A 108,722-nucleotide genomic window follows, 5' to 3' on the forward strand; every position below is an offset into this window, starting at 1 on the left:
ATACCTACCCCCTTGAGTGGGTCGGCCTCGTGATTTTTGTATAAGAGCCAGGTCACCTGGGGTATGGTTCTGTGTTTTGCGGCTTCTACTCCGTTTGTTTTCGCTGCTCCCGGTCTGGGCGCGCCGGCGCCGGCGCGCTTCTCAATCAGCTCGGCAACCGCATCAGGATTGTCGGCCAGCACATAGTGGCTCGCATCGGGGATCTCGGCGCGCTCGACATGGCTCATGCCCTTGGCGCGGTAGCCGGCGAGGAAGGTCGGCAGCAGCGCAACAAAGGGGGACTTCTGGCCGAAGGCGATGACGAGCGGAACGGTGCTCGGCGCCGTCTGGGCGGCGTTCCATTCGGCATCGCTGGGGAAGGCGCGGTAGATCTCGAACGCGGCATGCAGTTGAGGCGCTCGATAGATGCGAAAATAGTATTTGCGTTCCTGCCTGGTGAACTTGCCGAAGTCGAGGAACCAGCCAAGCACGGCGGCCTGCCGACCGGGAACCACCTTTTCGGCGAGGCCGCCGGGCGCCTGGATGAAACCGATATGCCACGTGCCCGACATCGCCTTGTCCCAGCCGTCGATGCCGGGCATCGGAACATCGAGGATCATCGCACCGCGCAGCGTGTCGGGAAAGCGCCTGACATAGGCATAGGTGACGATGCCGCCGAGGTCGTGACCCACCACATAGGGTTTTTCCAGATGCAGAGCGTCGGCAAGCCCATGGATCTGCGCCGCAAGATTGGCGGCTTCATAGCCGCCCCTGGCAGGCTCCGAGCGGCCTATGCCCGGCAGGTCGACGGCAACGACGGTGAAGCGTTGCGCCAGTCTCGGCATGACGGCCTGGTATTCGTTCCAATCTTCCGGAAATCCATGCACCAGGATAAGGGCTGGTCCGTGCCCGCCACGCAGGTAGTGCATGCTGCTGCCGTTCACCGCGGCTTTGGCCGAGGTGAACCCGGGCGGCACCTGACCTGCCCGTCCAGCAGGCGCCGCATGAGCCGCCGCTACAACGAGCACCGCGCAGACAGCCACAGCCATGAGCGCCGCGCGATGAAGTATCCGGTTCAACATGTTGCTCTCCTCTCGTCTTCGATCCAGGCCCCGCGTTTGTTGCTTCTGACGTAAACTAGGGCGGGAGTTCGAATGGTCAGAGTTACAAAATGCGGCGCGAATGCCTCGAGGCGGACTGCGCGATTACCGGAGTTGCGTTGTTGCCCTCATTCCTATTTTTTTTCAATGAAGCCATTAAAACCGGTCAACCGGTCTGTTTAAGTCGCGCAAAGAGAAGAAGGCTCCCGAAGAACCAGTGTGACGGGCATTTCGTTGGCCGGATCTGTCTCCACAGCCCGTCCTTGGTCAGGGCGATGCGGCCGTCATGGCTCATATCTGTGCTCCGTCTTCAGCAACGCCGGACGTGACGTTTCTGAGCGCCGCCGGCTTGGCTACTTTCGTGACGAAGACGATGAGCGCCAGCGTCAGGAAAATCGCGCCGAGCAGGTAGGGTGCGCCGCCGAAGGTCACGGGCGCGTTCGGCCCCGTGAACCAGGAAAAGATCGCCGTATAAAGCAGCGGCGTGATGATCGAGGTGATCGAGAAGATCGACGTCATCGCGCCCTGGAGTTCGCCTTGTGCCGAAGGCGGCACCTTGGCGGCGGCAAGGCTCCTGAGCGGCGGATCGGCCAACGCCTCGAGGCAGCCGACGACGATCACTGCATAGATCATCCAGCCTTGCGACGCGAATGCGTAGCCGAAGGCGCTGAGTGCCGTAAATGCCAGACCGATTACCGCCGTCTTCCACTCACCGAGCTTGGGGATCACGCGCGGCAGGACCGTCGCCATGACGATAGCCCCGCACAGGCCGAAGGCACCGAGCGAGAAGCCGATCTGTTGTTCGCTCCAGCCATAGCGATAACTGGAGACGAACGACCAGACCGCAGGATACATCATGTGCCCCAGCGTCATCAGAAAGAAGACAAGCCCGATCCAGCCGATGCCTTCGTAGTTGCGCATCTGGACGAGCGTGCCGACCGGGTTCGCGCGTTTCCACTCGAAGCGGCGACGATGCTTGCTATCAAGCGTTTCCGGCAACAGAAACAGCGCGATCAAAAAGTTTACGAAGGCAAGCCCGGCAGCGAAATAGAATGGCACGCGCGGCCCGAACGTGCCGAGCAACCCGCCCAGAACCGGCCCGATGACGAAGCCGACGCCGAAAGCGATGCCAAGCAGGCCGAAATTCTTCGCACGGTTCTCGTCGGTCGAGATATCGGCGATGAATGCCGATGTCGTGGAATAGCTGGCGCCGGAAATGCCGGCCAGCACACGCCCGATGAACAGCATCGGATAGGACCAGGCGATGGCACAGATCAGATTGTCGATGGAAAACGTCAGCACGGAGGCGAGCAGAATCGGCCGTCGTCCGAACCGGTCGCTCAACCCGCCCATCACTGGTGCGAAAATGAACTGCATCGCCGCATAGGCGAAGAACAGCCAGCCGCCCTCGATAGCCGCCTCACTGATGCCGACGCCGGTCAATTCTCTGAGATAGGCCGGCAGCACCGGCATGATGATGCCGAAGCCGATGATGTCGAGCAGCAGGGTGGTGAAAACAAGCGCAAGGCCCCGCCTGGCGGTTTTGGGGTCTATCATGATGGTATCTCCTCGGGCCGCCCGGGGCGAAGGCGAACGCACCTTATAGGCGAACACATCGCTGGGAACAATGAGGGAACGGGCAGGGTGTTTTCATCCTGACATCCCCTGACTGCTATCCAGTCTCTCGGATTCGCGAGAAAACCGTCGGCTCAGATCGGATTGTTGAACGTGTCGCAGTCCGAAAGCTTGCCGTTCTGGAAGCCTCGCGCCAGCCAGGCCTGCCGCTGCTGCGACGTGCCGTGGTTGAAGCTTTCCGGCACGACGTAGCCCTGCATCTTCTTCTGCAGCGTGTCGTCGCCGATCTGCTTTGCGGCGTTCAATGCCTCCGCCATGTCGCCCTGTTCCAAAATGCCCTTCTGGCCGGTGAAATGTGCCCAGATGCCGGCAAAGCAGTCGGCCTGCAGCTCGACCTGCACCGACATGTGGTTGGCGTCGGCCTCGCTCATATTCTGCCGCATCTGGTTGAATTTGGGCAGGATGCCGACGAGGTTCTGCACGTGATGGCCGACCTCATGCGCAATAACATAGGCCTGTGCGAAATCGCCCGAGGCACCGAACTGCTGATCGAGTTGCTGGAAGAAGGTGGTATCGAGATAGACCTTGCGATCGTTGGGACAGTAGAATGGTCCGGCCGCTGACGAGGCCGAACCGCAGGCGGAGCGAATCTGGCCGCTGAACAGGACCAGTTTTGGATCTTGATAGGTCAGGCCCTCGGACTGGAAAATACCAGTCCAGGTATCCTCGGTCTCGGCCAGCACGGTCGACACGAACTGCTTCATCTCGTCGGAGGCCGGCGCACCGGTACCGCCGCCTTGCTCGCCGCTATTGTCGGTGATCTGGCCGCCGCCGCCGGGCTGCAAGCCGCTGTTATCGAGGATCTGACTCGGGTCGAAGCCGAAATACCACCCTGCCAGGAAAATCAATCCTACGATGATGATGCCCGACATGCCGCCGCCGCCGGCGCGACCTCCGATCGGGATGCGAAACTGCCCCGGCCCGCCGCCAAGCCCGCCGCTCTGGCCGCGCTCGTCCTCGACATTGTCACTCTGACGACGGCCCTTCCAGAGCATGGCAACCCCCGTGATGCATGTTTGCAATCAACCCGCCGATGTCCTGGCCGGTTCCAACCCAGCAAACAATTATCCCAATGGTTACGCCAAGTCACAGTATTTTTCGCGCTAATAAGCAATGCCGGCTGACGCGGGTCTGCTCTGGCTTAGACGTCGCAAGGTCTGTAGCATCCACCGTGGCTGTGGAAGCGAGGGGGCGCTTGCGGATGATCGGGCGGGTTCTGTTGCTGTTTGCGGCATTGTCTTGCCTAGGCCCCGTGCCGGCCAGCGCCGTCACTCTCGATTCCAGTGTCGCAATCACCGATCCCGAGACCTTGCAGGCGCTCGAGCGCGGCGGGCTATCGATCAGCCGTCTGCTTGGGCCAGCGCTCGGACTGACACGCGACGTCGACAATCGCGGGCTGTTTTCGGTGCGCGCGCTGAGCCCGGTCCGCAACGCCGTCAAACAGCAGATCGTAGACGAACCAAGGAACAGCCCCGACTCCTATGTAACCGCTCTGGCAAACTCGAAAGACATCACCCAGAAGTTCAATCCGAAATACATCGACGACGACGGTTCGACGCTGGACCTGACCGGCATCGTCAATCGCATGGATCGCGGCTATCTCGGCCACACCGAATGCGGCGAGATCAGGCTGATCTACCGCTTCCACTATTCGGTCGAGGAGAAGCCTGGGCAACGCATCTCGTCGCGCCTGCCGCTGACCCTGAGCCTGGTCTTCAACGCCATACCGGCTTCGGCACAGATTCGCGCCTCGAAGGACCGTCCGCGCTCGGCTAACGGTTCCTGCGCGGACGTGGCGAAGCGCTGGCTTGTCGCCGGGCAGAAGAATCTGGAGCCGGATCAACTGGCGGCCTGGCTGCGCTCGGAAGAAGGCCCGCTTTCCAGCGCGATGTTGAATTCTTCGCAGATCATGCGGCTCGAGCTCAACATGCAGGTCGTGCGCCTATCGGCTTCGAGCCGGCGCGATTTCGGCGGCCACGCTGAGTATCTGTTGAAGATATTCAAGTGGGACCCGGCCAAAGCCATTTTCCAGGAAGCGAAAATGGAGAACCAGATCGACCGCAAGCTGGTGCTGGCCGACAGGCAAACCTTCGAAAGATGGCTGCTCACCGATCGCAACATCTATGATCTCGACCGTGGCCGCCTGGTGATCGACGAAAAATTCCTCGCGACCACCGCGGTTTCGGTGGCACCCGGCGGTATGAGCCGGTCGCAAAACAATTTGGCTTTTGGGCTGCTCGACGACGATGCTATCGACAAAGCGCTCAAGGACTATGTCGCAAAGGGCAATACGCTTCGCACCGTCAAATCGGTGGCCGGCTTCAATCTGCGCCTCAACGAGATGACCTGCACCGGCTGTCACCAGACGCACGGCATCGCCGGGTTCCATTACACCGGCGCCGACCCGGCCAGCGAACCGCGCCGCAACGCGGTGTTCGTGCCGGGCTCGGCTGTGTTTTTTGCCGACCTGCCGCGCCGCCGCGCCATTGTCGAGTCGTTCGCCGCTGGCAGACACCCGGATTTCAGCCGCGGCTTTGCCGGCCGTCCGGAGGCAAAATACGCCGAAGCGCTGAAAGGCACCGATCTCTACAATGGATGGGGCTCGATCTGCTATCGCGGCGCCGACCCAAGTTTCGTGGACTGGACCTGCGACGAAGGCCTGCGTTGCGCCGGGGTCCACGAGAGCGCCATCCATCCGGGCTTTGGTACCTGCGTCAGCGAGGCCGGCACCGCAGTCGGCGATCCGGTGGAGTTCGGCGAGATCAGGATGTCGAAATGGGGCAACGACCAATATTGCCGTCTGTCACCGGCAACCGCGAAGGCCTGCGCCATCGACCCGGCCAGGGACAGAAAACCGCCGATAAAGCTCGCCGGCTATGGCGCGGCGCGCCAGCGTTACGATAATCCCGAGCAGAAGACTGGCGGCTTTCCCGGCGGCATGCTGCGCAAGGCGACCTGCGAAAAGCTGCCCGACGAGGCAAGCTGCGGCCGCCTCGCCAAGACCGGCTTCAACGACTGCATAGGCTCCGGCAAGGACCACGAATTCTGCACCAGGGAATTCACCAAGACCGCTGGCCTGCGTGCTTGCGACAAGGCCCATCCCTGCCGCGAGGACTATATCTGCACCGCCGGTTTTGACGATCTGCCGGAAGCAAAGCCCGGCAAGGGCACTTGCATCCCACCCTATTTCATCTTCCAGTTTCGCGTCGATGGTCACCCGCGCAACTGGGTGCAGGATACGAACGAGTGAGCAGGTCAGTCGCACTGCATATCGCTTCGATCAATCAGCGGGCGGCGATTATTGCCTTGCGAAAGGCTTCGAGCGTCTCGGCGCTGACATGGTGCTCGATGCCTTCGGCGTCGATGCGCGCCGTCTCGGCGCTGACGCCGAGCGAGCGCAGGAAAGCCTCGACCGTCTGGTGGCGAATGCGGCTCTCTTCCGCAACCTTCCGCCCGGCATCGGTCAGGAACACGCCGCGATAGGGTTTCCGGGAGACCAGCCCGTCTGCGCACAGCCGCGTCAGCATTTTCGCCACCGTCGGCTGGGCGACGCCGAGCCGTGCCGCGATGTCGACCTGGCGCGCCTCGTTGCCGTCCTCGATCAGGTCGGCGATGAGCTCGACATAATCCTCGACCAGCGCGCTGCGGCGCGCTTCACGCGTCTGCCGGAACCCTTCCGAGTGGATTTCTGCGTCAGGCAGCGGCTTTTCGCGAGGAACCGGTCTTTTCTTCAGCGCCAATACGCGCTCCTCCCGGCAGTTTGAATCGGCATTGCAGTCATAACACGGAACCCTATTGGTTCTGGCCGTTTATTTCCATTCGGTGGCCGGCGCAACCGGCGTTCACTGCCGTTCCGGTCGCACCGTCAAGTGGGCACACGAAAAAGCATGAACAATGAAATATAGCATATTGCATAATGTTCAGCCGTGGCATAGATAAGGAGACAACATCGATCGTTCCAGTGGAAAGCCATTTCATGTCGGAAGCCGAAGCCACCTCAGCCCCCCGATCCATGTGGCGATTTGCCCGCCCGGAAGACGACGAGCAGCCCAGCCTTCGCGAAGTCAACGCAACGATCGCGGTGCCGCACTCGGGGATCTGGCTTCGCCGGCTGTTCGCCTTCGTGGGGCCGGGCTACATGGTTTCGGTCGGCTACATGGATCCGGGCAATTGGGCGACCGACCTCGCCGGCGGTGCCCAGTTCGGTTACACGCTGCTATTCATTATCATGTTGTCGAACCTGATGGCGATCCTGCTGCAGGCGCTCGCCGCCCGGCTCGGCATCGCCACCGGCCGTGACCTTGCGCAGGCGTGCCGCGCCTATTACCCGCGGCCGGTCAATTTCATGCTGTGGGTCGCTTGCGAACTGGCCATCATAGCGTGCGACCTGGCCGAGGTCATTGGCACGGCGATCGCCTTGCAACTGCTGTTCGGGATTCCGCTGATCGGCGGCGCCATCATCACCGCGCTCGATGCCTTCCTGCTGTTGTTGCTGATGAACAAGGGCTTCCGTTTCCTCGAGGCCTTCATCATAGCGCTTTTGATTATCATCTTCGGCTGCTTCGCCATTCAGATCTTTGCCGCCGCGCCGCCGGTCGGCTCCATCCTGCACGCCATGTTCGTGCCGTCGTCCGAGATCGTCACCAATCCGGCGATGCTTTACATTGCCATCGGCATCATCGGCGCCACAGTGATGCCGCACAATCTCTATTTGCACTCCTCGATCGTGCAGACCCGCGCCTACGAGCGCACCGATCGCGGCAAGCGCGACGCCATCAAATGGGCGACGACCGACTCGACCATCGCGCTGATACTGGCGCTGTTCGTCAATGCTTCCATCCTGATCGTGTCGGCGGTGGCGTTCCACGGCACTGGTCATCATGACGTCGCCGAGATCGGCCAGGCCTTCGAGCTGCTGTCGCCGCTACTCGGCCTCGGCATTGCTTCCATTCTGTTTGCCGTGGCGCTGCTTGCCTCCGGCCTGAACTCGACGGTGACGGCGACGCTGGCCGGCCAGATCGTGATGGAAGGCTTCTTGCGGCTGCGCATCCCGCAATGGGCGCGCCGCCTGCTGACGCGCGGCATCGCCATCATCCCGGTGGTGGTCGTCACCGCCCTCTATGGCGAGAAGGGCACCGGCCAGTTGCTGGTCTTCAGCCAGGTGATCCTGTCGATGCAGCTTCCCTTCGCGGTCGTCCCGCTGGTGCAGTTCGTCTCGGACAAGCGCAAAATGGGCAATTTCGCCATTTCCCGCGCCGTCGCCGTGCTGGCCTGGGTGGTTGCCGCCCTCATCCTGGTGCTCAACTTCAAGCTGCTCTACGATACGGTCGTCGGTCTGGGCTGAGCGTCTGCTCCAAACTGACGCAACTAAGGTCGGCAGTCATCCGCCCTTCCAGCCCTGGAAATTTGCCGGCCGCTGTCGGACAAATGTCCGTTCGCCCGTCCTTGGCTCGAAGTCCGGCCATGACGGCACGGATCAGGGAAAGGGAGCTCCAATGAGGAAGATCATCGCCGCAACATTCGTCAGCCTCGACGGCGTCATGCAAGCGCCCGGCGGCCCGCACGAGGACCCGGTCGGCGGCTTCAAGTTCGGCGGCTGGACGTTCCACTACTGGGACGATGTGATGGGCGCCGCCATGGGCGAGACGTTTTCAAAACCGTTCGCGCTGCTTCTCGGCCGCAAAACCTACGACATCTTCGCCGCCCACTGGCCTTATCAGAAGAATGACCCGATCGCCGACAGCTTCAACGCCGTCACCAAATATGTGGCGACGCACAGGCCAGATACGCTGTCCTGGCAAAACAGCCAGCCGCTCGGCAGCGACGTCGTGGCGACATTGCGCCGGATGAAGCAGGAGGACGGCCCGGACCTGCTCATTCAGGGATCGAGCGAGCTGATCCAGACCTTGCTCGCCAATGACCTGATCGACGAGATCAGCCTGCTGATTTTCCCGCTGGTGCTGGGCAAGGGCAAAAAACTGTTCGGCAGCGGCACAATACCTGCCGCCTTCAAGCTGACCCGCTCGCAGGCATCGACCACCGGTGTCATCATCGCGAGCTATGAACGCTCCGGCGAGATCAAGACCGGGTCCTTTGCCACGGAGCAGCCGTCCGAAGCCGAGATCGAGCGGCGCAAGAACTGGAAATAGAGGCTGCCGAGGCGATCAAGGACGGCTGAACACTGGCCGTCCTTTTTGCTGTTTTCTAAGCCGCCTCCCGTCGCCGTGCCAACCCATCGCGGAGGTGGCCCGCGAACGCCAGTGCAGCCGGCGCAAGGCCGTGCTTCGGCAAATGCAGATTGATCGAAAAATTCGGCAGCGACGGCAGTTCCGGATCGTTGGCCAAAATATCGAGGTCGGCAGGCACGGTCGACGCCAACCAGGTGGTGACGGCCAAGTCCGAACGCACCGTCGCCGTCGTCGCGTCGATGCTGCCGTTTTCGAATACGGTGCGCCATTCCAGGCCGTGCTCGTTAAGCGCCTCCAGCACCACCGGGCGGAACGCGCAGGTCTCGGCCACCATCGAAACCGGCAGGGGGCGCTTGCTGCGAGCCCCGCCGCCTTTGGCGCCGACCCAAACTAGCCGGTCGACAACAAGGCATTCGCCGGCCGACCGACCGATCGGCTCCTCGATCACCGCGAGCTCTATCGTGCCGGCCGCCAAGGCCGCAGCCAACTCCGGCGACGAAGCACAGATCAGCGAAATCTCGACCTGCGGATACGCCTCGGCATAGGCCTTGAGCACCGGCGCAAGCAAGGTGCCGACAAGGTCATACGGCACGCCAAGCCGCACCTGACCGGCAACCGCATCGCCCGCCATCTCCGCCAGGATCTCGTCATTGAGGGAAAGCAGGCGCTTGCCCTTGCCGAGCAATCGCTCGCCGGAGCGGGTCAACCGCAATGCACGCCGGTCGCGCTCGAACAGGCTGCAGCCAAGAACCTCTTCCAAGCGCTTGATATGTTGGCTGACGGCGCCTTGGGTCAAATGCAGCGCGTTGGCCGCTGCCGTCATGCTTGCCTTATCCGCAACGGTGACGAAGGTTCGGATCAAGGCGGTATCGAGATTGCGAGCCATCTGACTATTATGCTTCTTAATAGCAACCATTGCAAACATTGCATTTACTGATGAGCCAAAAGACCTACCGTGCAGGCTTCAAAGGAAGCAGCATGCTTGAAACCGTCCTTCCCCTCGTCCTGTTCGCGCTGGTCTCAACCTCAACGCCCGGCATGGCCACGACCTTGTCGACGGCGTCCGGCGCGCAGTTCGGCTTTCGCCGCTCTATCCCGCTGATGGCCGGAAGTGCGGCCGGCCTGGCCACGGTGGCTGCGGCAGGTGCTGCCGGGCTCGCCGGTCTGCTGGCCGCCGCCCCTTCTTTGCAACTGGCAATGAAAATAGCCGGCACCCTCTATCTGGTATGGCTTGCCCTCAAGATCGGCCGCAGCGGCCCGCCCAATCTGAACGTGACCATGGCAAAGCCGAACAGCTTTTTGGGCGGCGCCGGCCTGCAATGGATGAACCCAAAGGGCTGGGCCATGGGGCTGGGAGCGGCGGCATCTTTTGCCGCGCTCGCCAGCGGGCCACTGCAGCTCGCCTTGCTGCTCGGCACGGTCTTCGGCCTTGCCGCGGCGCTATCGCTGGCGGCGTGGTGCGTGGCGGGCACGCTGCTCGCCCGGTTGCTGCGAACCGAGCGGCAGTGGCGCATCCTCAACGCCGTGCTTGGCTTGCTGCTGGCCGCCTCGATCATTCCGATGTGGCGGACAGCGTAAGACCAGTTATTTCAGGCAGCGTAGCGTGCCGCCGGCTTGCCGGCCAGCAGGCTACCGAAGAAGCCTTGTCGGACGCCAAGAAAGGCATCCACCCCGGCAACGTCGGCAAGACCCGGTGCCGTGAACGCTTCACCCTTGGCCAGGCCGGCAAGCGCGGCATCGACCAGATCGTCCGCAGTCATGACAATCTCTTGGGGCACATTGGCAATATCGCTTCCGGCGACTTCCCAGAACTCGGTCCGCGTGGCCCCCGGCAGCACGACCTGTACGGCTACACTGCTGTCGGCGACTTCCCGCTGCAGGGCCTCGGTGAAGTTGACGACATAGGCCTTGGTGCCGCTATAGATGCCGCCGAACGAGGTGTCGAAGGCCAGCACCGAGGCGATGTTGACGATGGCGCCGCGGTTGCGCGCCAATAGTCCCTGCAGCACCGCGCGCGTCAGCCGGGTCAGCGCCACCACATTGACCTTGATCATGCGCTCGGCGACATCGGCGTCGGCCGTTGCCACCACCTGCGCGCCGCCAAGGCCGGCATTGTTGACCAGCAGCGTCACGCTGTCGTCGGTTGATATCGCCTGTTCGACCCGTCGCAGATCGGCGTCGTCGGCCAGGTCGGCGCTGATGACGCTGACCTTGATGCCATACGCGTAGCGGAGCCTCTCCGCCAATTCCTCCAGCCGGTCGGCGCGCCGCGCCACCAGCACCAGATCATACCCTTGGCCGGCGAGCCGGTCGGCATAGACCGCCCCGATGCCGGAAGAGGCGCCGGTGACGACCGCCGTGCCTTTGTCCTGATTGCTCATTGTCTTGTTCCTTCTGGTTCGATCCCAAATGCCGGTGCCGCAGCGCAACACCCTTGCTTCGACTGGCAGATCGATTAATGGCATATGCCACTATCGATACGTAGGCATATGCCACCATCTTGTCAATCCGCGGAGCAAGGACTATTTCTGGTTTGCATCGAGGGTCCCTTCCGGTCCCCTCATCGGAAATCCGCCAATGTCCCAAACCACCCTGCCCGGCCTGGTGTTTTGCAACAACGCCATGCTACGCCGCGCAACGCGGAAACTCGGCCAGTTCTATGACGATGTGCTCGCGCCCTCCGGCATTAAGGCCACGCAGCAGGGCCTGCTCTATCAAATCCACGTCGGCAATGAACCGACCATGGGTGCCATTGCCGCAGCCCTCGTCATGGACCTGTCGGCCCTCGGTCATACGCTGAAGCCGCTGATCCGGGACGGTTATGTCGAGGCCTTCGCCGACCCTGCCGACCGCCGCATCAGGCGCGTCAGGCTGACACCGCAGGGCCGGACCAAGCTCGAAGAAGCTCTGAAGCTGTGGCAAGTCGCACAGCAGCGCTTCGAGGAGATGTTTGGAAAAGAGCAGGCGGCAAGCCTGCGAGCGGCGCTGGACGAAATCGCCGCGCTGGATTTTGACGCAGCGCCGGCCGCGAGTTGAATTATCGGCGGCCGGCAGCCAAGCTTTGCTAACAAGCCTTATTCGGCCGGCATCGCCACCGGACGTGCGGCCAGGTGTCCCGCCAGCATCACGCCCAAACCAATGATCGGGAATGCCGCCGCGACCACGCCGAGGTCGGCCGGTGCGCCATAGCGCAGCACCGCGGCGCCGACCACGGCCCCCAGTGCGACGCCGAGATAGAGCGCCGAAGCGTTCAGCGACAGCACGATGGGCGCGGCATCGGGCGCCAGCTTGATGATGCGGCTGGCCTGCGCCGGTGGGAACGCCCAGCCGACGATACCCCACGGCACCATCATGGCCATCAGTGCCGGCCCGGCGATCTCGCGCGGCAGGAATGTCGGGATCAGCGAAAACGTGACCAGCATGGCGGCACTCAGCGCCAGCGACCAGCAGACGGTGCGCGTCGCGCCGAAACGGTCGGCGGCCTGCCCACCGCCGATATTGCCGATGACCGCGCCGACGCCGAAGGCGAGCAGCATTCCGGGTAGCGCGATCGGGCTCAGGCCGCCGCCTTCGATGGCGAGCGGCGCGACAAAGGCAAAGACAGTGAAGGCGCCGATCAGTGCCAGGATCGTCGTCACCAGGATGGGCATGACGCCGGGGCGGAGTGCCGCTGCCAGCCGCATCCGGAGCGGTAGCCTGGTGCCGACGATGCCGCGCGGCAGCCGGTACCACAGGATCGCGCCGGCGAGCGCGCCAAGGCCGGCAATGGCAAAGAATGTGCCGCGCCAGCCGGCGACCGTCGCAACAAGCGCGCCAAGCGGCGCGCCGACCGCGACCGCAACCGTGGTGCCGCCGACGACCACGGCAATGGCGCGGGCGCGATGATGGTCGTCGACAAGCGCAACGGCCGTTCCCTGCGCGGTCGCCGCGAACAGGCCTGACGACAGCGCCATGACGATGCGCGCGATCAACAGCAATTCGAAGGAGGAACTCAGCGCCGCGGCGACGTTGCCCAACACGAAGAACACCAGCGTCCACAGGATGACGCGGCGCCGGTCCCATTCGCCAGTCAGCGTTGCCAGGATCGGCGTGCCGATCGCATAGGCGAGCGCAAACGCCGTGATCAGCGTGCCGGCGAGCGGAACGGAGATGGCGGCATCCTTTGCAATGTCGGGCAAAAGGCTGGAGATGACGAAACCTTCGGTCGAAATCGTGAATGATCCGAGCGCAAGCCAGATGAGGCGCTTATCCATGGCAATTTCCTTAGTTCAAAGGTTATTGAACAATTGGACATAACAGGGCATGATGTCAATGAGCTTGTGCAGACTAATCGAACCCTACTGACAGCCCTGTGTCAGGACAGGCCCGAATACCACCAGAACCGCGAAGGATCAGATGCGTTGAAATCGGCCCCGAATGTGCTTAATTCCTGGTCATGACCTTGCCCCATCCCACCGCCGACCAGATCAGCCTGCCGAACGTGCTTGCCGTGCTCGGCGACCCGACGCGACTGGCCATCGTGCGCTATCTCGCGAGCAAGGAGGGCGTGCCGCTGAATTGCAGCCGGTTCCTCGACCTCTGCTCGAAGACCAATCTGAGCTACCATTTGGCCAAGCTGCGTGAGGTCGGCGTCACGCGCACCGAGGCGGTTGGCACCAGCCGGCTGATCACGCTGCGCCGTGACGATCTCGACCGCCGCTTCCCGGGCCTGCTCGACAGCGTGATTGCCGCGGCCGGCGACGATGCATCGTTGCCGGCGGTCGGCGACCATGAGATCGAAGTCCGCGCCTAGAGCGACCCCGAAGCTGCATTCCGCTCTCGCCCGCTTCGCGAGGTGAGGAAGATAATTGTCCTCCAGCCATTCCAACAAACGGAGCCTGCCATGCGCATTGCCGTCCTCGCCGACATCCACGGCAATGTCCTGGCGCTCGACGCCGTGCTCGATGATCTGCGGCGACGCGGCGGCGCCGACCTCATCGTCAATCTCGGCGATTGCGTTTCCGGCCCTCTCTGGCCGCGCGAGACTATGGAGCGGCTCGAAGCGCTCGAGCTGCCGACGGTGCGCGGCAACCACGACCGCCGCGTTGCCTACGACACCGCCGACGAGACCATGTGGCCTTCCGACCGCTACGCGCATGAACGGCTGGCGGCAGCCCAGCGCGAGGCGCTGTTCGCGCTGCCCGTCACGCTGGAGGTGGCGCCTGGCGTGCTCGCCTTCCATGCCCGGCCCGACCACGATGAAAAATACCTGGCTGACGCGATAGTCGACGGCCGGCTGGTGCGCGCCCCACTGGCCGCCATCGAACGGCGACTCGGCGCGATCGATCCCGCCTGCCGCATCATGCTTTGCGGTCACAGCCACCGCAGCGAGCTGGTCCGCATTCCCGGCGGTCCGGTCATTTTCAATCCAGGCAGCATCGGCTGCCCGGCCTATCACGACGACACGCCGCCGGCGCATGTCTCCCAACAAGGCTCGCCGCACGCCCGCTATGGCATCGTCGACCTGCATCCCGATCGCTTCGAGGCCATCGCCGTCGATTACGACCATGAGGCGGCAGCGCGTCAGGCCGATCAGGCGGGACGGCCGGAATGGGCTCACGCGCTACGCACCGGCTTCATGCCGGGTTGACCGCGTTCATACCGGGCCGAACGAGGAACAGGCTGAGCTTGCCCATGCCAGGCTGAACGGATGACCGCCTTCGAGCGGCAGGCAAGCAGCCTAAATGGCCGCGACCGGTCCAATCTTCACTTGTCGGACGCGGATGGCTTCGATCGCCTGGCAGGACGTCGGGTTCTGGCCGCCGAAGTCTTGGCCGCCGAAGTCTTGGGCGATGAAGCCTTTGGCCGTGACGTACTGGGCGTTAGATGCCTTGGGTTGAAAGTCTGTGCGGGAGCCGATTCGGATCCGGCCCGAATGTCGGCGTCGCGCACCTGCTGGCCAAAGTTCAGGCCAGTCAGTTCTTCAATCTCGGCCACCGTCGAAAGGAACTCCGATACCCTGGCAATTTCAAGCGGGTCATCGAACGCCTCGGCACGCTCGCCGAACGCTTCGGGCATCACTTTCAAAACCGGCTTCTGGTCGGCCAGCAGCGCGATGGCGCGCAGGCCAGTTTGATCGGACCACAGCGCGATCTTCCAGAACTTGAGCGGAATATGGCTGTCGAAGCGGTAAGGAGGATCGTCCTCGCGGAACAGTGGGCCTGCAAACACCGTGACACGGCCTCGCGTCGTATAGGCGTTGCGCAGCACATAGGTTTCCACCGCGCGCCATCTCAGTTTCCCCTTGGAGCCGGGATGGTCAAGCGAGCTTCCCTGATTGAAAAAGCCGACTTGCGGCGCAGCATTGGGATAGAAGAACGTGTCCCGTTCTGCCGCGACCGCCTCCTGATCCACTCCCCATGCAGGGTCGCCGCGAAGCGTAATATGGCCCTTCTGGAACATTCGAGCTATTCGTTCCTTGGATTTTGGGACGGGAAATCCAGGCACATTCTGGCTCGAATAGAATTCCTGGGTCATCTGCTCGCCAGGGTCGATGCGACGGTCGGGCCGGAAAGCGTCGCTGGCTTCCGAACCGGAAATCGACTCTACCCCCAATTGGACAAGCGACGGGTTGTCGATGACGGTCTTGTCCTCACGATTGACCGCCTTGGTGCGGGATCCATCGATATTGCAGGCGGTGACGAAGGCAAGCCTGCGATCGGCGTTCATCAAGATCGAAAAATGATGATAACGCAATTCGTGTGGGTCCTCGCCCGGTTTGGCAAGGAGGTTTCTGGCCAACCGGTAGGGTGAATTGGCAACCGTCGGCATTGGCAGGACAAAGCCCGGTATGAAGCCGGGTTCATACCCTCCGCGATCGTCGAAATCCTCCGTTTTCCAACCCGCGGCCTCGGCGATGGCCACCTTCGCGGGTTCGCTTGCCGGGCCTTTGCCGTCGTTTCGTCTTGCATCGCCTCCGTCGCGGTCGATCAAGGGCGCCCGGACATTTATCTCGACGGGAAAAGTCCAGGTGACCGAGCCATCGGCGTTGTGTCTCGTCGCCGGTGGATTGTCATCCGGTTCCGGCCGCTGCACCGACTTGTCCAGCACATCTTCGCGAATGTCGGCGTTCAGCCGAACTGTCTCGTCCATCATGCGCGGCGTGCCGGCCCAAATCGCCAGAGCTTGCGAAACCGCCGATGCCGAGGAGCCCGGCAGCCTGGACTTTCTAGCGCCCAGATCGTCAACGATGGCGCTGATCCTTATGCCTTCGTTGATCTCGCGCGTCAGCGCATAGCCACCTATGCCCGTCACCTCGTGGAATGGCCCTGCCCAATGGTGCAGGGCAATTGGCTCCCATTCATTGTTGAAAACCGGTGAACCGGACGAACCCTGTTCGGTATCGGCAACATAGTGCAGCACTTGAACCGTTTCGTCGCGGGCCACCAGCCGGTTTTCACGCAGCACCAGTTCCTTGAAGCGGCCATCGGGGTGCTGAACGATGTTGGCGATTTCGCCAAGCATATGCTTGTCGCGCGCATCCGACAGCGAGATAAAACCGAACTCCCCCAGTTCCTTTGGGCCGGAACGCCGCTCGCCGACCCCGATCAGCGTATAGTCCAGACCCTCTATGCTATCGGTCACGAAACAGAATTCAGGATCGAGCAGGAACGTCGTCGGCGTGCGCACGGCATTCGCACCGTCCTGCTCATAATCGAACTGGACCTGGAAGCGCCGGGAATCTGCCGGCGACGAAATCACATGGTTGTTTGTGAGGAACAGCCTTGGCCCGACCAGAAAACCCGATCCTTGTGGATTGCCGTTGAGAAAGGCAACGCGGCCGACCGCATCGGCCACACGGCGCCCACGCTCCAGAAATGCGACACCGATGAAATCGAGCGTTGGGCCGAGAATTGCCTCCGGTCCTGGCTGTTTGGCGGCGGCCTTTCTCTCCCCGGCAGACCTCATGTCGATTGCTGCCGATATCATCTCCGCTTCGGTGCGGCTGAGCGACGCTTTTACCTGCAACCTGTCGAGTCGCCTGGAGAGGGTCTGTTCGGCGGCCAGCGGATTGCCGTTGGCGATGTGACCAAGTGAAGCCTCAATTTCCGCGCGCGTTTTCTTGATACGCTGGCGAACTATGTTTTCCACTTGCGCGAATATTTCAAGGTCGACCATCTTTCCCTCCCAAACCTTACTTGAGAGAGTGCATATTTACATGAAATGTGCAATATTTTGCCGGCTTTCAGCTCACGGAAGTGGCCTGCTCCGCGATTCAACACGCGGCACCTTACTCATTTTCGGGGCTTACACAGCGCCGCCTCGTCGCCTATAAAAACCGGCTGGCGTGCGATGGCGTTTCCGTGCCTGGCCGCGCCTTCGGCAATGCAACCTACCGCCCATGGCAGATGATTAGGCGCACAGTAACACTCCCGACGACGCTGCTTGCGGTGATTGCCGCTCCGCTGATGCTGGCGGGCCCGCCGGCCAGTGCCCAGGAGCCGGAGCCCATCATCTCGATTGTGACTGGTCTCGCTCCGGGTGATCTCCTGAACGTGCGCGCCACGGCATCGGCGATGGGCAAGATCGAGGCGCGGCTGCCGATTGGTTCGAGCTTGAAAAATCTCGGCTGCGGCGACGTCAGCGGCCATCGGTGGTGCAAGGTTGAAGACATTGACGACCCCAAGCTGAGCGGATGGGCGCCCGCGCGCTACCTCGACCCTATCAATCCCCAGCAAGTGACACCCCAGGCGGCGGCCAATACGGAGAGCCCTGCCTCTCAACCGCTGCCCGATCTGACAACGCGCCTCGGCGCGACCGCTCCCGAAACGGAGCTGAACTCCGCTGACGCAATCGGCAGGGTGGCGATCGAGGATGCTTACCGCCTGGCCCTGGCCGCTGGAAACCCCTCGACCGGACAGGTTGATGGATCGGCGCCCGCGGCAATGGGTCCCGTCCAAAATTTCGGCGCGGCCAACGCGGCGCCTCCGCCCGACGCACAGACCGTTGCGCGGCTTCAGCCGCCGGGGACACCGGTCCCTGGTGCTGGCAACGCCATCCCTTGCGCGCGCTATCTCGGCCAGCCGATGACCAACTGCAAGGCGGCGGTCGTGCGCACCGGCGACAAGACCGACGTGACCGTGACATGGCCCGATGGCGGCACGCGCATCATCAGCTTCAAGGCCGGCAAGCCGGCCGGCTCAAACGGGCCCGGCGAATTCCGCTTCACGCGCGAAGGCAGCCTGAACATGATCCGCATCGGTGCTTCCGAGCGGTTCGAGATCACGGATCAGTTGGCTGGGTTAGGGAATAAGGCAGTAGGGCAGTAGGGCAGTATGTTTAAAAGGGCCTACTCCCCTACTCCCCTACTCCCCTACTCCCCTACTCCCCTACTCCCCTACTGCCCTACTGCCCTACTCCCCTACTCGCATTTTAGGGGGTTACATCCGGCAAAACTCTTCCCTATAAGGCCCTCCTAGCCTGATACCAGAATCGCGAGCACAACCGGCCGGGTCATCCCGTCCGGCTTTTTGTGCAAGCCGCCCGCCGAACGGACCCTCGACATGCCAAGACGCACCGACATCAAGTCGATCCTGATCATCGGGGCCGGCCCCATCGTCATCGGCCAGGCCTGCGAGTTCGACTATTCCGGCACCCAGGCCTGCAAGGCGCTGAAGGAAGAGGGCTTTCGCGTCATCCTGGTCAATTCCAACCCGGCCACCATCATGACCGACCCGGAACTGGCCGATGCCACCTATATCGAGCCGATCACGCCCGAAGTGGTGGCCAAGATCATCGCCAAGGAGCGGCCCGACGCGCTGCTGCCGACCATGGGCGGCCAGACCGCGCTCAACACCGCTTTGTCGCTGCGCCGCATGGGCGTGCTCGACCGCTATCAGGTCGAGATGATCGGCGCCGACGCCACGGCCATCGACAAGGCCGAGGATCGCGCGCTGTTTCGCGAGGCGATGAACAAGATCGGCCTGGAAACGCCGAAGTCGATGTTGGCCAACGCCACCGACGTCAAGAATGCCGACCGCAAGACACACGAGGCCGAGCGCGCCGCGCTGAAGGCGGAAAAGCCCGAAAATCTCGACGCCGCGCTCGACGCGCTGGAGACGCGCTGGAACCTCGGCGAGGGCGACCGCAAGCAGCGCTACATCAGCCACGGCATGGCGATCGCAGCACAAGCGCTCGACCATGTCGGCCTGCCCGCCATCATTCGCCCGTCCTTCACCATGGGCGGCACCGGCGGCGGCATCGCCTACAACCGCGCCGAATTCTTCGAGATCGTCCAGTCCGGCCTCGACGCCTCGCCGACCACCGAAGTGCTGATCGAGGAGAGCGTGCTCGGCTGGAAGGAGTATGAGATGGAGGTTGTCCGCGACAAGGCCGACAACTGCATCATCATCTGCTCGATCGAGAACATCGACCCGATGGGCGTGCATACGGGAGACTCGATCACCGTCGCCCCTGCCCTGACGCTGACCGACAAAGAATACCAGATGATGCGCAACGCCTCGATCGCGGTGCTGCGCGAGATCGGCGTCGAGACCGGCGGCTCCAACGTGCAGTTCGCCGTGAATCCTGCCGATGGAAGACTCGTGGTGATCGAAATGAACCCGCGCGTCTCGCGCTCCTCGGCGCTCGCCTCCAAGGCGACCGGTTTTCCGATCGCCAAGATCGCCGCCAAGCTCGCCGTCGGCTACACGCTGGACGAGCTGGAGAACGACATCACCGGCGGCGCGACGCCGGCCTCGTTCGAGCCGAGTATCGACTATGTCGTGACCAAGATCCCGCGCTTTGCCTTCGAGAAATTCCCCGGCGCCGAGCCGGTGCTGACCACCTCGATGAAATCGGTCGGCGAGGTCATGGCCATCGGCCGCACCTTCCAGGAATCGCTGCAGAAGGCGCTACGCGGGCTGGAGACCGGCCTGACCGGCCTCGACGAGATCGAGATCCCCGGCATCGGCCACGGGAACGCGCCCGCCAGCCATGTCGACGACCGCAACGCTATCCGCGCCGCGCTCGGCACGCCGACGCCGGACCGGCTGCGCATGGTGGCGCAGGCGATCCGCATGGGCACCTCGCTGGAAGACGTGCATGCAATGTGCAAGATCGACCCGTGGTTCCTCGAGCAGATCGCCGGCATCCTCGACATGGAAGCCCGCATCCGCGAGCACGGCATTCCCGAGGATGCCACCAATCTGCGCATGCTGAAGGCGATGGGTTTCTCGGACGCCCGCCTCGCGTCGCTGGTCAGGAAAGACGTCGAAGAGATCCAGAAGATACGCGACAAGCTCGACGTTCATCCCGTCTACAAGCGCATCGACACTTGCGCCGCCGAGTTTGCCTCGCCCACCGCCTACATGTACTCGACCTACGAAGTGCCCTTTGCCGGCGCGCTCGCCAACGAGGCGCAGGTCTCGTCGCGCAAAAAGGTCGTCATTCTCGGCGGCGGCCCCAACCGCATCGGCCAGGGCATCGAGTTCGACTATTGCTGCTGCCATGCCGCCTTTGCGCTGCGCGACGCCGGCTTCGAGGCGATCATGGTCAACTGCAATCCCGAGACCGTGTCGACCGACTACGACACTTCCGACCGGCTCTATTTCGAGCCGCTGACGCCGGAGGACGTCTTGGAGATCCTGCGCGCCGAACAGGCCTCGGGCGAACTCGTCGGCGTCATCGTCCAGTTCGGCGGCCAGACGCCGCTCAAGCTCGCCGATGCGCTGGAGAAGGCTGGCATCCCGATCCTCGGCACCTCGCCCGACATGATCGATCTGGCCGAGGACCGCGACCGCTTCCAGAAGCTCTTGCACAAGCTCGGCCTCAGCCAGCCGAAGAATGGCATCGCCTATTCGGTCGAGCAGGCCCGCCTCGTCGCTGGCGAGCTTGGCTTCCCGCTGGTGGTGCGCCCGTCCTATGTGCTCGGCGGCCGCGCCATGCAGATCATCCACGACGAGAGCATGCTGCAATCCTATCTGCTCGACACCGTGCCCGGCCTGGTTCCGGAGGACATCAAGCAGAAATACCCCAACGACAAGACCGGCCAGATCAACACGCTGCTCGGCAAGAACCCGCTGCTGTTCGACACCTATCTGTCGGGCGCCATCGAGGTCGATGTCGATTGCCTCTGCGACGGCAGGTCGACCTACGTCTCCGGCATATTGGAGCACATCGAGGAGGCCGGCATCCATTCGGGCGACTCGGCCTGCTCGCTGCCGGTGCACTCGCTGCCTTCGGAGCTCGTCGACGAACTCGAGCGCCAGACGGCGGCCCTTGCCCGCGCGCTCAATGTCGGCGGGCTGATGAACGTGCAGTACGCGATCAAGGACGGCACGGTCTATGTGCTGGAGGTCAATCCGCGTGCGTCGCGCACCGTGCCCTTCGTCGCCAAGACCATCGGCCGGCCGATCGCAAAGATCGCCGCCCGCATCATGGCCGGCGAGAGCCTGGAAGACGCCTTCGCCCATTACGGCGCCATGCCCGACCCACGCAATCCCGGCCACATCGCGGTCAAGGAAGCGGTGTTCCCCTTCGCCCGTTTTCCGGGCGTCGACATCTTGCTTGGCCCGGAAATGCGCTCGACCGGCGAGGTCATGGGCCTCGACCGCGACTTCGCGCTGGCCTTCGCCAAGAGCCAGCTAGGCGCCGGCGTCGACCTGCCGCGCTCCGGCACGCTGTTCGTCTCGGTGCGCGACGAGGACAAGAAAGGCATCCTGCCGGCGGTCAAGCGGCTCGCCGGCCAGGGCTTCAAGGTGCTCGCCACCTCTGGCACCGCCCGCTTCCTCGCCGAAAACGGCGTCGCCGCCGAGAAAATCAACAAGGTACTGGAAGGCCGCCCGCACATCGAGGACGCCATCCGCAACCGCCAGGTGCAGATCGTCTTCAACACCACGGACGGCCAGAAGGCGGTATCGGATTCGAAATCGCTGCGCCGCGCAACGCTGATGCAGAAAGTGCCGTACTACACGACGCTGTCGGGTGCAGCTGCGGTGGCGGAGGCGATTGCGGCGCTGCGGGCGGGGAGTTTGGAAGTGCGGCCGCTGCAGGAGTATTTTGCGTAAGCTATGGGGATTGGAAATCCATCATGAGTGTGCCGTCTCCCCGCCTTTTCCAGACGTACATTGTTACGTCACGCTGATTTCGATCTCCCTTCGCGTCGAAGGTCAGGTTCCCCAACACGGTCGGAATTGGCTGGCCGGATTTTATAGAAGCCGCAACAGCCCTTGGCGCCTGACCACCTGCCATTTCGATACCCTTGGCCGCCACTTGGACTGCCGCATAGGACTTCAGCGTGTAGTCTGCCGGCTCGAATCCTTGAGAACGAAAGCGCGCGACAACGTCGGCTGCGGCAGGATTGCTCCGGTCCTCGAGCGAAAATGCTATTAGCACGCCTTCCAATGCGGGCCCCGCTTTCCCGGGCAGATCGTGAACTAGAGCTCCATCTCCGGAGATGAACTGAACCTTCAGCCCAGCTTCCTTGGTTTGGCGAACGAGCGGACCAAAATCGTCGGCAAGCCCCGCGAAGAAGAGAACTTCGATCTTCATCGATTTAAGTTTGCTGATGAGGTCTGCAAAATCGCCTTGGCCGGGTTTGATCTTTTTGGCCAGCTTTTCAGGATGCCCCTTTGCTCGCAGCGCTTTTCTTGCCTTGTTCGCTAAGCCATCACCATAGGGCGTACCATCGCTAACGATGGCAAGATTTTGTGCTGAGAAATGATCGGCCATATACTCGCCGGCAAACATCCCCTGAACATCGTCACGACCGACCGTGCGAATGACATTCCAAAGTTTGAATTCGGTAAGAGCGGGATTTGTCGACGCGGGGCTGACCATCAAAGTGTTGTTCTTGGCATAGATCATCGCGGCAGGGACAGAACTGCCTGAGTTGAAATGGCCGATAACAAAGCGAACCCCCTCTTTTGCCAATCTCTTGGCGAGGGCTATCGCGGTGGCTGGTGTATACTGATCATCGAGCACGGTGAGTACTATCTTGCATCCTCGTACCCCGCCCTTGGCATTAATGTCGTCTACTGCAAGTTGAGCGCCCCGCCGCATCTCCTCACCGTCGTACGCCCAATCGCCGGTCATAGGACCGACCACTGCCATGGGAATATCGGCGCATTTTGCAGTGGCGGGTTGAGGCAAAGCCATAAAAGCGACGAACATCGCCAGCGGCAGCCTGATCCATAAAAATGTCTGGTACTTTAGTAGGCTAATCCACAACATCGACGACGGCTTCCTTCACGATTTTGTTCTTTGTTCTCTCCAACTTGCTTGCAGCCTTGCGCATCCTAGTTACAGCTTCCTTCGCCTTGTCGCCGTCAATTGTGTCGCGTTTGATCACTTCATTTTCGACAAGCTGAAGCGACGAATTTTTTCGGCAGCTTGTTCATGACTCGCCCTCCCTATCCCCAGATGGATTTGGGGACGACTTTACTTTAAAGACAAGCGGAAATTATCCTGGAAGGGCAGAAGTTGACGCTTCACGCCACCGCCACGCACTCGATCTGGATATCAAACTCCATCGGCCACGAGGCCACCGGCACAAAACTCCGCGCCGGCGAGTTCGTCGAAAAATACTTCGCATAGACGCGGTTGATGGTTTGTAGAAGCCGGAATTGACGGCGTAGATGCGCACCATGACTATGTTTTCCAACGAGGTGCCGGCCGCTTCGAGGCAATGTTTCAGCGCCTTTCAGCCACGCCTCGGTCTGCGTTTCGAGCCACGAACCATCTCGCACGTTGCGAACGCCAGCGCCTCGCTCGCCTCAGCCGAGAAACCCAATAAACCGCCCGGCGAAAAGCACAGACGTCCACAGCATCAGCGAAAGCACAGCCAGCACGGCCGTGCCCCCACCAGCCGGCTCGTCACCGCCTTTTGCGCGGCGCATGAAGACGAGGAAATTGGCGCCGGCGAGGAGGATGAGTGTCATCTTGGTGAGGAAAATCGGCATCGCCGCATACTCGCTCGCCCTGACCGAAAACAGCAGCGAGCCCGTGACAAGCGCACCGCCGAACGCGCCCAATGCGGTGCGGCGCAGCAGCGCCACGAACGCCGCCTGCGGCAGCGACCGGAAGGCGCCCAGAATCCTGAGGTCGATCAGCCAGACGCTGGTCAGCAACGCGCCGATCGACATGATGTGCAGCGCATTGATTATGGGGTAGGCGACGAAGGAGGCCTTCAGCCCCCGCACCAAAGCGAGTTGCTCGATGCCGGCGAAAAACCCGTCCATTCAGGCCGGCGGCACGCGGTCGGGATAGACATCATAGGTCTTGCCGCCGACGATGATGCGGACTGCCTTCATGCGCTTTTCGCTCTCGTCGCGCGAGCGATGGCCGATCGCCGTCACCTCGTCGCTGACCTTGGCAACACCTTCCGTGAAGCCGGCAGCGATCGTGCGGGAGGGCGGAGCCATCTCCACCCGCCAGACCGCGCCCTCGGCGTCGACATCCAGCGTGGCGTGCGGGTTGCCGATATAGATGGCCGTGATCCGGCCCTTGAGTTCGAAAAACCCGTCCTGCGTCCACGACCAGCCATGATGGGCATAGGCTGCGGTGGCGGCGACAAGGATCACCGCCGCGGCCAGCGCGACGCTCCGGTTGAAAGGTGACTGCATCGCTCGTCTCCTCGGTTCCGGCATTAGAGGGTAGGTCAGCGCGCCGCAGCGTCAAATCACATGAGGGCCTTTTGGGCGCTGCGCTCCACAGCCATGGTAACGGCATGGATCCTAGGGTCTGCGCTCCGCGTTCGCTCCGCCCTAGGATGACGAAGCGAGGGGAGGTTTCCAGCCAATCTCCAACGTCCGCGATTGGCCTTATGCACTGTACCTTCGTCATCCTAGGGCGGAGCAGGAGCGAAGCGACGTCGCGGAGACCCTAGGATCCATGCCGTTACCTTCGAGCGTCGGAGCCTCTGCTGAACATCGCCGCACTTACCAAGGCGCTTGCCCCGACCTCTCACCCGCCCAGTCCACCTCGACCATCCCCAGCCGCTCATAAAGCCGCACCGCAGCCGCGTTCTCCACCGTGTTGGTCTTGAGGTCGACATGCGTCGCGCCCCTTGCCTGAAACACCGCGAAGGCGTGCCGCATTAGCGCCTCGGCAATGCCCTTGCCGCGCGCCTCGGGATGGACGGCAAGATCCTTGACGAAAGCCCGCGTCCAGCAGAGCGCGGCACCCGCCAGCCGGCCCTTGCGATCGATGACCAGGAAACACAAAGCCGGGTCGAATTCCGCGTCGCCCGAAATGCGCGGCCACCATTCGTCGAACGGCCCGTCGGCGCCGTCGTCGAACACCGCGGTCAACAGCGTATGCAAAGCGAGTGCATCGGCGGCTTCGAAGGCGCGCATGAAGAAACCTTCCGGCCAGCGCGGCGCCAGAAGCGTGTCGTCGAGGATCTTGCGCAGTCTTATTTCGTTTGGCGCCGGCGGACGCGGCTCAGGCATCGGGCTGCATGCGGCGGCGCAGGCGGTCGCTGCCGAGTCCGGTTTCGCCCAGCATCCCCTTGCGCTTGGCGTCGTAGTAATAGCCGCTCTGGTAGAGCCGGTCGGCGCGCTTGGGGTTGCCGCCTGAGACTAGCCAGGCGCCACGCAGATATTTCACCGCATATTTCAAATTGGTCTCGGCGTCGAACAGGCCGCTTGCCGGTCCATCATAACCCATGCCGCGCGCCGTCGCGTGCTTGATCTGCATCAGCCCCCAATGGCCGCGATTGTAGGCTTTCGGGTTGAAGGTGCTCTCGCGGTTGACGACGCTGCGCACCAGATCGACCGGTACCTGGTAAAGCGCGGAATATTTCTCGATCAGCCGCTCGATCTCGCTGCGGCCGCCGGCGTTCGACTGGCCCTCTGCCAGGTCGGTCGCGGCCAGAGCGGCCGGGTTCTGCGGCACGGTGTAGGAAACCGGCTGAACGCCGGGCATGGCGGCGGTCTGTTCGGTGACCGGCATGGCGACAGCGGCCGTTGCGATGGCTGGCTGGGCATTGGCCGTCATGACGGCGGGCGCAGAAGCCGCCAGCGGCGTCGCCCCGGCAAAGGCGGCGGCCGGCTCGACCGGCAGCGCTGCCGTCTGGGCGAGGCCGGACGGTTCCGGCAGGACCGAAACCGTGTCGGGCAGCGCCAGCGTGAAGCCGGCATCGGTGTTGGCAGAGTTTTCCGTGAAGGCGGGCGCCGAGGTCACCGGCGAAGTCGAGGTGCAACCGCTGAGAGCGGCCACGGCCAACACCGCCGCAAGGACGGGAAAGAGGAATTTTGCTGGCAAGCGGCGCTCGGGTCCGGTTCGTCGGGTGTTAAGAAGTCCTTACACCAGCATCTTTCCCCCGGCAATCCGCGGTAGACGGTGGTTTTCGGGTGGCGAGCCGGGCCGGGAAATGCGATATTGTTCTGGATTTGTACTTCGAAGGATTCCGGAAAGGAGCACGCCATGGACGCCTCTCATGCCACCGCCGGCCACGCGGTCTTCGAAACCGTGCTCGGCTTCATGGGCATCGCCTGGAGCGAGGCCGGGCTGACCCGGCTCTGCCTGCCGCAGCGCAATCGCGACGCGGTCGAGCGCCGGTTGCTGCGCCATGCCGCCGCCGACCAGGCAGCGAAGCCCGAGCCGCAATGGGTTGCCGAACTGATCGCGTCGATCAAGGCCTATGCCGCCGGCGAGGACGTCGATTTCTCCGGTGTGCCGGTCGATCTCAGCGGCGTCGACGAGTTCCGCCTGGCGATTTATGACGCGGCGCGAAAGCTCGCCTTCGGCGAAACCACCACCTATGGCGAACTGGCCAAACGCGCTGGCCATGCCGGGCTCGCGCGTGAGACGGGCGCGGCGCTCGGCGCCAACCCAGTGCCGCTGGTCATCCCTTGCCATCGCATCCTTGCCGCCGGTGGCAAGATCGGCGGATTTTCCGCGCCCGGCGGCTCGGCCACCAAGGAAAAGATGTTGGCCATGGAAGGCGTGCGGGTTGGCCCGCCGCCGCCCGCGCAGGTGTCGTTCGGGTTTTAGGTATGTCGATATTCAGGTGATGCCGGCACCCTGGGACGTCAACCGCCCCTAATCCGGAAGCAGGCGCCGGCGGAAACGCCGGTCGATCTCCACCCGCTTGCACTTGTAGACGGTGCAGGAATTCGTATCGGCGCTCGGCACCGAGGCCCGCGCCCTGACCTCGCCGATGTCGCAGAATTGCTGGCTCCGCACATAGCGGTCGTAGAGCGCCAGCCCCGGCACGCGCGCCGATCTGTAGCGCAGGATGACCGCACCCTCGCGCGCGATCGTCGCCTGCACCTTGCCGCAGCTCATGCGCGTCGGGTCGTAGCGCGAGACCGCCTGCGCCTCGGCGGCCACCAGCGTCAGGCAAGCGGCAAGTAGAACGATTTTCATGGCCCTCTCCCCAAACCCGGTCGCGCCTGAAGCCGGCGCGATCCTCTCGCGTCAGGCGCGCAACGACGACGCTCTCACGCGATTGGGGCGGCCGTTGGGCAGCGTTGCCGCGGCGCCATTTTCCGCCCCGTCTTGTTTTTTGTGCGGAAGCATATTATATGCGGTCCATTGATATTTCGGCCGATCGATCCGGGCCTCGCGATATTCGCGTTTGCTGACGTTCTATCTCCAAAATCTCGATACAAACCGGCTGGGTTTCGGTCCAGTCAAACTAAAGCAAACGTAAAGGACTATCGAAATGGCAACAGGTACGGTCAAGTGGTTTAATTCCACCAAGGGTTTTGGCTTCATCCAGCCTGACAGCGGCGGCGCGGACGTTTTCGTTCACATCTCCGCAGTCGAGCGCGCTGGACTGTCGACCCTGGTCGAAGGCCAGAAGATCAACTTCGAGATCGAGCAGGACCGCCGCACTGGCAAGTCGTCCGCTGGATCTCTGAGCAAGGCAGCCTGATTTTGCGAATGGTGCGCGCCGGGCGATAGCCCGGGGCGCGCGGCAAGTCACGGATGTACTGGCGGTCGCGCGAGAAGCGCGCCGGAGCGAAAGACCCCGACAAGTCGACGCAGCAGATTGCTGCCGGCCCGGCCAAAACGCTCCCGATCAGGCTACCAAGCATGGGAAGGCGGGATTTTGTCCCGCCTTTTTGCTGTCTGGATTCCGATGAACCACCGCCTTGGTCCTATGGGACCACTTTGTGGTGTTTTTACCCCGGTCATGGTATCATCAACCCATGAGCAAGCTTGAACAGATTGAGAAATCCGTCGCCGAACTAAACCCCGAAGAGCTCAAGGCGTTTGCCGCATGGTTCGAGGCGCTGCAGGCCGACATGTGGGACCGTCAGTTCGAAGCCGACGCCAAGGCCGGCAGGCTGGACAGGCTTGCCGAGCAGGCCTTGGCTGATCATCGGGCCGGCCGGACTCGGCCGCTGTGAAGCATTTTGCCACTCCCTCGTTTTGGGAGGCTTACGCAAAACTGCCCTCGTTGATCAAAGCAAAGGCGAACAGACGTTTCGCCAAACTGAATTCTGGGCCGTTCCACCCGTCGTTGCTTTTCAAACAGGTCGGGCGCTGTTGGTCGGCGCGGGTTGATGTCAATTACCGCGCCGTAGCTGTTCGCGACCACGATGACGTGGTCTGGTTCTGGATAGGCACCCATTCCGAATATGATCGCCTGCTGAAATAGCCGCGCGACCATTCACGCCACGGGCCGAAGCCACAAGCGCGACGTCCGGAGCGAGCCGCGAAGCGGCGACAAGCGTGAGCACAGAACTAAGGCAACCACTCCAGCGGCACATGCCCCGGGTCGGCCTCGACCCGTTGCAGCCAGGCGGCGACCGCCGGATAGGCGTCGAGCTGAAAGCCGCCCGTCTCGGTCGTATGCGTATAGGCATAGAGCGCAATGTCGGCGACGCTGAGCGCACTGCCGGCGAAGAAGCTGCTCCCGGCTAGGTGCTTATCCATGACGCCGAGCGCCTTGTTGCCGCGCTCCAGCGTCAGCGCCAGCCGCTCGGGCGTCGCGTCCTTGGCTCTTTCAGGGAAGGTCAGCAGCGCTCTGCGCACGGCGATATAGGGCTCGTGGCTGTATTGCTCGAAGAACAGCCACTGATAGGCCAGCGCGCGTTCGTATCTGTCCGCCGGCAGGAACCGCGTGCCTTCGGCGAGGTAGAGCAGGATGGCATTGGATTCGGCCAGCCGGCGGCCGTCGTCGAGTTCGAGCAGCGGCACCATGGCGTTCGGGTTTTTCGCGACATAGTCGGGTTTGCGCGTGTCGCCGGTGTGCGAGCTGACCTCGACATTGGTGAAAGCGATGCCGAGCTTGGCCATCAACAGGCGCGGCTTGTAGCAATTGCCGCTGTCGATCATTCCATAGAGTATCATCGGTGCTCCCCCTTGCTCGCAACCACCCGTCTCCGGGCTTGATCCAGCCTCTATCGCGGCAGCGGCGGCTTCATCCAGTGATTTGTTTTGGCGTAACCATCAGCGCCGCTGATGCATTTCAGGATATATCGAGATTCAAGTCAGGCCGAGCCGGAGTCGAAGACGGGCGCGAAGCGACCAGACTGGTGGGTTCCGAGAACCGGAGCGGAGCGTACTTTGGGTACGTGAGCACCGGAAGCGCAGGAAACCGCCGTTCGCAGGCCGGCATCACTTGAATCTCGACATATCCTAGCCGAACAAGGGAATGACGTTGCTATCCCTGCCAAGCAGCCCGTCGATCGACAGCGGCTCCTCGTCGAACAGCGTGCCGGCCAGCGCCGGTCGGGCGAGGTAAAAACCCTGCAGCAGGTCGACGCCGCCATCCAGCGCGACGCGCAGATGCGTGGCGTTCTCGATGCCTTCGACCAGCACCTTGGCGCCACGGTCGTGCAGCGTCGAAACCAACGGCCGGAAAAACCGCTCGGCGGCGGCATGGCGGCAGAATTCGGCGAACCAGGTGCCGTCGATCTTGACGATGTCGGGCTGCACCAGCGCGACCCTTTCTTCCGTCGAATGCCCGGTGCCGAAATCGTCGATGGCGATACGGACGCCGTCGCGCCGCATCTCGCGCGCCAGGCTGACAAGCACCTTGTCGCCGGCAGCCTGCTCGGTGATCTCGCAGACCAGCATGCCGGGATGCAGGCCGAAATCCGCCAGATGCCTGGTCATCAGCCTGATTTCGGCCAGCGCCCGTGCGGGGTCATCGTTGATCAGCGGATTGTAGTTGAAGAACAGGTCGAGCCCGTCGACGCCGATGTTGCGGAAGTTGCGCAAATGCAGCACCCGACATATGGTTTCGACAAATAGCCGATCCGCTGCCGGCACGCCTTCGAAGAACATTTGCGGCGCCACCGGCCTGCCGGCACGATGCGGCTCGATCAGTCCCTCGACCGCGAGGGCGGCGAGAAATCTGCCGCGCGACGCGAAGACCGGCTGGTAGGCGCTCCTCAGCCGGAATGCGCCGTAGACGCCATATTCGATGCCGACCTCGTCGGCAAAGATCGCCTCTCCGACCTTGCGCCGCATGTCGGCTTGCCCGGTCACGATGCCACCCTGCGGCCAAAGGGCCGCATCGGCCGTCGCGATGGCGGAACCGCCGCAGGCACCTTCTCCGCATCGGCCGACACCGCGGCCGCCTGCCCGCTCGTGTCGAAGACGCGGAAGCTGGTCGGCGCGAGCTCAGGGCGCGCCAGCACGTAGCCCTGCACCATCGAGGCGCCCGACTTTTCGGCAAGCTCGAGCTGCCAGCCCGTCTCGATGCCCTCGAATACCGTACGGATGCCTTGCTCTTCGAAGCTGGTCACCATGGCGGTCAGCAAGGCGAAGCCGGCACCGGATTCCATCAGCGTCATGATCCAGTCGGCATCGAACTTGACGATGTCGGGTCTGAGTTCCTTGATACGATTGATGTCGGATTCGTCGGCGCCGTAATCGTCGACTGCAATGCGCAAACCGTTGCCCCTGAGCGCCTCGACGAAATTGTAGAGCGTTTCCTGCGACGCCGATTTCTGCTCGGTGACCTCGCAGACGACGCGGCGCGGATCGATGTCGGCCTCGTGCAGCACCAGCCGCATGTCGCGCAGCGCCTTGTCGGCGATGCCGCGGTCGGTGAACACCGACGGATCGAAATTGATGAAGATCGAGGCGTCTCGCGGCAGGCAGGCGCCGGCGTTCAGAAGGTGCAGCGTCCGTGTCAGCGCCTCGATATGCAGGCGGTCGACCGCCGGACAGCTGTTGAAGAAACTCATCGGCTGCTGCGGCTCGCCGTCGCGGAACGGCCGGATCAGCCCTTCGAAGGCGACGACGGAAAGCTTGCCCTTGTTGAAGGCGAAGATCGGCTGGAAAGCGCTTTGCAGCGTATAGAGCCCCCAGACACCGCTGGCGGTGCCGTCATCATGGCGGATGATATGGGCAAGCTCGATGCTGCGCGTCACGGTTCCTCGCTGTACGAGACTGGCAGACCGGCCACGGTCCTGCCGTTCAAGCTTTTACCGATCGTTGATGAATTTATTGTTGCCAGCATTGCGCGTTGGCTCATTCGACAATGCCTGCGCTGGGCTTGCGCCGGGGCTTGCGCTTGACCAGATGATGCGACATGAGAGGCGCCGCGGCGCCTTCGCCGCGCCGGTGCTTTCTGGAGATATCTCTCATGGCCTTTCTTGCCGACGCCCTTTCCCGCGTAAAGCCTTCCGCGACCATCGCGGTGACGCAGAAAGCGCGCGAGCTGAAAAACGCCGGCCGGGACGTGATCGGGCTGGGCGCCGGCGAACCGGACTTCGACACCCCCGACAACATCAAGAACGCCGCAATCGAGGCGATCCGCCGCGGCGAGACGAAGTACCCGCCGGTCTCCGGCATCGTGCCGCTGCGCGAAGCAATCGCGAAAAAGTTCAAGCGTGAGAACAATCTCGACTACCGGACGGAGCAGACCATCGTCGGCACCGGCGGCAAGCAGATCCTGTTCAACGCCTTCATGGCGACACTGAACCCCGGCGACGAGGTGATCATCCCGCGGCCCTATTGGGTGAGCTATCCCGAAATGGTAGCGATCTGCGGCGGCACCTCGGCCTTTGTCGAGACCTCGATCGACAACGGCTTCAAGCTGACGGCGGCCGTGCTGGAGAAGGCGATCACGCCGCGCACCAAATGGCTGTTGATGAACTCGCCGTCCAACCCCTCGGGCGCCGCCTATACCGAAGCGGAGCTCAAGAGCCTGGCCGACGTGCTGTTGAAGCACCCGCATGTCTGGGTGCTGACCGACGACATGTACGAGCATCTGACCTATGGCGACTTCGTCTTCAAGACGATCGCCGAGGTCGAGCCTAAGCTTTATGAGCGCACGCTGACCATGAACGGCGTGTCGAAGGCCTATGCCATGACCGGCTGGCGCATCGGCTATGCGGCAGGCCCGGTGCCGCTGATCAAGGCGATGGACATGATCCAGGGCCAGCAGACCTCCGGCGCCTGCACCATCGCCCAATGGGCGGCGGTCGAAGCGCTGAACGGCCCGCAGGATTTCATCCCGAAGAACAAGGCGATCTTCCAGGGCCGGCGCGATCTCGTCGTCTCGATGCTCAACCAGGCGCGCGGCATCACCTGCCCGTCGCCGGAGGGTGCTTTCTACGTCTATCCCTCCTGTGCCCAGCTGATCGGCAAGAAGACCAAGAGCGGCAAGGTGATCGACAGCGACGAAACCTTCTGCTCGGAACTGCTCGAGGCCGAGGGCGTGGCGGTTGTTTTCGGCTCGGCCTTTGGCCTCGGCCCGAACTTCCGCATCTCCTACGCCACATCGGAGACACTGCTCGAAGAGGCCTGCACGCGCATCCAGCGCTTTACTGCCTCGCTGGCCTGAGACGTTTCAGCCGCCATACTGCTCGTCGCTGACCTTCTCCAGCCAGTCGACATGCAAGCCGTCGAGCGCCTCCTGCATGGCGATGTGGGTCATCGCCGATTTGGCCGCGGCGCCGTGCCAGTGCTTTTCGCCGGCCGCAAAGGAGACGACGTCGCCGGCCCTGATCTCCTGGATCGGCCCGCCCCAGCTTTGCGCGAGGCCGGCACCGGACGTGACATAGAGCGTCTGGCCGAGCGGATGCGTGTGCCAGTGGGTGCGGGCGCCGGGCTCGAAGCTGACCAGCGTGGCCCTGAGCCGCGCCGGCGCCTCTTTCTCGATGATCGGCGTCTGCAAAACCCGGCCGGTGAAATATGTCTCCGGCGCAACGATCGTCGGCACGCTGCCGCAGGCAATGATCTTCATCGTCGCAATCCTCGATTTGATTCCTCGGTGTGCGGACTTAGACCCTACCACTTTCGTCCGATGCCGGCTGCATGTCCTGCCCGGCTACGGGCAAGGCGAGGCCAGAACAGGCCGGTGCGCGTGCGGTAGGCGTTGTAGGCATCGGCCAGCCTTGTCCGCGAAAATTTTCGCTCTTCGTCCAAGGCCGCGATCACATAGATCGTAACGATGCCGGCGACCGGCACCACCGCCCACACCGACCAGGTCGCGATGCCCCATCCGATCCAGAAGATGATGTAGGACGTGTAGAACGGATGGCGGACATGGAGATAAGGGCCTTCGGTCACCAGGCTGTCGGGATTGTCCGGATCGAACGCGAAACGCAGCCGCGCCTTGCGTGAGACCGAGATCGCCCACCAGAAAAGCGCCGAGCTTGCCAGTTCGATGGCGAGCCCGACGATCTTCGCTGCAACCGGCTGCCGCTCGATCCACAGCAGTGCAAGAAAGAACAGCGCCGTGCCGACCACGACGGCCGAAATGATCATGGCGCCTTGAGACATGCTCGATGACTGGAAATGCGCGCGCATCGACCAGGCATATTGGCCGAGCGTGGCGATGCTGCTGATCGAGAGGAGAAGGTCGAGTGTGGATTCCATCATCAGGGTCCCGGGGTTAGCTGTGGTGGATTCGCTACATCATACTCGGCAGAAACCGAGAAATCATTTCTTAACCACCGTTCTAAACAACATGGTGACCTCGGCATGCGATGTTGACCTCGAGACAATCCGAAGGTCCAACCAGCTATGGCCGTTTCCCACCGCACGATCCGCACGCCGCAAGCGGATTTGCGCCTCAGCCAGTCGTCGGGACCAGGCATCCCGCTTGTCCTGATCCACGGCTCGGGCAGTTCGCGCGCCGTATTCGCCCGCCAGTTCGACAGCCCGTTGGCCGCTGCCCATCGATTGATTGCTTTCGACCTGCCCGGCCATGGCGAATCGTCTGACGCCCGCGATCCGGCGACGGACTACACCATCGCCGGCCTTGCCCAGTCGGCGGCTCAGCTCCTCGATGCCTTGGGGATCGGCCGCGCCGTCGTCTTCGGCTGGTCGCTTGGCGGGCACGTGGCAATCGAGCTCGCGAGTTTCCACCGCGCCGTCGGCGGGCTGATGCTAACCGGCGCGCCGCCGGTATCCAAGGGCCCTTTCGGCATGCTGCGCGGCTTCCATGCGCATTGGGACATGCTGCTGGCGTCCAAAAAGACGTATTCCGAACGCGATGCCGAGCGCTTCGAGGCGCTGTGTTTCGGCGACACGGCAGATCCGTCCTTCCGCAAAACCATCCTGCGCACCGACGGCCGGCTGCGCGCCGCGGTGACGCGCGGCATGCTCACAGGCAAGGGCGCCGACCAGCGACAGGTGGTCGAGCAAGCCGCATTTCCGGTCGCCATAGTCAATGGCGAGAACGACCCCTTCGTCCGGCTCGGCTATTTTGAGACGCTGGCCTACGGCTCGCTGTGGGAGCATTGCCACATCATCCCCGGCGCCGGGCATGCGCCTTTCTGGGAGCGTGCGGACCTGTTCAATCCGTTGCTCGCGCGCTTTGCCGAGACGGCGGCAGTGCAGCGCGTGGACGCAACCCCGCTGGCGTCGCGGCGCACCGGCACCGGCTGAACGTCAACTTCCAATCCCTTCAACTTCAAATCCCTTGCCCTCCCGGCCTGCCCGTGGGACGATGCCCTTTGGGTAGGTGGCAAATTGAAAAAAGCCTCGCCCGCGACGGCCGACAGGCCGGCCGCCGCTCACAGGGAAACGCCTGAGTGGAGGTCAGCCATGGGTACTCGCGCCGGAGGACGACGCACGGGACCGAAATGCATTGCCATAGTCGGTCCCTTCGCAAGCGGTAAGACGACACTTCTCGAAGCCATACTCGCCCGTACAGGCGCCATTCCCCGCCAGAATCCCGTTTCGTCGGGAAATACCGTTTCCGATCATTCGCCCGAGGCGCGTGCCCATGCGATGAGCGTCGAGGCGACCTTCGCTACCACCGAATTCATGGGCGAGCCGTTCACCTTCGTCGATTGTCCCGGTTCCATCGAATTCTCCTTCGAAGCCGAGCCGGTGCTGGCCGCCTGCGACGTCGCCGTGGTCGTCGCCGAAGCCGACGAGAAGAAGATCCCTGCCCTGCAGCTGATCATGCGCAAGCTCGATGATCTCGGCGTGCCGCGCATCCTTTTCCTGAACAAGGTCGACAAGGCGATAGCAGGCGTGCGCGACACGCTGAAGATGCTGCAGCCTGCAAGCTCGGTGCCTCTGCTGCTGCGCCAGATCCCGCTGCGCAAGGACGGTGTCGTCATCGGCTCGATCGACCTCGCCCTGGAGCGAGCCTACATCTATCGCGAATATGCCGAGAGCGAGGTCGCGCAGATCCCGAGCGACGACAAGGCGCGCGAGCTCGAGGCGCGTTTTTCCATGCTGGAGACGCTCGCCGACCATGACGACCGGCTGATGGAGCAATTGCTGGACGAGATCGAACCGCCAAAGGATGCGATCTTCGACGATCTTGCCGCCGACCTGCGCGACGGCATAGTGACGCCGGTGCTGATCGGCACCGCCGAGAAGGGCAATGGCGTGCTGCGCCTGTTGAAGACAATCCGTCACGACGCACCCGACATCGAGGCGACGCGCCGGCGTCTCGGCGCGCCCGATGGCAATGCCACCGTGGTCCAGGTGATGAAGACCGTCCACACCCCGCATGGCGGCAAGCTGTCGGTGTCGCGCATCCTGTCCGGCCAGGTCGCCGACGCCGCCGAGCTGTTCCTTTCCAATGGCGAAACGGCAAAGGTCTCCGGCATCTACAAGATGCTCGGCAAGGACCAGTTCAAGCTGACTTCGGCCAAGGCCGGCGACACGGTCGCGCTCGGCAAGCTCGACGCCGTCAGGACGGGCCAGACGCTGAGCTCGACCAAGGGCGGCATCAAGCCGCTGGTCACGCTGGCGCCGCCCCAACCGGTCTTCGCCTTCGCTCTGCGGCCGAAAGAGCGCAAGGACGAGGTCAAGATGTCGGCGGCCATCCAGCGCCTGGCCGAGGAAGATCCCTCGCTCAACCTGCATCACAACCAGGATTCGGCCGAAACCGTGCTGTCTGGCCATGGCGAGATGCATCTGCGCGTCGTGCGCGAGCGGCTGGAAGGCAAGAACCAGATCCCGGTCGAAGGCCATGTGCCGGCCGTGCCCTACCGCGAGACGATCCGCAAAGCGACGCAGCAGCGCGGCCGCCACAAGAAGCAATCGGGTGGCCACGGCCAGTTCGGTGACGTGGTGATCGAGATCAAACCGCTGCCGCGCGGGTCAGGCTTCCAGTTCACCGATACGATCACCGGCGGCGTCGTGCCGAAGACCTACATCCAGTCGGTCGAGACCGGCGTGCGCGATTACCTGAAATCCGGGCCGCTCGGCTTCCCGGTCGTCGATGTTGCCGTCAACCTTTCCGACGGCTCCTACCATGCCGTCGATTCCTCCGATATGGCCTTCCAGATGGCGGCGAAGCTGGCGATGAAGGAAGGTATGGCCGCGTGCTCGCCGGTGCTGCTCGAACCGGTGATGAAGGTCGAGATCGTCACGCCGTCGGATGCGACGTCGAAGATCATCGCGCTGATCCCGCAGCGGCGCGGCCAGATCCTCGGCTACGACGCGCGGCCTGATTGGCCGGGATGGGACGTTGTCGAGGCGACCATGCCGCAGGCCGAGATCGGCGACCTCATCATCGAGCTGCGCTCGGCCACTGCGGGTGTCGCCAGCTACCGGGCCGTCTTCGACCACATGGCCGAACTCACCGGCCGGCTGGCCGACGAAGCGCTGAACGCCAACGGCAAGGCCGCCTGAAACGGCAGCTTGCGGCCAGAACACAAGGAAGCACACAAGGAAACGGCGCCCGGATCATCCGGGCGCCGTTTCGTTGCGGACCGTCTTCGTGGGAGGCGAAACGGCAGGTCCGCCGCATGCTTGCCGCCGATGCGTGGCGGCGGAAGAAGGTTCGGACGCGGTAGCTGCCTGAGCCCGGTCGTCCGAGTGATGCCCCCATCCCCCGGACGAGCCACACCGCGTCCTATGTTCTGCTTAATCGATTTGGCGCGCCCGCGGCATGTTACCCGAGGTTACATGTCACTGTTACGCGACCGTTCCGGCCAATTTTCTGGCGATGTGTTGGTTTCGGGCAACAAAAAAGCCGGATCAATGAAGACCCGGCTGAGTTTGATTGGAAGTGCCTGTTAAGGCTAACCTCCAGAGGGGAACACTCGAGAGCGCTAATGGGAGGAGAACGCGCTCAGGAGATGATCTATATATGTGCTCTTCATGCCCAAGAAACAAGCATCTATTTTGCAACACACACATGCAAAAAGGCGCCGGCTGTGGTCTAATCCGTCCCGAAGCGCAATAGGACCAGTTGAATCGCTGAAATGCGGCGTGCGGCAAGGCAAAAATCGATCTGCAGCCGCGAATCAGCAGCGATTCTTGCTCCGAAAGTCGAAAAACACAGGATGACGTGGAATCGTGCAGCACGCGTTTGTTTTTTCGGCAGCCAGACCTTGCTGGTGCATGTTGCCTAAAATCCCGCCTCGGACTTGACCCGAGGGTGCAGCGGTTTGTGATGCATGAATAAGGACAAGACCTGAGGAGCGTTGCAGGAAACCGTTCAAGGGCGCGCCTTAGAGCATGATCCCGGTCGAACAGGAAGATAGAGCCCATCCCGATTTCATCGGGATGGAACAGGCTCTAGGTAAGGAGACCTCCATGCGGCCCGCTTCGGCGATCGCCGGCAGCGTCATCTTCCTTGCTGTAGCGCCCGGCGTGGTCGCCGGACTGCTGCCTTGGCTGCTGACCGACCGCTATCGCCTGCCCTGGTCGAGACTGCCCGGTTTCGTTCTTGTGGGCTGGCTGCTGGTTATCGCCGGCACAGCCATACTGCTGCACGCCTTTGCCCGTTTTGCCCTGGAGGGCCTGGGTACGCCAGCCCCGGTCGCGCCGACCGAAAGGCTGGTGGTCGGCGGCATCTACCGCCATGTGCGCAACCCGATGTATGTCGCTGTGCTGTCGATCATCCTCGGCCAGGCACTGCTGTTTTCGAGCTGGGCGGTCGCCGCCTATCTAGTCATCGCCGCGGCCGCCCTGATCTCCTTCGTGAAACTATATGAGGAACCGACGCTTGCCCGCCGCTACGGCGCCGAATACGAAGCCTACCGCTGCGCCGTGCCCGGTTGGCTGCCCCGCCTGACGCCTTGGCGCGGGTAATTTCTGGACGCCGACAATTAGCGAAACCGGCGATACGGCCCCCTTCTCCCCGTCACTATACGGGGAGAATGACGCTTTCACCGAAGCTTTCGCCAATCGCCGGCGCTGCTCGGAAAAGTCGACGAGCTGCACTAGAAACTAAAACGACCAGCTGCGCGCCTTGGCGATGATGAAATCGCGGAAGACATGCAGCTTCGCCTGGTTCTTCATCGCGTCGGGATAGGCGAAATAGGTGTCGAAGGACGGCACCTCGGTCTCGGGCAGCAACTGCACCAGCCCCGAATCCTTGCTGACCACGTAATCCGGCAGCATGGCGATGCCGGCGCCGCCTTGCACCGCCCGCTTGATCGACAGGATGTCGTTGATCTGCAGCGTCGGCACCCTTTGCCCGCCTTCGAAATCGCCGACCGTTTCCAGCCAGTTCAGTTCCGACAGATGCGCCGGCACCGGCACGCCGAAGGTGACGATGCGATGGGCCTTCAGCTCGGCGATCGAATTCGGCTTGCCGTATTTGTTCACATAGGAGGGCGCCGCGTAGAGATGGAAATGCACGGTGAACAGGCGGCGCTGGATGAGGTCGGGCTGCTGCGGCTGGCGCAGCCGGATGGCGCAATCGGCCTGGCGCATTGTGAGGTCGAGCTCCTCATTGGCGAGGATAAGCTGCAGGCTGACCTCAGGATAGAGCTCGATGAATTCCTGCACGCGCTCGGTCAGCCAGCCGGCGCCGAGGCCGACCGTGGTCGTCACCCTGAGCACGCCGGAGGGCCGGTCCTTAGTCTCGGTCAGCCGCGACTTGATGGTTTCGAGCTTCATCAGCACGTCGTGCGCCGTGCGGAACAGCATCTCGCCCTGTTCGGTCAGCACCAGGCCGCGGGCGTGGCGATTGAACAGCGGCACGCCGACGTCATGCTCGAGCGCGCTGACCTGCCGCGAGATCGCCGATTGCGACAAATGCAGTGTTTCCGCGGCATGGGTGAACGACCCCGCTTCTGCTGCGGCGTGAAACACGCGTAGCTTGTCCCAATCCAACGCCATGATTTCCCCTCGTCCTGTTTTCTGGCGTCCGCCTGTTTTGGCGTCTGAATGAAAAATCAGGCTTTTGCGCGGCTTTTCTCAGCCGCTTGTTCAACAATCACTCCGCCGCTTCGCGGTGAACCTCGATCCCCGCCAAATATTTTTCCGCCTCGAGCGCGGCCATGCAGCCAAGCCCGGCCGCCGTCACCGCCTGGCGGTAGATATCGTCGGTCACGTCGCCGGCGGCGAACACGCCCGGCATGTCGGTGCGGGTCGAATCCGGTGCCGTCCACAGATAACCGTTCGGCTTCTGCTTCAGCTTGCCGGCAAACAGCTCGACCGCCGGTGCGTGGCCGATCGCCACAAACACGCCGTCGACCACGAGATGCATCTCCTGCCCGGTCACCACATTGCGCAGCTTCAGCCCTTCGACCGAAGGCGGCATCGGCGCCTTGCCGGGCCGGCCAGTGATCTCGTCGACGACCGTATCCCAGATGACGCGGACATTGTCCTTCTGCAGCAGCCGCTCGCGCAGGATGCGCTCGGCGCGGAAATCGCTGCGCCTGTGGATGACGGTGACGCTCTTGGCCAGGTTGGAGAGATAGAGCGCTTCCTCCACCGCCGAATTGCCGCCGCCGATCACCGCGACATCCTTGCCGCGATAGAAGAAGCCGTCGCAGGTGGCGCAGGCCGAGACGCCAAAGCCCATGAAGGTGTGTTCGCTCGGGATGCCCAGCCACTTCGCCTGCGCGCCGGTGGCGATGATCAGCGCGTCGGCGGTATAGGTCGTACCGGAATCGCCCTTGGCGCGGAACGGCCGCACATTGAGGTCGACCTCGGTGATGATGTCGTTGACGATGTCGGTGCCGACATGCTCGGCCTGCTTGAGCATTTCGCTCATCAGCCATGGGCCCTGGATCGGGTCGGCGAAGCCCGGATAGTTTTCGACATCGGTGGTGATCATCAGTTGCCCGCCCTGCTGCAGGCCGGCGACCAGCATTGGCTTGAGCATGGCGCGGGCGGCATAGATCGCCGCCGTATAGCCGGCAGGGCCGGAGCCGATGATGAGAACAGGCGCGTGCTTGGTGATCATGAAAAGCCTCTGCGGGGGAGCAGCCATGGATTGTGGCATGAACTCTCGTCGATTGTTGCGCGTAATGTAAGTGTTGCCTGCGACGCCAGCAAGGCAAGTTGCCGTTCGTCCCCGGAAAGCTTCCGCACCGGCGACGGCGACAAGCAACCGGTAGCAAGATGATGCGAAAATCCTCGATCCACCGGATGGAATAGACAGCAAAGTCGTTTAACTACAAAGTCGCGAAAGATTCTTTCGCGTCACCACGGAAGCCCGCACGGAAGCCGCCATGCCGATCAAGGCCGATCTCGATGCCATCGACTGGAAGATCCTGCGCGAGCTTCAGCAGGACGGGCGCATGACCAATGTCGAACTGTCGAGCCGCGTCGGCATTTCGGCGCCGCCATGCCTGCGCCGCGTCAGGCGGCTGGAAGAAGCCGGCATCATCCGCGGCTACCGCGCCTTGCTCAACGCGCCGGCGCTCGGCCTTGACGTCGTCGCCTTCTGCCTGATCGGCCTGCATCACCAGGCCGACGCCGAGCTCAAGACCTTCGCCGAGCGCACCCGCGGCTGGCCGATCGTGCGCGATGCCTGGATGGTGTCGGGCGAGTCCGACTTCCTGCTGCATTGCGTGGCGAGCGACCTCGGCACCTTCCAGACCTTTGTCATCGAGGAACTGGCCTCGGCAGCCAATGTCGATACGGTGCGAACCGCGCTGACCATCCGCCGGGTCAAGGATGAAGGGCTAGTGGCGTTTTCGGCTTGAGGAGGCCCCACAGACGGCGCCTTCGCCAAAATTCTGTCTTCGGACCATGACGATTTCTCTTGGGCTGCCAAGCGGAACGAAATGCGGCGGCAGCGGCAAGCATCACGCAGGAAACCGGCTCCTTGACAATTCGTGGGAATGATCTGCGCAACGTAGGCGATGGACGCCGAACAAAGCCGCAGTCGGTTAATGGTGGCTGGAACGTCCTCGTGAGCGCCTCGCCCGGATATCGGGTCCGACTAGGGCACGACTTTCGGTTTCTTTAGAGCGGTCAACCGCGCAACCAGGGATGTGTACTGGTAGACTGCTTTCAGCAATTCCTTGGCAAGTTCTATCGCCAATTCGGACTCTTCCTTGCCTATGGCGTCATAATCCTTAGCCTCAATATGTGCGGCATCATTACCAAGAATCCGCAACTCGTCAGCCGCGGTGAGTAGCTCGGAAGGCACTACGGCGACTGAGCTCAACGCAGCCAAGCGACCTTTGAGATCTTTTCCAGCCGCTTTTTTGTCGTCGCATAGCTCTTCCAAAGTGCGCCGGACCATCAGAGCGGCCGCTCGGTAGCAGCCCGCAGCGTGGCATTTTATTGACTCCTCCAAGGTGGAGAGGATGTCTGGCGGGAGGTTCGTCGCATCGAAGTCGATGACTTCTGGTGGGTATGAGACCACTTCGTTGTTGGACGTAGCGACAAACACAAGCGACGAACACGCTGGGTTCGGGCACCTTCGCATGCCGGCCGCTGCCGACTTGGCAACCCTACGCCCATTAGGATCCGCCCATGTTATTAGCCATGTGACATCTGGGCAGTTAGAGTATCCATGAAACGATCCGGTATGACGGCAATGAGGGCAGCGAAGAGAGACTACTTGCGGATGGTGGTGACCCAAGTTCTCCTTTGGATTTAAGTCCAAATGCGCACCTCCAGTATGAAGTTAATCCAAGGTAATCAGACGTGGGTATGGTGGCAAGCGGCGCCTGACCCGCGTCCGAGGAATATCGAAGCGAGGGGCCTACTAGCTGGCCTGAGGTTCAAACCATTTTGCCGCTTGCAGGCTGTTCATTACCCTATCAGCGATGGCCTTGTAGCGTCTGGCATCGTCGACGCTAAAATCATGTGACGTTTCATGCGCAGCTCTATTGCCTAGTACCCGGAGATCATCGAGCAAAGCAGACGTGCCAGCGTCTATGAGTTCGTTGTCGCGAAGAAGTCGGATCATGTTGCCGAACGGAAGTTTACGGGCTTGCCCCGAGCTTTCGGCCAGCCCGTAAACAGCCGACTCCAATTCGGCACGGACTTCAAGGATAGCTGCGCGTGGGGATATTTGGACGATTTTGTCAAACCGAGAAATCTCTTCCGGTGTTGGTGGAGGGATCTCGATATTCTTGTGCGGCAGGTGCTCTGCCGTTTTTTCGGCTTCGCTGAGACGAAACGATATCTCCGTATCCTTGTGTTTTAAATGAAGCCGAGGAAGCAAAGGGCGGAGCTCTCCGCGGAAGATCCAGACGGCTGCCACAATGGCGGCGGGCCATGCCAAGGAAGTCGCTGATGCGAATAGGGAAGCAAAGAAATCCAAGTAATTCATTCTACCCCTTATTTGCCAGCAGCAAACCCGATTGCAGGTAATCATACATGGCGCTCACCGGCAAGCAGCGCCGCAACGCTCCCTGCAAAATGCTCCTGAGAGCCTAGGGCCATCTGTCATCAATCACCGTCGGCGACTATGAATACTCATAACGCCCGAGATCAACGTGCTTCCCGCAGTTCATGCAGTTGTATCGTCTCCGCCCTGAGTATTTGTCGTCATACTGAAGGATGGATCGCTTCCTTTGTTGAAAACAATTCGGGCAGACGAGATGGCTCGGTTCATCGCCCGGTTTCCCCGCTATCAGTTCATAAGCGTAAGTCTGGTCGCCAAAGTCTTTCAAAAGGTAGCGATCTGCTGTTTTCTCCCATCTTTCAAACTCGGCGATCTTTTCTTGTAGCTCGCGCATGGCGTCGCGCGATGCAGAGGCAGAGTGCTGAGCATCTGCGATCTTCTGCTGGAGCTCTATGACGGCAGCATTCAGTTTTACCTGGTCGTCAACATTCTTCAGGCCCTTCGCGATTTCAAAGGCTGCTGTGAGGGCCGAATAGCCACTCGCAATCACAGACAGATCCATTCGATGTCCCTCCGTCTAAAATAGATGGAAAGTAGATCAGGTTAGATGACTGCCGGCAAGAAGACTGGCGAACGAGCAAACTGATGTTGCAGAGCGAAGGTCTGCCGGGTTTGCTATAGTCCCATGGCCTTCTTCGCGGCATCGGTTGCGATTGACACCACGATATCACGAATGCCCTTTCCAAGGATTGGTCCCGCTTTTGCGATCAGCTTGTTCACGCGAGTAGCAGCGACGGTTGTCTGAGCTGTGTCTGAAGCGAGGGCGATGAAGCTGGACTTAGCCTTCTCGCGTTCATCGGTCTCGATACCCTCTACTTCGTCGACGAGTTCTTTTGCAGCTGCGACAGCACGTTCAGTCCAGGGAAACGGCTTCCCGCATGCATGGCAGAAGGCAGGAATGTGCATCCCGGAAGAGATGTTGCCAAAATCGCTACGAATTATTCGGTTGCCGCGAATTGATGCACGACAGGAGGGGCAGGTGACGATTGTCTCTTCCCCACACCGAGGGCAAAATTTGCTGCTCGCGGCCGCCTCGACATTCCCGGTAATCGCATGGCCGTTAACGCATACTTGGCCCACCTTGTAGATTTGCAAGCGCTCCTCCAGGTGAAAAACAATCAAACTAGAAACAGAGAAATCAAATATGTCTCGCCGGGGCAATAGACCTGGTGCTGGCTGCAAGCGTGGTACACCGAATAAAGCGAGCGTAGGGCGTCAAAAAAGTCGCTGCGACCGGCGACACCTCTCTGGCGCGACAGCAAAGCGGACGCCACGAGGCGGGACGACATGGCCAAAGCGCCAGCCCCGTATCCCAAGCTCGCCTCCATGCAGCACACCGGCCGGGGTGGCGGACCGATCCAGACCGTCGAACTCACGAAGCTGAGCGGTGATGACTTCGCACGTCTCGAATCCATCTTCGGTCCGCTTGCCGGACCCGGCGACGATCATGCGCCTAATCAGGGCGGAGAAGGCGAAGCGGCAGCTGAACGGCGTCGCATTGAGCGAGACGCTGAGAAGATCAACGCCAAGCGCCGCACGCTTGCTGGCTTCGTCAGGAGGCGTTGGCGGCTCTGGACCCCGGAACGCCATACGTCGCAGCCGGCATATCCACGCTATCTACGTGCACCTTGCCAAGCGCCTGACATCAAACAACCCGCCTCAACGGCGGGTCTCGGCGCGAATCAGCACCATAGCTGAATTAGTAGCATAGCTGCCGGCACAAAGCAAGAACAAAATGTGGCGGCATCGACGAAGCTGCCGATCTCCCCCCTTGCGGGGGAGATTGCAGCTTCGCCGACGGCATCAACTCCGAATGCACAATCACCCTGCGTCGCAGAGGCGCGTTTCGACCATTTCGCACAAATGGTGATAAAGGCACAAATGCCCCTGCTGGATGATCGGCGTCGAGGTCGAGGGTACGTTGAGCAGGATGTCGGATAGCGGCTTCAGCTTGCCGCCGGTGTCGCCGGTCAGGCTGATGACCGTCATGCCCATCATGCGCGCCTGCTGGGCGGCGGCGAGAATGCTTGGCGAATTGCCGCTGGTCGAGATGGCGAGCAGCACGGCGCCCGCCGAGCCATGCGCCTCGACCTGGCGCGCAAACACCGTGTCGAAGCCGTAGTCGTTCCCCCAGGCTGTCAGCACCGCCGCATTGGCGGGCAGCGCGATGACGTTGTAGGCCTTGCGCTCCCTGAGGAAGCGGCCGACCAGCTCGCCGGCAATGTGGATGGCATCGCTGGCCGAGCCGCCATTACCGGCGATCAGCAACGCCTTGCCCTGCGAAAGCGCGGCGACGACGGCGCTGACCGCCCGCTCCATCTCGCTGGTCAGGTCGCGCTCGACCATCGCCAAAATCGCGGCCGCCGAGCGGGCCAGGTAATCGTTCAGTTCGGACATGAAATCCTCAGTTCCCGGCGCGCAATCTGCCGATGGTGCCGGTGGTGCTCTTGCCGGCAACGAGATCGACCAGCACGACGCGCCCGCCGGCCTTCTGCACGACATCGGCGCCAACCACCTGATCGACCGTATAGTCGGCGCCCTTGACCAGTATGTCGGGGCTCAGCGCCTCGATCAGCGAAAGCGGCGTATCCTCCTCGAAGATGACGACAGCGTCGACGGAGGCAAGTGCTGCCAGCACGCAGGCCCGGTCATGCTGGTCGTTGACCGGGCGCCCCGGCCCTTTCAGCCGGCGCACCGAGGCATCGCTGTTGAGGCCGAGCACCAGCCGGTCGCACAGGCTGCGCGCCGCGTGCAACAGACTGACATGGCCGGCATGCAGGATATCGAAACAGCCATTGGTGAAGCCCACGCTCAAGCCCTCGTCCTTCCAGCCCGCCACCAGCCGCGCGGCGGCGGCGGCATTGAGGATGGCATCCTTGTGGGCAACCGGACCATGCGAGCGAAACAGCGCGCCGGTGAGTTCCTCGATCGTCAGCCGCGCCGTGCCGCGCTTGCCGACGACAACGCCGCCGGCGGCGTTGGCGATCGATCCGGCCATGACGCGATCCGCCCCTGCAGCAAGCGCCAGTGCAAACGTCGCGATCACCGTGTCGCCGGCGCCTGAAACGTCGAACACTTCGCGCGCCTGCGTGGCGATATGCCGGGCGTCGTCCGCACCGATGACGCTCATGCCCTTTTCGCTGCGCGTCGCGACGACGAAATCGAAACCGTGCGCCGCAATCAGCTGGCGCGCCGCCGCCTCGATCTCGTCGTCGGCGAACACCGCGCGGCCGACCGCCTCGCCGAGCTCCTTACGGTTGGGCGTGATTGCCGTCGCGCCGGCATAACGCGCATAGTCGCTGCCCTTCGGATCGACCAGCACCGGCTTGCCCGCTTCCCGACAGATCGAGATCAGCTCGCCGGCGACGCCGTCGAGCAGCACGCCCTTGCCATAGTCGGACAGGATGACGATGTCGGCGCGCGCCAGCGCGTCGCGGAAATGCCCGACCATCATCGCCCGCTCGGCATCGCCCAGCGGCTTGATTTCCTCTTCGTCGAAACGCAGCACCTGCTGGTTGAGCGCGCTGAAGCGGCTTTTCGACGACGTCATGCGATCGGCATCCTGCGCCAGCCCGCCGGTGTCGACGCCAAACTCGTCGAGCATGCGCATGAGGTTCTTGCCGGCCTCGTCAGCACCGATCACTGAGACCGGTATGGCGGCGGCGCCGAGCGAAACGATATTGGCGACGACATTGCCGGCGCCACCCATCGCCAGCGTTTCGCCGCGCCCGTGCAGCACGGGGATCGGCGCTTCCGGCGAAATGCGCTCGATTACGCCATTGACGAAACGGTCGAGGATGAAATCGCCGACCACCAGCACGGTGGCGCTGCCGAAGCGCGAGATGGCGCGGTGAAGAGGTTCGGGTGAAGGCAGCTTGATCATGTCAACGCGCGGGAGAGCCGATTTCAGTGACAGGGAAATTCGATTGGCAGGGCCGGCCGTTCATGGCGATGCCGATATACCGCAATTCCAGCCAACGCAACGGCAGGCCTTCGACCGATCGCGGCAGCGCGACGGTGCGTCAGCTTTTCTGCAACGCGACATGCACGCCCAGCCCGACGAGCACCGCACCGCCGGCGCGCCGCATCAGTCGTTGCGCCCGGCTCGAGCGCCGCAGCCTGGCGGTCACCGCGCCGGCCAGCATCACGCAAACAATGTCGGCCGACGAGAACATCAAATTGACGATCGTTCCAAGCACGACGAACTGCAGCCAGACCGGAAACCCTGCCGAGGCATCGATGAATTGCGGCAGGAACGCCATGAAGAAAATCGCCGTCTTGGGATTGAGCACCTCGACGGCAACGCTCTCGAAAAAGGCGCGGCGGGCGGATTTCGGCTGAATTCCCGGCAAAACCGCATCGCCTTGCGCCTTGGCGCGAAACAGCGAAACACCGAGCCAGATCAGATACAGTGCACCGACCAGCTTGACCGCCATGTAAAGCACCGGCACGGCATGGAAAAGCACCGACAGGCCGACAGCGGCGGCGAAGACATGCACATAGCCGCCGAGATGGATGCCGAGCGCCGCCATCAGGCCGGACCAGCGGCCGCGCGCCATGGTTTGCGCGGCGGCATAGAGCATCGCCGGACCGGGGATATAGGCGAAGATCGCCGTGGTGGCGAAAAAGGCGACAAGCAGTTCGGTTGACGGCATTACCTTGCTCCTGTCGCCGGTCGGCCGGCAGGCCGACCGAAACGAGACCTTTGCGGCGCCACTATGACGCTCATCCTGCCGCCCCGCCACCTGCTTTGTCGACAGCCCGGCCCGCCTCCCCTATAAGGCCAGAATCCTACAAGGGCTACAACCGGCACAAGGTACCAGAGGCTTTCATGATCATCGTCACGGGCGGCGCCGGCATGATCGGTTCCAACATCGTCGCCGCGCTCAACGCCGACGGTTTCAGCGACATCCTCGTCGTCGACGACCTCACCGACGGCCACAAGATCGCCAATCTCGCCGATCTCGAGATCGCCGATTATCTCGACAAGGACGATTTCCTGGCGCGGATGGAAGCCGGGGACCTCGGCCGCATCGAGACCGTCTTCCACCAGGGTGCCTGCTCGACCACCACCGAATGGAACGGCAAGTTCATGATGGAGGTCAACTACACCTATTCGAAGCACTTGCTGCACGCCTGCCTGGCCCTGCGCGTACCCTTCCTCTATGCCTCGTCCGCTTCGGTCTATGGCGGCGGCGCCGAGTTCCGCGAGGATCCGCAATACGAACGCCCGCTCAACGTCTATGCCTATTCGAAAAAGCTGTTCGACGACTATGTCCGCCGCACCGTGTTCGATACCGACCATTCGCCGGTGGCGGGCCTGCGTTATTTCAACGTCTACGGACCGCGCGAGGCGCATAAAGGCGCCATGGCCTCGGTCGCCTTCCATTTGTTCAACCAGGTCGAACGCGGCGAAAACCCCAAGCTGTTCGGCGCCTATGACGGTTTCGGGCCCGGCGAGCAGAGCCGCGATTTCATCCATGTCGGCGATGTCGCCGACGTCAATCTGTGGCTGTGGAAACGCGGCTCGAGCGGCATCTTCAACTGCGGCACCGGCAAGGCCCAGCCGTTCCGCGCCATTGCCGAAACGGTGATCGATACGCTCGGCCAAGCCCAGATCGAATTCATCGAATTTCCCGACCACCTCAAGGGCAGCTACCAGAGCTTTACGCAAGCTGATATGTCCCGCTTGCGCGCAGCCGGTTACAATGGCCAGTTCCGCACAGTGGAAACCGGCGTCAGAGACTATGTCGAATGGCTGAAAGCCCAACGATCCTCGTGATCGGCCCACGCTGGGTGGGCGACATGGTGATGGCGCAGTGCCTGTTCCAGGCGCTGAGGGAGCTTCATCCGAACGCCGCCATCGACGTGCTGGCGCCGGCCTGGGCAGCCCCCCTGGTCAAGCGCATGCCCGAAATACGCCAGCAGATCGATCTGCCGCTGAAATCCGGCGCGTTCGAATTCCGCGTCCGCAGGCGCTTCGGCCGCCTGCTGCGCGGCCGCTACGACATGGCCTATATCCTGCCGGGCAGCTGGAAGTCGGCGCTGATCCCGTTCTTTGCCGGCATTCCGCGCCGCGTCGGCCATCTCAAGGAAATGCGCTATGGGCTGCTGACCGACATCGTGCCCTTGCCCGATCGCCTGAAACGGCGCACCGCGCAGGCCTATTTCGGCCTTGCCCAGGGCGGCGGCTTCCGGGCTCCCAAGCTTGCCGTCGATCAGGATAACCAGGCGGCACTGCTCGGCCGTTTCGGGCTGACGGCGAGGAAATTCGTGGCACTTATGCCCGGCGCCGAATTCGGCCCGGCCAAGCGCTGGCCGAGCGAACACTATGCCGGCGTCGCCCGCGAGATGATGGCGAAGGGGTTTGGCGTGGCGCTGTTCGGATCGAAGAACGACGCCGAGGTGACGGCTGAAATCGCCGCGCTTGCGCCGGGCGCCGTCGATCTCGCCGGCCAGACGCGGCTGGAGGATGCCATCGACCTGATCGCCGCGGCGAGGCTCGCCGTCTCCAACGACAGCGGGCTGATGCATGTCGCCGCCGCGGTCGGCACGCCGGTTGTCGCCGTCTACGGCTCGACCTCGCCGCAGAACACGCCGCCGCTCGCAGAGCGTCGCGAACTGGTCTGGCTCGGCCTGTCCTGTTCGCCGTGCCACAGGAAGACCTGCCCACTCGGTCATCTCAACTGCCTGAAGACGCTGGACGTCGAACGCGTCGTGGTGGCGGCGGAGCGGCTGCTGGAAATGCCGGCCGCCGCATGAAGGTGCTGATCGTCAAGACGTCGTCGATGGGCGACGTCATCCACACCTTTCCCGCGATCGAGGATGCGCGCCGCGCCCGGCCCGGCCTGTCGTTCGACTGGTGCGTGGAAGAGGCCTTTGCCGGCATCGTGGCGCTGCATCCCGCCATCCAAACCATCCACAGCGTGGCGATCCGGCGCTGGCGCAGGAAGCTGCTCGAGCCCGGCACATGGCGGGAAGTGGTCGGCTTGTGCCGCGCCTTGCGCGATTGCCGCTACGACCTCGTTCTCGATGCGCAAGGCTTGTTGAAATCGGCGCTGGTGGCGCGGCTGGCGGCAGGACCGATCGCCGGGTTCGACCGCTCGAGCGCCCGCGAGCCTTCGGCGAGCCTGTTTTATGGCCATCGCTACGCCGTGCCGCGCGACCTGCATGCCATCGAGCGCACGAGACGGCTGTTCGGGCTGGCGCTCGGCTACGAGCCGGATTTTTCCCGGCTTGACTCCGGCATCGTGCCGCCAGCCGGAAGATCGACTTTTGTCGGCGAAAAGACCGCCTTCCTGCTGCACGGCACCAGCCGCGAGGACAAGAAATGGCCGGTCGCGGACTGGATCGAAACCGCCCGCCTGCTGGTGGATAAGGGGATGACGCCGGTCACCACCTGGTCGAACGACCGGGAAAAGGCAGTTGCCGAGGCGATCGCCGGCGCCGTTTCGCAAACCGTGGTGGTTCCCAGGTCGCCGCTTGCCGAGATCGCCGCTGTCATCGGCGGCTCAGCGCTGGTGATCGGCGCCGACACCGGCCTGACCCATCTCGCCAGCGCCTTCGGCCTGCCGACGGTGGCGGTATTCCTCGCCACCGAGCCCGGCCTGACCGGCCCGCGCGGCCCGTTCTCATCGACGCTGCTTGCCAGACCCGGCCGCAGCATCACGCCGCCGGAGGTGATGGCGGAAGCCGAGAGATTGCTGGCGCTTAAATCACAAGGCGCGGCGTAGGACCTTTTCAGAATTCGCTCTGGCGAGTCGAATAGCGTGGGTTTCGAGAACCGGAGCGGAGCGTACTTAAAGTACGCGAGCACCGGAAGCGCAGAAAACCGCTCTAGTCGGCTGCCGGAGTAGAATTATCAAAAGGTCCTAGATGAACTGCACCTGGACGATCTCATAGCCCCTGGCGCCGCCGGGCGCGTTGACCTCGATGGCGTCGCCGACTTCCTTGCCGATCAGGGCGCGCGCGATCGGCGAGGAGATCGAGATGCGGCCGGACTTCACGTCAGCCTCCTGGTCGCCGACGATCTGGTAGGTCTTTTTCTCCTCGGTATCCTCGTCGACAAGCACCACGGTAGCGCCGAACTTGACCTTGTCGCCGCTGAGCTTGGTGACGTCGATCACCTCGGCCCGCGCGATCAGATCCTCAAGCTCGTTGACCCGGCCCTCATTGAGGCTCTGCGCCTCTTTTGCCGCGTGATATTCGGCATTTTCGGAGAGGTCGCCATGCGAGCGCGCTTCGGAAATCGCCTCGATGATACGCGGCCGCTCCTGTTGCTGGCGCCAGCGCAGTTCTTCCTTCAATGACGCGAACCCCTCGCCTGTCATCGGGACCTTGTTCATATGCCTGACCTTTCCTGCCGCCGCCCCCGCAATCGGGAGCGACCTTGTCGATGGTACAAAAAGAAAACGGTCCGGCAGCCTCGGGCTAACGGAACCGTCTCACCACAATTTCGCAAGATATAGCAATCTTCGCGGGTTTTTCACGTCCAAAAAGTCGGTTTTTGAAAAATCATCCACCAATTGCGCGGGTGACCCGACGTCAAGCGGGTTTCCAAGATCGCATCGTGTGTACCGTGATGCCAAATCCCGGTTGTGGCCAAACGTGCGCAGCACAGCAAAAAACCGGCTGCGATCGCTCACAGCCGGTTATGAGGAGCGTTCCGGAGGATCAGCTCCTCATGAAATGATCGATCTGCTCCGACAGCATGCCGTATTCGCGAGACCCCTTGCCCGTGCGCTTCTCGATTTCGCGGAGCTGTTCCTGGGCGCCGGCAAGATCGCCGATCTGCAGGTGCGCCTCGCCGAGATATTCGCGCACCAGCGTGTAATTCGGGTCGATGCGCAGCGCTTCCTCGTAATAGCCGAGGCCGACGGTGATGCGGCCGGAATGGCGGTGCGAATAGCCGAGATAGTTGAGGATGCGCGGGTCCTGCTTGTTGGCGGCGAGGCTGAGCACGGCGATCGCCTCGTCATAGCGTCCATCCATCGCCAGCGCGCGACCGGCATCATAGATGCTGTCGTCGTCCAGCATGCCTTGCTTCGGCGAGACACATTTCTTCTGCTTCTTGTCCCAGGCCTCCCCCTTCTTGCACTGGCTCTGGCCGCCGCCGCCATTGCCGCCGCCGCCGCCACCACCTCCCCCGCCTTCACCAGCCGAAAACGCCGGAGCCGCAATCAGCGGCAGGGCGGCCATGGCCATGGCACAAATCAGCAATCGTCTGCGCATCGAACTCTCCTTAGAACCTGACAATGCAACACTAACGCCGGGCCGAAGCCGTTTCGTCCCCGGAAAATGCCATTCTATCTCAAAACCGCGATCTCTCCCAGCAAGGCCATCTTATCCCTGGAACAGAGGGCATCGGAAATCATGGTTCACGATCAACGCCGACGCGCAAGAGAACGTGACGAGCGCTGCAAATCGGCTATCATCGGGCCGACCGAGCACGAAGCAGGGAGACGGCCGGTGCAGCAACGCGTTGAACGAGACTGGGAGCTTTCGATCGGTCCCGACACCGTGCGCCTGTTCATCCTGAAGGCGAAGGCGCTCAGCGCCGCCGTGAACGAAGACTATGCCGACGGCGCCGAGCACGAGGTAGAGCTCGACGGCAACGCGCACGACAACCACCATCACGACGGCCTTGCCGAGGAAAGCTCCGAAAATCTCACCGAGGAGGAACTGCGCGAACTGATCGACGACCTCAATGTCGACGAAGCGGCCGAACTGATTGCGTTGGCCTGGGTCGGCCGCGGCGACTATGACGCGACGGAATGGACGGACGCGCTGACCGCCGCCCGCGAGCGCGCCAACAAGCGCACGGCAAAGTACCTGCTCGGCATGCCGCTGCTGGCGGACTGGCTCGAGGAGGGCCTGGAAGCGATCGGCGCGTGACGGCGCGGTTACCGATTGTGATCGCCGGCCCGCCTCGCCCAAGGCAACTTCCCTGCATTCTGGCCGTTGCGAAGTAATGGCGGCGTTTGGCTTTTTCAGATTGGGTAGATTGCTCCTGGCCGTTACGGCTACGTCGCTGACGGGACCCGCTCTGGCCAAGGCGCCCGAACTGCCGCAAACTGCACCGGTTCCGCAGTTCAACCAGGAAGCCACTCCGCCGTCGCCAGCCGACATCCCGGTCCCCGAACCGCGCCCGGCGGATGCCCCGGAGGCTGAGCCGCCCCAAAACGAGCAGCCGCAAAACGGGCAGCCCCAAAATGGCCAGCCCAAGACCCAGCAGCCGGAGCCGCCGGCGATTGCACCACAGCCTCCTGAAAAGCCGGCGCAGGCTGAGCCGCCGGCAAGCCCACCGGCCGCGCCACCAAACCCGGCCGAGGCAGACAAAAAGGCGGAGCAAGAAATCCTTCCAGATCCTCGCTCGGCCGCCATTGCCGGGAAGGAAATGCCGGCCGAAGAATTGGCCTGCCGCAGGCGGCTGAAGTCCATGGGCGTCGATTTCGAGGAGCGCAAGCCCGAGCATGATACGGCGGTCGGTTGCTCGATCCCTTACCCGGTCGTGCTGAAAACGCTCGGCAAATCCATCGCCATCGGTCCCGAAACCGAGCTCAATTGCCAGATGGCGGAAGCGGCCGCCCGCTTTGCTGCTTCGGTCATCCAGCCTGCCGCAAAGGCCGAGTTCGGCACGGATATCAAATCGATCGGCCAGGCCTCCGCCTTCGTCTGCCGGCCGCGCCACGCCGGCGGCAAACTGTCGGAGCACGCCTTCGGCAACGCCCTCGACATCGCCAGCTTCACGCTTTCCGACGGGAAAGAGATCGATGTCGGTCCAACGCCGCCGCAGAAGGACGCGGAATTCCTGGATGCAGTGCGCAAGGCCGCCTGCGGGCCGTTCAAGACCGTGCTTGGCCCGGGCAGCGACGCCGATCATTCGCTACATCTCCACTTCGACCTCGAACCGCGCCGCAATGGCGGCACGTTTTGCCAATGACGCCGGGCGCCGACAGTGGCGCCGCAATTTGGCCGCAGGCGTGAACGGCGCCGCTGATTTTTCCTTTACTCTTCAGGTTTAGAGTCTGTGCCATCCAGGGACAGGGAACCCCTCCGATGGCCGGGCTATTTCGCGCTGCGCTTGCCGCTGCGCGGCACACAGGACGCGCGCGCATGGCCGGCAGGCTTGCCGCCGTGCTTGCCATTGCAGCGGTCTCGGCCTGCAATACCGACAGCGTGCTGTCGCTGCAGCCGGCCGTCGATGTCGGCAGCCAGACCGCTGCCGTTCCGCCCAATTCCGGCCCACAAGATTCCGGTCCCCAAGATTCCGGCCCGGAATATTCCGGCATGCAGCGCCTCGTCCCGTCCGACCCATATATGACGGCCGCCTATCCGCGCATGGACAACCCGATGTCGCCGGCCGAACAGATGCCGGCTACAGAGATCGATTGCCGCAAGGAACTGAAACGCCTCGGCGTCGTCTACACCGACGTTGCGCCGATCCATGAAGGCCAGTGCGGCATCGACTATCCGGTCAAGGTCTCGGCCATCGGCAGCGTCGAGATGAAGCCGGCCGCGACGCTGACCTGCGACATGGCCGCCACCTTTGCCGGCTGGACCAGGAACGAACTCGTCCCGTCGGCCCGCTGGCGCTATTTTTCAGGCGTCAGGACCATCCACCAGGGCTCGAGCTATTCCTGCCGCAGGATTGCCGGCGAAGGTGTTTTGTCGGAACACGGCAAGGGCAATGCGCTCGACGTGATGAGCATCGAGCTCAACAATGGCGACGACATCGACGTCCGCAAGCCCGGCCTGTTCGCCTTCCGCACACGCGGCTTCCTCAACAATGTGCGCGCCGACGGCTGCCAGTACTTCACCACCGTGCTCGGCCCCGGCTACAATTACGATCACCGCAACCATTTCCATTTCGACATCAAGAACCGCAAGAACGGCTACCGCGCCTGCCGCTGACCGTTCCGGTTTTCAGATGAAATTGGAACAAGCATTTCGCGAGAGCGTCCGGATCAGCTGCGTTGCGTGCCGCCGGTGGAAGCCTTGATGTGCTGCGCGACCAGACCCTGGACGTGCCACAAGTTTTTGTCGCCGATTCCGCTTTCCTCGAGCATGCTGACGGTGCGGAACAGATACTGGGCGGACGAACCCCAATGTCCGGCTGCGCGCGCCAATGTCTGTGCCACCTGATCGAGCGGCAGCCGCCCGGCATAAGCCTTGCCGTCGGGCGCCGCGACGAATGCCAGGGCGCGTAGCGGACCGTCGCTGGTCTCGACCCAGATCCAGCGCGGCACGTTGGTAGGCGGGTTGGCGTCGATCTCCCGTCGCATCAGCCGACCGAGTTGCCCGAAATGATCTTCTGCCGGAAGTCTGTAGACAACGCCTTTGCAGCTGCCGCCACGGTCCAAAGCCAGCATCAAGGCCGGAACATCACGGGTTCCCCGCCAGCGGGTCAGCTTCATGCAGAACGAGCGGTGCCACCCTGGCGCCGTGGCCGGGCGCTGCTCGACATAGTCGAATTCGGGATTCCAGATCAGCGAGCCGTAGGCAAAGACCCAGAGCATTTCGGGCCGGTATTTCAGCAGCAGTTGCTCGACAAGACCATCGAACTCCGCGTCGGTGTGCTCTGTCGTCCCGGGCTCGGGGCCGGGGTCGGGCTCGACACGTTCGACCAGCGCGACAAGGTCGGCGGTCAACGCCATGGCAGTGCCGCGCGCCGGTTTGCCCTTCATCACGCCCTCATTCGTGCTAGCCGGTTCTACGCCATTTCATGCTACGATAGACCGGCTGCGCGCCGCTTGCCAAGGATTTCGACGGCCTGACGGGCCTGCCAATTCGAGCGCCAATGCATGAGCCAACGAAGCCTTCGACGACGTGCAACGACCTGGCTGGTGGCATGCTGTGCCGCTTATCTTTCGCTCGCCTATTTCGCCGCGCCTGAGTTCTGGACGTTGCGGGACCGCAATTTTCGCAGCCGGCAATTCGAGATGGTGACGCACACGCCGCAAGGCATTCTGGGCGATCCGATCAATGTCGGCCTTGTCGGCACCAGGAAGGAGCTTGTCCATGCTTTTGCCGTCGCCGGCTGGGATACGGCAGACGCGATCACGCTGAAGACCGCGATCGAGATCGGCGAAAGCGTGCTGTTTAACCGCCCCTATCCCGATGCGCCGGTCAGCCGGCTGCTGTTCGAAGGCCGCGCCCAGGACCTCGCCTTCGAAAAGCCGGTCGGCGACAGCGCCGACCGGCGCCACCACGTCCGTTTCTGGCAGACCGATGCGACCGGCGACGACGGCCGGCCGCTTTGGCTTGGCTCGGCAAGCTTCGACCGCGGCGTCGGCCTCAGCCACGATACCGGCGCGATCACCCATCACATCGGCCCCGACATCGACGCCGAGCGCGACGGGTTGATGCGCGACCTCGCCGCTGCCGGCATGCTGATCTCGACCAGCCAGATACCAGGCGTCGGCGCCACAAAGGCCGGGCGCAACGGCGAAGGCGATCCCTATTTCACCGACGGCAAGGCCATTGTCGGCGTGCTGCTGCAACTGCCGTAGGCGCCATCAGCCTTCCCGTCTGACAGCCATTTTCGTGCCGACGGGGTTCAGGGCACGGCGATCACGATCTTGCCGAACGGTCCCGTCTCCAATCGCTCAAATGCCTGCGGCACCTCGTCGAAGCCAAACACCTTGTCGATCACCGGCTTGATCGCAAGCGTCTCGATCGCCTGGTTCATCCGCTCGAAAGCGCGGCGATGGCCGATCGATATGCCCTGTACGACGATCCGGTTGCGCAGGAACGGAATGATCGGGAAACTAAGCTCCATGCTGCCGAGAAGGCCGATGAGCGACAGCCTGCCGTCGGCGCCCAGCGCATTGAGCGAGCGCCGCGCATTGTCGCCGCCGACCATTTCCAGCACATGCCTGACGCCGGCGCCGTTTGTCAGCTTGCGCGCCGCCTCGTCCCATGCCGGCTGGCTGCGATAATTGATTCCCTTCCAGGCGCCGAGCGCCTTCGCCCGCTCGAGCTTCTCGTCGCAGCTCGAGGTGACGATGGCGCGCAGGCCTAAGGCGGCGGCAAATTGCAGCGCAAACAGCGACACGCCGCCAGTGCCCTGGATGAGAACGGTTTCGCCCGGGATCGGCTTGGCCGCCTCGACCAGCGCGAACCAGGCCGTCAGCGCCGCGATCGGCAGCGTCGATGCCTCGATGTCGCTGAGCGACGGCGGCGCCGCCACGGCGGCATCCTCATGAAACAGCACATGCTCGGACAGCGTGCCGGGCAGTGACGAACCCAGCGTATGCTTGTGCAGCACGGGCGGCGCGTCGCCGTCCGGCCAGTCGGCGATGACCTGGCCGAGCACGCGCTGCCCGATGCCGAAGCGGCTGACTTTGCCGCCGATCGCCACCACCTCGCCAACCGCGTCCGATGTCGGCACGAACGGAAAGCTGAGGTCCGGTATCAGCACGCCATCGACGATCATCCTGTCCTTGTAATTCAGCGATACCGCTGTGACGCGCACCAGCAGGTCATGCCGCCCGGGTTGGGGCAGCTTGCCCTCAGCCGGCTTCAGCCTGGACAGACCGAAACCGTTCATCTGCCAGGATTTGTTTTCGGTGCTCATTTGGTTCGCGCTCCGCGGTTGATGGCTGCGCGGACATTTACGCCGTTTCACTATGGAGAAAAGAGCTTCTATGTGGCATGTTTTGCAACGGATTAATGAGTGAAACTCTACAATAGGAGCGCTTCATTGGAATCGGCCAATCTGCAGGGCATCGTCGCATTCGTTCATACCGTGGAGGCTGGCAGCTTCACCGGCGCCGCTGTCCGGTTGCATGTCACGAAATCGGCGGTCGGCAAGTCGATCGCACAGCTGGAACAGCGGTTGGGCGTTCGCCTGCTCAACCGTACCACCCGTAGCCTCAGCCCAACCAGCGAGGGCCTGAGCTACTATGAAGCCTGCGTCAGGGCGCTGGCCGAGATCGAAGCCGCCCAGTCACTGCTCGCTTCCCGCAAGCAGGTGCCTTCCGGGCGGCTGCGCGTCGACCTGCCTCTGGCTTTCGGCCGGCGATGCGTCGCCCCGGTGCTGTTCGACATTTCCAAAAAATTCCCGGATCTGACGATGGAAATCTCGTTCAACGACCGGCGCGTCGACCTGATCGAGGAAGGCATCGATCTGGCGGTGCGCATGGGCGATCTCGACGACAGCCTTTCGATCGCCGCGCGCCGCATCTATGCCCAGCGTTCGGGCATCGTCGCCGTCCCCGCCTATCTCGACGCCCATGGCAGGCCGCAATCGATCGAGGATCTCGCCAGGCATAGCCTCATCGGCTACGGCCGCGACGGCGCTGTCCATCCCTGGACCGTCAGGCATGCCGACGGCCGTCTCGAAAAATTCGCGCCCAAGGCGCGGCTGGTGCTCGGCCACGGCGAACCGATGCTCGATGCGGTACTGGCCGGCTGCGGCATCGTCTTTCTGCCGACATGGCTGACGGCCGACAGCATCAGGCGCGGTGAGCTCGAAATGGTTCTGTCGGACTGTCTTGTCGAAAATACCGTGGTGCATGCCATCTGGCCGGTAACACGCAACCTCGCGCCAAAGGTGCGCGTCGTCGTCGACACCCTGATCGAGCATTTTTCCGCGCCGCCCTGGGATGCCGCTTGATTGCTCCGCCGGCTAGTTGAAAAGACAAAGGGCCATTGCTTAAGGTTTGCGCTGCCAGGGCGGCGCCGACTTCGACAATTGATAACCTCCAAGACGAATTGGGCATTATCTTTTCTGCCTGAAGCGATTGCCCTGAAAAATCGCAACCGTCCTATTTTCGAAAACCGCGTGGCAATGCTATGGACCCGGCATGCTTTATGCTGAAATTGCCATCGTGGTCGTCCTCATCTGTGTGAACGGCCTTCTGTCGATGTCCGAGCTCGCCATCGTCTCGTCGCGGCCGGCGCGCCTCAAGGCGATGATCGACCGCAACGTCAAGGGCGCTGGCCGGGCTCTGGCGCTCGGCGCCAATCCGGGAAAATTCCTGTCCTCGGTGCAGATCGGCATCACTTTGGTCGGCGTCTTGTCCGGCGCCTTTTCCGGCGCCACGCTTGGCGAGCGGTTGGCCACCTTCCTGGCGTCGGCCGGTATCCGCGAAAGCCTCGCCGACCCGCTCGGCGTCGGCATCGTCGTCGCCCTAATCACCTATGGCTCGCTGATCATCGGCGAACTGGTGCCTAAGCAGATCGCCTTGCGCGACCCCGAACGGGTCGCCGTCAGGGTCGCTCCGGCAATGACCATCCTCGCCAGCTTCTCGGCGCCGCTGGTCTTCCTGCTCGACTTTTCCGGCCGTGCCCTCCTGTGGCTGCTTGGCCAGCGCGGCCAGAGCGAGGAGAAGGTCACCGACGAGGAGATCAAGATGCTGGTCGCCGAGGCCGAGCACCACGGCACCATCGAATCCGACGAACGCCGCATGATCGCGGGCGTCATGCGGCTCGGCGACCGTGCCGTGCGCGCGGTGATGACGCCGCGCACCGAGGTCGACTGGATCAATTTGCAAGCCGACGAGGCCGCCATCAGGAAGCTGCTGATGGATACCCAGCATTCGCGCCTGCCGGCCGGCGACGGCGGCGTCGACGCCATGATTGGTGTCGTCCAGACCCGCGACGTGCTGGCCGCGATGCTGGGCGGCCGCGCCCTGGACCCGCGCCGGCACGTGCGCACCGCCCCGATCGTGCATGACCAGGCCGACGCGCTGGATGTGCTTGCGACGCTGAAGGAATCCGACGTGCCCATGGCGCTGGTGCACGACGAATACGGCCATTTCGAAGGCATCGTCACCCCAGCCGACATACTGGAAGCGATCACCGGCGTCTTCCGCTCGGACCTCGATGCCGGCGACGAGGAAAACGCCGTCAAGCGCGAGGACGGCTCATGGCTGCTCGCCGGCTACATGCAGGCCGACGAGATGGCGGAGGTTCTCCGCATCGACCTGCCCGAGAACCGCGACTACGAAACCGTCGCCGGCTATGTGCTGTCGCATATGCACCATCTGCCGGCGACCGGCGAATGCGTCGACGCGCAAGGCTGGCGCTTCGAGGTCGTCGACCTCGACGGCCGCCGCATCGACAAGCTCATCGCCACCCGACTGCCCGGCGCCCACCGCGAGGTCGTGCGGTAGGAGGCGGTGCGGTCGGGTCCTGATCCATTGCAGACGGCGAGCCGTGTTTCGCGGCGACTGCCGCCGACCGTAGGTCAGAGCCAGGCCTGGCAATTGCAGGACTTAGCGATCAATCGATCGCCTCGATGCCTTGCGCCTTCAGCCGTTCGATATGGTCCTTCATCTCTTTCAGCCGCTCCGGGGAGTGGCCCTGCCACTTGGCGACCTCGCCCGTGATCCTGAGCGGCTCGCGGGAGCGATAGGACTGCGTCGGATTGCCGGGAAATTTCTTGTCCGTAAGATTGGGGTCGTCCATGATCGGGCCGGTTGGCTCCACGATGTAGATCCTTTCCCGCCCGTCACCAGCGGCCAGCTCGGCACCCCAGATGGCCGCATCCAGAGTGCCGGTCAGATAGACCCAGGCTGCCTGCTTTCTCGCGCCGTAATTGGAGCTGTAGCCGGCTTCTATCAGGTCTCCCGGTTTAAGGTCGACCCGGGTGCCGTGGTAGAATTGGCGTGCGTTGTCGGGGGCTGTCATCGGCTCGCTACCCATCCTCGCTGTCTCAGGCATCATGGTGCCGTGGTGCGCACTATTTCATGCACGTCACCAAATCAAGCATCTGGCCGTGCGGTTATCGGCTCCCGACACCCATTCCGGTTGTCCCGCCCGATGCACGCTATCGGTCGGCTGCCGGTGCAGGTATTATCGGCGCCCTGTACGTTGCTAGGGTGGAAAAATGGATCTGCAAATCTTCAGGGATTCGATTGCAAAACCACAGCCGCCAGCCGGCTTGAGCCCTGCCCTGCAGGCGCTGTGGTGGGATGCAAAGGGCGATTGGGCTAAGGCGCACGAATGCGCGCAGCAGCGCGACGATACGGCGGGCATGCACGTGCATGCCTATCTCCACCGCAAGGAAGGCGACCAGTCGAATGCCGAATATTGGTATCGCCGCAGCAATGCCGCGCCGTCGACCTCAACGCTTGACGAGGAATGGGAAGAGTTGGCGCGTGCACTTCTAGGGCAAAGCTGACGCCTGCTCGGCCCCTCGCAAAATAGCCGGTCCTGCAACCACTCGCCGGGGCTTCAGCTGGCGCCCTGTGGCTTGTCCCTGCCGTTCCATTCCGCAGTGCGCGCCCGCGCCTCTTCGGCGATCAGCTTGAACTCCCGCATCTTCGCAGCCTCGATGGCGAATGCGCTGCTTGGCAGGACGCCGGGGTCCTCCTGACTGTTCTGAAACTGAAAACGGGCCTCCAGTTCGGCCCATATTCGCTCGGGTGCCGTATCCTTGTTGGCAAGCAGTGCGACGACCAGCGCCAAAGTCTCGCGCTGGGCGTTCAGCCGCCCTTCGATCTCTTCATTCGGCAATTCGGACATGCGGGTCGCTTCCAGTTTCTGGCTCAACGGCAAAATCGCACCCTTGTTCCGGAATTCAGCGCCTGCGCGATCGGGCTGAGCGGCAGATGCTCGCGATCGCCATCGCGCTGATCTTTTCTCCTCCGTCCTATTGACTCCTAAATATATGACGTGTCATACGATGACATATCATCTAATGGAGAGGAAAAAATGAAAGTACATGCCATCCGGACCGGGTCGGTCCGCATCAAGACGGCCCAGATCGAAGGACGCGGTCATGGGCTTGCCAGCATCTTTGCCGACAGGAACTGGTCCGGCTGGTTGCCGACCTTCGCCTGGGCCATCGAGCATGACGAAGGCGTCATTGTAGTCGACACTGGACAGGCGGCGCATCTGCTGAACGGGCACGGACGCTCGCTGCATCCGTTCTTTCGCTGGGAAGTGCACTTTCGTATCGAGCCGGAAGAAGAGATCGGGCCGCAGCTGCGTGGCCTGGGTATCGGGCCGCGCGACGTCAAACGGGTGGTGCTCACGCATCTGCACATGGACCACGATGCGGGCCTGGTGCATTTTCCCCATAGCGAGATACTCGCCGCCCCCAGTGAGATCGACACGGCGTCGGGTTTCATTGGAATGCTCCGCGGCTACCTGCCGCAGCGCTGGCCCGACTGGTTCAACCCCATACGGCTCGAGCTCGACGATGGACCGTTCGGCCAATTTGCGGCGAGCAAGCGCTTGACCAAAGCGGGCGACGTCGTGGCGATCGCAACTCCTGGTCACACTGCCGGTCATCTTTCGGTGCTGGTGGAGGATGGCGACGCAACGCTCTTTCTCGCCGGCGACACGTCTTACAACCAGGCACTGATGCTTGCCGGCAAGGTGGACGGCGTGGGACCCGATACAAAAATTGCCGCCGCCACCCTGCGAGCCGTCCGGCAGCTCGCCGAGCAGCAGCCGACGATCTATCTGCCGACCCATGATCCGGAGAGCGCCGTGCGGCTGGCGACGCGTCAGCTGGTGACCGCCCCGGTCGAACTGGGAGCGGCGGCATGAAACCAGAAGAGGAGCTGCGATTCCTCATTCTCGGCGCCCAGCGCGAAGGCAACAGGCTGCTTACCGACTTGCTCTCGCCGCTTGGCGTCACCCCTTCCCAGGCTGAAGTCATCAGCTGCCTGAAGGCCGGCGGACCAATGTCGCTCAATGCTGTTGGCAAGCTGCTGGTCTGCGAGACCGGCAGTCCCAGCCGGCTGGTAAGCACGCTGGTCGAGCGGGCGCTCGTCGTCAGGCGGGAAAACTCCGACGATCGCCGGCAGGTGGAGCTCGAACTGACACAGGAGGGGCACCGGCTCGCCGCCGAAATCCGGCAGGTCGAATCCCGGCTTTACGGATGGCTGGGCCAGCGGCTCACGCCGAACGAGGTCACAACCGCCGTCGGGCTGCTGCGAGTTCTGGTCGCCGGAACAGCCGCCGGCAACGCAATCGCCCGGCGCGATGGGCCATCATCCGATCTCCCGAAGGAATAAGTCACAAATGTTCGACATATCAATCGAGATCGACAGGCCTGCCCAGACCGTCTTCCGTCATATCGAGGATATTGAAGCGGCTCCGGCCTGGTACTCGGCTGTGCAGTCCGTAGCCAAGCTCACGGCCGGCCCGGTCGGGCGGGTCCTCGAAAACATCGTGGAGGTCACCGAGTTCGAAGTCGATGCACTGCTGACTTTGTCCAGCTTGAGCGGGCCGACGCCATTCACCTACCGCTTTCGGCTGGCGCCGACAGGCCACAGAACGCATCTCCACCTCGAGGGTTCGATTACCGGAAAAGGGCTTCCCGGGCCGATGGCGCTTCTCGCGCCGCTCGCGTCCAGCTTCTTCGAACGCGGCATGCGAATAAATCTTGAGAGCCTGAAGCGAATTGTCGAGACTGCTCGTCCAGCAGAGTGATCCCTGAAGTTCTGTTGCAACTCTGTGCCAGCGTCTGCACGCATCGCCATTTCGCTCCTCAAGCGACCTTGGGCAAGCCTTCCAAACAAAGCCATTTATGTTTCCTGTCAGGCCAGTGGAGCGTTGCCGGGGCCGGAAAATGCGGGTCCTCCAGACAGCCGACCGAGACCGACAGCGCATCCTTCAATCCTTCTGCCCGCATGAAAACGACCGATCCGCAAATGGTGCAGAATGTCTGCTCCAACCATTGTCCCGACGACCAGGTTCTGCGCCAGAATCTGGTCTCCCCTTTCTGTCCGACGAGGGCCGCGTCGGCGTAGATGGCCCGGTACGAAAACGCCGTCCCGGTGCATCGCTGACACTCCAGCCAACTGCACGCGATGCGCCTGCCGGCGGAGCTGCGTCGCGGTCACAGGAGCCGATGCAGGAGCGAGGCCGCTACGGCAGCCGGCAATCATGAGCGAAACCCAGGCGCTGTTGGCAGCTGACCATCTCGAGCGGACGCTATGAAACCTTCTGATTTTTAAGCCGTTATCGCCGGATGCCCGAGGCTAGATTCAAGCCGAAATCGGTTGACGCCGCCCAATTGCGCGATGCCGAGGAGTCGCGCCACGAGAAACAATCGACTGTCGAAGCCGCGTCCGAGGTCGTCGGCGAGGCCGCGCCGCCGCCGGATTTCATCGAACCCGATCCGGAGCTGACACCCGAAGAGGCCGAGCAGGCGCGCAAGAGGTACCTGCTGAAGCGTTTCTGGATCAGCGCGCGCGGTTACTGGGGCAGCATTGGCGATAGGCTCGCTTGGCCGTGCACGATCGGGCTGTTGGTCCTGATCGTCACCAATGTCGGCTTCCAGTATGGGATCAATGTCTGGAATCGCGCGATTTTCGACGCCATTGAGCAACGCAACGCCCATACCGTATATCGGCTGAGCGCCGTTTTCGTGCCGCTCGTGCTCGGAAGCACAAGCCTTGTGGTGGCACAAGTCTTCTTTCGTATGACGATACAGCGCCGCTGGCGCTCCTGGCTCACCACCGCAGTCATCGCACGTTGGCTCGCAAGCGGCCGCTACTATCAGCTGAACCTCGTCGGCGGTGACCACAGCAATCCCGAAGCCCGCATCGCCGAGGATTTGCGGATTGCCACAGAATCGCCCGTCGATTTCATTGCCGGTGTCATCGTCGCATTTCTGTCGGCCTCGACCTTCATCGTGGTGCTGTGGACGATCGGCGGCGCCTTGACCCTGCCGATTGCAGGTTCGACCGTCACCATTCCCGGCTTCCTGGTCGTCACCGCGGTAATCTATGCCGCCATCACGTCCACCTCGATGGCGGTCATCGGCCGCCATTTCGTCCACCTCTCCGAGGAAAAAAACCAGGCGGAAGCTGAGTTCCGCTACACGCTGACGCGCGTGCGGGAAAACGGCGAGAGTATCGCATTGCTCGGCGGCGAGGAGGAGGAGCGCAGCGGCATGGACAAGACATTCGCCCATGTGCTCAGGCAGTGGGCGCTCCTTGCAGGCCAGCACATGCGCACAGCGCTGGTGTCGCAGGGGTCGAGCCTGTTTGCGCCGGTCGTGCCGGTTCTGCTTTGCGCTCCAAAGTTTCTCGAAGGCAGCATGACACTTGGACAGGTAATGCAGGCTGCCTCGGCCTTTGCCATCGTGCAGGGCGCGTTCGGATGGCTGGTCGACAACTACCCCCGTCTCGCTGATTGGAATGCCTGTGCACGGCGCATCGCCTCGCTGATGATGTCGCTCGACGGGCTTGAGCGGGCGGAACAGAGCAACACCCTTGGACGCATTAAGCGCGGCGAAACCGAAGGCGATGCGATGCTTGGGCTGAACAATCTCTCCGTGTCGCTCGACGACGGTACCGCCGTGGTCAAGGAAACCGAGGTCGTGATCAAACCAGCCGAGCGGGTGCTCGTTGCCGGCGAATCCGGCTCAGGCAAGAGCACGCTGGTGCGGGCCGTCGCAGGCCTGTGGCCGTGGGGTAGCGGCAGCATCAACATCCACGCCGACAGACGGTTGTTCATGTTGCCGCAACGGCCTTACATCCCCACCGGGACGCTTCGCCGCGCAGTCGCCTATCCAGGCGCCGCCGACAACTGGACGCTGAAAAAGATCAAGGCGGCTCTCGACAAGGTGGGACTCGATTATCTCAACGCCAAGATCGAAGAGGACGCGCCATGGGACCAGACCTTGTCGGGTGGCGAAAAGCAGCGGCTCGCCTTCGCGCGTCTTCTGCTGCACAGCCCCGATATCATAGTGCTGGATGAAGCAACCTCAGCACTTGATGAGAAGAGCCAGGACAAGATGATGGAGATGATCATTCGCGAATTGCCGAAGGTCACCATCATCAGCGTAGCGCATCGCGCCGAGCTGGAAACCTTTCATAGCCGCAAGATCACGTTGGAGCGTCGCGAGGGCGGCGCAAAGCTTGTCAGCGATATCGATCTCGTCCCGCGCAAGGGCAGACGGAACTTGCTTGTGCGCCTCCTGAGGCACCGGGGCGCCCAACCGAAAGCCAGCACGCCCTTGAGCAAAGCGGCGCTGCCCCAAACAAAGCTGCCCCAGACAAAAAAGTGAAGGCCACCGGTCGGGACCCGGCGGACCGTCGCCCGTTCGAGTCACTGCCCACATCTGGTCTTAAAAGTGCCAGCCGTGATACCTTGATGCCGTGCAGGTGTTGCTGTCGGAACGTCAGATGGCACGAGCGCATTCCATTTTCGTAGTGCAACGCCGAGGCTGGCTGTGCAAAAGCCCGGATTGACTTCAAGGCCCGGGTTGATTTCAAAAGCCCAGGTTGTTTCCAAAAGCCCAGGTTGATCAAAAGCCCAGGTTGATTCAAAAGCAAAGGGACCAGCAATGACAATCGCCAAGAACACGATCTGCCTTTGGTATGACAAGGACGCCGAGGCTGCGGCCCGCTTCTATGCCGAGACTTTCCCCGACAGCTTGGTGAAATCCGTCCACCGCGCTCCCAGCGACTACCCGTCCGGCAAGGCGGGCGACGTGCTGACGGTCGAGTTCACGGTCGCCGGCATCCCCTGCCTCGGCCTCAATGGCGGTCCCGCGTTCAAACACAACGAAGCCTTCTCCTTCCAGATCGCCACCGACGATCAGCAGGAGACCGACCGCTACTGGAACGCCATCGTCGGCAATGGCGGCCAGGAAAGTGCCTGCGGTTGGTGCAAGGACAAATGGGGCATCTCCTGGCAAATCACGCCGCGCGTTCTGACCGAGGCGATGGCTGCCGGCGGCGACGAAGCAAAGCGCGCATTCGAGGCGATGATGGAGATGAAGAAAATCGACGTTGCCGCGATCGAGGCAGCGCGGCGCGGCTGATAGTGCTGGGGTGACCCGAAGCAGAAGTCGGTGCATCACCCGGCTGAGGAGATCATCGACAAGATCAGAGCGGAGCGGCTGGGAATGCCGCCGTGCCCATCATGTCCAGGCAGGCGTGCGATGGTGTTGAACTGCGCCGAGTTTTACGACGCCGAGCTGCGACGGCACAACGAGGTCTTCAGGGCTGCCGTCAAGGCGGGAACGCGTGATCGCGTGCTCGATATCGGATGCGGCTCGGGACAATCTTCTCGCGATGCTGCCCGCGTCGCGGTGGAAGGCAGCGTGCTCGGGGTGGACGTATCGGCCGAGATGCTCGAGTTCGCCCGGAGGCGTAGCGCGGACGAGGGATTGCGAAACGTCGCCTTCGAGCGCGGCAATGCGCAATTGCTGGCGTTTCCGCCTGCCGGCTTCGATCTGTGCATCAGTCGCTTTGGCGTGATGTTCTTTGCCGATCCGGCGGCGGCGTTCGCCAATATCGGCCGGGCGATGCGACCAGGGGCACGTCTTGTGTGGATGGTATGGCAGGGCCAGGACCGCAACGAGTGGGCGACTGCCATTCAGCGGGCGATTGCGCCGGGGACCGCCATATCGGCAGCCGCCGCCACCCCGTTTTCGCTCGGTGACCCCGTCATCACCGCGGAGGTCTTGCGTGCGTCCGGTTTTGTTTCGGTCGACTTTGCCGAAGTGCATGAACCGGTTTTCTATGGCCTGGACGTCGATGCGGCTTATGACGCTTTGCTTGGCCTGCAACTGGTGAAGGATCCGCTGGCTAGCGCGGATGTGGATGTCGCTGCGGCGCTGCGGCGGTTGCGCGAACTGCTCGACGCGCGCTTGACCGCGGACGGCGTGCTTTTCGACTCGCGTGCCTGGATCATCACCGCAGTTCGGGCGAGCTGATAGTAGCGGTTTTTCGGACATTGATCTGTAGGCGAACTGTCCCCTCGGCTCGGCCTTCCCGTCACCCCATTTGCGGCGTGACTTCTGAAAGCAGCCAATCCCGAAAAGCCCTGACTTTGCGCTGACGGATCGCCGCTGGCGGGTAGACGAGATAGAAGCTGGAGGGGGATTTCAGGGCGTGGCCGAAGGGCCGGACAAGTCGCCCGGCGGCAAGGTCGGCTGCAACGAGCATGGTCCGGCCCAGCACCACCCCTTCGCCTTGTGCTGCCGACTCCATCGCAAAGGTGGCAGAGTCGAAGGTAATCCCGCTCTGCGGGTCCACGCCGTCGACCCCGGCGCTTGCGAGCCAGGTCGCCCAGTCGATCGGAAAGCTGTCACGGATCAGCGTGTGATGTTTAAGATCCTGAGGAGTGCGGAGCGGATGTGCACCCTCAAGAAGCTTTGGGCTGCACACTGGAAACACCTCCTCGCCGGTCAAGAACTCTGACGTGAGCCCCGCATAATTTCCGCTGCCATAGCGGACCGCGACATCGATGCCGTCGCCGAGGAAGTTGGTCAGCTTCCCGCTCGTCGAAACCCGCACATCGATGTCGCCATGCGCACGGTGAAAGCGATAGAGGCGTGGCACCAGCCATCTCCCCGCGAAGCCATCGGAGGTACTGACGTTCAGTGTCGAGCTCGAATAGCGGGCCGTTGCTGCAGCGGTGGCGGCAGCCAACTGGTCGAGCACCTCGCGCACCGCCCGCGCATAGGGCTCGCCGACGGCGGTCAGGCTCACCGAACGCGTACCGCGCTCGAACAGCTGCACACCGAGCTGATCCTCAAGGTTCTTGATCGCCCGGCTGATGGCGCCGTGGGTGACATGAAGTTCCTCTGCCGCCTTGGAGAAACTCAACAGGCGCGCCGCCGCCTCGAAGCTCGGCAAGGTGGTGAGGGGAGGCAGTTTCCGGGGCATGATCGATACCTGCATGTGTGAGCGATGCTCACACATTGTCGCCGATAAGTCGTTTGTCGTCCAGACCGGAAGACGGCATGTTTGCTCACGTAATCAGCCATCCACCGCCGCTGCAAAAGGCAAGTCTGATGTGACTGATACTCTCGCTGACGAAAGTCGCGGGGCAACTACCAACACCAAAACTGCCGCAACCCTGGGAGAGCACCATGAGCGCCAAACGAGTTGAACCCATCGTCGACGTCCTGACCGGCATGGCCGGCCGCATCCTCGCCTCGAGCAGCCGGCGCCGGACCGAGCGGCTGATTGCACGCTTCTCGACCCGCCGGCTCGAAGACCTCGGGTTGGCCCGCGACTGGGACGGCTCGATCTATCGGCAGTCGGACCGCCGCTAGCCTGAACGAAAGTAACGGCGGACAGGTTCTTCGCGAAAGATCGCTGTCGCAAGGAATTAACGGAGAACGGACATGGCCACCATCCATCCATTCCTCTGGTTCAACACCGACGCCAAGGAGGCCCGCGATTTCTATCTCTCGGTCTTCAAGAACGGCAAAGTGCTCGAGACGATCGAATACACCGACTGGGTGTCCGGAACCAACAAGACGGTCCCGCATGCCACCTTCGATTTCGAGCTCGAGGGACTGCACCTTACAGCGCTCAACGCCGGGCCGCAGCCGCCCTTCAACGAGCGGCTCTCGCTCTACATCGAGACCAAGGACCAGGCCGAGACCGACTACTACTATGAGGCGCTCACCGCCGGCGGCGGCAGGGAACAACCCTGCGGCTGGCTCACTGACAAGTTCGGCGTCTATTGGCAGGTCATCCCGGAAATCCTGCCGCGGCTCAGTGCCGATCCGGATCGCGAAAAGGCCAACCGCGTCCGGCAGGCGATGTATGGGATGCGCAAGATCATCATCGCCGACCTCGAAGCCGCCTACGCCGGCAAGGCTTGACCCTCACCTACATCGCAAACGAATGGAGACCTCCCGTGACATCGCTCGTGGACAGGAAAGTCATCGTCGTCGGAGGCAGCTCCGGCATCGGTCTTGGCGTCGCGGAAGCTGCGCTCAACAGCGGAGCGACGGTCGTGATCGTCAGCCGGTCGCAAGAGAAACTGCAGGCGGCCGAACGGACGCTCAATGCGGGTAATCGCGTGACAAGTTTGGTCGCCGACATGACCGACGAAGCAGACGTCGCTCGCCTGTTCGAAGAGGCCGGTCATTTCGATCACCTCGTATCGACCGCCGGAACACTGCCGCCCGGCGATCCCATCGGCGGTACCGACATGGAGGCGGTGCGGCGCTTCGTCGACAACAAGCTGATTGGCGCCGTCATGCTCGCCAAGCACGCTGTGCGCACCCTGAGGGCCGGCGGCTCCATGACCTTCACGTCGGGTATCAACAAGGACAAGCCGCCGGTGCCGGGAGGTGCAGTCGTCTCCGCGATTGCCGGCTCATTCAGCTACTTCGCCCGCGCCCTGGCGCTCGAACTGGCCCCGACACGCGTCAATGTCGTGTCTCCCGGATGGGTCGACACACCGATGTGGGACATCGTTGGAGAAGCCAAATCCGGCTTCTTTGCCGACATGGCTGCCCGGTTGCCATCGAGAAAAATTCCGACCGCTGCGGACGTCGCCGCCGCCTACCTCTACCTCATGGAAAGTGACTTCACGACCGGCGAGACAATCCGCATCGATGGCGGCCATAACCTGATCTAGCCGCCATTTGCACGCCGCCTGAATGGGTTGAGCCGGCATGACCGCCAGTCCGGCGCCCTGCTGCCGGAGGCGGCGAGCGCCGGCGGCGTCATGCCGGCGTCGCTCAATCGGGGTTTACATCGGCAGCCAGGCACCTAGTTTTAACGTTTCGCGCCGTGCACTTGAGTGCGTGGATGATCGAGGACGGGACCGTGAGCTCTGGCCGGCCCCTCAAAACCTTCCAAAAGGATGACTACCATGACACAGGCCAAGAATGGCGACACCGTGCGCATCAATTACAATGGCCGCCTCGCAGACGGCACCCAATTCGATTCTTCCGGCAACGAACCGCTGCAATTCACGCTGGGTGAAGGACAGGTGATTCCCGGTCTTGAAACCCATGTCGAGGGCATGGAGGTGGGCGCGAAAAGCACCGTGACTGTTCCCGCCGAGGCCGCCTATGGCCCCCACCGCCCCGAAGCGGTCATGACCGTTGACCGCGCCCGCGTACCAGACAACATCAACGTCGATATCGGCACTCGATTGCAGGTCAGAACCCCAGAAGGGCGCCCGATGCCGGTAACAGTCGTCGGCGTGGACGACGCCAGCGTCAAGCTCGACGGCAATCATCCGTTGGCCGGGCGGGATCTGGTGTTCGACGTTGAACTGGTCGAGATCGTTCAGGCGGCGTAGGGCACGGTCAAGGCCGTGTTGGCTATGACCTGGGGTGACGCACTTGCGCCGGAGATTTCGGCGGTGCGTCACCTGTCGGAGGAAAAGACCGCGAGCAGCGCGGCGTTCGCGGTCGGTTACGAAAGCGTGTCACAATTCACCCGGGAGCACGGTCGTCTGTTCGGTCTCGCTTGACAGCGGACTTCTCGTGACCGCAAAGTCTCGTGATGCGGGCGATTGGTTGGAATAGAATTGCGCGTGTCGGGGCAATCGTGCTGATGATCGGCACAAATGTTCCTGTGCCGGCACGTTCCGATTCGCTCCTTCTCACAAGCCCGTCCCAGCCAGCCAATGTCGGCGATGCGATGCTGGCGGCTGCCAATTATCATGATTCCGGCGACTATGATCGCGACCTTGCCGCAGTGGCGAAGCAGGCCGGCGACTGGGTCGTCAAGCGCGCGACGGAGGTGCCTCGCCCCGCACTGGTGCTCGACATCGACGAGACGGCTTTGGCCAACTGGGAAGTGATCACACGTGACAATTTCGGCCGCCCGATCAGCGGCGCCTGCGATATCGCAATCGACGGTTCCTGTGGCTGGGCCGCCTGGGACCAGCTTGCGAAGGATCCGGCCATTGACCCGGTGCTGGAGGTCTTCCGGCAGGCGCGAACGGCGAAAGTCGCGGTGTTCTTCATCACCGGACGTCCGGAGGACCAGCGTCAGGCAACCGAACAGAACCTGCAGTCGGCGGGCTATGCCGGCTATGAGCACCTTTACATGGTCCAGCCTGGAGCCAAATATGGTTCCGCCGCAGATTTCAAGGCACCCATAAGAGCCGAAATCGAAAAGGCCGGCTACACGATAATTGCCAATGTCGGCGACCAGCCATCCGACTTGTTCGGGGGGCATGCCGAGAAGCTGTTCCTGCTGCCAAATCCGTTCTATCGGGTTCGCTGACGGCCGGAACGGCACAAGCCCGGATCCCCGGCTCCTTGCCGAGCACTACTAGGGTATCAAGACGACCTTGCCGGTCGCGCCGCGCTCCTCCAGCAGGCGATGCGCCTGACTGGCCTGGTCGAGCGGGAAGCGACCGCCGTTGGTCACTTTAAGCTCACCACTTGCCGCCAGATTGAAGAGCCCCGACAGGTCGTCACGGAGCACGTCTGGAGAGAGCAGCGGCAGCAGTGCAAAACCTCTCAGCGACTGGTTGCGGCCGATCATCGCCTCCATCTCCGGGCCGCCGAGCGCGTATCTGCCAAGTGCGGCAAACGCCAGCTCTCCGCGAGGTGCCAGAGCCTCCAGCGCAACCGCCGTCAGCGGGCCGCCGACAATGTCGTAGACGATGTCGACGCCGGCGCCGCCTGTCGCTACCCGGATGCGCTCTGGCCAGTCCGTTTTGCTGGAGTCGACGGCAACGTCGGCCCCCAGCGACAAAGCAAGATCGAGCTTGGCCTTGCTGCCGGCAGCCGCGATGACATTGCTCGCCCCTGCCCGCTTCGCAAGCTGGACAAGCAACGAACCGACGCCGCCCGCGGCAGCGGCGACCAGCACCGATTTGCCGGCCGGCGGGCTTTGCCGCGACAGATGCAACGCCGTCAGTCCTTGCACCATCAATGCCGTCGAGGCTTCGAACGAGAGCGCATCCGGCAAGGGCACGGCCAGGCTTGCGTCAATCGTCACATAATCGGCATAGCCGCCTAACGGGCGGCTCGAGGCGAACAACGGCGCGGCGACGCGCGTGCCGAGCAAGGAAGCATCCATCCCATGCCCGAGCGCCTCCACGATCCCGGCGGCCTCGACGCCAAGGATCATCGGCAGTTGCGGCGTCACCGCGTAGCGATCTGCGCGCATCAGCACTTCGAAGAAATTCACCCCGGCCGCACGAACGCGGACCAGGACCTCGCCGGCTTGCGGCTCGGGCTTCGGCACCTCAACCATTTCGAGAACGTCAGGGTCGCCGAAACGGTTCAGTTGAATGGCTCTCATCACATGCACCGATCGTTATTGGCATCGGCCGCTGTTTGCCACTATCTGCCTGGCTTCGACCACACACCGATTTGTCCGCCGCTGACCGGGAGGTGACCATGGCCAAGCTGATCAAGAGACTGCCGATGCTGCCGGCCGAGCGCGCGCTGAAAGTGATTTCGGGCCGCTGGAAGGCGATCATCCTCTATCATCTCTTCGACGGGCCGCGGCGGCTGTCGGCGCTGCAAGGATTGATGCCCAATATCACGCAGAAAGTGCTGATCCAGCAGCTTCGCGACATGGAAGAGCACGGCCTCGTTCGCCGCGAGATCTTTGCCGAGATCCCCTCGCGCGTGGAATATTCGGCGACGCTGCTCGGCCTCAGCCTCGAGCCCATCCTGCTGGCACTTTGCCAGTGGGGTCAGCACCACGCCGACGAGTTGAATGAGATGGACCGCCTTGCCGATTGCATCATCAGGCCAAGGCAAGCGCAGGACGCGCATGCCGTCTGAAAAAAGGGCGGCGCATGCGCCGCCCTGAATCCTTGGGAGAATTAATCCTTGGGAGGATTGTTCGAACCTGCGCTCAGGCCGCCTTGACTTCCTCGGCGACGGCATCGGCCTGACGCGCCGTCTTCAGTACCCTGGCCCACCATGCAATGTCGTTGACGAGCGCGGTTGCCGCCTGGTTGAGGTGCTCGAATTCATCGAGCTTCTTCTCACCTTGCTTGACGGCAAGGAACTCGGCCCAGGCGATGTGGACGGCGGACTTCACCGGCGCCATCTGCAACTCGACCGCATGCAGCCTCAGCTGCTCGACCGCACGCGCGCCACCAACGCTGCCATAGCCGACGAAGCCGGCCGCCTTCTTGTTCCACTCGTTGGCGGCGTAGTCGATGGCGTTCTTCAGCACGGCCGTCGGGCCATGATTGTATTCGGCGGCGGTGAAGATGAAGCCGTCGAATCCGGCGACCTTCTTTTGCCAGCGCTGCGCCACTTCGTTCTGCGACGGCGCCCAGGCGGAGGATGCGACCTCATCGAAGAACGGCAGCGGGAAATCGCGCAGGTCGACGACTTCGACATCGATGTCGGCATGCGACCTGGCGATCTTGGCAATCCATTGGGCCGGGACGTCGGCAAAGCGCGCGGCGCGGGTCGAACCAATGACGATGGCGATTTTGGGTTTTGACATAGAGGGGCTCTCCTTACAGGAATACTGGTATCGTTTAGATACCTGCGCTATATGAGTAACTGGCCGCTCAATGTGCAAGGAGGCACTTTTTTGTTACCAAGGCACCCGCACCGCACCGAGGACTGCCGCGCCATCTCGGAAATCCTGCAGCGCGTCGGCGACAAATGGACCGTGCTCGTCGTCGGCAAGCTCGGCGACGGGCCGCTGCGTTTCAACGAGCTGCGAAGCGCGGTCGGCGGCATTTCACAGAAGATGCTGACCACCACTTTGCGCGGGCTCGAGCGCGACGGCTTCGTCACGCGCACCGTGTTCCCGACCATCCCGCCGCGGGTCGACTACGAATTGACCGACCTTGGCTACGAGCTTCTGGTGCCGGTCGGTGCACTCGGCGAATGGGCGCGCAAGAACACCGAGCGTGTCAAGGTCGCGCGCGAAAAATTCGACGCCATGCACAGCTGAGCCCTTGCGCTGCAAGGGTTTGAACCTGACGGGGATCCTCCGGATGAGCCCTACTGCTGTAATTGCATCTTGCTCTTCGGCAGCTTCTCGATCCGGTTCCATTTCGGGTTGGGACTGACCACCTTGCCGCCAATCGTGCAGGTCGTGGTCGTCTCCTTCCGGCAATTGCTCACCGTCGTACCGCTGGTGTCGCATTTCGTCGCCGAGCAGATCTCGCACTTGGCCGCCTGCCCGTTGATGGTGCGGTTTTCCGACGTGCAGGTGGCGCCTGGATCGCCTTTTTTGACCTCGGCAAAAGCGCTTGCGGACGACAGGCAGAGCAAGGCTGCAAACGCACCGGCCAGGGCAGCGTTCAGCATGTGTTGACGCATTGTCTTTCCTCCCAAGATCCCGTCGCTCGCGCTGCAGGCGCGCATGCGGGAACCCGTTGGTCAAAGACCACGCCGGATCGCTGCCCGCATCCCCCGCGCGGGAGAGACGGCTGTTTAAGTTCGTCTTCTGGAATCAGGCCGGTCAGCCTTCCGCCGGAACCGCCTTCGGCTTGCCTTCGCCGTCCAGCGCCACCATGACGAAGTCGGCATGGGTGACCTTCTCCATCAGGTCGGAGAGATAGCGCTGCGCCCAGGCCTCGACCTTGAGCGTCATCGAGGTGCGGCCGACCCGTTCGACATGCGTATAGATGCACAGCGTGTCGCCGATCTTCATCGGCTTGGCGAAGGACATTTCCTTCACCGCCGCCGTCACCACGCGGCCCTTGGCGCGCTCGGCGGCGCGGATGCCGCAGGCGAGATCCATCTGCGCCATCACCCAGCCGCCAAAGATATCGCCCGCCGCATTGGCATCGGAAGGCATGGCCAGCGTCCTGAGCGTCAGATCGCCGATCGGCCGCCCGTCCGCGTAATGCACCATTTGGCCAATCCTCTCGAAGCCGATCGTCCGATCCCGTATCGTCATGGCACGGACAGGTCAACGCCACTGAATAGTGTCGCGGCCTGACGTTCGGCGATGCACTCTATGGCCGAGGTGAGAAAGCTGGCGCGCCCGAGCGCTTACCAATAGGTGCGCTTTACAAAGCGGGCCACGGCGTCGGGACGTAGGCGTAGGCGTTGCCTTCGCGGATCACATGACCGATGCCTGGGAAGGGCAGGTGCATGCCTGCGACGAGCAGGCCATCCGCTGACACCATGTCGAGCACCTTCTTGCGTGTGGCGATTGCGGCCTCCTGGTCCACGTCGAAGGCGATTGCCCATTCCGGATGCGCAAATTGCAGCGCGGAGGCGTGGATTACGTCAGTGAAGAGCAGCAGGTTGGCATCACCAGAGCCAATCCGAAGCGCGAGATGCCCCGGCGTATGTCCGGGCGCAGGCAATGCCCTGATTCCGGGCGCGATCTCGACCTCGCCTTCGATCTTCCTGACTTTGCCATCGTAAGGCACCAGCGATTTGCGCGCTATTTCGAAGTACGGCTTCATCTGGTCGGGCGCCTTGGATAGGATCCCGTCATCGTGCCAGAAAGCGAATTCCGGCGCGGCAACCACGACCTCCGCTGCCGGGAAGGCGGCCTTGCCGCCAATCCCGACAAGGCCGTTGGCATGGTCGGGATGGAGGTGGGTGATGATTACCGTGTCGATTTCTTCCGGCCTGACGCCGGCGGCTGCGAGCGCCTCAGGTATATGTCCCAGTATAGGCCCCATCGCCGATGCCGTGCCGGTATCGATCAGCACCCGCCTGTCGCCCCTGGTGACAAGGTAAGCGTTGACCGAGGTCGGGAGTGCCTTTGGCAGGAATGCCTTTGCCAGGAGCGCTTCAGCGGCAGCCGGATCGGCGGAAGGGAAGAGTTCGAGGCCAAGATTGAGGTAGCCGTCGCTCAGCGCAGTAATCTCGAGGTCGCCGAGCATAAACCTGTAGGCGCTCGCAAGCGAAGCCGGAGACGGGGCGGCGATAGCCGCAGCGTTGCTCGCAAAGAGGTTGATAGGGGAAAGTAGCAGGGCGCTGGCACTAAAGGCGCCAAGGCCGAACGTTCGACGGTCGATATTCATGGTCTTGTCCTTCGAATGTGCAGATGAAACTAGTCGCAGGCTACGGGGTCGCCGCCAGGGCAGATGCCGACCCCTCGGACCACTCTTCGAGCGGGGTCGGCGCGGGTCATGGCGAACTCCTTGCGACATCAATAATGCGCCTCACAAGCAGCTGGAATAGCGACGGGATGCAGTTCACTGCTGCAAATTATGCAGCAATCAATTTAGGCGGGTAAGGCCGCTCGTTTGGCCGTCCGCTGAACGGCCTGGCCGAGCCCCGGCTTTGCCTACTGGACAGGCTTCCGAGGCTCGAGCGCTCGACGCAACGTCGGCGCCTCTTGCTCGATATGATCCCACAGACGGTTGGAGATCGGCCCGTGCGGCCGGTCGCGGCGCGCCACCGCGAACTCCTCGGTACGGCCTGGCAGATGACGGCCGGACGCTCCACGCGAACGCAAGGAATGGCCGGATTGCTGGACTAGCCGGACGTTGAATGTGGATCAATTCGGGCTGAAAAGAAGCAAAGTTCTGGCTCCATGACGGCGGCAGAGCCGATGGTCCCGCCAGCGCAATTCCTTTCCCTGCCCGTTTCGGACCGACGCTTTTCAGAACGCGAAATCCGCGGACTGAACGACATCGGCTGGGAGCCAGGTTTCATGAACCTGCAAGATCTCGGGCCCGCGGCTGTAGCCGCGATCGCGGACCACCATCGTCGTGACCCGGCCATTGTTCGGTTCATCGGAGTCCTTCGCGTCGCGTTGCCATTCGTGGTAGTTCACGACCGCCAGGTCGGCGCTTTGATGGCTGATCCGGATGTCGCGTATTTTGATACGGAAGGCCGGATTCGATCCGTAGATGCTCTTCATGTAACCTGCGAAGTCTTTTTTCCCGAACGCCCTGCCGCCTGGCATGATGGCGACCAGATCGTCGCTGATCCGGTCGAGCGCGTTCTTCTTGAACGTCGCGTCGTCGCCAGGGCATCGGCCCGCCACCCAGTCGGTGAAGAATTCGTGGATGTCGTGGATCGTCGCCTCGATTTCCTTCGTTTGAAGGGACATTTTTTCCTCCTGTCTCAAGATGATGCTGGATCAGGCGCTTTACGCCGTGGCTTGCCCCGACCGGACGCTGCTTGAGGACAGCCCGTACCACGCGAGCCACAGGCACATGAGAAGCGAGGAAACCAGCCAGATCGGACCCCCGATGCCGATCCCGAGCTGCTCACCGAGTGTCCACCCGGTTGCCGAAAGGATACCGAACGCCGAGCCGACGATCGCGGCCCATCGGGGCAGTATCCCGACGTTATCGCGGGCGTCGTGATACGCGACAAGCGCTGTCGCCAAGGCCAGCGCCCAGAATCCGTTACCCATGCCGCCGGAAAACGCCCACCAGGTCATGAAGGCGTTGGTGTCACCCCGGTCGGCCGCGACCGCGACCACCGATGCCTCGGCGACTGCGGTGGAGAACGTGGTCAGGGCGCCGAGAGCCATCACCATCCAGGCGGAACTCAGCATCGGCGAATGCCGGACCCGGGGGTTGAGCGCCAGGTTCAGGAACGAAGCGCCGGCGATCAGGAACAGCGCCGCTGCCGCCGTCCAATGGACCGTAGCCCATCGCCCATGGCCCTCGGCGATATTCTGCATCTGAACAGACAAATCCGCGTCCGGTGGCCCGTGAAAGACGAGCGCAGCCGCCAGCAGCAGCGTTCCGGTGGCGAGCCAGACACCGCCGGGCCCGCTCATGCTGTTATTATTCGTTTGCATCGGGAAAACCTCCTGTGGCCTTTACCACGCCATGAAGTTTAGACCCGCGTCACGGTTGCCCGCTTCGGCGTAAATACCCACGCAGCGAGAAATTTTGGCTTGGGTAGGATTACCCAGATACGCCCATGCCGATCAGGCCGTGCTCGACCGCAAAGGCCGTGGCTGCCGCGCGCGTGCGCACGTTCAGCCGCGTCAGGATATCGCTAACGTGACGGTCTACCGTCCGCTGGCTCAGACCGAGCTCGCCGGCAATTTCCGGGTTGGTCAGGCCTGACGCGATCAGGCGCAGAACCTGCGTCTGTCTGAGGGTGAGAACTTCGCTGCCTGTCGCCGTCATGGTAGCCCGCAGCTTGCCGGTAACGGCTTCGTCGGGGTGCGCGCCGAGCTCGCGGAAAAGTCTTATCGCTTCGTCCCGTTCGGTCTGCGCCGCTTCAGTATCGCCGGTTGCGAGACAGGCCCGCGCTGTCAGCACCCGCATCCGGGCAAGATGATAAGGCGCCCGAAGGTCCCAGAGGATCTCCACTGCGCGCCGGATATGGGCCAATGCCTCCGCGGCTCGACCAGCATGGATCAGCACCCGCGCGGTAGCCTCGGCGGCTGCGGCGCGGACTGCATCCGCGGAATATTGGCGCGCGCAGTCGCGCAGTGTTTCGCACAGTTCCCAGGCGTCATCGGCCGAACCGACAGCGAGAGTAATTTCCACCGCAGCCGGCAAGAGGCGGAGTTTGCCCGGCATGTCATCGACCGACTGCAGTGCGCGGCGGATCGCCGAAAGGGCCGGCTGCTCGTGCCCCTGCTGCAATCGCATAAGCGCCAGTCCCGGCTGCGGATCGAACCCGAGCCTGCTCGCTGCGCGATAGGCGGCATCGGCCTCGTCCCATTGGCCGCGGAGGCGAAAGACCTCGCCCTTCTGGTAGAATGCCGGACCGGCGTGGTGCTTCGAGGGCCCCTGCTGAAGGCGGATGCTGGCGACACTGGCCTCGCGGCCGGCCTCGTCCCAGTGGCCGTCGAGGATCAGGATTTCGGCCCGGTGGATCAGGCATCGGCCGGTGAAGGCAACGATGTCGGGCTGTCCCGCGCACCATCCGATCAGCGCCGATGTCCATTCCCTCGCCCGGCTCGTGGCATGAAATTTCTGACAGATCTCGATCACGCTGCAGTAGACCAGCCCGGTAACGATCGGTGAGAGCCGGCCCGAGGTGACCGAAACCATCGCTTCGTCCAGCAGTTCGAAGCCTCGCACATAGTCGCCGCGCACGATCAATATCCGACCCTGAAGGTGGCGCGCGATAGCCAAGAGGTCCGGATCTTCGCAGCGCTGTCCGATCTCCGCGGCACGTGTTGCATGGGTGAATGCTTCGTCCAGACTGTCGGCGGCGAGGCATTGTTTGACCATTGGAAGCTGAAGATAGCCGTGTTCTGCACATTCCGGCGCATGATCCGCGACCAGCCGGTTGGCACGGGTCAGCCATCCGCTGCCTTGGGCGAATTCGCCGCGAAACATCAGGGTGAGCCCGATCCAGAAGCCGCAACGCGCTGCGGATCGTTCGCGTCCGTTCCGGAGATGCTCTTCGAAGGCCCCCTCGTAGTCCCGAACGAATTCCTCCTCGCGCCCAAGCATGTAGGCGGCTTCCCCGAGGCGCTGGAGCTCGGCGCCGCCAAGTTCACTGCGGCGGTCTCTGTCTGACAGTTCGCGGTGAAGCCTGGACCAATCTCCGCGATTGGCTAGCTCCGCATACGGATCCGATGCAACCGCACCGTCTTCCGGCGACTTGTCGGGTGATCGGTCGGAGGGCGCGGGCATATCCTCAGAATAGCACATATCTTGCTGAGGAGGTGGCGGCAGGTTACCGATGTGGCAGAAGTTCGTTTCGGGCGCAATCGAGCCGTTCATCGCGTCCGCCGCCGAGGATCGGGAAGGGGTCGCGCTCTGCCGTCTGCAAGGTGTTTGTCCAGCGACTGTTGTGTGGCGAAACCGGCTAAAATCCCTGTCGTGTGAAACGTGTCATGGCCGCTTAGGGTGTCATTTCGCCCTCTACCGGAACCGCCCCCAACGTCGGCGCCTCTTGCTCGATATGATCCCACAGACGGTTCGAGATCGGCCCGTGCGGCCGGTCGCGGCGGCGCGCAACCACCAACTCCTCGGTACGGCCTGGTAGATGACGACCGGCAATGGATTGCAGGCGTCCGTCGCGCAGCTCTTCCTCGATCAGGAAGCGGGGCATGTGGCCCCATCCGAGGCCCTGCAGGATGATTTCCTTCTTCATGCCCTGATCGGCCACCATGCATTGCGGCGCACCCTCGATCATGAAGTAGTCTTGTTGCGGCGAATGGCGGGCCGTGTCGCGCATGACACATTGGGTGAACGCGTGCATCTGATCCGGCGTGATTGGGTGCTTGATCCGCTCCGGCAGAAAGCCCGACGCCACTACCGGAACAAATTGCACCTTGCACAGATCGATCCATTCCACCCGCGGGTCGCTCTTGTCGATCCAGTGCAGGATCAAATCGGCTTCGTCATCGAAGAGGCGCTCCCACGGGCCGCCCACCGCCTCGAAGTGCAGATGCAGGCGTGTGCCCGGACACTGGGCGAAGAACCGTGCGAGCATGCCCAGTGCCTGCGGACGCGGGCACAGGTCACCGATCACCACATGGATCTCGCTTTCTTCGCCCATTGACAGCTGAGCAGCATGAAGCCGCAAGCCCTCGAGCTCGCGCAGCAGCGATTGTGCCCTGCGATGGAACGACAGCCCTGCCTCGGTGGGGCGCACGCGATAGCCGCTGCGATCCAAAAGAACGAGGTCGAGTTGCCGTTCCAGCTTTGCCACGGCGGCGAATATAGCCGGGTGCGAGCGATGCAGCATGGCCGCCGCAGGCTGAAAGCCGCCGCAGCGGACCACCGCATCGAAGCATTGCAGGTCGTGCAGGGTAAATTCGGCCATGTCAGTTTCTATTACAGAGATAGTCCTATCTTTGTAATATCATCAAAAGCGCGCCGCAGCTACGCTTTGCCACATTCAACGCTTCAAAAGGAAGGTGTCTTCACCATGAATGAGCTGGATTTCGTGACCGTCGGCGATGGCACGCGCATCGCCTACCGCATCGACGGCGACGCCCGGCAACCTGTGCTGATGCTGTCGAATTCCATCGGCACCACGCTGCGGATGTGGGACATGCAGGTCGACGAGTTGTCGAAGCATTTTCGTGTTCTGCGCTATGATTTTCGCGGCCACGGACGGTCGAGCGTTCCGGCCGGCGCTTATTCGCTCGACCGGCTTGGCCGCGACGTGATCGAGTTGCTCGACGCCCTGGGCATTGAACGCGTACACTTTCTCGGTCTGTCGTTGGGCGGCTTCGTCGGGCAGTGGCTCGGCATCCACGCGCCCGAGCGGATCGATCGCCTGATCCTGAGCAACACCTCATCCTACCTCGGACCAGCAAAGCAGTTTGACGAACGGATTGCCGCCGTGCTGCAGGCGCCGGACATGTCCGAAACCGCCGAGATGTTCCTGGGCAACTGGTTTCCTGCAAACATGCTGGCGGCCAGCGGGCCCGTCATTGAAGCATTTCGCACCATGCTGCTGGGCATAGACCGGCAAGGCTTGGCTGGTTTGTTCGCAGCGGTTCGCGATGCGGACCTTCGCCGAACCGTGGCTCTGATTTCCAGGCCAACGCTGGTGATCGCCGGCCAGCACGACACTGTCACAGCCGCCAGCCATAGCGATCTGATCGCCGCGACGGTGCCCGGCGCGAAACTGGTTGTCCTGCCCGCGGTTCACTTGTCGAACGTCGAGTACCCTGCAGAGTTCATGCAGGCCGTGCTCGGTTTTCTGCGCTGAGCCGGAGCACGGCGGGGATGCTGAGTGAAGCCCCGTTTCGAACATCACCCGCATGGACCGCAACCTATGATGCGCTAGCGCGCAGTGCAGGCTAGACTGGTAACATCGATAGCGGATGACGGCTGACATGGAACTTGGCTTTCGCCCACTGACGCCCGATCTGTGGCCGGCGCTCGAGGACCTGTTCGGTGAGAGCGCCGTCTGCAGTCGTTGTTGGTGTATGTACGGGCGGATCGGTCGTTCTTATCGAAAGCGACCTGGCGAGGAAAACAAGGCGGCGTTCCGGCAAGCCGTCCAGCATGGTCCGCCTCCGGGTTTGCTTGCTTTCGACGGCGATATGGCTGTCGGCTGGTGCCAGGTGACGCCGCGGGATGCCCTGCCCTGGCTCGATCGGCTATGGCAGCTCAAGCGCGTGGATGACAGGCCGGTCTGGTCCCTGTCCTGCCTCTACGTGCGAAAACAATACCGCCGGCGGGGCGTAACATTCCAGCTGATTGCGCAGGCACTGGAAGTCGCAAGGCGCGCAAAAGCTCCCGCACTCGAAGCCTATCCTTTCGACGCCGACGTATCGCCGAGCGCTTCCGGCAGCGGATATGCCTCCACCTTCGCGCGCGCCGGGTTCAAGGTCGTCGCCCGCAGGACGCCGGTGCGCCCGATCATGCGCTATGAATTCAAGCAGATTGCCGATCATCGCCTGTGATGCTCGGACGGGCTTGCCGACAAAGCACAGGCGAAGGCGTGGCCAACGTCCTGAGTTCAGATGGCGGGGCTTGAAATTCGGCAATGGGTGGACGCGGTCGCAGTGCCATCGCGCAGCCGACGTAATCCCGATATACAGATGTTTCAACTCTTGGTCAGGGGAACGACGTGGATTGGTTCACACGACGCAAGCCGTTCTCAGGCGTTGCGAAGCGGGCTTTCCCATTCAGCATGTTGACCACCATGGCAGAGGAGGAGCTGACGCCCTTTGTCGACGACACTTACCGAACGACGTCCCGGCATCTCATTTCTGATGGAGCGGGCATCTATATTCCTTATCGGTTACATTTTCTGCCAAGCGTGCGAGAGCATCACCTTGGCTTTTCGTTTCCGTCGCATTGCCTGCTGACACGATCGACAGATGGCTTTTTGCGGCAGAAATCAGCCAGGGTGATCCTTTCGCTGAACGAAAGTTGGAGCATCGCCTTCGTCGTTCTGCTGTTGGGCGAATATGTCGTCGAAATCGCCGAAGATATCTACGCGGCAGTACCTGATCTGGACGCATCAGCCTATGCCAGTTTTGTCCGACAGAACCGAAACATAATGCGTACGATGCGCACCAGGGCCACAAGCTATTGGAATGCCTATTATAGGCATGCTTATCCCAACCGAAAATCCTATCCAGCGATTGCTGTCCTCAATCAACTCGATGCGTGGGCAAGTTAGGTCTTCATCAATCTTCTTGGCGCTGAAAGTCGAAATTCAAACGAAGTTGCCAGTCGCTTTTTTCACATCGGATGCCGGAAGACGCGGCGACGCCGCGTCGCGCCGAAGCCTAGGTTAGAGCCAAATTCCGGAGCCAGCCGCAGCCACCATGCAAACCTATGACTTCATCATCGTCGGCTCCGGTTCGGCCGGCTCGGTCCTGGCCGAAAGATTGTCGGCTTCCGGCCGCTTCTCGGTGCTGGTGCTCGAGGCCGGCGGCAGCGACCGCCGCTTCTACGTCCAGATGCCGCTCGGCTACGGCAAGACCTTCTTCGACTCGGCGGTCAACTGGAACTACAAGGCCGAGCCTGACCCCGGGCTTGCCGGCAATGTCGACCACTGGCCGCGCGGCAAGCTGCTCGGCGGCTCGAGTTCAATCAACGCCATGGTCTGGATCAGGGGCGCGCGCGAGGATTTCGACGCCTGGCGGGATGCCGGCAACCCCGGCTGGGGCTTCGACGACCTGCTGCCCGCTTTCAAGGCGCTGGAGGACAACCAGGCCGGCGCCGATCAATGGCGCGGCGTCGGAGGGCCGCTGCATATCACCGACTGCTCGACCTCTGTCCATCCGCTCACCAAGCGCTATCTCGCGGCCGCCAACCAAGCCGGCCTGCCGCTCAACCCGGATTTCAACGGCGCCACGCAAGAAGGCGTCGGCGTCTATCAAATCACCACCAGGAACGGCCGCCGCATGTCGGCGGCGCGCGCCTTCCTGCGCCCGGCGATGAAGCGCAAGAATGTCCGCGTCGAGATCAACGCGCTGGCGACAAAAATCCTGTTCGAGGGCAAGCGCGCCGTCGGTGTCGAGTATCTCCAAAATGGAGAGACGAAAACCGCCCGCGCCGGCCGCGAGATCATCCTGTCGGGCGGTTCGGTCAATTCGCCCCAATTGCTGCAGCTTTCAGGCATCGGCCCATCGGCGTTGCTTGGTGCGCTCGGCATTCCCGTCATTTGCGCCAACGAGAATGTCGGGGCAAACCTGCAGGACCATGTCGGCATCAACTACACCTTCAAGGGCAGGCAGCCGACGCTCAACCAGATCCTGCGTCCGTGGTGGGGCAAGCTCCTGGTCGGCATGCAATATGTCCTCCTGCGGTCGGGTCCGCTGTCGCTGTCGATGAACAATGCCGGCGGCTTCTTCCGCACCGACCCGGCCGCGGCACGGCCCAACATGCAGCTCTATTTCCAGGCGTTTTCGACGGTCATTCCGAAGAGTGGCGAACGGCCGATCCTGACGCCCGATCCATGGCCGGGCTTTTCCATCGGGCTCTCCAACTGCCGTCCGTCGAGCCGCGGCGAAATCATGATCCGTTCCGCCAATCCGCGCGATTACCCAAAGATCGTTGCCAACGCCTTTTCGACCGAGGCGGATGTCGCCGAAATGCTGGCGGCGGTGAAATTCGTCCGGAAGGTCGCTTCGATGCCGGCGATGGCGGAGATCATCGAGGAAGAGGTTTTGCCGGGTCTGTCGATCACCTCCGATGCGGACCTCATTCAGGATTTCAGAAAGCGCTCGGGTACCGTCTATCACCCGGTCTCGACCTGCCGCATGGGGCCGGACGCGGCGCGCGCCGTCGTCGATCCGCGCCTCAGGGTGCACGGCATCCAGGCGTTGCGCGTCATCGACGCCTCGATCTTTCCGGACAACATCACCGGCAACACGAACGCCGCCGCGATCATGACCGGATGGAAGGGCGCCGAACTGGTTCTGGAGGATCAAAAATGAAGATCACCGACGTCAAGACCTGGGTGGTCGGCAATCCGCCACCCGGCATCGGCGGCAAATATTTCATCTTCGTCAAGCTTACCACCGATGGCGGCGTCGTCGGCTATGGCGAGGCCTACAACGCCACCTTCTCGGCCCATGTCACCGCAAAAATGGTCGAGGACATGGCAGAGCGCTATCTCGTCGGCCGCGATCCGCACGACGTCGAGACCTTCTTCCGCCGCGCCTATTCGTCCGGCTTCACCCAGCGCCCCGACGTGTCGGGCATGGGCTGTTTCTCGGCGCTCGAAATCGCCTGCTGGGACATTATCGGCAAGGAGGCCGGCAAGCCGGTCTACAAGCTGCTTGGCGGCCAGGTGCACGAAACGCTGCGTTCCTATACCTACCTTTATCCGCACACCGGCAGCGTCCACTCCGAGGATGCGCGCGGCAAGAACGTCTACAACGATCCTGATCTGGCCGCCGCCTGCGCGCTCGAATATGTCGAGCAGGGTTTCAATGCGGTCAAGCTCGATCCGGCCGGCCCCTACACCGCCTTCGACGGGCACCAGCCGCGCCTCGTCGACATCGACCTCTCCGCCCGCATGGTCAAGGCGATCCGCGAGGCGGTCGGCACCAGAGCCGACATCCTGTTCGGCACGCACGGCCAGTTCACCGCTTCGGGTGCATTGCGCCTCGCCCGCGCCATCGAGCCCTATGATCCGCTGTGGTTCGAGGAGCCGGTGCCGCCCGACATGCCCGAGGTCATGGCTCAAGTGGCGCGCGGCACTTCGATCCCGATCGCGACAGGGGAAAGACTGACGACCAAGTTCGAATTTGCCCGGGTCATCGAGAACCGTGCCGCGACCATTCTTCAACCCGACCTTGGCCGCTCCGGCGGCATTCTCGAAACCAAGAAGATCGCCGCCATGGCCGAGGCCTATCACATCCAGGTCGCGCCGCATTGCTATTGCGGGCCGATCGTCGGCGCCGCCAACATCCAGCTTGCGGTGACGCTGCCCAACTTCCTCATTCTGGAATCACTGAAGCAGTGGGACGGTTTTCACGAGAAGCTGCTCAAGAAGAAGATCGAATGGCAGGACGGCAACGTCATCCCGTCTAAGGAGCCGGGCCTCGGCGTCGAGCTCGATGAGGCCGTCTGCGAGGCGCATCCCTGGACCGGCAAGGACCTGCATTTGCAGATGATGCAGACACCGTTGATGCCGTGAGTTGTCCAGCGGGACCTACCAACAATGTCACGCGATTTCAACGTGTTGGACCTAGGATCGGAATCACCGCCGAAACAACTTGAATCAATCCCTCAACGGCTTGCTTCAATATCTCAGCGTCAATGCGCCGGGCAGGATCTCGAAGGTCGCCGGTATGCGACCCGGCGATTCGCCGTCTATGTCGATCAGCGCGGCGTTCTTTTGCACATCGCCGAGCGGCTCGACAACCACTTTCTTGCCGCGCAGGATGGTGATCGCCGGATGGTTGCGGTGCCGCCCGCCATAGAGCAGGCGGATGTCCCAGATCAGCTTCAGCTTGCCGGCGGCGCGCAGGATAATGATGTCGAACTCGCCGTCGTTAAGCTCGGCGTCGGGCGCGATCATCATGCCGCCGCCAAAGAATTTTCCGTTTGCCACCGCCACCAGCGCCATGCGCGCCTCGACCGGGGCACCGTCGTCGACAGTGATCGCAACCTCCTGGAAGCGGTAGCGGAGGAACTCCCAGACCGTGCGCCAATAGAACAACGCCTTGGCCGAAACCTTGCCCTTGCGCTTGTCGGCATTGACCGCGCGGTCGGTGGCGCCGGAAAGCCCGAGGCTGGCGATGTTGATGAAATGGCGGCTGGCCAGCGCGCCATGGTCGTCGACATAGCTGATGCACCCGGCGTCGACCTTGCGCCCCTTGGCCTCGGCAATCCGCTTCAGTGTCAGGTCGACATTGTCCGACAGGCCGAGCCCGCGGGCGAAGTCGATGCCGGTGCCGCAAGGCAGCAGCCCGAGTTCGGCCGTCCGGCCGCTTTCCCGGAAAGCCTTCAGCAGCCCGTCGGCGACCTCGCTGGCGGTGCCGTCGCCGCCGGCCGCGATCACCAGCTCGAAGCCGATGGCGGCAAGGTCGAGCGCCAGCCGTTCGGCATCCCCCTCGGCCTGCGTTTCACGCAGCTCGAAATCGCCGAAATGTCTTTTCAGCGAATCCGCAACTTCGGGCCAATGCCGCTTGAGCCTGCCGCCGCCGGCGATCGGATTGAGAACCACCGCGACCTTCAAGCCTGCCTCCCTAAGGCCATCGAACACGCCTTCCAATCATTTGCCGGCATTGAAGCCGGCGCCGAGCCGCGGGGCAAGGGACGAATGTCCGACAATGCGATCGAGCATGAAAAGCGATTTCGGCTGAGACTTGGCTGAAAAAGAGTCCAGCTCATGTCACATTCGGCAAATCCAACTCGTCATGTCTCCGGAAACCCTTGAAAGGAGATCACGATGGCACCCAGGCTAAACCCCTTTACCGCCAGCCCCGCGGCAATGCGGCCGTGGATCGAGCTGGGGAAAACAATTCAGACCAGCGGTCTCGAGCCCTTGTTGAGGGAACTTGTCATGACGCGGGCATCACAGATCAACGGATGCGCGTTCTGCATCCACCATCACGTTGAAGATGCCCGCAAGTACGGAGAGACCGAGGACCGGCTCCATCTTCTCAGCGCCTGGCGCGAGTCCGCGCTATATTCCGACCGCGAGCGAGCCGCGCTGGGCTGGACCGAGGCGCTGACGCTGGTGTCGGAGACCCGTGCGCCTGAGGATGCCTACCAGGCGCTGCGCCAGGATTTTACCGAGGACGAGCAGGTGAGGCTCACCTTGCTGATCGCGCAAGTCAACGCCTGGAACCGGATCAGGATCGGCTTTCGTTCCGTCCACGCGGCTGAGGAACGGCAGGCCGCCTGATGGCACCCGCATCGGGCCAGGACGCCGCTGTCGTCTTCGATCCCCTAAGTCCGACCCTTGTCCGCGTTGCATATCGAATGCTGGGCTCGATCGCGGACGCGGAGGACGTTCTCCAGGACGCTTTCTTGCGCTGGCTCGATGTCGACCGAAACGCGGTGCGCGAACCGGAAGCTTTTCTGCGCCGGGTCGTCACGCGTTTGTGCCTGGACCGGCTCAAGTCGGTGCGGCGTCGGCGCGAGACCTATGTCGGCCCGTGGCTGCCTGAGCCGGTTATGGAATCGGCTGAGGACGAGACCGATGACGTAACCTTGCCCTTGCTGATGGCGCTGGAGCGCCTGTCGCCGCTGGAGCGCGCTGCCTTCCTGCTTCATGACGTGTTCGGCCTCGACTTCGCCGAGGTCGCGGCCACGATCGGCCGCGAGCCCGCCACCTGTCGCCAGCTCGCCAGCCGGGCGAGAGCCCACGTCCGCGCCGACCGCCCTCGCTATCCCGTGCCGCGGGAACAGGGCCTGGAGATCGCCGAAGCCTTCTTCGCCGCGTCCCGGGACGGCAAGTTGGACAGCCTGCGCGCACTGCTCGCGGCGGACGTCACGCTCTACGCCGATGGTGGCGGCAAGGCACCGGCGCGAAAGGCGCCGGCCATTGGGCTCGATGATGTCATGCGCCAGTACGCGACGTTCGCGTCTGTCTATGCGGTGAGCCGATCTCGCCTGCTGCGCTATGGCTTTATCAACGGCCTGCCGGGGTTCATCACCATCGAGCGAGGCGACATTCTCCAAACGACTGCGCTGGAGATTGAGGATGGCCGCGTCCTCGCCATCTATGTCGTGCGCAACCCCGATAAGCTCAGGCACATGGCTGACACCCTGCATTGACGGCCTGGCACGCGGGCACCGCCGATCAACTGCCCACGAACCCCTCTGCGAATACGCGCCTTAGTCCCCGATAATCCCGCTATCCACAGGCGCGCGGCAGTTTCGCCAAACGCTTATCCGGCGTACATTAAACCCATCTCAGGCGGCTACCGATCGCCACGCCGAAAGGCAAAGCGGAACGGCGGATTTCCTGAGGCCCGTACGGCCCTGAACGAGAACAGGCTTGCTTGTTGGAGGGATGGAAGCCGAGACCTACGGGGCCGCGGAAAGCGTGCGAACGCCAACGGCGGACCGATGCTGCCATGAAGGACGGCAAAAACCTTCGATGGCGCGCTGGGCAAAGCTCGCAAGAGTAGACACCGGCGTGGTCCGGAACGGACGCTGCCCTCGGGTGGCGACTGGCAGGACCGTCAAAATCAAGGCCGGCATGGCGCGACATCTTTCGGGAGTTGCTGCCACGACCGTGTCCTGATCTGACAGGGAGGCGCTGGGAGAAATCCCGGCGCCGACTGTCTTTGTGGCTCCGCCTGACGATTTTGCCGGCGACGCTTCACCCTGCGCCAAAATCAGCTACTATCCATTAGCCGTCGGGGCCGTTTGAGAAGGCTGACGGCAGGGGGATACTTCATGACGCTCATCCAGAAGCTTGCTGTTGCCTATGCTTTCCTGTTCTTCGGTGTTGTTGCCATCGGCTATGTGCCGGCCTTCAACGATGCCGGCGGCAATCTGTTCGGCCTGTTCTCGCTGCAATGGTATGACGATTTGCTGCACGCCTTCTCCGGCGTCTGGGCGCTGGCCGCCGCCTTCATCTCGCACCGCCAGGCGGTGTTCTATTTCAAGCTGTTCGGATCGGTCTATCTGTTCGACGGCGTGCTCGGCCTGGTCACCGGTTCCGGCTGCCTCGATGGCGGCATTTTCATCAACGGCTTCCGCTCCTTGAACGACATCGAATTCCCGGCCCGCTTCTTCGCCAACCTGCCGCACATCGTCATCGGCGGCTTCGCCGTCTATGTCGGGTTCTGGCTGTCGAAACGCGTGTACGACCATTTCGCCACGGCCTGAGCGGCCATGTTCCTGTTCCGCTGGCTGAAGCGCATCATCAAGGCGATCCTCTGGCTCGTCGTCATTGTCGTGTTGATCCCGATCGCCGGGCTGGCCTACGGCTTTCTCACGACGCCGTCGCTGGACACAACACCATTGCCGGGGATCGCCGAGGGTGCCCCGCCAAAGGCGCTGGCCGACAAGGTCCGTGCCGAGATCCCCGGCTACCAGCGGCCGGAGGAATCGACCTTTCTCACCTATCCGGAATGGGCCATCGTCTACGCCGCCCGCGAATATGCCGGCTTCATCGACAAGAACCAGCCGAGTGGTTTTCCCTATCTCTCCTATATCGGCCGCTTCTGGCAGGACTATGCGATGGTCGTCCGCGCCAGCTCCGCCTACAAGTTCAACCTCAACAACCACCAGATGCTGGTGATCATCGGCACCAGCCACACGATCGAGCACGCAATCCAGTGGGCCTATGAAAATACGGTCGGCCGCATTACCGAAGCGACGGCCGGCAAGCGCACCGCCGTCGACATCTACCAGGCCAAGGTAGCGGCCGACTATGCTGGTTTTCTCGACCAGGTGCCGTGGTACCAGTTTCCCTATGCCGAAAAGCGTGCCGGCCTGTTTGCCGTCCAGCCGGCAGCGGACGACAGCGCCGTCCGCACCAGCGAACGCAAGCTCGCCTTCGGCCTCGCCTACACCATCAAGCAGGGTTACGCCGATCTGATCAAGTCGGCGCTCGCCGCCACCACCGACCCGGCCTTGCTCGACATCCACGTCTGGGCCAAGGGTCCGGTCAGCGAGGTGACCCGCAACGAGCCCGACACCTTGCTGGAGCGCGATCTCGGCGCCGACGGCACGGTCTTCGTCACCAGGCGCTATCAGGTGTTCACCGACATGATCCCGCGCCTGATCGGCAAGGGCGTCTCCTTCGTCGAGATCGGCGGCAATGACGAGATCATGGTCACCGTGCTTTCCAATGACGAGATCAATGTTCCCCAAGGCGCACGCACCTTGTTCAGCTACCCGCTTCCGGCGGAACCTTCGACGCGCCGCACCGGCCTGACCGTCGCCGTGCGCAAGCTGCACATCGTGCTGCCGGCGCTGATGACGGCAGGCGCCAGGCTCGAACACGTCTACGATTACTGAGGCCTTTCAGTCACAGCCGGCCTCGGCAAGACGCTGCGTGACGCTCCGCCACGCTCATTCCACAATCGCGGCCAAATCCCGCCTTGTTCCGCAACGATTGATGATGCCGTAGCACTTTGATCTTGCGCACATGCGCCGGGCAATTCGGAGGGACAAGACCGTGATCAAGACCGCCCTTGTCGCCATGACCATCGTCGGCTGCGACTGCGACGCCAGGCTTTGCGAATATATCGGCGAGACGCCCGCCAAGTGGTCGACCATCGCTGAATGCGAAGCGGCAATGAAAAGCCAGATGCTGCGCGAGCGCAATTTCGATTATCCGCTGGTCTCGGGCATCTGCCGGACACAGAACTCGTCTTCGTCATCGCAGCTCGCGGCGACCACTTCGGAGCCCGAATTGACGACGGCCAGCACGGCCGCGACAGACCCGCTGCCAGCAGAACTGAGCCATCGGCCCAGTGCAGCGGTCGGAACGCAGGCGACGGCGACGGAAACAGAAGCCGTCCGGCCGGTCGCCTACGAAGCGGCGGTCGATGGCGGCAGCGCCCTGCTCTACCGCACGAAGACCGGGTACGCCGTGGTCAAGACCGATCTCGGCCGCGCCGCATCGGCAACGATCGGCATCGCCAGGCGCTCGGCGAACTGGCTGGCGGCGAAGCTGCCTGACGGTCTGTAACCGGCACTTCAGGCCGTGCCGATCAGTGCCTTGATGGCGCGGTAAAAAGTCGAGGAAAACAGCTCCCCCGGATCGTATTGCCGCTTCTTCGCCAGGAAGGACGGCAGTTCCGGATAGGAGGCAAGCAGCTCCTTGCCCGTGTAGTGGAGTTGGTAGGGCAGGAAAAAACGCCCGCCATGCTTGATCGTCACGTCGATTAGCGCCCTTGTCAGTGCCCGCATCCTGGCATTGCCGTCGGCGTCGGTCGGCTGATTGATGTAGAGCACCAGCGAATAGGCCGGCTCCGGCGCATAATTCAGCGCCACATCCTCCTTGTGGACGATGCGTACCGACGCGTTGAGCACCGGCAGGCTCTGGTTGCGCAGGATCTCGCGCGCTTCCGCGATGAACGGGTTATAGGCCGCCCGCGGGATGAAATATTCGTGCAGTATGTCGGTCTCGTCGAGCAGGTCGTTGAACAGATAGGGCACTGAATCGTGCATCGGGTTGTTGCGCGTGACCAGGCAGGCCTCGCCCTCGGCCATTGCCGTCGTCCGCGCCACCGTGCAGCTCTCGAATTGCGGCTCCAGCGTCTTTTCGGTGAACCATTTCAGCTCCTGGAACAGGCTGCCCCATTTCGCCAGGTTGATGATCACCCGCTTGAGCCCAACCGAGCCCGGTTCACCGATTGCCGGCTGGTCGGCCGGCGGCTGGTCGGCGACCTTGTCATAGCGATAGACGATCATATCCTCGAGGAAATTGCCCGGCGCAGTCGACAGATGCCCATAAAACAGACCAATCGCCCTGTTTGGCTCCAGCGCCTCGGCGAAGAACGTCGGGAAATCGTCCGATTTGATGATCTCGCGCGAGGTGCGGTAGACGGCGTTGTCGACGATGTCGAGTGTCGCCTCCAGCACCACGCCGAACAGGCCGTAGCCGCCGACGACGTGGCGGAACAGCTCGGTGTTTTCGGCCGGTGAGCAGGTCGTCACCGAGCCGTCGGCCAGCATCACCCGCATCGAACGGATCGAGCCGGCGACCGAGCCGGCCTGATGGTCCATGCCATGCGCATTGACCGACAGCGAGCCGCCGACCGAAAAGATGTCGGTCGACTGCATCGCCTTCACCGCGAAGCGCGGGTGCAAAAGGTCCTGGATGTCGTGCCAGCGCGCGCCCGGCTGCAAGGTCATCGTCTTCGCCGCCGCATCGACGCTGACCTTGTTGAATTTGCGCATGTCGAGGACCAGCGCATTATCGTCGAAAGCGTGGCCGCCCATCGAATGGCGCACCGCCGCGACCGAGACCTTCAGGCCATTGGTGCGGGCAAAGGCCAACGCGCTCGCAATGTGGTCTTCCTCGCTGACTTCGATAACGCCGTAGACCGGCGTCATCGACAGGCCGCTGGCATCGTTGATGTCGCCGCCCTTGGTCAGCCATGGCAGCGCCGGATCGTAGGCTGGCGCGTTCTCCAGCGGCTTCAGCGCCAGGTCGATGCCGTCAATGTCGGCAATGCGGCCGGAATTCTTCTGCGCCGACGGGCCGCGCGCCAGCCGCGCCACGGTCGTGCCGCCCCAGACCATCGCGCCGCCGACCACCGCCGCACCCAGCAGCAACCGCCGCGACAGGCGAAACCCCTTGCGTTCCTCGATCATAGCCCCACCCCACTGTCCCAGGAATAGCGCCGGATGGAGACAAAAACCAGTTGCCAATCAGACGTTCGGCGAATGATGATCCGGTTTGTCTGGCGGAAATGTCGAAAGCAGTCTCACCATGAAGCTTGCAGCCCGTACCGCACTTGCCATGTTGCTCGCGTTTGCTCCGGCATCATCAGCCGGCGCGCAGACTCCTGGTCAAGGCGACGACAAGGTCGTCAGCGTAGCTGGCGACGATCCGGAGATGGCGGCCGCTATCGAGCAGGCGCGTGCCGGTCTCGACGACTTCCTGGCATTGGCCGACGCGCCGCCATCCGGAACGGCCGACTTCCAATTGAAAGTCATGGTCAGGGATGGGGACGCCACTGAACATTTCTGGGTCATTCCCTTCCACCGTACGGCGGCCGGATTTGCGGGAACCTTGGACAACGAGCCGCAGACCGTTCACAACGTCGTGGCAGGCCAGGAGATCGAATTCAGCCGGGACGATATTTCCGACTGGGGCTATATGAAGAACGGCCGCCGGGTGGGAAGTTTCACTGTCTGCGTTCTCTTCAAAAAGATGTCGAAGGATGACGCCGACTATTATCGCCAGAACTATGGCTTCGATTGTTGACGGCTGAATTCCAGTTCAACCGGCTTCTACATCCTTCACGCCGATCTTTCGTACCAGTGCCGCGGTCGCCAGGATCGCGCCCATGTCGGCGATCATCGGCGCGACGTGTTTGGTGTAGTCGAGACGCGTGGAGATATCCGGCAGCTCGAAGAAATTCCTTTCCTGCGGCAGCAGCAGGAAACCGTCACTGCCGCTGAGCGCAACGCGTGCCGGATCGTTCGGCCGGGTTTCGCCGAGCCATTGCAGCGCCTGCGCCAGCCGGCCGGTCACCAGCGGCCGCGCCGCCTCGATATTGTCGGTGCGGAACTCGTAGGCGGCATCGAGCTCCGGCACGCCGCTGGACAATTCCTGCATCTTGCTGCCGAAGATGCCGCGGAAGAAGCCGACGACCTTGTTGGTCCGGCGCGCGGCGACCAATGTGCCGGGGAACGGCACGATCGTCTCGAAGGCGACGATGACGCCCTTGAACACTGCCGTCGTGCTCTTGCCCGTCCCTTCCCGGAGATCTGCTTCGTAAAGCTCGAACGGAAACCCTTCATAGCGGCCGGAAAAAACATCGTCGAAAGACTGCCGGTTGAACGGGCCAACCGTCTCGCGCGGCAGCCGGTCGAACGAATTCGGCTTGATATTGTGCCGGTACCGCATGTCCTCGATGAAGCCGAAGACGATCGGCAGCAGCGTGCTGCGGAACGACTGCTGCAATTTGCCCGCCGGCTTGATCGCCTGGAAATAGAGCAGGATCGCCGCCAGGAAGCCGCCGATATAGAGGAACACATGCGGGGTCGAGAACCACTGCTCGTTCGGGTCGGCAACCCCGTTGAAAAGCCAGGCCACAAGCGCCACGAACACCAGCAGCAGTCCGATGAACATCGGCACCCGCCAGCGCGTCTGGCGATGGGCCGAAGCTCTTTCGGCCTCGTAGGCCTCGATGTTCTTCCTGATGCCGGCGATCACCGCTTCGCTCGGCATGAAATCCGCTGTTTCCATCGCCCACCCGCCGCCACAAGCCTGCCCGCGTAGCGCATGATAGCCGGTTTTGTGGACCGCGTCAGCGCAGCCGTCAGCGCGCGGCGAAGATCGCATCAAGGCGGGCCAGAACCCTTTGCCTCGATTTTCCCGCCAGCGCTTCAACCGGCACCAGCCGCTCATGATCGCCGGTGCGCAGCCGCATGAAGGCATGCAGCCGGTAGGCGGCGATGGCCCCGCGCGTGCCGGGATCGGCGCTGATGTCGACGACGAGAATGGCGCCGATACGGCTCGGCCATGGCTGGCGCGCGAAGGCGGTGCCGAAGAAATCGCCGAGCCCATAGGCGACGAGCGTCTTGCCGAGCCGCTCGATCGGCTGCACGACATGGGCATGATGTCCGGCGACCAGGCCGACGCCATGTTCGGCCAGAAGCCGCGCCAGTGCCCGCGTCTTCGCACGTGGAAAATGCCGGAACTCCCAATCCCAATGCGGTACCGCGCAGAGGAGGTCGACACTCTCAACTGTATCGCGTGGCCATTGTCCCGGATCGCTTGCCATCGAGACACGGCCCGCGAACTGGACCGCGTCGGCATTGCGCCACAAGGTAAAGGCGGCAAGGCCGATGGTCAGTTCCCCGACTGCAAACCGCTCGACTGGAGCCCCAGCACCGATCGTGCGGATGCCGAGCCGCGCCAGCGCGGCAACGGTCTCGTCGAAGCCGGCAATGCCCTGGTCGAGCACATGGTTGTTGGCCAGCGACAGCACCAGTCTTTCCGGCGAAATGCCGGCGGCGGCCAGCGCCTCAGCAAGAAACCGCTCGCTCATCGCATGGTGCGTGCCAAGCCTTGTGCCCCAAACAGCGCTCGGCCGTTCCACCACCGGGCTTTCGCAATTGCCGACTACCAGATCGGCCGAGGCGAGCAGCGCCGCGATCGCCGGATCGCATTCCGGCGCGCTGCGATTGGCCACCGCCGAGATGTCGCCGACGAAAGCCAGCCGTACCGTCCGCACCGGCGCCGGTTCGAGCAGGGTTGCCGCCATCGGAGCGAAGCCGCGAGCCGCGCCGCCGAGCGAAGGCCGGAGGAAACGGGGAAGCCAGGACAGTTTGTAGGAAAGCGGATAATTCGACACGCGACGCCCAATCGTTTGCTCTGTGTAGACCGTCCGCCGGATTGATTGAAGCTTCGACTGTTATCGGTGAACCACAGGGCTACAGGCGCGCGAACCAAATGCGTGTATGATCCACTGCGGAGCGACGAAGGGGCGATCACGATGACGCGTTTTTCCAGGCTGGTGGCATGCGCCATCGTTCTTCTCCTGCCGCTGTCCGCGGCCAGCACCGCAGCTCCCGAACCGGCGGCCCTGTTCGAGGCAAAAACCGTGGCCGAGCGCGACAGCGCGCTAGCCGCGCTGGAAGCCGCCGCGCCCGGCGATCCTGCATCGGCCTATGCCACCGGCGCCGGTGAATTCTTCACCGCGCTGGAGATCCTGGCCGGCGGTCTGTACCGCCACGGTTTCGAAAGCCCGCAATCGTTCATGCTGCCGCTGATGCGGCTGCCGGTGCCGGACAATGCCGATCCCGAGCCGCTGACCTACGAACAATTCCGCGCCATTCTCGTCGCCTTCCGCGACCGGTTGGAGAAATCCGCAGCCACGCTGGGCTCGGTACCCGCCGACGCGGATATCGGCATGGTCATCGACCTGACCCGTCTCGGCATCGATCTCAACGAGGACGGCCAGATCGCGCCGGACGAAAGTGCCGCCGCGATCATGGCGTCCCTGTCACGCGGCGGCGGTGCGCCAGACGCGGCCGCACCCGCCCTCACCTTCCGCTTCGACCGCGCCGACGGTTACTGGTTGCAGGGCTATGCCGAGTTCCTGATGGCGCAGGCCGATTTCTGGCTGGCGCATGACTTCAGCAACACCTTCGACGGCTCCTTCCACATGCTGTTCCCGCGCGCAAAACTGCCGCTGCAGGACACGCTCGTGCCGCCGGACGGTGGCATGAATGGCGGCATCCTGTCGTCCGAATGGCGGCTCGCCGACTTCATCTCCCTGGTCCATCTCGTCAACTGGCAAGTGGTCGAGCCGGAGCGCCGGCAAGCGGCGCGCCGCCATCTCATGGAAATGATCCGGCTGTCGCGCGAGGACTGGAAAGCCATCCGCGCCGAAACCGACAATGACCGTGAATGGCTGCCCGGGCCGCAGCAAAAAGGCGCCAGCCCGCTCACCGGCCTCGACGTCGGCGAGCAGCAGGTGCAGGCCTGGCTCGCCGCGCTGGCCATGGCCGAGGATCTTCTGGAAGGCCGCACCTTGCTGCCGCATTTCCGCATCGCCGACAAAGGCATCAACATGAAGCGCTTCTTCGACGAGCCGAAGCCCTTCGACCTGGTGCTGTCGATCACCGGCCCGGCCATCGCGCCCTATCTCGAACGCGGCAAGATTCTCACCAGCGAGGAGTTCAACCAGATCCAGCGCCAATTCGGCGGCGCCGGGTTTCTGACATTTGCGCTTTGGTTTAATTGAGCGGGAAACTTGGACGGTGCTCCTGACACCCTTCTGTCAGCAGCTGGATTGTGCCTCGCGCCCCTTGGCACTCCGCTCTTTCCATTTTGGCCGATACCTCCCATATTCGGGCCATGGCCAGACTCTCCGACAAGAAAACGCCGCCGCCGGCGAATGACGATCGCGCATCGCCGCCCAAGCGGCGCAGTCCGCTGACCGATTTCCTCGATGCCTCGGAGCCACTGCACGGCTTTGCCGAAGCGCCGCAGGCCGAGCTCACCGGCGCGCCGCTAACCGGCTCGATCGCCGACTGGGCCGAGCAGATCGAGCAGGAAGCCGAGAAGGAAGGGCGCGTTTCCGGCAAAGTCGGCGGCAAATTAGCGAAGTCGGCGAAAAAGATCCCCGAGCGCTCGTCTTCCCCCGGCCGTACGGCACGCGGCACCTCGATGGGCGGCGCGGCTTCGGCGCGGGAGCGCACCGCGGCCGGTCTCAATCCTGTCGCCGGCCTCGATGTCTCACTGGAAGAGGCCGAGACCATGGCTTCGGGCGGCGTCACCGCCACCGTCGCGGCGTTGTCGGCGCTGATCGAATCCGGCAATCCGCTGCACAAGGACGGCGTGCTGTGGACGCCGCACCGCCCTGCCCGGCCGGAAAAATCCGAAGGCGGCATCGCCATCAAGATGGTCTCGGATTTCGAGCCGGCCGGCGACCAGCCGACGGCGATCAAGGATCTGGTCGAGGGTGTCAACAGCAACGACCGCACCCAGGTGCTGCTCGGCGTCACCGGCTCGGGCAAGACCTTCACCATGGCTAAGGTGATCGAGGAGACGCAACGCCCCGCTCTGATCCTGGCGCCCAACAAGACGCTTGCCGCGCAGCTCTATTCCGAGTTCAAGAAATTCTTCCCGGAAAACGCCGTCGAGTATTTTGTCAGCTACTACGACTATTACCAGCCTGAGGCCTATGTGCCCCGGACCGACACCTACATCGAGAAGGAATCCTCGATCAACGAGCAGATCGATCGCATGCGCCACTCGGCGACGCGCTCGCTGCTCGAGCGTGACGACGTCATCATCGTCGCCTCGGTCTCCTGCATCTACGGTATCGGCTCGGTCGAGACCTATACGGCGATGACGTTCCAGATGCAGATCGGCGACCGCCTAGACCAGCGCGCGTTGCTCGCCGACCTCGTCGCCCAGCAATACAAGCGCCAGGACATAAACTTCGTCCGCGGCTCGTTCCGGGTGCGCGGCGACACGATCGAGATCTTCCCGGCTCACCTCGAGGACCGTGCCTGGCGCATCTCGTTGTTCGGCGACGAGATCGAGGCGATCACCGAATTCGATCCGCTGACGGGCCAAAAGACCGGCGAGCTGAAGAGCGTCAAGATCTACGCCAATTCGCACTATGTGACGCCGCGCCCGACCTTGAACCAGGCCATCAAGTCGATCAAGGAAGAACTCAAGCATAGGCTGGTCGAACTCGAACGGGCCGGTCGGTTGCTGGAGGCGCAGCGGCTGGAGCAGCGCACCCGCTTCGACCTGGAGATGCTTGAGGCGACCGGCTCCTGCGCCGGCATCGAGAATTACTCGCGCTATCTGACCGGCCGCCAGCCGGGCGATCCGCCGCCGACCTTGTTCGAATACATCCCCGACAATGCGTTGGTCTTTGTCGACGAAAGCCACGTCACCGTACCGCAGATCGGCGGCATGTATCGCGGCGACTTTCGCCGCAAGGCGACGCTGGCCGAGTACGGGTTCCGCCTGCCGTCCTGCATGGACAACCGGCCGCTGCGCTTCGAGGAGTGGGACGCCATGCGCCCGCTGTCCGTCGCGGTTTCGGCAACACCCGGCGGCTGGGAGATGGAGCAGTCCGGCGGTGTTTTCGCCGAGCAGGTCATCCGCCCGACCGGCCTGATCGACCCGCCGGTCGAGGTGCGCCCAGCCAAGACGCAGGTCGACGATGTGGTGGGCGAAATCCGCGAGACCACCAAGGCCGGCTACCGCACGCTGGTCACCGTGCTGACCAAACGTATGGCCGAGGACCTGACCGAGTATCTGCACGAGCAGGGCATTCGCGTCCGCTACATGCACTCCGATATCGATACGCTGGAGCGCATCGAGATCCTGCGCGACCTGCGCCTCGGCGCCTTCGACGTGCTGGTCGGCATCAACCTGCTGCGCGAAGGCCTCGACATTCCCGAATGCGGCTTCGTCGCCATTCTCGATGCCGACAAGGAAGGGTTCCTGCGCTCCGAGACATCGCTGATCCAGACCATCGGCCGCGCCGCCAGAAACGTCGACGGCAAGGTCATCCTCTACGCCGATCAGGTCACCGGCTCGATGGAGCGGGCGATGGCCGAGACCAATCGCCGTCGCGAAAAGCAGATGGAATGGAACCAGGCCAACGGCATCACCCCGGAATCGGTCAAATCGCGCATCTCCGACATTCTGGACTCGGTCTACGAGAAGGACCATGTCCGCGCCGACATTTCGCAGTTCACCGACAGCGCCGGCGCCATGATGGGCAATAATCTGAAAGCCCATCTCGACGCGCTGGACAAGCAGATGCGCGACGCCGCCGCCAACCTCGATTTCGAGAAGGCGGCCCGCATCCGCGACGAGATCAAGCGGCTGCGCGAGATGGAACTGTCCATCTCCGACGATCCTTTGGCCAAATATGCCGACATGGAAAGCCCGGTCTCGGGCCGCGAAAAGGGCAAGCACAACAAGGGCGTGGCCAAACATCGTACATCAGAGGAACAGGAGCGTTTCCGCAAACTCGACGAGGCACGTGCCGCCGAAGAGGCGGCCCGGCCCAACCTCTTCCGCAAACCGGCGCTTGACGAAATGGGCGCCGACGGCGCCGTACCGGTGAAGAAGCCGCTGTTTGCCAAGCCGTCGCTGGACGATATGGGGCCTGGCACCGACATGACGACGCCGTCAGGCGCAGTGTCCCGTTCGCTGTTCAAGAAGCAGTCGGCGCAGGAGGCGCACGGCTCCGATTTCGGCATTCCCGGCGAACCGGCCAAACCGCTGTTCAAGAAGAACTCGCTCGACGAGATGACGGTGCGGCGCACGGAAAAGCCGGTCGAGGGAAAAGTGCCGGCCAAGCCACAGCCGATCTCCCCCCAAGTGGGGGAGATGCCCGGCAGGGCAGAGGGGGGCGCGAAGGATCGCGACGATTCCGCGAAGCCAATCGTCCGCCAGCGCGCCGGCATCGGCTCCTACGAAGATCCGGCCGATGCCCGCCGCGAAAAGCGCCGGCCCGGCAAGACCGGCAGGCCGGGGCGGTAAGGCTCTCCGACTGAGCCGCTAGCTCCGTCTCTTCCCCCATCACCGCGGCCGAGATGGTTTGTCCAGGAACGCTTACGCCTATGTCACCATCAAGGCCGATTGCGTTCGTGCCTATCCTTGGCTCTCATCGAACAACCTTCCCTGGCTTTCAGCTTCGCGCTTCATTTTCCGCGCTTGTCTCTTAGTGGCGGTCTCAGCCCTCTGTCGCTGTATTTTAACCAACTTTGCTTCGCCTGTCGAAATTGTGCGAAGCTTGCCCTTACCGTCATCTGGCCAAGCGCAGGGCACGGCGAAGAACCCTGGCTTGGCTTTTTTCGAGTGCTTCAAGATGGTTGGCCACCAATGCAACAGCAATGCGGCCTTGCGACAGAACGGCCATTGACCCCACTTCGGAGCAAAGAAGATTACGATCATACCCTCTTGAACTAAGGCGAGCCTTTCGTGAGGAACAGTGGCCATTTTGGTATCGCCAGATACGATCACCGTCCCGCCAGAGGCTGCGTAACGCTTCACCCAAGGCACATCATTTTTCGGCTGATAGTCTCCGTCACCTAGCCTAGGCGTGTAATCCTTAGCGCTCTCGATCACGACGCCTTGCACTATATGTTTTAGGCTGCGCTCTTTGTGGAAAAGCTGAAAGACCCGCACCATTGCGGCTGGCATATTTTCGTCAAAGGCGACCTTCAAGCTGCCTGCCGCAGGTCAGCCTGGAAGCGTATGGCCTCCCTGACATGCCTTTCTGATATCTCGAACTGATCCGCCACGGCACGGACGCTGCCTTCAGCCCTCACTGCATCAGCCAACGTCTCAGTCGGAATATGACTGTCTTGAAGAACCGGCCTGCCGAACGAGAAGCGTGGGTGCACGATGACGTTGGGGGCGATCTCCTTTCGCGGATACCAAGCGACCATGTTGCCTTGTGGATCGAACACAACATCCTCCTTCAAGGAAGGCATGACGATTATAGGCATCTCATAGTTTTTTGTTTTCAGATCCTCGTATACCAGCTCTATACCGCGCTTCCGCGCTATCTCCGCGACCACGCGGCGCCCGTCGGTTCGAAACACTATTCCCGCAGCGAATGGATGCGGGTGGGCTAGGGTATCTTTTGCCTCTTGCATGATGGATCGAATTTCGTTTAGCCGCACGCCAGCCTTGGCGAAGCGTGCCACGAAGCGAAGCTCCATAAGATTTGTGAAACTGACGGCCACTTTTCCGTTGACCAGCCCAAGCTGGTTATCAATGACGGGCTGCTGGCGTCCCTTCTTCCCACCAACCCAAATGCGAACAGATGTTTGCGACGCCTCCACAAGTTCTGCCGTTTCGGGAACGGTAAAAATACCTCCTCCAAGTAAGTCAGGCTGGTGCGTATCGTTTGTCATGGGACAGCTACGATGCTCTTTATTGGGATTGCTATTTGCGGAGGAGGCTTCTTTTCATCCCCTCACGATAATCTCGATCTTGTCAGGAGCAACCCCAAAGTTTTCCGCAAGCCCCTGCTTCGCCTGCGCAATGGTCAATTTCAAAGGTTGATCAGCTACGTTGGCCTGCGTTGCTGAAGCGGTATTGTCGACTGCCGCTGGAGCAAGAGGCACGGTCTCAGACCACAAGGCGTTCCTCCCAAAACCCGATCCAGTCAGCCGCCATCCCTTTTCTTCGTCAGGATTCACCCATGAGGGTATGTGCTCCATCTTGTGTTCAACCAAGGCTACATGGTTGGCATCAAAAGCCTGAACGACCGTTTTGCGGTCGAACATGGTAACTCGGACCATCGTGGGATCGTTAACAGCTGGCCGGACGTGGATCACGTATTCAGCGTCGCGCAGAACCTTGTAGCTTCCGTCCGTGTCGCGCGTAAACGAGATGCGGCCTCCGGTTGACGTCTTGATCACGCAGCTCAGCGTGCTGGTATCTTTCTGCATCAGAATCCGAGAAAACTTCGGCACCCCCTGACCTTTCGATATATCAGTTACCCTATTACCCTTTTCTTCCAAGAGACGAACCGCTGCCTCTCTAGCCATCTTCTCATTCACAATTTTAATCCTTCCTTTTCTGCTAAGCCAAAAATAGATAAAAACTAAAAAATAGTCAAGGTAAAACATTTTACACCTAGAGCAAAGACATAAGCCAAAACCGAAAGGGACGATGAAGCAGCGAAAAAACGATAGTTGGACCGATGCCATGCAGACAATTTGAGATCTCATTAGGGTGTACCCCCTGATCGGCAGCCACTTGCCATCGGCCCCTTCCCTGGTATAGCCATTTGCCACACTCAAACGTCTTGAAAGGAGGGCTGCGTGACTTTCGACCACCACCGTCAGCGCGGCCCTGTCCCTGCCCTGCGAGCTTGCTTGCAGGGCTGACCAGAGACGGTCCGGGTTCTCCCGCTTCGATTTTTTTGGTCCGCCCTTCGTGGTGCTGCAACGCCGAGCCTGATGGCCAGCCTGCGCACCGTCAAGTGCATTGAACCGGAATTCAGTCCGGACAGACCAGAGTAATCGACATGGCCCTGATCAGCCTCAAGTCCCTCGGCGTCACCATGAGTGCGCCCCTCTTCTCCAATCTCGACCTCACCATCGGCACCGGCGACCGGCTCGGCATCGTCGCCGCCAACGGCCGCGGCAAATCTACCTTGCTGAAGTGCGTGGCCGGCGAGATGGAGCCGACATCAGGCGACATCACCCGCACGCGCGGCCTGCGCGTCGGCTATGTCGAGCAGGTCATTCCCGCAGCGCTGGCCGGGCGCAGCTTTCATGAGGTGGTGGCCGACGCCTTGCCAGCCGAGCACGCCGAAAGCGAGCTGTGGCGCGTCGATGTGGTCCTCGATTCGCTCGACGTACCCGAGCCGATGCGCGAGCGGCCGATGCGGGCATTGAGCGGCGGCTGGCAAAGGCTGGCGCTGATCGCCCGCGTCTGGGTCACCGATCCCGACGTCCTGCTTCTCGACGAGCCGACCAACCATCTCGACCTCGGCAAGATCAGCCAGCTCGAGACCTGGCTGAACGCGCTGCCGCGTGAGGTGCCCGTGGTGATCGCCAGCCACGACAGGGCGTTCCTCGACGCGACGACCAACCGCACGCTGTTCCTGCGCCCCGAACAGTCGCCGGTCTTTTCGCTGCCCTATTCGCGGGCGAGGCTTGCGCTGGACGAGGTCGACGCTTCGACCGAGCGCAAATTCCAGCGCGACATGAAAGTGGCGCAGCAGCTGCGCCGGCAAGCGGCCAAACTCAACAATATCGGCATCAATTCCGGCAGCGACCTTTTGACGGTCAAGACCAAGCAGCTCAACCAGCGGGCAGAGCGCCTGGAAGAAGCGGCGGCGCCGGCACACCGCGAAAGATTGGCGGGCACGATCAAGCTCACCAATCGCGGCAGCCATGCCAAAGTGCTGATCACGCTCGACGATTTGGTGGTCGGAACGCCTGACGGCACGGTTCTGTTCAGCACCGGCAAGCGCCACATCTGCCAAGGCGACCGCATCGTCCTGCTCGGCCGTAACGGCGTCGGCAAATCACGGCTGATCGGCCTGATCCGGAACGCCATCGTCGAGCCGGAAACGGCGGCGCAAAGCCTGAAGGTGACGCCGTCGACCGTGCTCGGCTATAGCGACCAGGCATTGTCGGGCATCGGCGGCGACGACACGCCGCTGGCGATGCTCTCGCGCGGATTCGACGTTGGCGAGCAGCGCGCCCGCTCGCTGCTCGCGGGCGCCGGCGTCAGCATCGACATGCAGGAGCGCAGGATCAGCGTGCTGTCGGGCGGACAGAAGGCGAGGCTGATGATGCTGGCGCTCAGGCTCGCCAATCCCAACTTCTATTTACTCGACGAGCCGACCAACCACCTCGACATCGACGGCCAGGAGGCACTGGAAGCGGAATTGCTGGAACATCAAGCAAGCTGCCTGCTTGCCTCGCACGACCGCTCCTTCATCCGCGCGGTTGGCAACCGCTTCTGGCTGATCGAGAAACGGCGGCTGACCGAGGTCGACGACCCGGAAGCTTTCTTCCGGGAGGTTGCCGAGGCCGACGGTTGAAAAATTGTGGAAAAAAATTCCGGCGCTCTGTCGGATGATGATCGCATGCCACGTCCTTGGGTTGCCGACACGGTGATGCCGGCGCCAATCGAGGAGAAAGCATCATGTCTATTCTGTCATCCATAGGTCACGCCGTGACGCGTTACTCGGCGGCTCGCGCCCGTTATCGCAGCGAACGCGCCATCCTTTCATTGCCGATCGAGTTGCGCAAAGATATCGGCTGGCCGGAAATCGTCGTCGACGCGCAAAACAGCCCGCGGATTCGCATCGAAGGTTGAAAGGTGGCAGTTGGCCGTTGCGGCAGGCGCCATTTCGAATCCAAAAAACCATCGGCCGTGTAGGATCGTCGCCGTTCCGTTCGTCCTGTGGTTCGCAAAGGCAAATCAGACGCAAAGAGGAGCATGACATGAATGACCAGCCGCAGACCCAGCCCGCCGCCAAGGTGCTTGGCGGATTGACGCCCTACCTTCAGCTGGACGGCGCTTTCAAAGCCTCCGAATTTTACCAAAAAGCCTTCGGTGCCGAGCAGGTCTTTGCCTATCCGCCGGACGAACAGGGCCGTACCATGCATATCCATCTCCACATCAACGGTTCGACGCTGATGCTTTCCGACTTCTATCCCGAGCATGGAATGGCCGTTGTGAAGCCTCAGGGCTACACCATGCAGCTCCATCTCGGCAGCGACGACATCGACGCCTGGTGGAAGCGGGCCATCGAGGCTGGCTGCGAGGAAGTCGTGCCGTTGCAGGTGATGTTCTGGGGCGACCGCTGGGGCAATATGCGTGATCCGTTCGGCGTCGAATGGGCAATGAACGCGCCGGTGAAAGCGGCTTAGGATCCCCACACAGGTATGTACCGGAAATCACCGCTCAAGAGGGCGGAAAACAATCGCATGGAGGAAATCAGATGTCTTATGTCGATGGTTTCGTACTTGCCGTGCCGAAGGCAAAGCTCGATGCCTACAAGAAGCTGGCGGAAACCGCCGGCGCCGTCTGGAAGGAGCACGGGGCGCTTGCCTATGTCGAATGCGTCGGCGACGACGTGCCCTATGGCGAGATCACCTCGTTCCCGCGCGCCGTGCAGGCCAAGGACGACGAGGTCGTCATCTTCTCGTGGGTCGTCTATGAATCGCGGCAGAGCCGCGACGCGGTGATGGCCAAGGTGATGGCCGACCCACGCATCAAGTCGGACTGGTCGACGATGCCGTTCGACGGCAAGCGCATGATCTTCGGCGGCTTTCAGCCGTTTATGGAGCTTTGATGCATGTCGCGCAGCGGTTTTGCGATAACGACATGCATAAAAACAAGGATCTAAAGCGCGTCGCATGAGGCCGATCGAGCGCGACGCGCTTTTAAGGCCCAGCGGCGCTCTAAGCCAGCCTGTCGAGCAGCGGCTTCAGCCGGTCGCCATAGCGCTTCCACAGATCGACCGAGCCCTGATACATCGGCTGCCGCACTTGCGCGGCGGACGCCGTGCGCACCGGCCGGTCGGTCCGGTGAAACGACAGCACGGCGTCATCCCATGGCAGGCCGAGATGGGCGATCAGTGCTCGCGACTGGCCTTCCTGGTCGGCGACGAAATCCTCGTAGCGAACGTCGTGCACGACATCAGGCAGCACGGCGTGCCAGTGCGCCATGATGTCGGTGTAGAGATTGTGGAAATCGGCGAGTTCGCCGAGATCGTAGCCGTAGCGGTGGCTGTCGCCGCGGAAGTGCACCTTGTAGATCGACAGGCAGGTCGCCGCCGCATCGCGCGCACAATGGATGATCGTGGCCTTCGGCAGCATCATATGGATGAAACCGACCAACAGGAAATTGCCGGGCATCTTATCGGTGACGTGCCGGAACCCGGGATAGCGGGCGTGCAGCATATCGAGATAGGCCTGGCCGGCCTCGGCATAGGCCTTATCGGACATGTCGGCGATGCCCCGGGGAAAGCCGCCCTTCATGCTGAGCGGAAACTGCTTGCCGACCGCCGTCTTCAATATGCTGAGCTCGCCAGCGCCATAGACTTGCGGGTGGCTGGCGATGATCTGCTCGACCAGCGTGGTACCGGAACGAGGCATGCCGACAATGAAGATCGGCGTGTCGTCGGTAATCCCGCTCGGCCTGTGCTTTTCAAAAAACGCCTTGTCGAACACCGCCTTCATCGCCTCGAACTCGCCGCGCGTCTTGTCGGCGTCGTAGTCGATGCCCTGGCGGCGGATCGCGTTGCCTTCGGCGAAATAGTCGAAGGCGCGACCATAATCCCTGAGGTCGTCATTGGCCTTGCCGAGGCCGAAGGAAAGCTGCATGCGCGGCAGGCTGCCTTGCGGCGCCTTGGCGTGCTCCGCCTCCATCCGGGCAAGCTCGGCGTCGCGCTCCTTCTGGCGCTTGACCTGGGTGAGCATTAGCCAGGCCCTTGCCATGCCGGGATCCACCGCCAGCGCCTGCCTGAAAAGATCCGCAGCCTCGTCGAGACTGCCCTTTTCCATCAGCCCGACACCCAGGCCATGCAAAAGATCGGCATCCTTCGGCCGGATCGTCAGCGCCTCGCGAAAAACAGCTAATGCCTCATCCAGCCGGCCCGCTTCCTGCAGCGTCTCGGCAAGCCCGACACGGGCGCGGACATGGAACGGGTTGCGACCGATCGTACCGCGATAAATATCCTCGGCGCCTTCGAATTGGCCGAGCTGCTTCAGCGACGAGCCGAGATTGTCGCGCGCCGCCAGTTGGTCCGGCCTGGTTGCCACCACCTTGCGGAAGAGATCGGCTGCGGCCGCGACCCGCCCGAGGTCGCGCAGCACGGTGCCGAGATTGTTGAGGAAATCCGGATTGTTCGGCTGCAGCCGAACCGATTGTTCGATCAGCGCCAGCCCCTCGGCGCTGCGCCCGGTCTGGTGCAGCAGAAGCCCGAGGAAATGCGCGGCGGCCGAGTGGTTAGCCTTTTGCGCCAGCACCTGACGGTAAAGCGCCTCGGCCTCCTGCCGGCGCCCCGCCTGGTGCAGCTGCAGCGCCTGCTGCACGTACTGGTCGAGCCCCAGCGGCGGCTGCCCGCCTGAGCCGTAACGTGCGCCTGCCGGTTGTCTCGGATTTCTGTTGATGGGAAACCTGCCGTGTTGTCCGCCTGCCGCGATCTAGGCCATCGCTGCGGCGCGTGCAAGAGCAGACGACGGGCACTATGGAGCAAACCCCAAACTAGCGGAAGTCGGCCGGCGTCAGCACATACATGTTCCTGCGGCCATGCGAGTAGGCTTCGCGCGCAATATCGTGGATCGACGAACGCTTGGCGTCGAAGGCACTGAGAAATTCGGCCTCGGCTCCGCTTGCGGCCGGGTTTGCCGCCGAAAGTGCCGCAACCTCGACGAAGAACGGGACTTCGAACATGCCGTCATGGCCGACGAAACGAATGCGCTTGGCCGCCGCGTCGTAGGAGCGGCTGGGATTGGGAAAATTGAGTGTCATGGCTGCGCGTCAAATCAGGCGGTTGCTTTCGGCAAGCTGGCGCGCCCGCCGCACCGTGCCGTCGGTATCGGCAAGCCTTCGCCTTGCCGCCTCGTCGCTTCTTATCGTGAGGCGTGGCGACATAACCTTTATCGGCTTTGCGACGGGATTGACTGCAACTGTCGGGACATCCGGTGTTCTTGCGGAATTCATGACTCTCTTCCTTTCATACCTAAATAAATACAAATGCCGGAGGAATTTTTCCGGAAGTTCTTCAAACAATTTTTGAGGTGCACCGGGATCGTATCATCGTTCTGCAAATAACTATAGAAAAGTAATTTTGCGTTGGTAGGGGTAAGAGGCCGGAATCTTCTTGAATAAGC

General features: G+C 62.5%; 117 protein-coding genes and 2 pseudogenes. 61 read left to right on the top strand and 58 right to left on the bottom strand.

Translation table 11 applies throughout. From position 1 onward, the window contains the following. From NKH05_RS23520 to ypfJ, 3 genes are all read right to left on the bottom strand, one after another. Positions 1–1,061 (bottom strand): alpha/beta fold hydrolase (locus NKH05_RS23520; protein ID WP_353026201.1); only part of this gene is annotated, 1,061 nt, incomplete at its 3' end. Between the two features lie 309 nt (positions 1,062–1,370). Continuing rightward, positions 1,371–2,636 (bottom strand): TCR/Tet family MFS transporter, encoded by a 1,266-nt coding sequence (locus NKH05_RS23525; RefSeq protein WP_023719350.1) that lies wholly within the window; start codon positions 2,634–2,636, stop codon positions 1,371–1,373. A 152-nt stretch (positions 2,637–2,788) separates the two neighbouring features. Beyond that, positions 2,789–3,709 (bottom strand): KPN_02809 family neutral zinc metallopeptidase, encoded by a 921-nt coding sequence (ypfJ, locus tag NKH05_RS23530; protein WP_023719351.1) that lies wholly within the window; start codon positions 3,707–3,709, stop codon positions 2,789–2,791. Positions 3,710–3,915: 206 nt separating this feature from the next. Between ypfJ and NKH05_RS23535 the strand changes: the two genes are divergently transcribed. Continuing rightward, the gene (locus tag NKH05_RS23535) at positions 3,916–5,964 is read left to right on the top strand and encodes a hypothetical protein (RefSeq protein ID WP_023719352.1); all 2,049 of its coding nucleotides are present in this window, start codon (positions 3,916–3,918) and stop codon (positions 5,962–5,964) included. A gap of 34 nt (positions 5,965–5,998) precedes the next feature. On the opposite strand, the gene mntR is transcribed toward NKH05_RS23535, so the two are convergent. Further along, complete coding sequence (gene mntR, locus NKH05_RS23540; protein ID WP_023678308.1) at positions 5,999–6,454, bottom strand: manganese-binding transcriptional regulator MntR; 456 nt, start codon at positions 6,452–6,454, stop codon at positions 5,999–6,001. A 236-nt stretch (positions 6,455–6,690) separates the two neighbouring features. Between mntR and NKH05_RS23545 the strand changes: the two genes are divergently transcribed. Next, positions 6,691–8,058 carry an Nramp family divalent metal transporter gene (locus NKH05_RS23545; RefSeq protein WP_352483177.1) on the top strand — a complete coding sequence of 456 codons (1,368 nt, stop codon included), beginning with the start codon at positions 6,691–6,693 and terminating at the stop codon, positions 8,056–8,058. Between the two features lie 151 nt (positions 8,059–8,209). Further along, entirely contained in the window at positions 8,210–8,863 is a 654-nt protein-coding gene (locus tag NKH05_RS23550) for a dihydrofolate reductase family protein (RefSeq protein WP_352592401.1), read from the top strand. 55 nt (positions 8,864–8,918) lie between these two features. Here NKH05_RS23550 and NKH05_RS23555 read toward each other — a convergent pair whose 3' ends face one another. Further along, positions 8,919–9,788, bottom strand: coding sequence for a LysR family transcriptional regulator (locus NKH05_RS23555; RefSeq protein WP_352592404.1), 870 nt, complete (start codon positions 9,786–9,788; stop codon positions 8,919–8,921). Positions 9,789–9,880: 92 nt separating this feature from the next. Between NKH05_RS23555 and NKH05_RS23560 the strand changes: the two genes are divergently transcribed. Then, the gene (locus NKH05_RS23560) at positions 9,881–10,480 is read left to right on the top strand and encodes a LysE family translocator (protein ID WP_352494934.1); all 600 of its coding nucleotides are present in this window, start codon (positions 9,881–9,883) and stop codon (positions 10,478–10,480) included. An 11-nt stretch (positions 10,481–10,491) separates the two neighbouring features. On the opposite strand, the gene NKH05_RS23565 is transcribed toward NKH05_RS23560, so the two are convergent. Beyond that, on the bottom strand, positions 10,492–11,283 hold the full coding sequence (locus NKH05_RS23565; protein ID WP_352494933.1) for an SDR family NAD(P)-dependent oxidoreductase: 792 nt from the start codon (positions 11,281–11,283) through the stop codon (positions 10,492–10,494). A 196-nt stretch (positions 11,284–11,479) separates the two neighbouring features. Here NKH05_RS23565 and NKH05_RS23570 point away from each other — a divergent pair, with 196 nt between their 5' ends. Next, positions 11,480–11,938: a MarR family winged helix-turn-helix transcriptional regulator gene (locus tag NKH05_RS23570; RefSeq protein WP_352858277.1), complete on the top strand. Its 459-nt coding sequence runs from the start codon at positions 11,480–11,482 to the stop codon at positions 11,936–11,938. A 38-nt stretch (positions 11,939–11,976) separates the two neighbouring features. Here the strand turns inward: NKH05_RS23570 and NKH05_RS23575 are convergent, their stop codons facing one another. Continuing rightward, positions 11,977–13,155: an MFS transporter gene (locus NKH05_RS23575; protein WP_023719359.1), complete on the bottom strand. Its 1,179-nt coding sequence runs from the start codon at positions 13,153–13,155 to the stop codon at positions 11,977–11,979. A 182-nt stretch (positions 13,156–13,337) separates the two neighbouring features. Between NKH05_RS23575 and NKH05_RS23580 the strand changes: the two genes are divergently transcribed. Beyond that, positions 13,338–13,694, top strand: coding sequence for an ArsR/SmtB family transcription factor (locus NKH05_RS23580; protein WP_353026203.1), 357 nt, complete (start codon positions 13,338–13,340; stop codon positions 13,692–13,694). 90 nt (positions 13,695–13,784) lie between these two features. Further along, the gene (locus NKH05_RS23585) at positions 13,785–14,531 is read left to right on the top strand and encodes a metallophosphoesterase family protein (RefSeq protein WP_352592410.1); all 747 of its coding nucleotides are present in this window, start codon (positions 13,785–13,787) and stop codon (positions 14,529–14,531) included. A 116-nt stretch (positions 14,532–14,647) separates the two neighbouring features. Here the strand turns inward: NKH05_RS23585 and NKH05_RS23590 are convergent, their stop codons facing one another. Next, entirely contained in the window at positions 14,648–17,059 is a 2,412-nt protein-coding gene (locus NKH05_RS23590; protein ID WP_352858270.1) for a DNA/RNA non-specific endonuclease, read from the bottom strand. Between the two features lie 47 nt (positions 17,060–17,106). Here NKH05_RS23590 and NKH05_RS23595 point away from each other — a divergent pair, with 47 nt between their 5' ends. Next, positions 17,107–18,210 carry an SH3 domain-containing protein gene (locus NKH05_RS23595; RefSeq protein WP_352494929.1) on the top strand — a complete coding sequence of 368 codons (1,104 nt, stop codon included), beginning with the start codon at positions 17,107–17,109 and terminating at the stop codon, positions 18,208–18,210. A 234-nt stretch (positions 18,211–18,444) separates the two neighbouring features. Further along, the gene (gene carB, locus NKH05_RS23600; RefSeq protein WP_352856894.1) at positions 18,445–21,948 is read left to right on the top strand and encodes a carbamoyl-phosphate synthase large subunit; all 3,504 of its coding nucleotides are present in this window, start codon (positions 18,445–18,447) and stop codon (positions 21,946–21,948) included. A gap of 1 nt (position 21,949) precedes the next feature. On the opposite strand, the gene NKH05_RS23605 is transcribed toward carB, so the two are convergent. The 7 genes and pseudogenes from NKH05_RS23605 to NKH05_RS23630 all read right to left on the bottom strand — a co-directional run bounded on the left by NKH05_RS23605 (position 21,950) and on the right by NKH05_RS23630 (position 26,146). Continuing rightward, entirely contained in the window at positions 21,950–23,113 is a 1,164-nt protein-coding gene (locus NKH05_RS23605) for a branched-chain amino acid ABC transporter substrate-binding protein (RefSeq protein ID WP_352639954.1), read from the bottom strand. Further along, complete coding sequence (locus NKH05_RS23610; protein WP_302897169.1) at positions 23,100–23,231, bottom strand: hypothetical protein; 132 nt, start codon at positions 23,229–23,231, stop codon at positions 23,100–23,102. Before NKH05_RS23610 ends, NKH05_RS23605 begins: the two co-directional genes overlap by 14 nt. Before the next feature lie 139 nt (positions 23,232–23,370). Then, positions 23,371–23,610: pseudogene (locus NKH05_RS33180) on the bottom strand (Rid family hydrolase); the annotation flags it as partial. 45 nt (positions 23,611–23,655) lie between these two features. Continuing rightward, positions 23,656–24,120, bottom strand: a complete 465-nt coding sequence (locus NKH05_RS23615) for a hypothetical protein (RefSeq protein ID WP_352483164.1) — start codon at positions 24,118–24,120, stop codon at positions 23,656–23,658. Then, positions 24,121–24,504, bottom strand: a complete 384-nt coding sequence (locus NKH05_RS23620; RefSeq protein WP_352483163.1) for a DUF6152 family protein — start codon at positions 24,502–24,504, stop codon at positions 24,121–24,123. A 315-nt stretch (positions 24,505–24,819) separates the two neighbouring features. Further along, complete coding sequence (locus NKH05_RS23625) at positions 24,820–25,332, bottom strand: GNAT family N-acetyltransferase (RefSeq protein ID WP_352639955.1); 513 nt, start codon at positions 25,330–25,332, stop codon at positions 24,820–24,822. Next, on the bottom strand, positions 25,325–26,146 hold the full coding sequence (locus tag NKH05_RS23630; RefSeq protein WP_352846718.1) for a transglycosylase SLT domain-containing protein: 822 nt from the start codon (positions 26,144–26,146) through the stop codon (positions 25,325–25,327). The genes NKH05_RS23625 and NKH05_RS23630 overlap by 8 nt, the downstream gene beginning before the upstream one ends. Positions 26,147–26,308: 162 nt before the next feature. Between NKH05_RS23630 and NKH05_RS23635 the strand changes: the two genes are divergently transcribed. Continuing rightward, complete coding sequence (locus NKH05_RS23635; RefSeq protein ID WP_352856892.1) at positions 26,309–26,878, top strand: methylated-DNA--[protein]-cysteine S-methyltransferase; 570 nt, start codon at positions 26,309–26,311, stop codon at positions 26,876–26,878. A gap of 48 nt (positions 26,879–26,926) precedes the next feature. On the opposite strand, the gene NKH05_RS23640 is transcribed toward NKH05_RS23635, so the two are convergent. Continuing rightward, entirely contained in the window at positions 26,927–27,253 is a 327-nt protein-coding gene (locus tag NKH05_RS23640) for a hypothetical protein (protein ID WP_023719370.1), read from the bottom strand. Between the two features lie 298 nt (positions 27,254–27,551). Between NKH05_RS23640 and NKH05_RS23645 the strand changes: the two genes are divergently transcribed. From NKH05_RS23645 to NKH05_RS23655, 3 genes are all read left to right on the top strand, one after another. Continuing rightward, on the top strand, positions 27,552–27,764 hold the full coding sequence (locus tag NKH05_RS23645) for a cold-shock protein (RefSeq protein ID WP_023678332.1): 213 nt from the start codon (positions 27,552–27,554) through the stop codon (positions 27,762–27,764). A gap of 277 nt (positions 27,765–28,041) precedes the next feature. Beyond that, positions 28,042–28,242, top strand: a complete 201-nt coding sequence (locus NKH05_RS23650) for a hypothetical protein (RefSeq protein WP_023719371.1) — start codon at positions 28,042–28,044, stop codon at positions 28,240–28,242. Continuing rightward, the gene (locus NKH05_RS23655) at positions 28,239–28,493 is read left to right on the top strand and encodes a type II toxin-antitoxin system RelE family toxin (protein ID WP_023719372.1); all 255 of its coding nucleotides are present in this window, start codon (positions 28,239–28,241) and stop codon (positions 28,491–28,493) included. Before NKH05_RS23650 ends, NKH05_RS23655 begins: the two co-directional genes overlap by 4 nt. A gap of 86 nt (positions 28,494–28,579) precedes the next feature. Here the strand turns inward: NKH05_RS23655 and NKH05_RS23660 are convergent, their stop codons facing one another. The 3 genes from NKH05_RS23660 to NKH05_RS23670 form a co-directional block, all read right to left on the bottom strand. Further along, positions 28,580–29,188 carry a glutathione S-transferase family protein gene (locus NKH05_RS23660; protein WP_023719373.1) on the bottom strand — a complete coding sequence of 203 codons (609 nt, stop codon included), beginning with the start codon at positions 29,186–29,188 and terminating at the stop codon, positions 28,580–28,582. 288 nt (positions 29,189–29,476) lie between these two features. Further along, complete coding sequence (locus tag NKH05_RS23665) at positions 29,477–30,331, bottom strand: EAL domain-containing protein (protein ID WP_352856890.1); 855 nt, start codon at positions 30,329–30,331, stop codon at positions 29,477–29,479. Continuing rightward, the gene (locus NKH05_RS23670) at positions 30,328–31,221 is read right to left on the bottom strand and encodes an EAL domain-containing protein (protein ID WP_023719375.1); all 894 of its coding nucleotides are present in this window, start codon (positions 31,219–31,221) and stop codon (positions 30,328–30,330) included. The genes NKH05_RS23665 and NKH05_RS23670 overlap by 4 nt, the downstream gene beginning before the upstream one ends. A gap of 215 nt (positions 31,222–31,436) precedes the next feature. Here NKH05_RS23670 and NKH05_RS23675 point away from each other — a divergent pair, with 215 nt between their 5' ends. Then, positions 31,437–32,639 (top strand): pyridoxal phosphate-dependent aminotransferase, encoded by a 1,203-nt coding sequence (locus tag NKH05_RS23675; protein WP_023719377.1) that lies wholly within the window; start codon positions 31,437–31,439, stop codon positions 32,637–32,639. 6 nt (positions 32,640–32,645) lie between these two features. On the opposite strand, the gene NKH05_RS23680 is transcribed toward NKH05_RS23675, so the two are convergent. Together NKH05_RS23680 and NKH05_RS23685 are read right to left on the bottom strand one after the other, a co-directional pair. Continuing rightward, positions 32,646–33,041, bottom strand: a complete 396-nt coding sequence (locus tag NKH05_RS23680; RefSeq protein WP_023719378.1) for a (R)-mandelonitrile lyase — start codon at positions 33,039–33,041, stop codon at positions 32,646–32,648. A gap of 44 nt (positions 33,042–33,085) precedes the next feature. After that, the gene (locus tag NKH05_RS23685) at positions 33,086–33,676 is read right to left on the bottom strand and encodes a methyltransferase family protein (protein WP_023719379.1); all 591 of its coding nucleotides are present in this window, start codon (positions 33,674–33,676) and stop codon (positions 33,086–33,088) included. 147 nt (positions 33,677–33,823) lie between these two features. Between NKH05_RS23685 and NKH05_RS23690 the strand changes: the two genes are divergently transcribed. From NKH05_RS23690 to NKH05_RS23700, 3 genes are all read left to right on the top strand, one after another. Continuing rightward, a complete protein-coding gene (locus NKH05_RS23690) occupies positions 33,824–34,690 on the top strand; it encodes an alpha/beta fold hydrolase (RefSeq protein WP_352856888.1) in 867 nt (288 codons plus the stop codon). A gap of 159 nt (positions 34,691–34,849) precedes the next feature. Next, positions 34,850–36,901, top strand: coding sequence for an elongation factor G (locus tag NKH05_RS23695; RefSeq protein ID WP_352494921.1), 2,052 nt, complete (start codon positions 34,850–34,852; stop codon positions 36,899–36,901). Between the two features lie 909 nt (positions 36,902–37,810). Beyond that, positions 37,811–38,308 (top strand): methyltransferase family protein, encoded by a 498-nt coding sequence (locus NKH05_RS23700; RefSeq protein WP_352592445.1) that lies wholly within the window; start codon positions 37,811–37,813, stop codon positions 38,306–38,308. Positions 38,309–38,446: 138 nt separating this feature from the next. Here the strand turns inward: NKH05_RS23700 and NKH05_RS23705 are convergent, their stop codons facing one another. Beyond that, complete coding sequence (locus NKH05_RS23705; protein ID WP_023719100.1) at positions 38,447–39,343, bottom strand: LysR family transcriptional regulator; 897 nt, start codon at positions 39,341–39,343, stop codon at positions 38,447–38,449. 97 nt (positions 39,344–39,440) lie between these two features. Beyond that, on the bottom strand, positions 39,441–40,415 hold the full coding sequence (gene trxB / locus NKH05_RS23710) for a thioredoxin-disulfide reductase (protein WP_023719101.1): 975 nt from the start codon (positions 40,413–40,415) through the stop codon (positions 39,441–39,443). A 268-nt stretch (positions 40,416–40,683) separates the two neighbouring features. On the opposite strand from trxB, the gene NKH05_RS23715 reads away from it, so the two are divergent. Then, positions 40,684–41,160 (top strand): Lrp/AsnC family transcriptional regulator, encoded by a 477-nt coding sequence (locus NKH05_RS23715; protein WP_352483142.1) that lies wholly within the window; start codon positions 40,684–40,686, stop codon positions 41,158–41,160. 239 nt (positions 41,161–41,399) lie between these two features. Here the strand turns inward: NKH05_RS23715 and NKH05_RS23720 are convergent, their stop codons facing one another. From NKH05_RS23720 to NKH05_RS23735, 4 genes are all read right to left on the bottom strand, one after another. After that, positions 41,400–41,891, bottom strand: coding sequence for a DUF4145 domain-containing protein (locus tag NKH05_RS23720; RefSeq protein ID WP_280940417.1), 492 nt, complete (start codon positions 41,889–41,891; stop codon positions 41,400–41,402). A gap of 282 nt (positions 41,892–42,173) precedes the next feature. After that, positions 42,174–42,743, bottom strand: coding sequence for a DUF4145 domain-containing protein (locus tag NKH05_RS23725; protein WP_051409668.1), 570 nt, complete (start codon positions 42,741–42,743; stop codon positions 42,174–42,176). A 136-nt stretch (positions 42,744–42,879) separates the two neighbouring features. Then, positions 42,880–43,320: a hypothetical protein gene (locus NKH05_RS23730; RefSeq protein WP_023719104.1), complete on the bottom strand. Its 441-nt coding sequence runs from the start codon at positions 43,318–43,320 to the stop codon at positions 42,880–42,882. Between the two features lie 113 nt (positions 43,321–43,433). Next, entirely contained in the window at positions 43,434–43,913 is a 480-nt protein-coding gene (locus tag NKH05_RS23735) for a DUF2321 domain-containing protein (protein ID WP_198030484.1), read from the bottom strand. A 192-nt stretch (positions 43,914–44,105) separates the two neighbouring features. Between NKH05_RS23735 and NKH05_RS23740 the strand changes: the two genes are divergently transcribed. Continuing rightward, on the top strand, positions 44,106–44,516 hold the full coding sequence (locus NKH05_RS23740; RefSeq protein ID WP_352483140.1) for a hypothetical protein: 411 nt from the start codon (positions 44,106–44,108) through the stop codon (positions 44,514–44,516). Positions 44,517–44,639: 123 nt separating this feature from the next. Here the strand turns inward: NKH05_RS23740 and NKH05_RS23745 are convergent, their stop codons facing one another. The 3 genes from NKH05_RS23745 to NKH05_RS23755 form a co-directional block, all read right to left on the bottom strand. Then, complete coding sequence (locus NKH05_RS23745; protein ID WP_352791417.1) at positions 44,640–45,215, bottom strand: D-sedoheptulose-7-phosphate isomerase; 576 nt, start codon at positions 45,213–45,215, stop codon at positions 44,640–44,642. A gap of 7 nt (positions 45,216–45,222) precedes the next feature. Further along, a complete protein-coding gene (rfaE1, locus tag NKH05_RS23750; RefSeq protein WP_353000123.1) occupies positions 45,223–46,701 on the bottom strand; it encodes a D-glycero-beta-D-manno-heptose-7-phosphate kinase in 1,479 nt (492 codons plus the stop codon). Positions 46,702–46,840: 139 nt separating this feature from the next. Beyond that, complete coding sequence (locus tag NKH05_RS23755; protein WP_023719109.1) at positions 46,841–47,473, bottom strand: LysE family translocator; 633 nt, start codon at positions 47,471–47,473, stop codon at positions 46,841–46,843. Positions 47,474–47,649: 176 nt separating this feature from the next. Between NKH05_RS23755 and rfaD the strand changes: the two genes are divergently transcribed. Genes rfaD through waaC form a run of 3 tightly spaced genes read left to right on the top strand, consistent with a single transcriptional unit; the run spans position 47,650 to position 50,551 of the window. Next, the gene (rfaD, locus tag NKH05_RS23760) at positions 47,650–48,600 is read left to right on the top strand and encodes an ADP-glyceromanno-heptose 6-epimerase (protein WP_353026210.1); all 951 of its coding nucleotides are present in this window, start codon (positions 47,650–47,652) and stop codon (positions 48,598–48,600) included. Further along, entirely contained in the window at positions 48,573–49,580 is a 1,008-nt protein-coding gene (gene waaF / locus NKH05_RS23765; protein ID WP_353026212.1) for a lipopolysaccharide heptosyltransferase II, read from the top strand. Before rfaD ends, waaF begins: the two co-directional genes overlap by 28 nt. Then, positions 49,577–50,551, top strand: a complete 975-nt coding sequence (gene waaC / locus NKH05_RS23770) for a lipopolysaccharide heptosyltransferase I (protein WP_353026213.1) — start codon at positions 49,577–49,579, stop codon at positions 50,549–50,551. Before waaF ends, waaC begins: the two co-directional genes overlap by 4 nt. A gap of 138 nt (positions 50,552–50,689) precedes the next feature. On the opposite strand, the gene greA is transcribed toward waaC, so the two are convergent. Next, a complete protein-coding gene (greA, locus tag NKH05_RS23775; protein WP_023719113.1) occupies positions 50,690–51,163 on the bottom strand; it encodes a transcription elongation factor GreA in 474 nt (157 codons plus the stop codon). A 328-nt stretch (positions 51,164–51,491) separates the two neighbouring features. After that, positions 51,492–52,049, bottom strand: a complete 558-nt coding sequence (locus NKH05_RS23780; RefSeq protein WP_023719114.1) for a tetratricopeptide repeat protein — start codon at positions 52,047–52,049, stop codon at positions 51,492–51,494. 237 nt (positions 52,050–52,286) lie between these two features. Between NKH05_RS23780 and NKH05_RS23785 the strand changes: the two genes are divergently transcribed. The 3 genes from NKH05_RS23785 to NKH05_RS23795 all read left to right on the top strand — a co-directional run bounded on the left by NKH05_RS23785 (position 52,287) and on the right by NKH05_RS23795 (position 54,731). Continuing rightward, a complete protein-coding gene (locus tag NKH05_RS23785) occupies positions 52,287–52,712 on the top strand; it encodes a DUF3775 domain-containing protein (RefSeq protein WP_023719115.1) in 426 nt (141 codons plus the stop codon). A 76-nt stretch (positions 52,713–52,788) separates the two neighbouring features. Beyond that, positions 52,789–53,760 carry an extensin-like domain-containing protein gene (locus NKH05_RS23790; RefSeq protein ID WP_352592470.1) on the top strand — a complete coding sequence of 324 codons (972 nt, stop codon included), beginning with the start codon at positions 52,789–52,791 and terminating at the stop codon, positions 53,758–53,760. A 116-nt stretch (positions 53,761–53,876) separates the two neighbouring features. Then, positions 53,877–54,731, top strand: coding sequence for an extensin-like domain-containing protein (locus NKH05_RS23795; RefSeq protein ID WP_353026214.1), 855 nt, complete (start codon positions 53,877–53,879; stop codon positions 54,729–54,731). A gap of 53 nt (positions 54,732–54,784) precedes the next feature. Here the strand turns inward: NKH05_RS23795 and NKH05_RS23800 are convergent, their stop codons facing one another. Beyond that, positions 54,785–55,504 carry a gamma-glutamylcyclotransferase gene (locus NKH05_RS23800; RefSeq protein ID WP_353026216.1) on the bottom strand — a complete coding sequence of 240 codons (720 nt, stop codon included), beginning with the start codon at positions 55,502–55,504 and terminating at the stop codon, positions 54,785–54,787. 117 nt (positions 55,505–55,621) lie between these two features. On the opposite strand from NKH05_RS23800, the gene NKH05_RS23805 reads away from it, so the two are divergent. Then, complete coding sequence (locus NKH05_RS23805) at positions 55,622–56,329, top strand: LssY C-terminal domain-containing protein (protein WP_352483134.1); 708 nt, start codon at positions 55,622–55,624, stop codon at positions 56,327–56,329. Positions 56,330–56,376: 47 nt separating this feature from the next. Here NKH05_RS23805 and NKH05_RS23810 read toward each other — a convergent pair whose 3' ends face one another. Beyond that, entirely contained in the window at positions 56,377–57,396 is a 1,020-nt protein-coding gene (locus NKH05_RS23810; protein WP_352592476.1) for a zinc-dependent alcohol dehydrogenase family protein, read from the bottom strand. A 126-nt stretch (positions 57,397–57,522) separates the two neighbouring features. Here NKH05_RS23810 and NKH05_RS23815 point away from each other — a divergent pair, with 126 nt between their 5' ends. Beyond that, on the top strand, positions 57,523–58,437 hold the full coding sequence (locus tag NKH05_RS23815; protein ID WP_352592479.1) for a LysR family transcriptional regulator: 915 nt from the start codon (positions 57,523–57,525) through the stop codon (positions 58,435–58,437). A gap of 190 nt (positions 58,438–58,627) precedes the next feature. After that, positions 58,628–59,938: a hemolysin family protein gene (locus NKH05_RS23820; protein ID WP_023719122.1), complete on the top strand. Its 1,311-nt coding sequence runs from the start codon at positions 58,628–58,630 to the stop codon at positions 59,936–59,938. Positions 59,939–60,047: 109 nt separating this feature from the next. On the opposite strand, the gene arr is transcribed toward NKH05_RS23820, so the two are convergent. Beyond that, entirely contained in the window at positions 60,048–60,455 is a 408-nt protein-coding gene (arr, locus tag NKH05_RS23825) for an NAD(+)--rifampin ADP-ribosyltransferase (protein ID WP_198030485.1), read from the bottom strand. A gap of 199 nt (positions 60,456–60,654) precedes the next feature. On the opposite strand from arr, the gene NKH05_RS23830 reads away from it, so the two are divergent. After that, a complete protein-coding gene (locus NKH05_RS23830) occupies positions 60,655–60,948 on the top strand; it encodes a hypothetical protein (RefSeq protein WP_023719124.1) in 294 nt (97 codons plus the stop codon). 53 nt (positions 60,949–61,001) lie between these two features. Here NKH05_RS23830 and NKH05_RS23835 read toward each other — a convergent pair whose 3' ends face one another. Next, positions 61,002–61,292 (bottom strand): hypothetical protein, encoded by a 291-nt coding sequence (locus tag NKH05_RS23835; protein WP_023719125.1) that lies wholly within the window; start codon positions 61,290–61,292, stop codon positions 61,002–61,004. Positions 61,293–61,481: 189 nt separating this feature from the next. Here NKH05_RS23835 and NKH05_RS23840 point away from each other — a divergent pair, with 189 nt between their 5' ends. Genes NKH05_RS23840 through NKH05_RS23850 form a run of 3 tightly spaced genes read left to right on the top strand, consistent with a single transcriptional unit; the run spans position 61,482 to position 63,212 of the window. Further along, positions 61,482–62,324 (top strand): N-acyl homoserine lactonase family protein, encoded by an 843-nt coding sequence (locus NKH05_RS23840; RefSeq protein ID WP_353026219.1) that lies wholly within the window; start codon positions 61,482–61,484, stop codon positions 62,322–62,324. Continuing rightward, positions 62,321–62,794: a MarR family winged helix-turn-helix transcriptional regulator gene (locus NKH05_RS23845; RefSeq protein ID WP_023719127.1), complete on the top strand. Its 474-nt coding sequence runs from the start codon at positions 62,321–62,323 to the stop codon at positions 62,792–62,794. Before NKH05_RS23840 ends, NKH05_RS23845 begins: the two co-directional genes overlap by 4 nt. Before the next feature lie 7 nt (positions 62,795–62,801). Beyond that, positions 62,802–63,212: an SRPBCC family protein gene (locus NKH05_RS23850; protein WP_023719128.1), complete on the top strand. Its 411-nt coding sequence runs from the start codon at positions 62,802–62,804 to the stop codon at positions 63,210–63,212. A 58-nt stretch (positions 63,213–63,270) separates the two neighbouring features. Here the strand turns inward: NKH05_RS23850 and NKH05_RS23855 are convergent, their stop codons facing one another. Further along, a complete protein-coding gene (locus NKH05_RS23855) occupies positions 63,271–63,594 on the bottom strand; it encodes a GFA family protein (protein WP_084642673.1) in 324 nt (107 codons plus the stop codon). A gap of 159 nt (positions 63,595–63,753) precedes the next feature. Between NKH05_RS23855 and NKH05_RS23860 the strand changes: the two genes are divergently transcribed. Further along, positions 63,754–65,799: an ABC transporter ATP-binding protein/permease gene (locus tag NKH05_RS23860; protein WP_353026221.1), complete on the top strand. Its 2,046-nt coding sequence runs from the start codon at positions 63,754–63,756 to the stop codon at positions 65,797–65,799. A 41-nt stretch (positions 65,800–65,840) separates the two neighbouring features. Here the strand turns inward: NKH05_RS23860 and NKH05_RS23865 are convergent, their stop codons facing one another. Further along, a complete protein-coding gene (locus NKH05_RS23865) occupies positions 65,841–66,092 on the bottom strand; it encodes a hypothetical protein (RefSeq protein ID WP_156948077.1) in 252 nt (83 codons plus the stop codon). On the opposite strand from NKH05_RS23865, the gene NKH05_RS23870 reads away from it, so the two are divergent. Continuing rightward, complete coding sequence (locus tag NKH05_RS23870) at positions 66,085–66,558, top strand: VOC family protein (protein ID WP_352483215.1); 474 nt, start codon at positions 66,085–66,087, stop codon at positions 66,556–66,558. The genes NKH05_RS23865 and NKH05_RS23870 overlap by 8 nt on opposite strands. 120 nt (positions 66,559–66,678) lie before the next feature. Further along, positions 66,679–67,455, top strand: coding sequence for a class I SAM-dependent methyltransferase (locus NKH05_RS23875; RefSeq protein ID WP_023719131.1), 777 nt, complete (start codon positions 66,679–66,681; stop codon positions 67,453–67,455). 61 nt (positions 67,456–67,516) lie between these two features. On the opposite strand, the gene NKH05_RS23880 is transcribed toward NKH05_RS23875, so the two are convergent. Beyond that, a complete protein-coding gene (locus NKH05_RS23880) occupies positions 67,517–68,410 on the bottom strand; it encodes a transcriptional regulator GcvA (RefSeq protein ID WP_352592530.1) in 894 nt (297 codons plus the stop codon). A 206-nt stretch (positions 68,411–68,616) separates the two neighbouring features. Here NKH05_RS23880 and NKH05_RS23885 point away from each other — a divergent pair, with 206 nt between their 5' ends. From NKH05_RS23885 to NKH05_RS23910, 6 genes and pseudogenes are all read left to right on the top strand, one after another. Continuing rightward, on the top strand, positions 68,617–68,802 hold the full coding sequence (locus NKH05_RS23885) for a DUF1127 domain-containing protein (RefSeq protein ID WP_352592500.1): 186 nt from the start codon (positions 68,617–68,619) through the stop codon (positions 68,800–68,802). A 72-nt stretch (positions 68,803–68,874) separates the two neighbouring features. Next, positions 68,875–69,360: a VOC family protein gene (locus NKH05_RS23890; protein ID WP_352483124.1), complete on the top strand. Its 486-nt coding sequence runs from the start codon at positions 68,875–68,877 to the stop codon at positions 69,358–69,360. A 35-nt stretch (positions 69,361–69,395) separates the two neighbouring features. Further along, on the top strand, positions 69,396–70,124 hold the full coding sequence (locus NKH05_RS23895; protein WP_353026223.1) for an SDR family oxidoreductase: 729 nt from the start codon (positions 69,396–69,398) through the stop codon (positions 70,122–70,124). 237 nt (positions 70,125–70,361) lie between these two features. Next, the gene (locus NKH05_RS23900; protein ID WP_023719136.1) at positions 70,362–70,796 is read left to right on the top strand and encodes an FKBP-type peptidyl-prolyl cis-trans isomerase; all 435 of its coding nucleotides are present in this window, start codon (positions 70,362–70,364) and stop codon (positions 70,794–70,796) included. A gap of 90 nt (positions 70,797–70,886) precedes the next feature. Beyond that, positions 70,887–70,970, top strand: a pseudogene (locus tag NKH05_RS23905) (helix-turn-helix domain-containing protein); the annotation flags it as partial. An 83-nt stretch (positions 70,971–71,053) separates the two neighbouring features. After that, entirely contained in the window at positions 71,054–71,731 is a 678-nt protein-coding gene (locus NKH05_RS23910; protein WP_352910576.1) for an HAD family acid phosphatase, read from the top strand. 48 nt (positions 71,732–71,779) lie between these two features. Here the strand turns inward: NKH05_RS23910 and NKH05_RS23915 are convergent, their stop codons facing one another. After that, positions 71,780–72,760 carry a quinone oxidoreductase family protein gene (locus NKH05_RS23915; protein WP_353026225.1) on the bottom strand — a complete coding sequence of 327 codons (981 nt, stop codon included), beginning with the start codon at positions 72,758–72,760 and terminating at the stop codon, positions 71,780–71,782. Between the two features lie 98 nt (positions 72,761–72,858). On the opposite strand from NKH05_RS23915, the gene NKH05_RS23920 reads away from it, so the two are divergent. Next, on the top strand, positions 72,859–73,251 hold the full coding sequence (locus tag NKH05_RS23920) for a winged helix-turn-helix transcriptional regulator (RefSeq protein WP_353026227.1): 393 nt from the start codon (positions 72,859–72,861) through the stop codon (positions 73,249–73,251). 73 nt (positions 73,252–73,324) lie between these two features. On the opposite strand, the gene NKH05_RS23925 is transcribed toward NKH05_RS23920, so the two are convergent. Further along, positions 73,325–73,930 carry an NADPH-dependent FMN reductase gene (locus NKH05_RS23925; RefSeq protein ID WP_353026229.1) on the bottom strand — a complete coding sequence of 202 codons (606 nt, stop codon included), beginning with the start codon at positions 73,928–73,930 and terminating at the stop codon, positions 73,325–73,327. A gap of 90 nt (positions 73,931–74,020) precedes the next feature. Here NKH05_RS23925 and NKH05_RS23930 point away from each other — a divergent pair, with 90 nt between their 5' ends. After that, entirely contained in the window at positions 74,021–74,389 is a 369-nt protein-coding gene (locus NKH05_RS23930; protein ID WP_352494900.1) for a winged helix-turn-helix transcriptional regulator, read from the top strand. 50 nt (positions 74,390–74,439) lie between these two features. Here the strand turns inward: NKH05_RS23930 and NKH05_RS23935 are convergent, their stop codons facing one another. From NKH05_RS23935 to NKH05_RS23960, 6 genes are all read right to left on the bottom strand, one after another. Next, positions 74,440–74,805, bottom strand: a complete 366-nt coding sequence (locus NKH05_RS23935) for a hypothetical protein (RefSeq protein ID WP_245278591.1) — start codon at positions 74,803–74,805, stop codon at positions 74,440–74,442. Between the two features lie 97 nt (positions 74,806–74,902). After that, entirely contained in the window at positions 74,903–75,298 is a 396-nt protein-coding gene (locus tag NKH05_RS23940) for an acyl-CoA thioesterase (protein ID WP_023678380.1), read from the bottom strand. A gap of 157 nt (positions 75,299–75,455) precedes the next feature. Further along, positions 75,456–76,427: an MBL fold metallo-hydrolase gene (locus NKH05_RS23945; protein ID WP_353026231.1), complete on the bottom strand. Its 972-nt coding sequence runs from the start codon at positions 76,425–76,427 to the stop codon at positions 75,456–75,458. Positions 76,428–77,011: 584 nt separating this feature from the next. Further along, on the bottom strand, positions 77,012–77,464 hold the full coding sequence (locus tag NKH05_RS23950; protein WP_352483117.1) for a nuclear transport factor 2 family protein: 453 nt from the start codon (positions 77,462–77,464) through the stop codon (positions 77,012–77,014). Between the two features lie 39 nt (positions 77,465–77,503). Next, positions 77,504–78,145 carry a hypothetical protein gene (locus tag NKH05_RS23955; RefSeq protein WP_353026233.1) on the bottom strand — a complete coding sequence of 214 codons (642 nt, stop codon included), beginning with the start codon at positions 78,143–78,145 and terminating at the stop codon, positions 77,504–77,506. A gap of 130 nt (positions 78,146–78,275) precedes the next feature. Then, positions 78,276–79,424, bottom strand: coding sequence for a LuxR C-terminal-related transcriptional regulator (locus NKH05_RS23960; protein ID WP_353026235.1), 1,149 nt, complete (start codon positions 79,422–79,424; stop codon positions 78,276–78,278). A 21-nt stretch (positions 79,425–79,445) separates the two neighbouring features. Here NKH05_RS23960 and NKH05_RS23965 point away from each other — a divergent pair, with 21 nt between their 5' ends. Further along, complete coding sequence (locus NKH05_RS23965; protein WP_353026237.1) at positions 79,446–79,853, top strand: hypothetical protein; 408 nt, start codon at positions 79,446–79,448, stop codon at positions 79,851–79,853. A gap of 328 nt (positions 79,854–80,181) precedes the next feature. Here NKH05_RS23965 and NKH05_RS23970 read toward each other — a convergent pair whose 3' ends face one another. Beyond that, positions 80,182–81,108 carry a LysR family transcriptional regulator gene (locus NKH05_RS23970; protein WP_353026239.1) on the bottom strand — a complete coding sequence of 309 codons (927 nt, stop codon included), beginning with the start codon at positions 81,106–81,108 and terminating at the stop codon, positions 80,182–80,184. A 105-nt stretch (positions 81,109–81,213) separates the two neighbouring features. Between NKH05_RS23970 and NKH05_RS23975 the strand changes: the two genes are divergently transcribed. The 5 genes from NKH05_RS23975 (at position 81,214) to NKH05_RS23995 (ending at position 86,403) form a co-directional block, all read left to right on the top strand. After that, complete coding sequence (locus tag NKH05_RS23975) at positions 81,214–82,005, top strand: alpha/beta fold hydrolase (RefSeq protein ID WP_353026240.1); 792 nt, start codon at positions 81,214–81,216, stop codon at positions 82,003–82,005. A 115-nt stretch (positions 82,006–82,120) separates the two neighbouring features. Then, positions 82,121–82,705, top strand: a complete 585-nt coding sequence (locus NKH05_RS23980) for a GNAT family N-acetyltransferase (protein WP_353026242.1) — start codon at positions 82,121–82,123, stop codon at positions 82,703–82,705. Positions 82,706–82,872: 167 nt separating this feature from the next. After that, the gene (locus tag NKH05_RS23985; protein WP_353026244.1) at positions 82,873–83,430 is read left to right on the top strand and encodes a hypothetical protein; all 558 of its coding nucleotides are present in this window, start codon (positions 82,873–82,875) and stop codon (positions 83,428–83,430) included. 148 nt (positions 83,431–83,578) lie between these two features. After that, entirely contained in the window at positions 83,579–85,195 is a 1,617-nt protein-coding gene (locus tag NKH05_RS23990) for a GMC family oxidoreductase (protein ID WP_353026246.1), read from the top strand. Beyond that, positions 85,192–86,403, top strand: coding sequence for a mandelate racemase/muconate lactonizing enzyme family protein (locus tag NKH05_RS23995; protein ID WP_352859321.1), 1,212 nt, complete (start codon positions 85,192–85,194; stop codon positions 86,401–86,403). Before NKH05_RS23990 ends, NKH05_RS23995 begins: the two co-directional genes overlap by 4 nt. A gap of 105 nt (positions 86,404–86,508) precedes the next feature. Here NKH05_RS23995 and NKH05_RS24000 read toward each other — a convergent pair whose 3' ends face one another. Continuing rightward, positions 86,509–87,447 carry a diacylglycerol/lipid kinase family protein gene (locus tag NKH05_RS24000; RefSeq protein WP_353026248.1) on the bottom strand — a complete coding sequence of 313 codons (939 nt, stop codon included), beginning with the start codon at positions 87,445–87,447 and terminating at the stop codon, positions 86,509–86,511. Between the two features lie 213 nt (positions 87,448–87,660). On the opposite strand from NKH05_RS24000, the gene NKH05_RS24005 reads away from it, so the two are divergent. The 5 genes from NKH05_RS24005 to NKH05_RS24025 all read left to right on the top strand — a co-directional run bounded on the left by NKH05_RS24005 (position 87,661) and on the right by NKH05_RS24025 (position 91,869). Then, positions 87,661–88,119, top strand: a complete 459-nt coding sequence (locus tag NKH05_RS24005) for a carboxymuconolactone decarboxylase family protein (protein ID WP_352856851.1) — start codon at positions 87,661–87,663, stop codon at positions 88,117–88,119. Continuing rightward, positions 88,119–88,994 (top strand): sigma-70 family RNA polymerase sigma factor, encoded by an 876-nt coding sequence (locus NKH05_RS24010; protein ID WP_352856849.1) that lies wholly within the window; start codon positions 88,119–88,121, stop codon positions 88,992–88,994. The genes NKH05_RS24005 and NKH05_RS24010 overlap by 1 nt, the downstream gene beginning before the upstream one ends. A 627-nt stretch (positions 88,995–89,621) precedes the next feature. Then, the gene (locus NKH05_RS24015) at positions 89,622–90,056 is read left to right on the top strand and encodes a DUF4383 domain-containing protein (RefSeq protein WP_023719157.1); all 435 of its coding nucleotides are present in this window, start codon (positions 89,622–89,624) and stop codon (positions 90,054–90,056) included. 6 nt (positions 90,057–90,062) lie between these two features. Then, a complete protein-coding gene (locus tag NKH05_RS24020) occupies positions 90,063–91,193 on the top strand; it encodes a hypothetical protein (protein ID WP_352640806.1) in 1,131 nt (376 codons plus the stop codon). Positions 91,194–91,353: 160 nt separating this feature from the next. After that, positions 91,354–91,869, top strand: coding sequence for a hypothetical protein (locus NKH05_RS24025; RefSeq protein ID WP_352910536.1), 516 nt, complete (start codon positions 91,354–91,356; stop codon positions 91,867–91,869). An 8-nt stretch (positions 91,870–91,877) separates the two neighbouring features. On the opposite strand, the gene NKH05_RS24030 is transcribed toward NKH05_RS24025, so the two are convergent. Continuing rightward, positions 91,878–93,500 (bottom strand): FAD-binding oxidoreductase, encoded by a 1,623-nt coding sequence (locus tag NKH05_RS24030; protein ID WP_352640802.1) that lies wholly within the window; start codon positions 93,498–93,500, stop codon positions 91,878–91,880. A gap of 118 nt (positions 93,501–93,618) precedes the next feature. Between NKH05_RS24030 and NKH05_RS24035 the strand changes: the two genes are divergently transcribed. Then, complete coding sequence (locus NKH05_RS24035) at positions 93,619–94,116, top strand: YegJ family protein (RefSeq protein ID WP_023719161.1); 498 nt, start codon at positions 93,619–93,621, stop codon at positions 94,114–94,116. A 15-nt stretch (positions 94,117–94,131) separates the two neighbouring features. Here the strand turns inward: NKH05_RS24035 and NKH05_RS24040 are convergent, their stop codons facing one another. Then, the gene (locus NKH05_RS24040; protein WP_352640800.1) at positions 94,132–95,103 is read right to left on the bottom strand and encodes a hypothetical protein; all 972 of its coding nucleotides are present in this window, start codon (positions 95,101–95,103) and stop codon (positions 94,132–94,134) included. 73 nt (positions 95,104–95,176) lie between these two features. Next, positions 95,177–96,214: a CapA family protein gene (locus NKH05_RS24045; protein ID WP_352483101.1), complete on the bottom strand. Its 1,038-nt coding sequence runs from the start codon at positions 96,212–96,214 to the stop codon at positions 95,177–95,179. A gap of 141 nt (positions 96,215–96,355) precedes the next feature. Between NKH05_RS24045 and NKH05_RS24050 the strand changes: the two genes are divergently transcribed. Both NKH05_RS24050 and uvrB read left to right on the top strand, forming a co-directional pair. Beyond that, positions 96,356–97,609: a hypothetical protein gene (locus tag NKH05_RS24050; protein WP_353026252.1), complete on the top strand. Its 1,254-nt coding sequence runs from the start codon at positions 96,356–96,358 to the stop codon at positions 97,607–97,609. Positions 97,610–97,722: 113 nt separating this feature from the next. Then, a complete protein-coding gene (gene uvrB / locus NKH05_RS24055; RefSeq protein ID WP_353026254.1) occupies positions 97,723–100,884 on the top strand; it encodes an excinuclease ABC subunit UvrB in 3,162 nt (1,053 codons plus the stop codon). A 111-nt stretch (positions 100,885–100,995) separates the two neighbouring features. Here uvrB and NKH05_RS24060 read toward each other — a convergent pair whose 3' ends face one another. From NKH05_RS24060 to NKH05_RS24070, 3 genes are read right to left on the bottom strand one after another with little or no spacing between them, the layout of a single operon-like run. Then, positions 100,996–101,571, bottom strand: coding sequence for a PIN-like domain-containing protein (locus NKH05_RS24060; RefSeq protein WP_353021906.1), 576 nt, complete (start codon positions 101,569–101,571; stop codon positions 100,996–100,998). Beyond that, positions 101,568–102,266: a DUF433 domain-containing protein gene (locus NKH05_RS24065; RefSeq protein WP_353026255.1), complete on the bottom strand. Its 699-nt coding sequence runs from the start codon at positions 102,264–102,266 to the stop codon at positions 101,568–101,570. The genes NKH05_RS24060 and NKH05_RS24065 overlap by 4 nt, the downstream gene beginning before the upstream one ends. 54 nt (positions 102,267–102,320) lie before the next feature. Further along, complete coding sequence (locus NKH05_RS24070) at positions 102,321–102,986, bottom strand: hypothetical protein (protein WP_353026257.1); 666 nt, start codon at positions 102,984–102,986, stop codon at positions 102,321–102,323. 401 nt (positions 102,987–103,387) lie between these two features. Here NKH05_RS24070 and NKH05_RS24075 point away from each other — a divergent pair, with 401 nt between their 5' ends. From NKH05_RS24075 to NKH05_RS24090, 4 genes are all read left to right on the top strand, one after another. Then, positions 103,388–104,917 carry an ABC-F family ATP-binding cassette domain-containing protein gene (locus NKH05_RS24075; RefSeq protein ID WP_353026258.1) on the top strand — a complete coding sequence of 510 codons (1,530 nt, stop codon included), beginning with the start codon at positions 103,388–103,390 and terminating at the stop codon, positions 104,915–104,917. A gap of 104 nt (positions 104,918–105,021) precedes the next feature. Then, entirely contained in the window at positions 105,022–105,195 is a 174-nt protein-coding gene (locus tag NKH05_RS24080) for a hypothetical protein (RefSeq protein ID WP_023719167.1), read from the top strand. A gap of 128 nt (positions 105,196–105,323) precedes the next feature. Then, the gene (locus tag NKH05_RS24085) at positions 105,324–105,752 is read left to right on the top strand and encodes a VOC family protein (protein WP_352856832.1); all 429 of its coding nucleotides are present in this window, start codon (positions 105,324–105,326) and stop codon (positions 105,750–105,752) included. A 71-nt stretch (positions 105,753–105,823) separates the two neighbouring features. Then, on the top strand, positions 105,824–106,177 hold the full coding sequence (locus NKH05_RS24090; RefSeq protein ID WP_023719169.1) for a DUF1428 domain-containing protein: 354 nt from the start codon (positions 105,824–105,826) through the stop codon (positions 106,175–106,177). A 109-nt stretch (positions 106,178–106,286) separates the two neighbouring features. Here the strand turns inward: NKH05_RS24090 and NKH05_RS24095 are convergent, their stop codons facing one another. The 3 genes from NKH05_RS24095 to NKH05_RS24105 all read right to left on the bottom strand — a co-directional run bounded on the left by NKH05_RS24095 (position 106,287) and on the right by NKH05_RS24105 (position 108,552). Further along, entirely contained in the window at positions 106,287–107,921 is a 1,635-nt protein-coding gene (locus NKH05_RS24095) for a tetratricopeptide repeat-containing sulfotransferase family protein (protein ID WP_352496094.1), read from the bottom strand. A gap of 172 nt (positions 107,922–108,093) precedes the next feature. Further along, positions 108,094–108,360, bottom strand: a complete 267-nt coding sequence (locus tag NKH05_RS24100; protein WP_023719171.1) for a DUF1488 family protein — start codon at positions 108,358–108,360, stop codon at positions 108,094–108,096. Between the two features lie 9 nt (positions 108,361–108,369). Further along, entirely contained in the window at positions 108,370–108,552 is a 183-nt protein-coding gene (locus tag NKH05_RS24105; protein ID WP_023719172.1) for a hypothetical protein, read from the bottom strand. Positions 108,553–108,722: the final 170 nt, after the last annotated feature.

It is taken from the genome of Mesorhizobium sp. M1399 (genome assembly GCF_040317735.1).
Classification (GTDB): Bacteria; Pseudomonadota; Alphaproteobacteria; order Rhizobiales; family Rhizobiaceae; genus Mesorhizobium.

What these genes read in the sequence shown, in the direction of transcription:
- NKH05_RS23975 (WP_353026240.1), top strand. Translation starts at nt 81,214, where the DNA reads ATGAATGAGCTGGATTTCGTGACCGTCGGCGATGGCACGCGCATCGCC.
- NKH05_RS23680 (WP_023719378.1), bottom strand. Translation starts at nt 33,041, where the DNA reads ATGAAGATCATTGCCTGCGGCAGCGTGCCGACGATCGTTGCGCCGGAG.
- NKH05_RS23585 (WP_352592410.1), top strand. Translation starts at nt 13,785, where the DNA reads ATGCGCATTGCCGTCCTCGCCGACATCCACGGCAATGTCCTGGCGCTC.
- NKH05_RS23605 (WP_352639954.1), bottom strand. Translation starts at nt 23,113, where the DNA reads ATGTTGTGGATTAGCCTACTAAAGTACCAGACATTTTTATGGATCAGG.
- rfaD (WP_353026210.1), top strand. Translation starts at nt 47,650, where the DNA reads ATGATCATCGTCACGGGCGGCGCCGGCATGATCGGTTCCAACATCGTC.
- NKH05_RS23875 (WP_023719131.1), top strand. Translation starts at nt 66,679, where the DNA reads ATGGTGTTGAACTGCGCCGAGTTTTACGACGCCGAGCTGCGACGGCAC.
- NKH05_RS23660 (WP_023719373.1), bottom strand. Translation starts at nt 29,188, where the DNA reads ATGATACTCTATGGAATGATCGACAGCGGCAATTGCTACAAGCCGCGC.
- NKH05_RS24105 (WP_023719172.1), bottom strand. Translation starts at nt 108,552, where the DNA reads ATGAATTCCGCAAGAACACCGGATGTCCCGACAGTTGCAGTCAATCCC.
- NKH05_RS23565 (WP_352494933.1), bottom strand. Translation starts at nt 11,283, where the DNA reads ATGAGCAATCAGGACAAAGGCACGGCGGTCGTCACCGGCGCCTCTTCC.
- NKH05_RS23990 (WP_353026246.1), top strand. Translation starts at nt 83,579, where the DNA reads ATGCAAACCTATGACTTCATCATCGTCGGCTCCGGTTCGGCCGGCTCG.
- NKH05_RS24080 (WP_023719167.1), top strand. Translation starts at nt 105,022, where the DNA reads ATGTCTATTCTGTCATCCATAGGTCACGCCGTGACGCGTTACTCGGCG.
- NKH05_RS23590 (WP_352858270.1), bottom strand. Translation starts at nt 17,059, where the DNA reads ATGGTCGACCTTGAAATATTCGCGCAAGTGGAAAACATAGTTCGCCAG.
- NKH05_RS23690 (WP_352856888.1), top strand. Translation starts at nt 33,824, where the DNA reads ATGGCCGTTTCCCACCGCACGATCCGCACGCCGCAAGCGGATTTGCGC.
- NKH05_RS23725 (WP_051409668.1), bottom strand. Translation starts at nt 42,743, where the DNA reads ATGAATTACTTGGATTTCTTTGCTTCCCTATTCGCATCAGCGACTTCC.
- NKH05_RS23885 (WP_352592500.1), top strand. Translation starts at nt 68,617, where the DNA reads ATGAGCGCCAAACGAGTTGAACCCATCGTCGACGTCCTGACCGGCATG.
- NKH05_RS23800 (WP_353026216.1), bottom strand. Translation starts at nt 55,504, where the DNA reads ATGAAGGGCAAACCGGCGCGCGGCACTGCCATGGCGTTGACCGCCGAC.
- NKH05_RS23545 (WP_352483177.1), top strand. Translation starts at nt 6,691, where the DNA reads ATGTCGGAAGCCGAAGCCACCTCAGCCCCCCGATCCATGTGGCGATTT.
- NKH05_RS23635 (WP_352856892.1), top strand. Translation starts at nt 26,309, where the DNA reads ATGGACGCCTCTCATGCCACCGCCGGCCACGCGGTCTTCGAAACCGTG.
- NKH05_RS23900 (WP_023719136.1), top strand. Translation starts at nt 70,362, where the DNA reads ATGACACAGGCCAAGAATGGCGACACCGTGCGCATCAATTACAATGGC.
- NKH05_RS23890 (WP_352483124.1), top strand. Translation starts at nt 68,875, where the DNA reads ATGGCCACCATCCATCCATTCCTCTGGTTCAACACCGACGCCAAGGAG.
- NKH05_RS23835 (WP_023719125.1), bottom strand. Translation starts at nt 61,292, where the DNA reads ATGTCCGAATTGCCGAATGAAGAGATCGAAGGGCGGCTGAACGCCCAG.
- NKH05_RS24030 (WP_352640802.1), bottom strand. Translation starts at nt 93,500, where the DNA reads ATGATCGAGGAACGCAAGGGGTTTCGCCTGTCGCGGCGGTTGCTGCTG.
- waaF (WP_353026212.1), top strand. Translation starts at nt 48,573, where the DNA reads ATGGCTGAAAGCCCAACGATCCTCGTGATCGGCCCACGCTGGGTGGGC.
- NKH05_RS23830 (WP_023719124.1), top strand. Translation starts at nt 60,655, where the DNA reads ATGGATCTGCAAATCTTCAGGGATTCGATTGCAAAACCACAGCCGCCA.
- NKH05_RS23650 (WP_023719371.1), top strand. Translation starts at nt 28,042, where the DNA reads ATGAGCAAGCTTGAACAGATTGAGAAATCCGTCGCCGAACTAAACCCC.
- NKH05_RS24010 (WP_352856849.1), top strand. Translation starts at nt 88,119, where the DNA reads ATGGCACCCGCATCGGGCCAGGACGCCGCTGTCGTCTTCGATCCCCTA.
- NKH05_RS24085 (WP_352856832.1), top strand. Translation starts at nt 105,324, where the DNA reads ATGAATGACCAGCCGCAGACCCAGCCCGCCGCCAAGGTGCTTGGCGGA.
- ypfJ (WP_023719351.1), bottom strand. Translation starts at nt 3,709, where the DNA reads ATGCTCTGGAAGGGCCGTCGTCAGAGTGACAATGTCGAGGACGAGCGC.
- NKH05_RS23570 (WP_352858277.1), top strand. Translation starts at nt 11,480, where the DNA reads ATGTCCCAAACCACCCTGCCCGGCCTGGTGTTTTGCAACAACGCCATG.
- waaC (WP_353026213.1), top strand. Translation starts at nt 49,577, where the DNA reads ATGAAGGTGCTGATCGTCAAGACGTCGTCGATGGGCGACGTCATCCAC.
- NKH05_RS24075 (WP_353026258.1), top strand. Translation starts at nt 103,388, where the DNA reads ATGGCCCTGATCAGCCTCAAGTCCCTCGGCGTCACCATGAGTGCGCCC.
- NKH05_RS23675 (WP_023719377.1), top strand. Translation starts at nt 31,437, where the DNA reads ATGGCCTTTCTTGCCGACGCCCTTTCCCGCGTAAAGCCTTCCGCGACC.
- NKH05_RS23560 (WP_352494934.1), top strand. Translation starts at nt 9,881, where the DNA reads ATGCTTGAAACCGTCCTTCCCCTCGTCCTGTTCGCGCTGGTCTCAACC.
- NKH05_RS23615 (WP_352483164.1), bottom strand. Translation starts at nt 24,120, where the DNA reads ATGGACGGGTTTTTCGCCGGCATCGAGCAACTCGCTTTGGTGCGGGGG.
- NKH05_RS24005 (WP_352856851.1), top strand. Translation starts at nt 87,661, where the DNA reads ATGGCACCCAGGCTAAACCCCTTTACCGCCAGCCCCGCGGCAATGCGG.
- NKH05_RS23705 (WP_023719100.1), bottom strand. Translation starts at nt 39,343, where the DNA reads ATGGCGTTGGATTGGGACAAGCTACGCGTGTTTCACGCCGCAGCAGAA.
- NKH05_RS24020 (WP_352640806.1), top strand. Translation starts at nt 90,063, where the DNA reads ATGTTCCTGTTCCGCTGGCTGAAGCGCATCATCAAGGCGATCCTCTGG.
- NKH05_RS23715 (WP_352483142.1), top strand. Translation starts at nt 40,684, where the DNA reads ATGCCGATCAAGGCCGATCTCGATGCCATCGACTGGAAGATCCTGCGC.
- NKH05_RS23550 (WP_352592401.1), top strand. Translation starts at nt 8,210, where the DNA reads ATGAGGAAGATCATCGCCGCAACATTCGTCAGCCTCGACGGCGTCATG.
- NKH05_RS23740 (WP_352483140.1), top strand. Translation starts at nt 44,106, where the DNA reads ATGGCCAAAGCGCCAGCCCCGTATCCCAAGCTCGCCTCCATGCAGCAC.
- NKH05_RS24065 (WP_353026255.1), bottom strand. Translation starts at nt 102,266, where the DNA reads ATGACAAACGATACGCACCAGCCTGACTTACTTGGAGGAGGTATTTTT.
- NKH05_RS23580 (WP_353026203.1), top strand. Translation starts at nt 13,338, where the DNA reads ATGACCTTGCCCCATCCCACCGCCGACCAGATCAGCCTGCCGAACGTG.
- NKH05_RS23915 (WP_353026225.1), bottom strand. Translation starts at nt 72,760, where the DNA reads ATGAGAGCCATTCAACTGAACCGTTTCGGCGACCCTGACGTTCTCGAA.
- NKH05_RS23745 (WP_352791417.1), bottom strand. Translation starts at nt 45,215, where the DNA reads ATGTCCGAACTGAACGATTACCTGGCCCGCTCGGCGGCCGCGATTTTG.
- NKH05_RS23620 (WP_352483163.1), bottom strand. Translation starts at nt 24,504, where the DNA reads ATGCAGTCACCTTTCAACCGGAGCGTCGCGCTGGCCGCGGCGGTGATC.
- NKH05_RS24100 (WP_023719171.1), bottom strand. Translation starts at nt 108,360, where the DNA reads ATGACACTCAATTTTCCCAATCCCAGCCGCTCCTACGACGCGGCGGCC.
- NKH05_RS24070 (WP_353026257.1), bottom strand. Translation starts at nt 102,986, where the DNA reads ATGTTTTACCTTGACTATTTTTTAGTTTTTATCTATTTTTGGCTTAGC.
- NKH05_RS23940 (WP_023678380.1), bottom strand. Translation starts at nt 75,298, where the DNA reads ATGGTGCATTACGCGGACGGGCGGCCGATCGGCGATCTGACGCTCAGG.
- NKH05_RS23640 (WP_023719370.1), bottom strand. Translation starts at nt 27,253, where the DNA reads ATGAAAATCGTTCTACTTGCCGCTTGCCTGACGCTGGTGGCCGCCGAG.
- NKH05_RS23645 (WP_023678332.1), top strand. Translation starts at nt 27,552, where the DNA reads ATGGCAACAGGTACGGTCAAGTGGTTTAATTCCACCAAGGGTTTTGGC.
- NKH05_RS23810 (WP_352592476.1), bottom strand. Translation starts at nt 57,396, where the DNA reads ATGAGCACCGAAAACAAATCCTGGCAGATGAACGGTTTCGGTCTGTCC.
- NKH05_RS23880 (WP_352592530.1), bottom strand. Translation starts at nt 68,410, where the DNA reads ATGCCCCGGAAACTGCCTCCCCTCACCACCTTGCCGAGCTTCGAGGCG.
- NKH05_RS23945 (WP_353026231.1), bottom strand. Translation starts at nt 76,427, where the DNA reads ATGAATATCGACCGTCGAACGTTCGGCCTTGGCGCCTTTAGTGCCAGC.
- NKH05_RS23920 (WP_353026227.1), top strand. Translation starts at nt 72,859, where the DNA reads ATGGCCAAGCTGATCAAGAGACTGCCGATGCTGCCGGCCGAGCGCGCG.
- NKH05_RS23695 (WP_352494921.1), top strand. Translation starts at nt 34,850, where the DNA reads ATGGGTACTCGCGCCGGAGGACGACGCACGGGACCGAAATGCATTGCC.
- arr (WP_198030485.1), bottom strand. Translation starts at nt 60,455, where the DNA reads ATGACAGCCCCCGACAACGCACGCCAATTCTACCACGGCACCCGGGTC.
- NKH05_RS23625 (WP_352639955.1), bottom strand. Translation starts at nt 25,332, where the DNA reads ATGCCTGAGCCGCGTCCGCCGGCGCCAAACGAAATAAGACTGCGCAAG.
- NKH05_RS23555 (WP_352592404.1), bottom strand. Translation starts at nt 9,788, where the DNA reads ATGGCTCGCAATCTCGATACCGCCTTGATCCGAACCTTCGTCACCGTT.
- NKH05_RS23840 (WP_353026219.1), top strand. Translation starts at nt 61,482, where the DNA reads ATGAAAGTACATGCCATCCGGACCGGGTCGGTCCGCATCAAGACGGCC.
- NKH05_RS23820 (WP_023719122.1), top strand. Translation starts at nt 58,628, where the DNA reads ATGCTTTATGCTGAAATTGCCATCGTGGTCGTCCTCATCTGTGTGAAC.
- NKH05_RS23780 (WP_023719114.1), bottom strand. Translation starts at nt 52,049, where the DNA reads ATGCGCAGACGATTGCTGATTTGTGCCATGGCCATGGCCGCCCTGCCG.
- NKH05_RS23720 (WP_280940417.1), bottom strand. Translation starts at nt 41,891, where the DNA reads ATGCGAAGGTGCCCGAACCCAGCGTGTTCGTCGCTTGTGTTTGTCGCT.
- NKH05_RS23910 (WP_352910576.1), top strand. Translation starts at nt 71,054, where the DNA reads ATGATCGGCACAAATGTTCCTGTGCCGGCACGTTCCGATTCGCTCCTT.
- NKH05_RS23755 (WP_023719109.1), bottom strand. Translation starts at nt 47,473, where the DNA reads ATGCCGTCAACCGAACTGCTTGTCGCCTTTTTCGCCACCACGGCGATC.
- NKH05_RS23805 (WP_352483134.1), top strand. Translation starts at nt 55,622, where the DNA reads ATGAGCCAACGAAGCCTTCGACGACGTGCAACGACCTGGCTGGTGGCA.
- NKH05_RS23950 (WP_352483117.1), bottom strand. Translation starts at nt 77,464, where the DNA reads ATGTCCCTTCAAACGAAGGAAATCGAGGCGACGATCCACGACATCCAC.
- NKH05_RS24090 (WP_023719169.1), top strand. Translation starts at nt 105,824, where the DNA reads ATGTCTTATGTCGATGGTTTCGTACTTGCCGTGCCGAAGGCAAAGCTC.
- trxB (WP_023719101.1), bottom strand. Translation starts at nt 40,415, where the DNA reads ATGATCACCAAGCACGCGCCTGTTCTCATCATCGGCTCCGGCCCTGCC.
- NKH05_RS23980 (WP_353026242.1), top strand. Translation starts at nt 82,121, where the DNA reads ATGACGGCTGACATGGAACTTGGCTTTCGCCCACTGACGCCCGATCTG.
- greA (WP_023719113.1), bottom strand. Translation starts at nt 51,163, where the DNA reads ATGAACAAGGTCCCGATGACAGGCGAGGGGTTCGCGTCATTGAAGGAA.
- NKH05_RS23575 (WP_023719359.1), bottom strand. Translation starts at nt 13,155, where the DNA reads ATGGATAAGCGCCTCATCTGGCTTGCGCTCGGATCATTCACGATTTCG.
- NKH05_RS23955 (WP_353026233.1), bottom strand. Translation starts at nt 78,145, where the DNA reads ATGAGCGGGCCCGGCGGTGTCTGGCTCGCCACCGGAACGCTGCTGCTG.
- uvrB (WP_353026254.1), top strand. Translation starts at nt 97,723, where the DNA reads ATGGCCAGACTCTCCGACAAGAAAACGCCGCCGCCGGCGAATGACGAT.
- NKH05_RS23850 (WP_023719128.1), top strand. Translation starts at nt 62,802, where the DNA reads ATGTTCGACATATCAATCGAGATCGACAGGCCTGCCCAGACCGTCTTC.
- NKH05_RS23730 (WP_023719104.1), bottom strand. Translation starts at nt 43,320, where the DNA reads ATGGATCTGTCTGTGATTGCGAGTGGCTATTCGGCCCTCACAGCAGCC.
- NKH05_RS23995 (WP_352859321.1), top strand. Translation starts at nt 85,192, where the DNA reads ATGAAGATCACCGACGTCAAGACCTGGGTGGTCGGCAATCCGCCACCC.
- NKH05_RS23845 (WP_023719127.1), top strand. Translation starts at nt 62,321, where the DNA reads ATGAAACCAGAAGAGGAGCTGCGATTCCTCATTCTCGGCGCCCAGCGC.
- NKH05_RS23935 (WP_245278591.1), bottom strand. Translation starts at nt 74,805, where the DNA reads ATGCGCGCCTGCAGCGCGAGCGACGGGATCTTGGGAGGAAAGACAATG.
- NKH05_RS23925 (WP_353026229.1), bottom strand. Translation starts at nt 73,930, where the DNA reads ATGTCAAAACCCAAAATCGCCATCGTCATTGGTTCGACCCGCGCCGCG.
- NKH05_RS23970 (WP_353026239.1), bottom strand. Translation starts at nt 81,108, where the DNA reads ATGGCCGAATTTACCCTGCACGACCTGCAATGCTTCGATGCGGTGGTC.
- NKH05_RS24040 (WP_352640800.1), bottom strand. Translation starts at nt 95,103, where the DNA reads ATGGAAACAGCGGATTTCATGCCGAGCGAAGCGGTGATCGCCGGCATC.
- NKH05_RS23860 (WP_353026221.1), top strand. Translation starts at nt 63,754, where the DNA reads ATGCCCGAGGCTAGATTCAAGCCGAAATCGGTTGACGCCGCCCAATTG.
- carB (WP_352856894.1), top strand. Translation starts at nt 18,445, where the DNA reads ATGCCAAGACGCACCGACATCAAGTCGATCCTGATCATCGGGGCCGGC.
- NKH05_RS23685 (WP_023719379.1), bottom strand. Translation starts at nt 33,676, where the DNA reads ATGGAATCCACACTCGACCTTCTCCTCTCGATCAGCAGCATCGCCACG.
- NKH05_RS23525 (WP_023719350.1), bottom strand. Translation starts at nt 2,636, where the DNA reads ATGATAGACCCCAAAACCGCCAGGCGGGGCCTTGCGCTTGTTTTCACC.
- NKH05_RS24050 (WP_353026252.1), top strand. Translation starts at nt 96,356, where the DNA reads ATGACGCGTTTTTCCAGGCTGGTGGCATGCGCCATCGTTCTTCTCCTG.
- NKH05_RS23795 (WP_353026214.1), top strand. Translation starts at nt 53,877, where the DNA reads ATGGCCGGGCTATTTCGCGCTGCGCTTGCCGCTGCGCGGCACACAGGA.
- NKH05_RS23700 (WP_352592445.1), top strand. Translation starts at nt 37,811, where the DNA reads ATGCGGCCCGCTTCGGCGATCGCCGGCAGCGTCATCTTCCTTGCTGTA.
- NKH05_RS23790 (WP_352592470.1), top strand. Translation starts at nt 52,789, where the DNA reads ATGGCGGCGTTTGGCTTTTTCAGATTGGGTAGATTGCTCCTGGCCGTT.
- NKH05_RS24035 (WP_023719161.1), top strand. Translation starts at nt 93,619, where the DNA reads ATGAAGCTTGCAGCCCGTACCGCACTTGCCATGTTGCTCGCGTTTGCT.
- NKH05_RS24015 (WP_023719157.1), top strand. Translation starts at nt 89,622, where the DNA reads ATGACGCTCATCCAGAAGCTTGCTGTTGCCTATGCTTTCCTGTTCTTC.
- NKH05_RS23535 (WP_023719352.1), top strand. Translation starts at nt 3,916, where the DNA reads ATGATCGGGCGGGTTCTGTTGCTGTTTGCGGCATTGTCTTGCCTAGGC.
- rfaE1 (WP_353000123.1), bottom strand. Translation starts at nt 46,701, where the DNA reads ATGATCAAGCTGCCTTCACCCGAACCTCTTCACCGCGCCATCTCGCGC.